Below are 115,343 nucleotides of genomic sequence, written 5' to 3'. Positions count from 1 at the left end.
CGGTGCCGCTGTTCTGGGTGGCCTGGCCCCGGGTGAACTGGCCGGAGACCTTCATGACGTCGAGGGTGAGCGCGCCGGTCGCGGACGCGACGCCCTTCTGGTCGGCGACCTCGGCGATCAGCGACGCCTTGAGGGTCTGGCCGCCGGACGTCATGACACGGTCGGTCGACTGCGTCTTCTTGCTGTCGTCGTCCTGGGCGCCGAACGTGAAGTCGGGGCGGTCTCCCCCGCTCTTCGACGGCGCGGCGGCCGCCTTGGTCACGGTCATGTCCGTGCCGAGCCCGTAGAGCGATGCGAGGACCTTGCTCTGGGCCTGCTTCATCCCGGCCGAGACCGACGTGACCGTGATGACAAGCGCGATGCCGAGCGCGAGCCCGGAGGCGACGACGAGGGCTGCCTTGCGGCGCCGTCTCAGTTCACGCCGGAGGTAGGTGAGGAACATGAGGCGGACACTAGGGACGCTGCTTGGCACTGAGCTGTGCGTTGCATGCGGTCTACATAAGCGCGGGACGGAAACGGCAGGAACCCCGGTATGCGGCGCATACCGGGGTTCATGCAACGGGCTCGGGTCGGATCAGGCCGCGGAGCCGGCCTTCCAGTCCGCCCAGCTCAGGTTCCAGCCGTTGAGGCCGTTGTCCGGGGCGACGGTCTTGTCGCCGGTGTTCTTCACGATGACGACGTCACCGACCATGGAGTTGTTGTAGAACCAGGCACCCGGGGTGCTGGAGTCGTTCGCGCCCTTGGCGTCGGCGAGACCGACACAGCCGTGGCTGGTGTTGACCGAGCCGAAGATCGACTTGGCACCCCAGTAGTTGCCGTGGATGAACGTGCCGGAGTTCGACAGACGCATCGCGTGCGGCACGTCCTTGATGTCGTACTCGCCCTTGCCGTCGTCGTCGGTGAAGCCGACCGTCGCGCCGTTCATCCGGGTCTCCTTGAACTTCTCGGAGATCACCATCTGGCCCTCGTACGTCTTGTTCTCGGGCGAACCGGCGGAGATCGGGATGGTCTTGACGACCTTGCCGTCGTGCGTGACGGTCATCTGCTTGGTCTTGGCGTCGACCGTGGAGACCTGGTTGCGTCCGACCTTGAACGTGATGGTCTTCTGCTGGACACCGGTCACGCCGTCCGCGCCCTCGACGCCGTCGAGGTCGAGCTTCAGGGTGACGGTGGAGCCGCCCGTCCAGTACTCCTCGGGGCGGAAGTCCAGGCGGTTGGCGCTGAACCAGTGCCCGACGACCTCCTGGCCGCTGCTGGAGGAGACGGTGATGTGGGACTCGACGTCGGCCTTGTTGGTGATGGCCTTGTCGAAGTTGATCGACACCGGCATGCCGACGCCGACGGTCGAGCCGTCCTCCGGCGTGAAGTTGCCGATGAAGCTGTTGCTCGGGGAGACCGTCGTGAACGACGCGTTCTCGTGCGCGACGCGGTTGTCGGCGTCCTTCGCCTCGGCGGCGATCTTGTACGTGGTCGCGCGCTCCAGCTGGTTGGTGGGCTTCCAGCTCTTCTTGTCCGCAGATATCTGACCGGCCACGGCCGTGCCGTCGGCCGTGGTCATCCGGACGTCGGTGAGCGTGCCCTTGCTCACGGTGACCTTGGCGGCGTTGTTGATGCTCGCGTTGTCGGAGCCGTCCTTCGGCGCGATCTTGATGTCGGCCTCGGACGTCTTCTTGGCGGCGGCCTCGTCGGCCTGCTGCTGCTGAGAGTCCTTCTTGCCGCTCGACGAGCCGCTCGCGTCACTGTCGCCCCCGCTGCACGCAGAGAGCACCAGTACACCGCCGAGCAGGGCGGACGCGGCCATCAGACCCTTGCGCCGCTTACTGTCCGTCATCACACGCTTCTCCATAGTCGCCGATTCCCCGACTTCCCCGTCAGGGGACACAGGGGTTCCCCTTACCCGTACACAACGCCGTGACCGGTTCGTCCCGTTCCCGAACACGCCCCGATGTGGGGGACGCCACGTTCGCGAAGGCGGTGACCACGGGTGCACCGGTGGTAACGGCACCCCGTCCGGCCCCTCGCCCCACTGACGTGACCCCCCTTTCGGGACGACGAAACCCCGGGCCGCGGTTGCCGCCCGGGGTTCCCGATCCGCGCACCGCCGGACGCGCTAGCCTCGCTCGTCCCCGTCGTCCTCCTGCTCATCATCCTCGTCGAGGTCCCAGTCAGGCGAATCGGGGTCGTAGTCGACCTGCTCGCTGGACCACGACGCCTGCACGAGCTCGGCCCCCGGCACGTCACCGACCAGGTCGAACGGGTCCACGAGGTACGCGATCGCCTCCGTCCTCCTGCACCGCGCTCTCGGCGTGCACCCGCTCCTCGGCCGGCATCGCCTCGTCCTCGGCGATCCGCTGCAACGCGGCCCCCGTCAGCGCCTCGGCGTCGGCGACCTCCAGGACCAGCTCCACCTTCAGCCGAACAAAACGTGACGTCTCATCAGTGCTCATACCGCGGAGCGTACGGCCCGTTCCGCTCGTGACTTTCCCGTGACCCGCACCTTTCACTAACATCAGCGTCCACGGCCAAATCACCAGCGCCACAAGGGGGATCGCTTCCGTGTCCGCCGCACGCCGATCACTGCTCACCGCCACCGCCGCCGGGACACTCCTGGGCGCCCTGTGGTTCGTACCCAACGCCACAGCAACCCCCGAGGACGCGCCCCGCACCGACCGGACACGGACCACGTCCGCGGTCGCCTCCCAGTCCGACCAGCAACTCCGCCTGGCGGACACGGGAACCGTGGACACGACGCCGTACGTCGTCGGCGGTTCGGTGTTTCTCGGACTCGGCGTGGGCTTCGTCGCGTACTCGGTGCGCCGCGGACGGTCGTTGGGGGCACCCGCCTAGGGCCTGTCTCCCACGCGGTACGGCTAGGGCCTGTCTCCCAGATCCCTAGGCGAGCGGACCGGTGACCGTCTCAACGGCCGCCACCAGCGCGCCACTTCGTACGAACGCGTCCGCCGCCGCCAGATCCGGCGCGAGGAACCGGTCGGGACCGGGGCCCTGGACGCCCGCCTCGCGCACCGCCGCGATCGCCGCGCGCGACGCGGGCGCCGGCACCAGGCCGTCCCGCAGTTCGATGCCCCGCGTGGCCGCGTACAGCTCGACGGCCACGATCCGGGCGAGGTTGTCGACGGCCGTGCGCAGCTTGCGCGCCGCCGACCAGCCCATCGAGACGTGGTCCTCCTGCATCGCCGACGACGGGATGGAGTCCGCCGACGCCGGGACCGCGAGCCGCTTCATCTCGCTGACCAGCGCCGCCTGCGTGTACTGGGCGATCATCAGGCCCGAGTCGACCCCCGGGTCGTCCGCGAGGAACGGCGGCAGGCCGTGCGAGCGGTTCTTGTCGAGGAGGCGGTCCGTGCGCCGCTCGGCGATCGAGCCGAGGTCGGCGGCGGCGATCGCCAGGAAGTCGAGGACGTAGGCGACCGGCGCGCCATGGAAGTTGCCGTTGGACTCGACGCGTCCGTCGGGCAGCACGACCGGGTTGTCGACGGCCGCCGCCAGCTCCCGCTCGGCCACGAGGCGCGCGTGCGCCATCGTGTCCCGCCCGGCGCCCGCGACCTGCGGAGCGCATCGCACAGAGTACGCGTCCTGGACGCGCGGCGCGTCGTCCTGGTGGTGACCGGTCAGGCCCGAACCCTTCAGCACGGCCAGCATGTTGGCGGCGGAGGCGGCCTGCCCGGGGTGCGGGCGGATGGCGTGCAGCTCGGGCGCGAGGACCTTGTCCGTGCCGAGGAGCGCCTCCATCGACAGGGCCGCGGTGATGTCGGCGGACTTGTAGAGGGTGTCGAGGTCGTCGAGGGCCATGACCAGCATGCCGAGCATGCCGTCCGTGCCGTTGAGCAGCGCGAGGCCCTCCTTCTCGCGCAGTTCGACCGGCGCGATGCCGTGCTCCGCGAGCAGCTCGCCCGCGGGGCGCACGACCCCGTCGGGGCCCTCCGCGTCACCCTCGCCCATGAGCGTCAGCGCGCAGTGCGAGAGCGGGGCCAGGTCCCCGGAGCAGCCGAGCGAGCCGTACTCGTGGACGACCGGTGTGATCCCGGCGTTGAGCACGTCCGCCATCGTCTGCGCGACCTCGGGGCGCACGCCCGTGTGCCCGGAGCAGACCGTCTTCAGGCGCAGGAACATCAGCGCACGGACGACCTCGCGCTCCACCCGGGGGCCCATGCCCGCGGCGTGCGAGCGCACGATGTTGCGCTGGAGCTGCGCGCGCAGCTCGGTACTGATGTGCCGGGTGGCGAGCGCGCCGAACCCGGTGGAGACGCCGTAGACGGGCTCCGGCTTCGCGGCGAGCGCGTCGACGACCTCGCGGGCCGCGGCCAGCGCGGCCACCGCCTCCTCGGAGAGCTCGATCCGGGCGCCATGACGCGCCACGGCAACGACATCGGCCGCGGTCGTCGCGGCCGCTCGCCCGTCGCCCACCACCACCCGTGCGATGCCGCGCTGCGCGTCTTCCCCACTCACCACAGTGTGCATATCCATATTCAGGAGCGTACGCAGTGAATCTCAAGATGTCACGACCGAGTTCCGGAAGGGACCCTTACCGTTCCCGGCCCCTGATCCGCCGCCGCTCCCCGTCCTCGGCGACCGGCGGCGGCGAGTCCGCGAGCCGTACGACCGGGTCGTCGAGTCCGCCGTCCCGCCCCGCGACGACCGGCTTCACCGCGCGCAGGGCCTTCGCCTTGTACTGGGCGGCGTCCGCGAGCCGGAACAGCCGGCGGGCGCTGGTGACCTCGCCGATCGGGTCGCCGGTCGAGGCGATCCCGCAGGCCACCCCGTCCCCCAGCTCCAACTCGGCGGCGCGCGTGCAGACTTCGTCGCCCACCCGCACCACCTCGTCGGCGGACGGGCCCACGGCCAGCAGACAGAACTCGTCGCCGCCGAGCCGCGCCGCGAGCGCGCCGGGCAGCATCGCGCCGCACAGCGAGAGCACCGACCCGAAGCGCTCAAGGAGCCGGTCGCCGACGGCGTGCCCGAGGGTGTCGTTGACCTGCTTGAGGCCGTTCACGTCGCACACCACGAGGCTCACCACAAAGCCGTCGGACCGGTGCCGCGCGACCGCCTCGTCGAGCCGGATGTCGACCGCCCGCCGGTTGGCGAGGCCGGTCAGCGCGTCGGTGAAGGCGAGCCGCCGCGCCTCCTCCAGACGTTCGGTCTGCGCGATCCCGGCGGCGACGACCGCCGCGAGCACGGTCGCGAAGTCCGCGTCGGCGCGCCCGAACACCGGCGCGCCGACCGGCCGCGCCACGTACAGCTCGCCCCACGCCCGCCCGTGCAGCACGATCGGGGCGACCACACAGCTGCCGCGCCCGCGCCGGCGCAGCGCCGCCACCCGCTGATGGCAGTAGCCGCCCTCCTGCTCGACGGGCCCGGCGGCGGTCTCCACCCACGCGTTCGGCTCGCCGCCCCCGGCCCACCGCTCGTGCAGGAACTCGGTGATCTCCGGGAAGTGGTTCACCGGGTACGCCTCGTCGTCGGGGAACCCCTCCTCGCCGGCCGCCCGCTCCCCCACGTTGACCAGGACCCGGAGCCGACCGCGCTCGCGCTCCCACACGGACAGCGCGGCGAAGCTCCCGTCCAGGGCGCTACAGGCGCCGAGGGCCGCGGCCCGCCAGGACTCGCGGGGGCTCTGCGCAGCGGCCATGCCCTGCGCGAGCGTCACCACGGCCCGCAGGCGGCCGTCCTCCTCACCCATTACTCCAGATTAGGAACAATTCCCGCATTTCGGTGAATTCAGTACGGCCGTACCGGTGGGCGCGTCACGGGGCGGCCGGCGGAACCGGCCACCCGCCCCTCGCCGACGCCGTCACTCACCCGGCCAGCGCGGCGCGCGCTTCTCGTTGAACGCGGCGACGCCCTCGGCCCGGTCCCCGGAGAACGCCACGGACCGCCACGCCGCGTCCTCCACCTCGAGACCGGCCCGCAGATCGAGCCCGTGCCCGAGTCGCAGCGCCTTCTTGGCGGCGCGCAGTCCGACCGGCGAGTTGGCGGCGATGCGGGCGGCGAGCGCGAGCGCCTCGGCCCGGTCCCGCCCGGCCTCCACCAGCTCGTCGACCAGTCCGAGCTCCTGGGCCCGGGGGCCTCCACCCGGCGCGCCGTGAAGATCAGCTCGGCGGCCCGCGCGGCCCCGACCCGGCGCGGCAGCAGCTGCGTACCGCCGCCCCCGGGGATCACCCCGACGGACACCTCGGGGAGCCCCACCACGGCCGTCGCGTCGGCCACGATCACATCGCAGGCCAGCGCCAGCTCGAAGCCGCCGCCGAGCGCGAACCCGTGCACCGCGGCGATCGTCGGCATCGCCAGATCGAGAACCCCGGTGTACGCGGCGCGCGCGACGGGCCGCTGACGCACCAACTCGGCGTCGGAGAAGGAGTTGCGCTCCTTCAGGTCGGCGCCGACGCAGAAGGCCCGCTCACTGCTGGAGGTGACGACGACGACCCGTACGTCCTTGTCCTCGTCCAGCGCGCGGCACGCGGCGCCGATCGAGCGTGCCATGTCGCTCGACACCGCGTTCATGGCCCGGGGCCGGTCGAGCACCAACTCGGCGACGGTCCCGTCCTCGTGGCGCCGGACGACCACGAACTCCCCGAACCGCAGCTCATCACCCATGACACAGACCCTCCGGTTAACTGACGTTAACCGGAGGGTCTCAGGTGCGCCGGGTCAGCGTCCAGGGCTCCACGACGCCGAGGCCGCGGACCGGCCGCTGCCACATCGGCTGGAGTGCGAAGCGGTACGTGGGCGGCTCCTCGCCTGCCTCCTGCGCCTTCTGCGCCTCGGTGGCGGCCTCGGCCTCGGACGTCGGCGCGTCGCCGGTGCGCACCAGTTCCTCGGCGAAGGCCCCGTCGACGAGGACGGTGTCCCGGGGAGCTATCGACGTGAGGCGGCTCGCGAGGTTCACGGTCGTGCCGAAGACGTCGCCCATGCGCGTGGTGACCGTGCCGAACGCGATGCCGACGCGCAGCTCCGGCATCGTCTCGTCGTTGCTCATCGTCTCGATCAGGCGCAGCGCAATCTCGCTCGCGACGCCCGCGTCGTCGGCGGCGTAGAGCACCTCGTCGCCGAGGGTCTTGATGAGACGCCCGCCGTGCGCGGCGACGAGGTCGGCGGCGGTCGTCTCGAAGGCCTCGACGAGTTCGCCGAGTTCCTCCTCCTCCATGCGCCGGGTGAGCCGGGTGAACCCCACGAGGTCGGCGAACCCGACGGCGAGCCGCCGGTCCACCATCTCCTCGTCGTCACCGGCCTGCACGACGCGCCCGGTGGCCGCGGCGAGCTGCCGCCGCCACACGTAGACGAGGAACTCCTCCAGCTCGGGCAGCAGCAGCTCTATCAGCGGATACGTGACCTCGGTGCGGGTCATGCCGGGTTCCGGCGGCTCGGTGAGCCCTTCCAGGAACGAGTCGATCTGCCACTCGGCGAGCCGCGCGGTGGTCTGTCCGGTCGAGCGGGCGACCTGGACGGCCATCGCCTCGCTGAGCAGCCCCGCCTCGACGAGACCGGCGAGGCGGCGCAGCGCGAGGACGTCGGCCTCGGTGAGCGCCTTGGCCTGGCCGATGTCGGCGAAGCCCATGGCCCGCCAGAAGCGCGAGGCCAGCTCCATGGAGACACCGGCGCTGCGGGCCGCCTGGAACGGGGTGTACCGGCGCTCGGCGCCGAGGATGAGTTGTTCGAGCCGGAGAGCGAGGGGGTCCTCAGCCTCCTCGATGGACTTCTCGTCCCCCTCCGGCTTCTCGGGGTCGGGTGGGGAGCCCGTGCCGGAGCCCGAGTCGTCGACGGTCACGCCTGCTGCCCTTCCGATCTGCCGCGGTCAGGTATCGACCGGCGTCAACTCTACGGCAGGCCCTGTGTGTCAGGTCACTCCGTTCGGACCGGGATCCGCCTATTGGCGGTGCGCCGGGTGGCCGCGGGGCGCGACCGGCCGCCGCGCGCCCGCTGACGCTCCGTGCTCACGCCGGGCGCAGGTGGACGATGTCGCCCGCGCCGACCGCCTCGCGGCCCGCGTCGGACGCGATGACCAGCCGCCCGTCGGCGTCGATGGCGACCGCCTCGCCGACCAGTTCCCGCTCGCCCGGCAGCATCGCCCGCACCGAGCGCCCCAGCGTGGCGCACCCCGCCGCGTACGTCTCCTGGAGCCCGGACAGGCCGGGGTCGCCCTCCGCCGCGCACCACTGCACGTACCACCGCTCGAACGACCTGAGCACGGCCCGCAGCACCGGCTCCCGGTCGACGACCTTCGCCCCGGCCAGCGCCAGCGACCCCGCTCCGGGGACCGGCAACTCGTCGGCGCGCAGCGAGACGTTGAGCCCGACGCCCACGACGACGCCGCCCCCGCCGGAGGCCTCCGCGAGGATGCCGCCCGCCTTGCGCTCCTCGTCGCCGACGGTCACCAGCAGGTCGTTCGGCCACTTCAGCGCGGTGTCGACGCCGGCCGTCGAGGACAGGGCCGTGGCGACCGCGACCCCGGTGAGCAGCGGCAGCCAGCCCCAGCGCGCCACCGGCACCTCGTGCTCGCCCGGCTTGAGCAGCACGGAGAAGAAGAGGCCCGAGCGCGGCGGCGCCGACCAGCGGCGGTCGAGGCGGCCGCGCCCCGCGCTCTGCTCCTCGGCGATGAGCACGGCGCCCTCGTCGGCGGTGCCGGCCGCGGCCCGCGCCACCAGGTCCGTGTTGGTGGAGCCCGTGGCGGGCACCACCTCCACGGACGACCAGAGCCCTCCGTCCCGTACGAGAGACCTGCGCAGGCCTGTCCCGTTCAGGGGTGGTCGGTCCAGGTCGGACCACGGGTTGTCATGCACGTCTGAACCATCTCGCGGCGTCATGCAACCCACCCTAGGTGTGGTAAACGCCGCACTGCGCAGCCGTATTCGCGCCACTACCCTACGAGTCAGTAGCCCCACCCCCAGCGTTCGTCGAATCAGGCAGGGAGCCGCATCCCGATGTCCGAGTTGGAAGATCCCCAGAAGACTCAGCAGTCTGCGCGTGCCGATATCCACACCACCGCGGGCAAGATCGAGGATCTGCGGCGCCGGATCGACGAGGCGACCCATGCGGGGTCGGCCCGTGCGGTCGAGAAGCAGCACGCCAAGGGCAAGTTGACGGCGCGTGAGCGGATCGAGCTGCTGCTCGACGAGGGCTCCTTCGTGGAGCTCGACGAGTTCGCCCGCCACCGCTCCACCGACTTCGGCCTCGATGCCAACAAGCCGTACGGCGACGGGGTGGTGACCGGCTACGGCACGGTCGACGACCGGCCGGTCGCCGTGTTCTCGCAGGACTTCACCGTCTTCGGCGGGGCGCTCGGCGAGGTGTTCGGGCAGAAGATCATGAAGGTGATGGACTTCGCGCTGAAGACCGGCTGCCCGGTCATCGGCATCAACGACTCCGGCGGCGCCCGCATCCAGGAGGGTGTGATGGCCCTGGGGATGTACGGCGAGATCTTCCGCCGCAACACCCACGCGTCGGGCGTCATCCCGCAGATCAGCCTGGTCGTCGGGCCGTGCGCGGGCGGCGCGGTGTACTCGCCGGCGATCACCGACTTCACGGTGATGGTCGACCAGACCTCGCACATGTTCATCACCGGTCCGGACGTCATCAAGACGGTCACCGGTGAGGACGTCGGCTTCGAGGAGCTGGGCGGGGCGCGCACCCACAACTCGGCCTCGGGCGTGGCGCACCACATGGCGGGTGACGAGAAGGACGCCATCGAGTACGTCAAGTCGCTGCTGTCGTACCTGCCGTCGAACAACCTGAGCGAGGCGCCGGCCTTCCCCGAGGAGGCGGACCTGGCGCTCACGGACGAGGACCGCGAGCTCGACACGCTGATCCCGGACAGTGCGAACCAGCCGTACGACATGCACACGGTGATCGAACACGTCCTGGACGACGCGGAGTTCTTCGAGACGCAGTCGCTGTTCGCGCCGAACATCCTCACCGGGTTCGGCCGGGTCGAGGGGCGTGCGGTGGGCATCGTCGCCAACCAGCCGATGCAGTTCGCCGGCTGTCTGGACATCGACGCCTCGGAGAAGGCCGCCCGGTTCGTGCGGACCTGCGACGCGTTCAACGTGCCGGTGCTGACCTTCGTCGACGTGCCGGGCTTCCTGCCGGGCGTGGAGCAGGAGCACACCGGCATCATCCGGCGCGGCGCCAAGCTGATCTACGCGTACGCGGAGGCGACGGTCCCGCTGATCACGATCATCACGCGCAAGGCGTTCGGCGGCGCGTACGACGTGATGGGCTCCAAGCACCTGGGCGCCGACCTCAACCTGGCCTGGCCGACCGCGCAGATCGCGGTGATGGGCGCGCAGGGCGCGGTCAACATCCTGCACCGCAAGACGATCGCGGCGGCCGAGGCCGCGGGAGACGTCGAGGCCACCCGTGCCCGGCTGATCCAGGAGTACGAGGACACCCTCCTGAACCCGTACACGGCGGCCGAGCGCGGCTACATCGACGCGGTCGTGATGCCGTCCGACACCCGCGCCCACGTCGTACGGGGCCTGCGCCAGCTGCGCACCAAGCGGGAGTCCCTGCCGCCGAAGAAGCACGGCAACATCCCCCTCTAGGAGACCCGCCGATGATGATCAAGGTCGTACGGGGCAACCCGACCCCCGAGGAGCTGGCCGCCGCACTGGCGGTGGTCCAGGCCCGCGCCGCCGCGGTGTCCGGTGCCCCGGCCGCGGTGGCGGAGCGGGACGCGTGGGCCGACCCGTCGAGGATCGCCCGCAACCGCCTCCCGGCCCCGGGCCCCACCAGCTGGACCCGGTCCTGCTGGCCGGCGTAGTCCGTCCGCACCGGGGCGTTTGAGTACGCGTACTCAGGCGCCCCGGCCGTGTGCGCCGCAGTATCGAAGTGTGCTGTGGTCAGACCCCGAGGACGAGCCCCCCGAGGAGCTTCGCGAGGCGCAGGAGATGCTGCGCCGCGCGGGCCTCGTGGTGGCTCTGGCGATGTTCGTCGCGATGGTGCTGCTGGGCTTGCTGTGAGGGGCGAGCCTCACCCGGCCCCCCCGGTGCCCGTCTTCTATAACCTTGCGCCCATGACAGCTCGCCGCCTCATCCTCGCTTCCCAGTCCCCCGCCCGGCTCGGCCTGCTGCGGCAGTCCGGGTTCGCCCCCGAGGTGATCGTCAGCGGCGTCGACGAGGACGCCGTCACCGCCCCCACCCCCGCCGAACTGGCCCTCGCCCTCGCCGAGGCCAAGGCCTCCGTGGTCGCCGCGCGCCCCGAGGCGCACGGCGCCGTCGTCATCGGCTGCGACTCCGTGCTCGACCTCGACGGCGAGGCGCTCGGCAAGCCCGCCGACGCCGAGGAGGCGACCGCCCGCTGGAAGGCGATGCGCGGCCGCGCGGGGACCCTTCAGACCGGGCACTGCGTCTACGACACGGACAGCGGCCGGTACGTCTCCGGGACGGCCTCCACCGTCGTCCGGTTCGGCGAGCCGAGCGACGCGGAGATCGCCGCGTACGTCGCGACCGGTGAGCCCCTCCACGTAGCGGGCGCGTTCACGCTCGACGGGCGCTCGGCCCCGTTCATCGACGGCATCGACGGCGACCACGGCAACGTGATCGGGCTCTCGCTGCCGCTGCTGCGCCGCCTCCTCGCCCAACTGGGCATCGGGATCACGGAGTTGTGGGCTCCGGCGAGCTAGGAGCAACCGCGGGCGGGGACGGGGGCTGCTCCCCGTTCTCGTACCGGTCGTACGCCACGAGCGTCAGCACGATCAGGGCGAGCACGAGCATCATGAAGACGAAGGCGGCCCAGCCCACCAGGCCGATGGAGAACGCGCCGAGCAGGCCGTGCACCACGGCCGCGCTGATCAGCAGGATGCGGCCGATCCCGGCGGGCGCCCGGTCCCTGGCCGCGCTGCGGGCCAGGACGAAGGCGCACAGCGCCAGGTAGAGCCCGAACAGACCGCCGGCCACCCAGGCCCCCACGGACATCGCCCGCGGGTCGAGACCGGCCAGGGACATGTCCTGACGGTCGACGACCACGCCGAGGAACCAGTTCACGAGCACGATGCCGATCGCCTCCGCGAGGAGCACGATCGCGGCCACCCATGCCACCGGTCTGCGCGCCACCGGTCCACCCACCTTCGCCAGACGGTTACCCCGAGTACGTTCGATACATCGCGAACGCTACTAACGGGTAAACCTGGGGACAAGGGCCCCGGCGCAGGCAAAGAATCGTTGGGCCATTCGTAGGGACTCCACAAAGAATGCCGACCGCGCGCGGCACGGTCTCACAGAGACCTAGGCCACATCACCGGGCTAGGGTTGCTGCCAGGAATCCCGTGCAGCCAGGCACAACAAGGGATTTCACGTTCCGAGCGGGCCTCGAGTCACACTCCGTGTGGGCAAGCTCACCATTGGGGACGGGTCGTAAGGCCGTGTCGGCAGTCCCTAAACTCGGCTTGTTTCAAGGAGGGAGCCATCGTGCGCAAGGTGCTCATCGCCAACCGTGGCGAAATCGCTGTCCGCGTGGCCCGGGCGTGCCGGGACGCCGGGATCGCGAGCGTTGCCGTCTATGCCGATCCGGACCGGGACGCTCTGCATGTCCGCGCGGCCGACGAGGCCTTCGCGCTGGGTGGTGACACCCCCGCGACCAGCTACCTGGACATCGCCAAGGTGTTGCAGGCCGCCAAGGACTCCGGCGCGGACGCCATCCACCCCGGCTACGGATTCCTGTCGGAGAACGCCGAGTTCGCCCAAGCCGTGCTGGACGCGGATCTGATCTGGATCGGCCCGCCGCCGCAGGCCATCCGTGACCTGGGCGACAAGGTCGCCGCCCGGCACATCGCGCAGCGCGCGGGTGCCCCGCTGGTCGCCGGCACCCCCGACCCGGTCTCCGGCGCCGACGAGGTCGTCGCGTTCGCCGAGGAACACGGCCTGCCGATCGCGATCAAGGCCGCCTTCGGCGGCGGCGGTCGCGGTCTGAAGGTCGCCCGCACCCTCGACGAGGTGCCGGAGCTGTACGACTCCGCGGTCCGCGAGGCCGTCGCGGCGTTCGGCCGCGGCGAGTGCTTCGTCGAGCGCTACCTCGACAAGCCGCGCCACGTCGAGACCCAGTGCCTCGCCGACAAGTTCGGCAACGTGGTGGTCGTCTCCACCCGTGACTGCTCGCTCCAGCGCCGCCACCAGAAGCTGGTGGAGGAGGCCCCGGCGCCGTTCCTGAGCCAGGCCCAGCTGGACGAGCTGTACGCGTCGTCCAAGGCGATCCTGAAGGAGGCCGGCTACGTCGGCGCCGGCACGGTCGAGTTCCTGGTCGGCGCGGACGGCACGATCTCCTTCCTGGAGGTCAACACCCGCCTCCAGGTCGAGCACCCGGTCACCGAAGAGGTCGCCGGCATCGACCTGGTCCGCGAGATGTTCCGGATCGCCGACGGCGAGGAACTCGGTTACGGCGACCCCGAACTGCGCGGCCACTCCTTCGAGTTCCGTATCAACGGCGAGGACCCGGGCCGCGGCTTCCTGCCCGCGCCCGGCACCGTCACCAAGTTCGAGGCGCCGTCCGGCCCCGGTGTCCGGCTGGACGCCGGTGTCGAGTCCGGCAGCGTCATCGGCCCGGCCTGGGACTCGCTCCTGGCCAAGCTGATCGTCACCGGCCGCACCCGCAAGGAGGCCCTTCAGCGGGCCGCCCGCGCGCTGGCGGAGTTCGACGTCGAGGGCATGGCCACCGCCATCCCCTTCCACCGCAAGGTGGTCACCGACCCGGCGTTCGCGCCCGAACTGACCGGCTCGGACGCCCCGTTCACCATCTTCACCCGGTGGATCGAGACCGAGTTCGTCAACGACATCAAGCCGTTCGCGCCGGCCGGCACCGACGCGGACGAGGAGGACGGCGACCGCGAGACGATCGTCGTCGAGGTCGGCGGCAAGCGCCTGGAGGTCTCCCTCCCGGCCGGGATGGGCATGTCGCTGGCCCGCACCGGGCTCAGCGCGGGTGCCAAGCCCAAGCGCCGCGCCGCCAAGAAGTCCGGCCCGGCCGCCTCCGGTGACACCCTCGCCTCCCCGATGCAGGGCACGATCGTCAAGGTCGCGGTCGAGGAGGGCCAGGAGGTCAAGGAGGGCGACCTGATCGTGGTCCTGGAGGCCATGAAGATGGAGCAGCCGCTCAACGCCCACAAGGCCGGCACGATCAAGGGCCTGTCCGCCGAGGTCGGCGCCTCGCTCACGTCCGGCGCCGCGATCTGCGAGATCAAGGACTGACCGGCACCCCGCACGCACGGAGGGCCCGTCGAACCGACACCGGTTCGACGGGCCCTTCGCCGTTCCCCCTCAGCGGCTCAGCCGGACGCTCCGGTCTCCGTGGTGGCTCGCACCCAGCCGGTGCCGTTGCGCGCGATGGACAGGCCCACCGCGCCGAAGCCGACGGCCAGGGCGGCGAAGCCGACCACGGCCACGGCCTCCACACCGGTGATCCACCCGGCCACGTTGAGCGGCATCGCCACGATCACCGCCCACGCGGCCCACACCGGCACGGCACGGCTGCGCAGCAGCGCGACGCCCAGGAGGATCGACCCGATGACGTGCCCCGCGATGAACCCGATGATCGCGACGTTCAGCTGGGGCAGCGACTCGATGCCCTTCTGAAGGGTGACGAGCACCGGCTGGTCGATGCCCTTGTCGAGGCCCGCGAGGGTGACGGCGTCGGTGGACGGCGTGCCGTTGATGAGGATCACGGCACCGCCGAACAACAGCGTTCCGGCGAGGCCGAGTTTGGGCGAGCGGGCCATCGTGTAGACGCCGACGATCAGGATGGCGGCGGTGAGCAGCAGCGAGGCGGCCAGCCAGATCCACAGGTCGGCCTTCATCTGCCCGGTGTGCTCGGCGATGCCCCGCACCATTGCCTTGTCGTCCGCGTCGAGTCCGTACGGCTCGAACAGGAACGCCAGGACGAACAGGACGGGTCCCAGGAGCGTCACGACGGCCATGGTGGTGCGGGCGGGGCCGACCCGCCCGACGGCGGTTCCGGACGCGGCCGCTGGGACGTGCGCGGGCGACGGTGTGGCGGTCATGGCGTTCCCCCTGTGCCTTGATGCCTTCTGTGCCTCGATGCCTCGGCTGTCACCAGTGAAGCGGCGCCCTCCGGCCCGGACCATCCGTCAATTCTGAGGGGCGCCCGCGGCACGTCGCGGCCCACCGCCGCACTCCGCCTCACTCCCCGAGCAGCCCCAACTCCCGTCCCGTACGCAGCAGTGCGGCGGTGTGACCGGCGGCCAGCTTGCGGTGCAGGGAGGCCACGTAGCCTCGTACGGTCGTCAGGGAGATGCCCATCGCGCGGGCGGCCTCGGCCGGGGTGCGGCCCGCGTCGATGTGCTCCAGCGTGCGGTGCTCGCGCTCGGTGAGGCCGAGGCGGCGGGCGACGGCGCGGCCCGGCGCGAGGTCGTGCAGCAGCACGAGCCGTGGCACCCCGGGCACCGCGCACGGCACGACCCGCACCCGCGCGTTCCCCACCCGGAACGTGCCCGGTGCGCCGAGCCGAGGGTCGTCGCGCACGAGGGGCAGCAGTGCCTCGGCGACGCTGTCCAGGGGCTGCAGCCCGCCGTCCTCGCCCGCCGCGGCCGCCCCGTGCCCCGGGCGTCCGACGGAGTCGAGCGCGGCGGCGGCCAGGGCGAGCAGCCGCTGTCGCTCCAGGAGCAGCCGCTCGGCGGCGGCGACGCGCGGGTGGATGTAGCCGAGCAGCGCGCGCTGGTGCTCGGTGAAGTCGCTGCCGCCGCGCACCAGCGCGTAGCCGACGACGCCCGTCGGTTCGCGGCTGCTGGCGACGAGGTGGCGGCGCATGCCGAAGGGGCGGAAGTCGAGGTTGAAGCAGTGGGTGCGCTGCCACTCCAGGTCGGCGGCGGCGTCGCTGACCCGCCAGGCGCCTCCGGTCCCCGCGACGAGCATGGCCTCGGTCAGCGGGTGGTCGACGGGATGCTCGTAGATGACGGAGGGGTCGCTGTGGAAGGACTCGGCGGGCAGCGCGAGCGCCCGCACGCCCTGGCCGCGCGCGTCGAAGTGGTACCACTGTCCGCCGTCGGCGGGGATCGTCCGGAGGAGTTCGCGCACGGCGATCGCCCGCAACTCCTCGACGTCTCCCGCCTGTTCGAGTTCCCGTACGAGCTGCCGCACATCCCGTACGTCCCCGTCGCTGATGTCCATCCCGCACTCCAGGACGTTTCCCTGGGACGACGCTACTGCGGTGGCCGTCCCTCCGCACCGGGCCGGTCGGACGATCAGGCATCCTTGAAGGCCCCGCGCATGCCCAGGGAGGCCCGATGACGTCCGGTACCGAGCAGGATCGTGCCCGTCCCATGCGGGCGGACGCTCGCCGCAACTACGAGCGGCTGCTCGTCCAGGCCCGCAAGGCGTTCGCCGAGCACGGCACCGGGGCGTCCCTGGAGGACGTGGCCCGGAGCGCCGGGGTCGGTATCGGGACGTTGTACCGGCACTTCCCGAATCGGTACGCGCTGATGAGCGCCGTCTTCGAGGACGCGGTGAACGATCTGCTCGCGCGGGCGCGCGCCCTGCTCGACGCCCCGCAGCCGTGCTCGGCGCTCGTGACGTGGCTGCGCGGGATCATCACCCACGCGAGCGAGTACCGGGGGCTGTCCCGGGCGCTCATGTCGACGTCGCAGGACCCCGGTTCGGCGCTCTCGCGGTGCAGTGATCCGATCCGGGAGGCGGGTCAGGCACTGCTGTCCCGGGCCCAGGAGTCGGGCGCGGTACGCCGTGACGTCTCCATCTCGGACCTCCTGCAACTCACCAACGCGATCGCGCTGGCCGCCGAGGAGACACCGTCGGACCCGGACCTGACGGACCGCCTGCTGCGTCTCACCCTGCGGGGCATCACGGCCCCCTGACGGGCCGGGGTTCAGCGCCGCCGGAGGTCGGCGACCCGGGCCGACCGCTCGGGCGCCGCGGGGTCCAGCGTCGCCGCGCTCCTCAACGGGTGTCCCCCGCCGGGAAGTTGGGTGCGGCGCTGGCCCGGGAGCGGGACATCCCGGCGCGGTGGGCGCGCCGGGACGGAATCACCGCCCCCGGAGGAGGCCGTGCCGGGTCCGGCTCCCGCGACGGCGATCTGCACGCCCTGATCGGCCAGTGCCTGCAACTCGGTCGCGGCGCGGTCGTCGTGGGCCGGCGGCTCGTCGGTGACGAGACGCGTGATCACGTCCGTGGGCACGGTCTGGAACATGGTGTCCGTACCGAGCTTGGAGTGATCGGCGAGGACCACGACCTCGGCCGCGGCCTGCACCAGCGCCCGGTCGACGGAGGCCGACAGCATGTTGGACGTGGAGAGCCCGCGCTCGGCCGTGAGACCGCTGCCGGACAGGAACGCCCGGGAGACTCTCAGACCTTGCAGGGACTGCTCCGCCCCGCTGCCCACCAGTGCGTAGTTGGAACCGCGCAGCGTGCCACCGGTCATGACGACCTCGACGCGGTTGGCGTGAGCCAGCGCCTGGGCCACCAGGAGGGAGTTGGTGACGACGGTCAGGCCCGGCACACGCGCGAGCCGGCGGGCCAGCTCCTGCGTGGTCGTCCCCGCGCCCACCACGATGGCCTCGCCCTCTTCGACGAGACCCGCGGCGAGATCGGCGATGGCCGTCTTCTCTGCGGTCGCGAGATGTGATTTCTGCGGAAAGCCGGACTCCCGCGTGAATCCGCCCGGCAATACCGCACCGCCGTGTCGGCGGTCGAGGAGTCCTTCTGCCTCCAGTGCGCGCACGTCCCGCCGCACGGTCACTTCGGAGGTCTGGACGACGCGGGCGAGCTCCCGGAGCGATACAGCTCCATTGGCTCGCACCATTTCGAGGATCAATTGACGACGTTCTGCAGCGAACACGAAACTGACAGTAACCCCAACGACCGTCTGCTTTCAGCAGTTTGCGCCGAATTACAGGTTCTGTTCGCACAACAACCCCGGGAGTGGTATAGGCGCGACGGGGGTGCCTACCCGTCGCGCCTATGCCGACCGCATGGGCCGCAACTCACCGTGACCTGCGGGAAGTTGATCCCCGCCCGCCCTTCGCGGCGGAGCGCTCAGCTCTCCTCGGCGACCTTCCGCGCGTGCAGCTGGCGCGCCACTTCGGCGATCGAGCCCGAAAGAGAGGGGTACACGGTGAACGCGTTCGCGATCTGTTCCACCGTCAGATTGTTGTCGACCGCGATCGAGATGGGATGGATCAGTTCCGAAGCGCGCGGCGCGACGACCACGCCGCCGACCACGATCCCCGTACCCGGGCGGCAGAAGATCTTGACGAAGCCGTCCCGGATGCCCTGCATCTTCGCGCGCGGGTTGCGCAGCAGCGGCAGCTTCACGACGCGGGCGTCGAACGTGCCGGAGTCGACGTCGGCCTGCGAGACGCCGACGGTGGCGATCTCGGGGTCGGTGAAGACGTTCGACGAGACCGTCTTCAGGTTGAGCGGCGCCACCGCGTCGCCCAGGAAGTGGTACATCGCGATGCGGCCCTGCATCGCCGCGACGGAGGCGAGGGCGAAGACGCCGGTCACGTCTCCGGCCGCGTACACACCGGGAGCGGTCGTCCGGGAGACCTTGTCGGTCCAGATGTGCCCGGACTCCTTCACCTTGACGCCGGCGCCCTCGAGGCCGAGGCCCTCGCTGTTGGGGATCGCGCCGACCGCCATGAGGCAGTGCGTGCCGGAGATGACCCGGCCGTCGTTCAGGGTGACCTCGACGCGGTCGCCGACGCGCTTGGCGGAGGCGGCGCGGGAGCGGGCCATGACGTTCATGCCGCGGCGCCGGAAGACGTCCTCCAGGACGGCGGCGGCGTCCGGGTCCTCGCCGGGCAGCACCCGGTCGCGGGACGAGACGAGGGTGACCTTGGAGCCGAGCGCCTGGTAGGCGCCCGCGAACTCGGCGCCCGTGACACCGGAGCCGACCACGATGAGCTCCTCGGGGAGCTCCTCCATGTCGTACACCTGCGTCCAGTTGAAGATGCGCTCGCCGTCGGGCTGCGCGTCCGGGACCTCGCGCGGGTGGCCGCCGGTCGCGATCAGGACGGCGTCGGCGACGAGGGTCTCCTCGGTGCCGTCGGCCGCGCTGACGATCACCTTGCGGGAGCCGTCGAGGTCCTGCTGGCCGTCGAGGCGGCCGCGGCCGCGCAGCACGCGGGCGCCCGCGCGGGTGACGGAGGCGGTGATGTCGTGGGACTGGGCGAGCGCGAGGCGCTTCACGCGGCGGTTGACCTTGCCGAGGTCGACGCCGACGACGCGGGCCGGGGAGTCCGGGTCGGGGGTGTCGTCCTCGACGATGATGCCGAGCTCCTCGTAGGAGGAGTCGAAGGTGGTCATCACCTCGGCCGTGGCGATCAGGGTCTTCGACGGCACGCAGTCGGTGAGCACCGACGCCCCGCCCAGACCGTCGCAGTCGACGACGGTCACCTCCGCGCCGAGCGAGGCGGCCACCAGTGCCGCCTCGTATCCGCCTGGTCCGCCACCGATGATCACGATCCGAGTCACATGCCCCATTGTCCCGCACGCTTCAAGCCCGCACCGAGCCGGGGCCCCCGTCCGGGTGCCGTGCGGACGTATCCCCTCTTAAGAGGGGTGATTCGGTTACGGAGGAGACGTGTGAGCCGTCTGACGTACCCTCGGTCTCATGTCGCTCTACGCCGCGTACGCCGGCAATCTCGACCCGCGGCTCATGACGCGCCGCGCTCCGCACTCGCCGCTGCGCGCGACGGGCTGGCTGAACGGCTGGCGGCTGACGTTCGGGGGCGAGCACATGGGCTGGGAAGGCGCGCTCGCCACCGTCGTGGAGGCGCCCCGGTCGCAGGTCTTCGTCGCGCTCTTCGACATCGCGCCCATGGACGAGGAGTCGATGGACCGCTGGGAGGGTGTCGGGCTCGACATCTACCGGCGGATGCGGGTCCGCGTCGACACCCTGGAGGGCGAGGAGCCCGCCTGGGTGTACGTACTGAACGGATACGAGGGCGGTCTCCCCTCGGCGCGGTACCTGGGCGAGATCGCCGACGCGGCGGAATCGGCGGGCGCGCCGCACGACTACGTGATGGAACTCCGCAAGCGCCCCTGCTGAGAGGTCCTCCGCGTCCCGCGTCGGCCCTGCGGCTCCGCGGGCGGCGCAGCGCTCTCGTCGGAAACGACAAGACAACGATCGCAATCCCGTGAGCCTTGTCATCTACGCGCGTAGGACGTGACCGGCTACCCTCAACCGCGTGAACGCATCTGTGACTCCGGACCACCTCAAGGGCGACCCCTACGCCGCCGCCGACGCCGCCGCCGCGCGCCTGCGCGAGCTGACGGGCGCCGAGACCCACGACGTCGCCCTCGTGATGGGCTCCGGCTGGGCGCCCGCCGCCGAGGCGCTCGGCGCGCCCGCCGCCGAGTTCCCCTTCACCGAGCTGCCCGGCTTCACCGGCGCGGCGGTGGCGGGCCACGGCGGCAAGGTGCGCTCGTACCAGGTCGGGGAGAAGCGCGCCCTGGTCTTCCTGGGCCGCACCCACTACTACGAGGGCCGCGGTGTCGCCTCGGTCGCGCACGGCGTGCGCACCGCCGCCGCCGCGGGCTGCAAGACCATCGTCCTGACGAACGGCTGCGGCGGTCTGCGCCAGGGCATGCGTCCGGGCCAGCCGGTCCTCATCTCCGACCACATCAACCTGACGGCGACGTCGCCGATCGTCGGCGCGAACTTCGTCGACCTCACCGACCTGTACTCGCCGCGTCTGCGCACGCTGTGCCAGGAGATCGACCCGACGCTGGAAGAGGGCGTCTACGCCCAGTTCCCCGGCCCGCACTACGAGACCCCGGCCGAGGTCCGCATGGCCGGCATCCTCGGCGCCGACCTGGTCGGCATGTCCACCACCCTGGAGGCCATCGCGGCCCGCGAGGCGGGCGCGGAGGTCCTCGGCATCTCCCTGGTGACGAACCTGGCCGCGGGCCTGTCCGGCGAGCCGCTCAACCACGAGGAAGTCCTCCAGGCCGGCCGCGACTCCGCCGTCCGCATGGGTGAGCTGCTGACCCAGGTCCTCGCCAAGATCTGATCCCCCACGTCCGAACGCCCGACGTCCGAAGGAATACGAACCGTGACCGCATCTGGCAGCGAACTGCTCGACCGGGCGAAGACCTGGCTGGCCGAGGACCCCGACGCCGAGACCCGCGAGGAGCTGGCGAAGCTCATCGAGGCCGGCGACCTGGAGGCCATCGGCGAGCGTTTCTCGGGGACGTTGCAGTTCGGCACGGCGGGCCTGCGCGGCGAGCTGGGCGCGGGCCCGATGCGGATGAACCGCGCGGTCGTCATCCGCGCGGCCGCGGGCCTCGCCGCGTACCTGAAGGCGAAGGGCCGGCATCAGGGGAGCGAGCGCGAAGCGCTCTCGGGCACGGGCGGTCTCGTCGTCATCGGGTACGACGCGCGGCACAAGTCCGCGGACTTCGCCCGGGACACGGCGGCGGTCATGGTGGGTGCCGGGCTGCGCGCCGTGGTGCTCCCCCGCCCGCTGCCGACGCCCGTCCTCGCTTTCGCCGTACGACACCTGGGCGCGGTGGCCGGTGTCGAGGTCACGGCCTCGCACAACCCGCCGCGGGACAACGGCTACAAGGTGTACCTGGGCGACGGCTCGCAGATCGTGCCGCCCGCCGACGCGGAGATCGCCGCCGAGATCGACGCGGTGGTCTCGCTGCACGACGTGCCCCGCCCGGACAGCGGCTGGGAGATCCTCGGCGACGAGGTCCTGGAGGCGTACCTGGCGCGTACGGACGCGGTCCTGGCCCCCGGGTCCGCCCGCACCGCCCGCGTCGTCTACACGGCGATGCACGGCGTCGGCAAGGACACCCTGCTCGCCGCGTTCGCCCGCGCGGGCTTCCCCGAGCCGGTGCTCGTGCCCGAGCAGGCCGAGCCCGACCCGGACTTCCCGACGGTCGCGTTCCCGAACCCGGAGGAGCCGGGCGCGATGGACCTGTCGTTCGCGACGGCCCGTACCGCGCGGCCGGACCTGATCATCGCCAACGACCCGGACGCGGACCGCTGCGCGGTGGCGGTCGCGGACGGCCCGGACGCGGACGACTGGCGCATGCTGCGCGGCGACGAGGTCGGCGCGCTGCTGGCCGCCCACCTCGTCGAGCGGGGCGTCAGCGGTGTGTTCGCGGAGTCGATCGTGTCGTCGTCGCTGCTCGGCCGGATCGCCGAGGCCGCGTCGCTCCCGTACGAGGAGACGCTGACCGGCTTCAAGTGGATCGCCCGCGTCGAAGGGCTGCGCTACGGCTACGAGGAGGCGCTCGGCTACTGCGTCGACCCCGAGGGCGTGCGCGACAAGGACGGCATCACGGCCGCGCTCCTCGTGACCGAGCTGGCGAGCGGGCTCAAGGAGCGGGGCCGCACGCTCCTGGACGCGCTCGACGACCTGGCGCTCGCCCACGGGCTGCACGCCACGGACCAGCTGAGCGTGCGCGTCGAGGACCTGACGGTCATCGCGGACGCCATGCGCCGTCTGCGCGAGCAGCCCCCGGCCCGTCTGGCGAATCTCGCCGTGACGAAGGCGGAGGACCTGACGGAGGGTGCGAACGGACTGCCCCCGACGGACGGGCTGCGCTACACGCTGGACGGCGCGCGGGTCATCGTCCGCCCGTCCGGCACGGAGCCCAAGCTGAAGTGCTACCTGGAGGTCGTCGTGCCGGTCGCGGACCGCGCGGGCTGCCCGCGGCGCGCGCGACGGCGGCGGAGCGGCTCGCGGAGCTCAAGCGGGACCTGGCGGCGGCCGCCGGGATCTGAGGGCTGGTGCCGCCGGTGCCCTCGCAGGCGCCCGGCGGGCACTCCAACGGGTGATTTCTGCGGGTCAGTTGACGCAAGGCGGGGCGACAAGGGCGGGGTGCGACGGGAACGTTGCCCCCGCCCTCTTCGCCTCTCAGACTCCCAGGAGCCGCCGACGTGCCCCCGACCGCCACCGAGGCCCCTCTCCTCCCCCCGGCCCGGCGCAGCCGCCCCACCACGTCACTGACCTTCGGCGGGGTCCGCTCCCGCGTCGCCCGCTCGCTGCGGCAGGCGGCTCCCGCGCTGCTCGCGTACACGGCGGTCCGCGTCTTCGCGCTGCTCGTGCTCGGCGTGTGGGCGCACAAGGAGGGCCACGGCATCTGGCCGACGCTCGCCGCCGACTGGGACTCGAAGTGGTACCTGGGCATCGCCGACCACGGCTACGAGCGCACCCTGGGCACCGAGTACGACGCCAACAACCTGGCGTTCTTCCCGCTGTACCCGTACCTCGTGAAGGGCTTCGCGGTGGTGACGCCGGGCTCGCGGGCGAGCGTCGGGCTGGTCCTCGCCGTGGTCTGCTCGTTCGCGGCGGCGTGGGGCGTCTTCGCGGTCGGCAACCGGCTGCACGGCCGCCGCGTCGGCATCCTCCTGACCTTCCTGTGGGCGTGCCTGCCGGTCGGCCTGGTCGAGTGGATGGGCTACACCGAGTCGCTGTTCACGGCGTTCGCGGCGTGGTCCCTGTACGCGGTCCTGACGGGCCGGTGGGTGTGGGCCGGGACCCTGGCGGCGCTGTCGGGGCTGACCCGGCCGACCGGCATCGCGCTCGCGGCGGCGGTGAGCCTGTGCGGGCTGATCGCGCTGCGCCGCCGCTTCTCCCCGCGGGTCCTCGCGGGCACGCTGCTCGCCCCGCTGGGCTGGCTCGCGTACGTGGGGTGGGTCGGGCTGCGGCTCGGCCGCTGGGACGGCTATTTCGCCGTGCAGAAGCTCTGGCACAACGAGCTGGACGGCGGGGTCGAGACGCTGCGCCGGATGCGGGAGTTCCTCGCGTACGACTCGACGCCCGAGCTCTTCCTGGTGATCGTGACGGCGACGCTGCTGGCCTCGGTGGTGCTGTGGGGGCTCTCGGTCTGGGACCGTCAGCCGCTGCCGCTGCTGGTCTTCACCGGTGTGCTGCTCGCGATCGTGCTCGGCAGCGGCGGCGTCTACTTCTCGCGGGCCCGCTTCCTGCTGCCCGCGTTCCCGCTGCTGCTTCCGGTGGCGCTGGTGATGGCGCGGGCGTCGCGGCGCTTCCTGGTGCTCGGGGTGACGAGCGCGGTGCTGTGCGCGGCGTACTGCGGGGCGTACATGGTGCTGGTCTGGCCGAGCGCTCCCTGAGGGAGCGCTCGGCGCGCGCGGTCGGTCCTGGCGGCCCTCAGCCGAGGGCGATGAGGATGACGAGCAGGACGGCTCCGGCGAGGGCCGGGGCGATGATCTCGTACGCCCAGCGGACGGTCGGCTCGCCCTGCGACGTGGCCGCGGCGGCGCGGGCCTCGCACAGCTCGCGCAGTTCGCCCATGGCCTGGTCGGCGGAGGGGCGGGCCGCGGGCGGGTCGACGGTGGCCGACGGGTTGCGGGCCTGCTTGGTCTCGGCCCGCATCTGACTGCGCTGCGCACGGCGGCGGGCGCGCAGGGAGACCGGGATCGACCAGAGCTGGTACGTGGTGCCCTCCTGATCGAACACCTCGTTCGAGTAGCCCGAACGGAAGCCTCCGACGGCGGCCCACGGGAGCGTGATCATGCGGAAGGGGTTGCGGACGCGCAGGCGGTCGTCATTGCCGTAGACGGCCGGGCGGATGGTGAACGCGATCACCAGCGGCACGGCGAACAGCAGCCCGGCGAGCGCGAGCCACGGAGTGCGCCCGTCGCCGTTGACCAGCGCGTCGAAGCCCAGCCAGGCGCCCAGGGCGAGCAGCACGACACCCCCGGCGATGCCTGCGGGTGACCGGTAGATGCGGTCCGGGGTCGTGGTTTCGCTCGTCATGCCCCTGATTCTGCCTGACGGCCGACGGACGGTGGCCGTGAGGTTCGTCGCGCTGCTCGCCCCTCTTCCCCTGAGGACCGCCCGCGTCTAGCTTTATGGAACTCACATCCAAAAAGTGGAACAAGGAAAGGCGGTCGGCACGACCGTGCGCGCTCTCGCTTTCGTGACCATCGGCCAGGCACCGCGACCGGATCTGTCGGAGGCGGTGGAGGCCGCCCTGCCCACGACGGTGCGGGCCCGGCACGCCGGCGTGCTCGACGGGCTCGACCGCGCCGGGGCCCTCGCCCGCTTCGGCGCCGCTCCCGGTGCGCCCGGCACCCTGATCAGCCGCCTCCAGGACGGGAGCACCGTCACGCTGGACGCCGCGGCCGTCGGCGCCGGCCTCCAGGAGCGGATCGACGAGCTGGAGCGGGACGGCGTCGACGTGATCGTCGTGCTGTGCACCGGCGAGTTCCCCGGCCTGCGCGCCCGCCGCGCACGGCTGATCGAGCCCGACGCGCTGGTGACGGCGTACGTGGAGACCCTCCTGGCCGGGAACCCCACCGGGGTGATCGTGCCGCTGCCCGAGCAGGTGGCCGACGCCCGCGAGAAGTGGCGGGGCCTGGCGCCCGCGCCCGCGTTCGCGACGGCCTCGCCCTACGCCGAGGACGACGCGGGGCTGCTGGCCGCGGCCCGCGCCCTGGTGGACGACGGGGCGCAGGCGCTCGTTCTGGACTGCATGGGATACGCCGAGCGCCACCGGGCCGCGCTGCGCCGGGGCGGTGTCACGGTGCCGGTGCTCACGTCGGGCGCGATGGTGGGCGCCTGGACGGGGCCGTTGCTGGGGTAGGTCCCGGTCAGCGCTCGGCGCCGACGTACCGCAGCCAGTACGGGTCGCCGATGCGCTTGCCCACCCGCAGGGCGGCGTCGCGCACCGACCTGCCGTGGCGCTCGGCGACGTCGTCGCGGAGCTCCGAGGCCGGCAGCGCGATCCCGATGCCGAAGAGCTGGCCGGTGTCGGGGTCCTCGACGGCGGCCGAGATCCCGGAGACGCCCGGGACGTACTCGCCGCGCGAGAACTCCCAGCCGTCGACGCGGACCCGGGCCAGCTGGGCGAGGAGCTCCCTGCGGGACTTGGGGGCGCTGCCCGCGCTGCGCTCGATCCCGGAGTCCACCAGCCGCATGACCTCGGAGTCGTCGAGGCGCGCGAGCAGGGCGCGGCCCATCGAGCTGGCGTAGGCGGGCGCCCGGGTGCCCGCGGGGGTGTAGGCCTGGAGGGCGCCGGTGGTGCCGATGCGCATGTGCAGGACGAGCGACTCGCCGCCGTCCAGGACGTCGACGTAGCCGGTGTATCCGGTGTCGGCGACGAGCCGGGCGACCTCCTCCTCCAGCAGCGAGACCGTGCCGCGCGAGGCCCTGAAGTGGTACGAGGCCTCCATGATCAGCTCGCCGGGGCGGTAGGCGCGGGTCGCCGGGTCGCGCTCCAGGAAGCCGTACTCGGCCATCATGCTCAGCGTCCGCGACACCGAGCTCTTGGGCAGTCCGAGCTCACCCGCCACGTCCGTGACGGTGACGTCGCGCTGCAGGTGCGCGATCAGACGCAGGACGTCCCGCGCGTTGGCGAGTGTGCTCACCGTCTGCCTTCCTCCCGCGCCCCTGAGGAGGGCGTCCCCCGGCCATGTCGCGACGATCGTATGCGGCTCACATTCTGAGACCACACGCCAGCCTCTTGACGGCGGAGCCCTGCCCGCCGGATGATCCATATATTAGTACCGAGTTCCAAATTATGGAACAACGTGAGGTGGCCCAGCGGGCACGACCATCAGGAGCACCCATGAGCACTGCCGCCGACGCCGCGCGACCGGCTCCGGCCGAGGAGGCCCCGGCACCGCCCGGCGGGTCCGGCGCACGCCGCCACCCGCGCGCCCTCGCGCCCGGCAACCTGATCCTCACCGTGGTGCTCAGCGTGTTCGGCGCCGTCGTCGGCGTGCAGCTGCTCGCCACGCTCGGCGTCACCCCGTCCACGTCGCTGATCGGCGCCCTCGCCGCGATGACACTGGCCCGCGTGCCCCTCGTCGCCTTCCGCGGCTTCCGCTCGGTGCACGCCCAGAACCTGGCGCAGACGAGCATCTCCTCGGCCACCTTCGGCGCGGCCAACAGCCTGTTCCTGCCGATCGGCATCCCGTTCCTGTTCGGGCTGCACCACATGGTCGTCCCGATGCTGATCGGCGTCGCCGCCGCGATGCTCGTCGATGCCTGGCTGCTCTACCGGATGTACGACACCCCGGCCTTCCCGGCGACCGCCCCCTGGCCGCCCGGACTCGCCGCCGCCGAGGCGATCAAGGCGGGCGACGAGGGCGGGCGCCGGGCGGGGTCCTCGGCCTCGGCCTGGTCACCGGCCTGGCGGGCGCCGCGTTCGCGCTGCCGATGTCGGCGTTCGGCGTCGCCCTGATCGGCGGGCTCGCCGCGATGGCCGCGTTCGGCACCGGTCTGCTCGTCATCAGCTACGCGGAACCGCTGACCGGCGTCGACCTGACCGCCCAGTACCTGCCGCACGGCATGATGATCGGCGCCGGTCTGGTCGCGCTGTTCCAGGTCGGCCGCACGATCCTCGCGACGCGCCGGGCCACGCCCGCTCCCGCGGCCACGACCACCGCTCCCGGCGCTCCCGGCGCTCCCGCGCGGAACGACGCGCGCCGCCTCGGCACGTCGATGCGTCTGGGCTTCGGCGCCTACCTCGTCATCGCCGTACTGCTCTCGCTCGGCAGCGGCGTCGCCACGCACATGAGCGTCGGCATGCTGATCGCCTTCGTCCTCTACGCCGCCGTCGCCGCGTTCCTGCACGAGATGCTCGTCGGCATCGCGTCCATGCACTCGGGCTGGTTCCCGGCCTTCGCGATCGCCCTGATCACGCTCCTGGTCGGCATCCTCATCGGCTTCCCCGCCGAGGCCCTGGTCGTCCTCGCCGGCTTCACCGCGGCCACCGGACCCGCCTTCGCCGACATGGGCTACGACCTCAAGGCCGGGTTCCTGCTGCGCGGCGAGGGCGCCGACCCGGCGTTCGAACTGGAGGGCCGCCGCCAGCAGCTGATCGCCGCGATGATCGGCTTCGGCGTGGCCATCGTCGTCGTCCTCGTCTCGTACCGGATGTTCTTCGACAACGGCCAGACCGCGCCGATCGACGCGGCGTACGTCGCCGCCATCAAGGCGGGCCCGTCCGCGGAGACCGCGAAGCACCTCGCCCTGTGGGCGATCCCCGGCGCGCTGGTCCAGCTGATCGGCGGCTCGAAGCGCCAGCTCGGCATCATGCTCGCCACCGGCCTCCTGATCACGACGCCGATGGCCGGCTGGATGGTCGTCGCGGGCCTCGCCGTCCGCGTCCTCGCGCCGCGCTTCCTCGGCCCGAAGGCCAAGGAGAACCTGGAGATCTTCGCGGGCGGAGCGATCGCGGGCGACGCCCTCTACTCGTTCGGCAACGGCGTCTGGAAGGCCACCAAGTAACCGCGAGAACCGCCGCCACGCCCCCTCCACGCGACCCGAGCTCTACACCTCTGACACCCCTGACACCCCGTATCGCACGACTGCACCCCTCACCCCCCGTACACCCCGTACACCCCTCACACCCCGTACACCCCTTGCACGCCGTACCTGGCGGGTGATGCCACCCCGCACCGCCCGTCGTACACCGAGAGCCACCTGGGAGACCCCCGTGAAGCGACAGCTGACCCATGACGACATCCGCGCGGCCGTGTACGGCGGTGCCGTACTCGGCGGGGGCGGCGGCGGCTTCGTGGAGCGGGGGCTGCGCACCGCCGAGCTGGCCCTCCAGGTCGGTACGCCGGAGCTGTGGAGCGCGGACGAGTTCGCCCCGGAGGAGCTGACCGCGACGGTCGCCCTGGTCGGCGCCCCCGCCGCGCCCGACCCGCAGGTGCTCCCCACCCACCTGCTGCGCGCCCTTGAGCTGCTGCGCCGCGACCTCCCCCGCCCGCTCGCCGCCCTGCACACCAACGAGAACGGCGCCGAGACCACGATCAACGGCTGGTTCCACTCGGCGATGACCGGCCTGCCCGTCATCGACCTGGCGTGCAACGGCCGCGCCCACCCGTCCAGCCAGATGGGCGCGATGGGCCTGCACGCCCGCGACGGCTACCGCTCGTACCAGGGCTACGCGGGCGGCAAGCCGTACGCGTACGTCGAGGGCTCGGTCTCCGGGCGCCTGGACGCCACGTCGAACGTCGTGCGCCGCGCGTCGGTCGAGGCGGGCGGCTGGGTGGGCGCGGCGCGCAACCCGGTCGAGGTCGGTTACGCCGTCCAGCACGGCGCCCCCGGCGCGATCAGCTCCGCGATCGAGCTGGGCCGCCGCTTCCTGGCGGACGGTCCCGAGGGCGCGGCCGCGCACCTCGGCGGCGAGCTGGCCGTGACCGGCACGGTCCGCTCGTACCGGTGCGAGCAGCGCGAGGGCCTGGACATCGGTGTCGCGGTGCTGGACGACGCGGCGGGCACGACGCTGCACTTCGTCAACGAGTACATGACGCTCGAGGTGGGCGGCGAGCGCAAGGCGGCGTTCCCCGACCTGATCACGACGTTCGACGAGGCGGGCATGCCGCTCTCCTCCGCTCATGTGGCGGTCGGCAAGCAGGTCTCGGTCCTGGTCGCCCCCGCCGCCAGCCTGCTCCTGTCCCCCACGATGTTCGCGCCGGAGCTGTACGCGCCGCTGGAGGAGCTGCTGGGCTTCCCCTTCGCCCCGGCCGCGAAGGTCCTCGCCGATGCCTGAGACGCTCCCCGAGCCGTTGCGCGGGCGGACCGTGGACCCCGCCCGCGTACGGGAGTTCTGTGACGCCCGCTGGGACGCGGACCTGCTGCCGCTGATCGAGGAGCACATCCGCGTCCCCGCGGTCAGCCCCGGCTACGACGCCGACTGGGAGGCGCACGGCTTCCTCGACCAGGTCGCCGCCGACGCCGCCGGATGGCTGCGCGGCATCGACGACCTCCCCGGCCTGCGCGTCGAGGTGCTGCGCGCACCCGGCCGCACCCCGCTGGTCTTCTTCGAGGTACCGGGCGAGGGCGGCCGGGCCGAGGAGACGGTCCTCTTCTACGGGCATCTCGACAAGCAGCCCGAAGGCGACGGGTGGGCCGACGGCCTGTCCGCGTGGGAGCCGGTGTTCGACGGCACCCGACTGTACGGGCGCGGTGGCGCCGACGACGGATACGCGCTGTTCGCCGCCGTCACCGCGGTGCGCGCGCTCGCCGCGCAGGGTGCGGCCCGGCCGCGCTGCGTCGGCGTGTTCGAGGCGGGCGAGGAGTCGGGCAGCCCGGACCTCGGCCACTGGTTCGACGTGCTCGCGCCGCGCATCGGCACGGTGGGCCTCGTGGTCTGCCTGGACTCCGGCGCGGGCGACTACGAGCGGCTGTGGCTGGTCACGTCGTTGCGCGGGGCCTGTGGCGGCACGCTCGACGTGCGGGTCCTGGACGACGGGGCGCACTCCGGGGACGCGGGCGGTGTCGTGCCGTCGTCGTTCCGGGTGCTGCGGCATCTGCTCGACCGCCTGGAGGACAGCGCCACCGGGCGGATCAGGGCGCAGGCGCTGCACTGCGCGGTGCCGGAGGAACGCCGGACGCAGGCGCGGGAGGCGGCGAAGCTCCTGGGCGACCAGGTGGCGCGCCGGTTCGCGTGGCACGGGTCGGCGTCCCCGGCGGCGGACGACCCCGCGGAGCTGCTCCTGAACCGGGCGTGGCGTCCGGCCCTCGAGGTCACCGGGGCGGACGGGCTGCCGCCGGTCGCCGTCGCGGGCAATGTGCTGCGTCCGCACACCCGGGTCAAGCTGGCCCTGCGGCTGCCGCCGACGGTGGACAGCGCGGCGGCGGTGGCCGAGGTGGGCCGGCTCCTGGAGGCGGACCCGCCCTACGGCGTCTCGGTCACGTTCACCCCGGACCGGGTGTGCGCCGACGGGTGGCACGCGCCCGCTGAACAGCCGTGGCTGCGGGAGGCGCTCGGCGCGGCGAGCCGGGAGTGCTTCGGTGGGGCGGATGTCGCCCGGATCGGGCAGGGCGGGACGATTCCGCTGATGGGCACGTTGTCCGGGCGCTTCCCGCAGGCCCAGTTCCTGGCGTGCGGGGTTCTCGGCCCCGGCGCGAACGCCCACGGCCCGAACGAGTCCCTCCACGTCCCGTACGCCCGCCGCCTGACCTCGGCCCTGTCCCTCACCCTGCACGCGTACGCCTGCGGCGCGTGACCGTCCCGGCCCGGGCGCCGCACCGATAGCGATCTCCTCGCGGGTGCGGCGCCCCCGTGGCCGCTCACACACCTCCCCACGCCCCCCTCAAGCCCCGCGGCCACTCGCGCAGCTCTCCGCGCCCCCATCAAGCCCCGCATCGCCGGTCGAGCCATTCAAGCCCCTGCGGCGATTGAGCAGCGGGGTCCGGGGCGGAGCCCCGTGACCTTCGCGTCGGCCCCGTCCCCGCTCACGGATGCGACACGACCGTGGCCGCTCACGCACCTCCCCACGCCCCTGGGCCACCTGACCTCAGCCCCCCTCAAGCCCCGCAGCGCCGGTCGAGCCATTCAAGCCCCTGCGGCGATTGAGCAGCGGGGTCCGGGGCGGAGCCCCGTGACCTTCGCGTCGGCCCCGGTCGCGATGCCGGCGGTCAGGACAGCGCCCCGCGCCGCACCGACCCCGAACGCGAAGCCCCTCTGTACAGCCGCTACGCGCGTAGATATGCTCCCCTCGTGACCATGCCCACTGCACCCGCAACCGCCAAAGAACACGCGCTGGCCGACGCCGTCGCCTCCGAGGCCACTCTGCGCCGATTCCTCCAGGGACTGCCTGGCGTCGACGCGGTGGGCCTGGAGGCGCGGGCCGCCGCCCTGGGGACCCGTTCCATCAAGGCCGCGGCCAAGGCGTACGCCATCGACCTGGCCATCTCGATGATCGACCTGACGACCCTCGAAGGCGCCGACACCCCGGGCAAGGTCCGGACCCTCGGCGCGAAGGCCGTCAACCCCGACCCGACCGACCGCACGACCCCGCGCACCGCCGCCGTCTGCGTCTACCCGGACATGGTGGCCACCGCGAAGGCCGCCGTCGCCGGCACCGACGTGAAGGTCGCGTCCGTGGCCACCGCCTTCCCGGCGGGCCGCGCCGCGCTCGACGTGAAGCTCGCGGACGTGCAGGACGCCGTGGAGGCCGGGGCCGACGAGATCGACATGGTCATCGACCGCGGCGCCTTCCTCGCCGGCCACTACATGAAGGTCTACGAGGAGATCCGCGCCGTGAAGGAGGCCTCGGGGCCCGCCCGGCTCAAGGTCATCTTCGAGACCGGTGAGCTGTCGACGTACGACAACATCCGGCGCGCGAGCTGGATCGGCATGCTGGCCGGAGCCGACTTCATCAAGACCTCGACGGGCAAGGTCGGGGTCAACGCCACGCCCGCCAACACCCTGCTGATGCTGGAGGCCGTGCGCGACTTCCGCGCCGCCACCGGCATCCAGATCGGCGTGAAGCCCGCCGGCGGCATCCGTACCTCCAAGGACGCCGTCAAGTTCCTCGTGCTCGTGAACGAGACGGCGGGCGAGGACTGGCTCGACAACCACTGGTTCCGGTTCGGCGCCTCCAGCCTCCTGAACGACCTGCTGATGCAGCGTCAGAAGCTGGCCACCGGCCGCTACTCCGGTCCCGACTACGTGACGGTGGACTGAGAACCCCATGGCTATGGAAAAGCAGACATCTGTGTTCGAGTACGCGCCCGCGCCCGAGTCGCGGTCCGTCGTCGACATCGCCCCGTCCTACGGGCTGTTCATCGACGGCGAGTTCACCGAGGCCGCCGACGGCAAGGTCTTCAAGACCGTCTCGCCGTCCACCGAGGAGGTCCTCTCCGAGGTCGCGCAGGCCGGCGAGGCCGACGTGGAGCGCGCCGTGAAGGCCGCCCGCAAGGCCTTCGAGAAGTGGTCCGCCCTGCCGGGCGCCGAGCGCGGCAAGTACCTGTTCCGCATCGCGCGGATCATCCAGGAGCGCTCGCGCGAGCTGGCCGTCCTGGAGACGCTCGACAACGGCAAGCCGATCAAGGAGACCCGCGACGCGGACCTCCCCCTGGTCGCGGCGCACTTCTTCTACTACGCGGGCTGGGCCGACAAGCTCGACCACGCCGGCTTCGGCCCGAACCCGGCGCCGCTCGGCGTCGCGGGCCAGGTCATCCCGTGGAACTTCCCGCTCCTGATGCTCGCGTGGAAGATCGCCCCGGCGCTCGCCACGGGCAACACCGTGGTCCTCAAGCCCGCCGAGACGACCCCGCTGTCCGCGCTCTTCTTCGCGGACATCTGCCGCCAGGCGGGCCTGCCGAAGGGCGTCGTCAACATCCTTCCCGGGTACGGCGACGCGGGCGCGGCCCTCGTCGCGCACCCGGACGTGAACAAGGTGGCCTTCACCGGCTCCACGGCCGTCGGCAAGCAGATCGCGCGCACGGTCGCGGGCACCGACAAGAAGCTCACCCTCGAACTCGGCGGCAAGGGCGCCAACATCGTCTTCGACGACGCCCCCATCGACCAGGCCGTCGAAGGCATCGTCACCGGCATCTTCTTCAACCAGGGCCAGGTCTGCTGCGCGGGCTCGCGCCTCCTCGTCCAGGAGTCCGTGCGGGACGAGGTGCTCGACGCGCTCAAGCGGCGCCTGACGACCCTGCGCCTCGGCGACCCGCTCGACAAGAACACCGACATCGGCGCGATCAACTCCGCGGAGCAGCTCGCCCGGATCACCGCGCTCGCCGAGACCGGCGAGGCCGAGGGTGCCGAGCGCTGGTCCGCGCCCTGCGAACTCCCCTCCTCCGGCTACTGGTTCGCGCCGACGCTCTTCACGAACGTCACGCAGGCCCACACCGTCGCCCGCGACGAGATCTTCGGCCCGGTGCTGTCGGTCCTGACCTTCCGTACGCCGGAAGAGGCCGTCGCCAAGGCGAACAACACGCAGTACGGGCTCTCGGCCGGCATCTGGACCGAGAAGGGCTCCCGGATCCTGGCCGTCGCCGGCAAGCTGCGCGCGGGCGTCGTCTGGGCCAACACGTTCAACAAGTTCGACCCGACCTCGCCCTTCGGCGGTTACAAGGAGTCGGGCTTCGGCCGCGAGGGCGGCCGTCACGGCCTGGAGGCGTACCTCAGTGTCTGACCGTTTGAGTGTCCTCAAGACCTACAAGCTGTACGTGGGCGGGAAGTTCCCGCGTTCCGAGAGCGGCCGGGTGTACGAAGTGACCTCCAGCAAGGGTGAGTGGCTCGCCAACGCCCCTCTCTCGTCCCGCAAGGACGGCAGGGACGCCGTCGTCGCCGCGCGCAAGGCGTTCGGCGGCTGGTCGGGCGCGACGGCGTACAACCGCGGGCAGGTCCTCTACCGCGTCGCCGAGATGCTGGAGGGGCGCCGCGAGCAGTTCGCGCGCGAGGTCGCGGAGGCCGAGGGGCTGGGCAGGTCGAAGGCGGCCGCGGTCGTCGACGCCGCCATCGACCGTTGGGTCTGGTACGCGGGCTGGACCGACAAGATCGGCCAGGTCGTGGGCGGGGCGAACCCGGTCGCGGGCCCGTTCCTCAACCTCTCGACGCCGGAGGCGACGGGTGTCGTCACCGTGATCGCGCCGCAGGAGTCGTCGTTCCTCGGGCTGGTCTCGGTGATCGCGCCGGTCATCGCCACCGGCAGCACGGTCGTCGTGATCGCGAGCGAGAAGTCGCCGCTCCCCGCGCTCTCCCTCGGCGAGGTGCTCGCCACCTCCGACCTGCCGGGCGGCGTCGTCAACATCCTGTCCGGCAAGGCGTCGGAGATCGCGCCGTCGCTCGCCGCGCACCAGGACGTCAACGGCATCGACCTGACGGGCGCCGACGCGGAGCTGGCCAAAGAGCTGGAGATCGCGGCGGCGGACAACCTGAAGCGCGTGCGCCGCCCCCAGGGGGTGGAGGACTTCACAGCGGACCCGGGCACGGACCGCCTGACGTACTTCCTGGAGACCAAGACGGTCTGGCACCCGACGGGTTCCCTGGGCGCGTCCGGGTCGTCGTACTAGGACGTTCCCCGAGTCTCCCGATCCCGAGGCCCCGGCCCCTTCTCCGTCCAGGAGGGGCCGGGGCCTCGCCCGTGTCCGGGGTCAGATCTCCAGGCGTCGCGCGATGCCGTCGAGCACGCAGTCGAGACCGAAGGTGAACTCCCAGGCGGGGTCGTCCTTGCGGGTCGCGTTGTGCGCGTAGGCCCGGTAGAACGGGTAACGCCCGGTGCCCAGCAGGTAGTTCATCTGCGGCGCGAGTCCCTGCCGGGTCTCGTCGCCGCTCTCCCACCCGCGCTCCTCCCGGAACCGGGCGAGGGCCACCTCCGACTGCGTCGCGCCCTGGACGTACGAGGCGACGGCGCGGAACGCGGCCATCATCGCGTCCGGGTCGAGCCCGAGGCCGTCCAGCGACGCGAGCTGCCGCTCCGCGACGGCCATCCGGGCGGGCGTGAGCACGAAGAGCGGCGCGGGCAGCTGGATCATCCACGGGTGGCGCAGGGTCACCTCCCGCGTCCGTACGGCGAAGGCGCGCAGCACCTCGCGCCAGCCGGTCAGCTCGTCCGGGACGGTGAGCTCGGTCGAGACCCGGTCGACCATCAGGGCGAGCAGGTCGTCCTTCCCCGAGACATGGCGGTACGCGGCCATGGGCGCGACGCCCAGTTCCGTCGCGATCCGGCGCATGGTCACGGCCGCGAACCCCTCCGCGTCCGCCACGGCGACGGCGACCTCGGCGATCCGGGCCGGGGTGAGCGCGGCGCGCGGCGCGGCGGGCCGGTCGAGGCGCTCCCAGAGGGACACCTCGGGTGCTGCCGTCTTCTTGGTGGCCACGGGTGGACTCCTCCGGTTCCGGCGGGCGTGCGGACGTGTACATCGTATCGGCAGTGGACGCCGTACACATCGATGTGTACGTTGTACGCACAAGAGAGTGTACGCCGTACACACATAGGGGGTTCCTCATGTCACGCTCCGCTCCGCTCCGCGTCGCCGTCCTCGTCGGCTCCACCCGCGAGGGCCGCTTCGCGCCCGTCGTGACGAAGTGGCTGAGCGGTCAGCTCGGGCAGCGCGGCGACCTGCGCGCCGATGTCGTCGACCTCGCCGAGACGCCACTGCCGACCGTCCTGCCCGCCTTCGGACAGGCGCCGCCGGCCGGCACCGAGGAGGCGCTCGCGGCCGTGTCACCGCGCCTCGCCGCCGCCGACGCGTTCGTCTTCGTCACGCCCGAGTACAACCACAGCTTCCCGGCGTCCCTGAAGAACGCGATCGACTGGCACAACGAGCAGTGGCACGGCAAGCCGATCGCCTTCGTCTCGTACGGGGGCCTGTCCGGCGGCCTGCGCGCGGTCGAGCAACTCCGGCTCGTGATGGCCGAGTTGAACGCCATGACCATCCGCAACACGGTCAGCTTCCATCAGGCGTACGGTGCCTTCGACGCGGCGGGCCGAGTCGACGACCCGGCGGTGGACGCCGCCGCGAAGGCGATGCTCGACCAGCTGACCTGGTGGGCGCACGCGCTGCGCGACGCCAAGTCGATCCGCCCGTACACCGCCTGATGGCCGGCCAGGTGGTGCCGGTACCGTCCCGGCCGGTGATCGCCGGGCTGCTGCTCGGCGTCGTGCTCGCCACGCTCGACGGCACGATCGTCGGCACGGCCCTGCCCGTGATCGTCGACGACCTCGGCGGCCTGGACCGGCTGTCCTGGGTGGTGACCGCGTACCTGCTGGCCGCGGCCGTCACCACCCCGCTCTGGGGCAAGGTCGGCGACCTCTACGGCCACAAGGGCGGCTATCTCGCCTCCATCAGCGTCTTCCTCGCCGGCTCCGTGCTGTGCGGACTCGCCCAGGACATGGGGCAGTTGATCGCGTTCAGGGCGGTGCAGGGCGTCGGCGCCGGCGGTCTGTTCGTGGGGGCGATCTCCCTGGTGGGCACGTTGCTCGGCCCCGCGGGGGCGGGCCGCTCGCAGTCCGTCATCGGCGTGCTGCTGCCCGCCGCGATGATCGGCGGCCCGCTGATCGGCGGCCTCCTCACGGACCAGCTGGACTGGCGGTGGGTGTTCTACGTGAACGTGCCGGTCGGGGGCGTCGCCCTCGCCGTCGTCGGAGCGGGCGTGCGCGTGCGCACGGAGCGGGTGCGGGCGCGGGTCGACCTGGCGGGCGCGGCGCTGCTCACCGCCGCGATCCTCGCCCTGACGCTGCTGTCGTCCTGGGGCGGCACGACGTACGCCTGGACGTCACCGCGGATCGGGGCGCTCGCGCTGGTCGCGGTGGCGGCCGTCGCGGGGTTCGTCGCGGTGGAGCGGCGCGCGGCCGAGCCGGTGATCCCGCCCCGGCTGTTCCGCGACCGCAACTTCGGCGTCGCGCAGGCGCTGAGCTTCACCGCGGGGGCGGCGATGCTCGGGGCCGCCACCTATCTACCGCAGTACATGCAGCAGGTGCGCGGCATGTCGTCGACGGGGAGCGGACTGCTGCTGCTCCCGCTGATGCTCGGCATGATGGGCGCCCAGCTGACCATCGGGCGGCGGGTGAGCGAGGGCGGCCGCTACCGGCCCTACCCGATCGCGGGCGGCGCCCTCGCGACCGCGGGCGCCCTGTCCCTGCTCCTGCTGGGCACGGGGACGGCGACCTGGGCGGCGTCCGTCCTGACGCTGCTCCTCGGCATCGGCCTCGGCTGCCTGCTCCAGCCCGCCCTGCTGATCACCATGAACAGCGCCGAGCCCCGGGACATCGGCGCGGCCAGTGGGACGCAGACGCTGCTGCGGACCATCGGCGGCTCGCTCGGGGTGGCGGTACTCGGCTCCGTGTTCGCCCAGCGGGCGCACGGCGGGTCCACCCCGGCGGGGATCGTCGCCGGGGTGCACGGGGTCGCGCTCGGTACGGCGGCGCTGGGCGCGGTGGCGTTCGCGGTGTCCTGGCTGGTCCGGGAGGCGCCGCTGCGCTCGGGTCCGCCCGCGGGGGTCAGCCCGGCAGCAGCCCCGTCGCAGGGCCCACCAGCGGCAGGTCGTCCAGCGAGCCCCCGGACGACAGCGGGGCGGTCGCCGGAGCCGTACTGACCGGCTTGAAGTCGGCGATCTGGGTGCCGAGGGAGTTGTCGAGCGGGTCGACGCCCGTGCCGGCCAGCGGGTCGAGCCGCAGGGCCTTGGCGGGGGCGAGGCCATGGGTCGTCGACGAGTGGAGCGCCTGGGTGAGCGCCTGCGTCGGCGACCCGGCGTCGATGTCACCGACCGGCGTGGCCAGGCCGGGCGCCTGCGTCGCGGGCAGCGGCGCCGCGCTCGCGGTGGCGGCGCCCGCGCCCACGGCGGCTCCGGCCGCGGCCACGGTGAGGCCGGCGCGCAGCAGCGTACGGCGGGAGTTCGAGAGGGACTTGAGAGCAGCGTGTCGAGCCATGGGGAGTGCGCCTGAGCCTTTCGGGTGCGGGGTAACCACGTGGCCACGTAGCGTAGTTGACGTGGTCCGCGCCACAACGTCACCACGCGGGGTCGGTGTTGCGCCCCGGATGCCGCACACTGTTCTCTCGTGAGTTCGCATCCTCCGATACCGACCCGTGTCGTCCTGCTGGCCGGCCCCTCCGGGTCCGGCAAGTCGTCGTTCGCCACCCGCTCCGGGCTGCCCGTGCTCTGCCTCGACGACTTCTACAAGGAGGCGGGCGACCCCACGCTGCCGCTGGTGCCGGGCACCTCCGACATCGACTGGGACTCGCCGCTGTCCTGGGACGCCGAGGTCGCGCTCGCCGCGATCGTCGAGCTGTGCGAGAAGGGCCGTACGCACGTTCCCGTCTACGACATCGCGACCAGCTCACGGGTGGGCGAGGAGGCGCTGGACATCGCGCGCACGCCCTTGTTCATCGCGGAGGGCATCTTCGCCGCGGACATCGTGGAGCGGTGCGCGGAGCTCGGGGTGCTCGCGGACGCGCTGTGTCTGCGCGGGCGGCCCTCGACGACGTTCCGCCGTCGGCTGCTGCGCGATCTCAAGGAGGGCCGCAAGTCGGTCCCGTTCCTGCTGCGCCGCGGATGGCGCCTGATGCGCGAGGAGCGCTCGATCGTGGCCCGCCAGGTGGGGCTCGGCGCGTACGCCTGCGGCAAGGACGAGGCGCTGGGGCGGCTCGCGGCCGCCGCGGCCGGACGCTGCGTGAAGGCACGCAGCGCCACGGCCCGGTAGGAGCCCGTCGGCCGGGCTGACGCGGCGCGGCAGCCGGACCATCACCCCGGCCGCTCAGGCGGCGTACGAGGGGAGCGTGGAGTCGGGCGACGGCGCGAAGAAGGGCGCCGCCGTGTGGCTCCCGGCGGGACTGCCCTCGGGCGGGAGCCACGCCCCCCGGACAGGTGAAACAGGTCCGGACAGCCGGAAGGTCCGGGCAGACCCCCCGTCCGCCCGGACCCCTCGGTTTCCCCGTGTTCCCCGTGTTCCCCCCCGGCTGGATCCCCCCGGATCCCCCCGGATTCCCCCTCTTCACGTCCCCGCTCCCCCGAGCGGGCCCCCGTGTCCCCCCAGCCTCAGGCGACGAGCTCGCCGAAGGACTCCTCCTGGTCCCGGCCGAAGCTCAGGACCTCGTCGTCGCGCAGCCGGCGCAGCGAGCGCCAGATGCTGGACTTGACCGTGCCGACACTGATGTCGAGGATCTCGGCGATCTCCGGGTCGGTGCGGCCCTCGTAGTAGCGGAGCACGAGCATCGTGCGCTGAAGTTCGGGAAGGCGGGCCAGCGCCTGCCAGAGCACCGCGCGCAGCTCCGTGCCGCGCATCGCGTCCGTGTCGCCCGCCGTCTCCGGCAGCTCCTCGGTCGGGTACTCGTTCAGCTTGCGGCGGCGCCACGCGCTGATGTGCAGGTTCGTCATGGTGCGGCGGAGGTAGCCCCCGACCGCGGCCTTGTCGCTGATCCGGTCCCAGGCCCGGTACGTCGAGAAGAGGGCGCTCTGGAGCAGGTCCTCGGCCTCGAAACGGTCACCGGTCAGGTGGTAGGCGGTTGCGTACAGGGAGGCGCGGCGTTCCTGGACGTAGGCCGTGAACTCGGCCTCCGACAAGGAAGGACGCTGCTCCCCCGATTCCTCCCTGTACGCGGCTCCCCCGTGAGCTCCCCCCTCGGAAACCGCCTGGTGCGCGTCAACCACCGTCATGTAACCGGTGTGCTGACGCCCGGTGCCGCGAGCGCACCCCCGCCCGCTCACGGCACCGGACTTCTCATGACGCTCGGAGACCGCCCGGCCCAGGTCGTGCAGACGCGTGACAACTGCGCTTGAGGTGGTGCTGTGCAGCGTGTTCATCTCGCGCCCCCCGTCGTGGAGTTCCGGTACTTCCCTGCGGTCGTTCCCTGCGTCATCGCCGTCGTTCGTTGCGATGTCCAAAAGCTTGCCCGGGTGACTTCATGACGGTGTCCGTCGACTGTCACAGACCTGTCACAGCGGCCTGTGCGTGTGCGGGTCGCGTGCGAGACCTCACCGGCGGTCGAACTAAAGGCCTCTGATGGGCCAGAATGGCGCTCGTGCCTTCCCTGTTGCTGATCGAGGACGACGACGCCATCCGCACGGCCCTGGAGCTGTCTCTTACGCGCCAGGGTCACCGGGTCGCCACCGCTGCCACCGGTGAGGACGGTCTGAAGCTGCTGCGCGAGTCGCGGCCGGATCTGATCGTTCTCGACGTGATGCTGCCCGGCATCGACGGGTTCGAGGTGTGCCGGCGCATCCGGCGCACGGACCAGTTGCCGATCATCCTGCTCACCGCGCGCAGCGATGACATCGATGTGGTGGTCGGCCTGGAGTCCGGGGCGGACGACTATGTCGTCAAACCGGTGCAGGGGCGGGTGCTCGACGCCCGGATCCGTGCCGTGCTGCGCCGCGGCGAGCGGGAGGCCAACGACTCGGCGTCGTTCGGCTCCCTGGTCATCGACCGCGCCGCGATGACCGTCACCAAGAACGGTGAGGACCTCCAACTGACGCCCACCGAGCTGAGACTGCTGCTCGAACTGAGCCGCAGGCCCGGTCAGGCCCTGTCCCGGCAGCAGTTGCTGCGGCTGGTGTGGGAGCACGACTACCTCGGCGACTCGCGGCTCGTCGACGCCTGTGTGCAGCGGCTGCGCGCGAAGGTCGAGGACGTGCCGTCGTCGCCGACCCTGATCCGTACGGTGCGTGGCGTCGGCTACCGGCTGGACACGCCTCAGTGACGGAGCCGCACGACAAGCCCCGCGGTCCGGTCGCGGCGAAGAAGGCGTTCCTGTCCGGACTGCGCTTCACCAGCCTGCGGCTGCGCCTCGTCGTCGTGTTCGCGCTGGTCGCCCTGACGGCCGCGGTCTCCGCGTCCGGCATCGCGTACTGGCTCAACCGCGAAGCCGTGCTGACCCGGACCCAGGACTCGACGCTCAGCGACTTCCAGCAGGAGATGCAGAACCGGGCCGCCGTCCTGCCCGAGCACCCCACGCAGGGCGAGCTCCAGCACGCGGCGAACCTGATGGCCGACAGCAGCCAGCACTTCAGCGTGCTGCTCATCGGCACGGACGAGAACGGCAAGCGGGTCCTCGGCAATTCGGATCTCGACGCCTTCACCATCGGCGACGTACCGCGGTCCTTGCAGCACGCCGTCAACGACAAGCAGAAGGTCGACGACAGCAACAAGCACGCGTACCACCTGTACTGGCAGCGGATCACGCAGGACGACACCCCGTACCTCGTGGGCGGCGCGAAGGTGGCCGGCGGGCCCACCGGTTACATGCTCAAGTCCCTGGAGCCGGAGGCGAAGGACCTCAACTCCCTCGCCTGGTCGCTCGGGATCGCCACGGCGCTCGCGCTGATCGGTTCGGCGCTGCTCGCGCAGGCCGCCGCGACGACCGTGCTCCGGCCGGTGCACCGGCTGGGGGTCGCCGCGCGGCGGCTCGGCGAGGGCAAGCTGGACACCCGCCTGCGCGTCTCCGGCACGGACGAACTCGCCGAGCTGTCACGGACGTTCAACAAGACGGCCGAGAACCTGGAGAAGAAGGTCGCCGACATGAGCGCGCGCGACGAGTCGTCGCGCCGTTTCGTCGCCGACATGTCGCACGAGCTCCGTACGCCGCTGACCGCCATCACCGCCGTGACCGAGGTCCTTGAGGAGGAGCTCGACGCGGAGACCGGGTCCGTCGACCCCATGATCGAGCCCGCCGTCCGGCTCGTGGTCAGCGAGACCCGGCGCCTGAACGACCTGGTCGAGAACCTGATGGAGGTCACCCGCTTCGACGCGGGCACCGCCCGGCTCGTCCTCGACAACGTCGACATCGCCGACCAGATCACCGCCTGCATCGACGCCCGCGCCTGGCTGGACGCCGTCGATCTCGACGCCGAGCGCGGCACGATGGCGCTGCTCGACCCGCGCCGCCTCGACGTGATCCTCGCCAACCTGATCGGCAACGCGCTCAAGCACGGCGGATCGCCGGTGCGGGTCGCCGTCCGGGTGGAGGGCGACGATCTCGTCATCGCCGTACGGGACCACGGGCCCGGCATCCCCGAGGACGTGCTGCCGCACGTCTTCGACCGGTTCTACAAGGCGAGCGCCTCGCGGCCGCGGTCGGAGGGCAGCGGCCTCGGCCTCTCCATCGCCATGGAGAACGCCCACATCCACGGTGGCGAGATCACCGCGGCCAACTCCCCCGACGGCGGCGCCGTGTTCACGCTGCGCCTGCCGCGCGACGCGTCGCCGCTGACGGAGTCGGCGCAGGACGAGGCCAAGGACCCCGACTCCGCATCCCAGGAAGACGGTGTCGCCAAGTGAGGCTTCGTGGACGACTGCTGGGCCTGCTCGGGCTGACGGCGGTACTGCTCAGCGGCTGCGGGATCCGCTCCACGGAGGTGCCGACCGACTTCGGCGCGGCGCCCACGCGCGTGGGCTGCTCGCTGTCCCACTCGGACGACGTGCAGGGGCGGGCGGGCGGCGAGTTCCCGGTGCAGGTGTACCTGGTCTGTACGTCCCAGCTGGTGACGGTCGACCGTACGGTGACGCTGGAGCTCGACTCGTCCTCCGACCGCGTCCTGGTCGCGCAGGCACTGCTCGCCCAGCTCGGGAAGGCGCTGACGGCGACCGAGAAGGAAGCCGGCTACTCGACGGACGTCGCGGCCGCCACGAAGGTGTCGGGGCCGCTGAAGGGCGACCCGGCCGACGCGCTGCGGCTGAGCACCCCGCCGGACGACCTGTCGCCCAACGCGCTGGCCCAGATCGTCTGCACGTTCGCGAACAGCAAGGTGACGACGGACGGCAGCGACCACGTCGTGCTCGGCGGCCCGGCGGGCGATCCGCTGCGCAGCTACGAGTGCACGGACGCGGTGAAGGCACGCCCCGGGCTGATCCCGGCCCCCGCCGAAACCGTCGGGTAGCGCCGCGCCCCGGGTGACGTACGTCATCGGGAGCGCCCCGGAACCGATCGTCCCGCCCCCGGCGTCTAGGGGTGCGTGCAGCGCCATCGCTCGGGCGGCCACGGGGCCGCCCTCCGCTTCCGTACGGCAGGGATCGCCCTCCTCGCCGTACATCTCCTGTTCGTCGGATGGATCACGCTGCGCCCGCTGGACGTGCCGTGGGTCAGCCCGGCGAACCTGCATCCCCTGGCCGGCATCCGGGCCGATCTCTCCCTCGGCTGGCGGGAGGGGGCGTGGCGGATCGGCGAAGGGCTCGCGCTGCTCGCCCCGCTGGGCGTGCTGCTGCCGCTGGCCGGCGGTCGGCTCCAGGTGTCCGTATGGGGTTCGCTGGTGCGTACGGTCGCGGCCGGCGCCCTGATCTCCCTCGGCATCGAGCTGTTGCAGACCGGCGTGCCGGGGCAGGTCGTGGACGTCGACTCGCTGCTTCTGAACACCGTGGGCGTGGCCGTCGCCCATCTCGCCGTGGTGCCCGCCCTCAGGGCCAGGCTCCGCCGCTGGACCGAGCGCGCGCCCCTCCCCGTGGAGGAGCCGGCTCAGGGTCGGACCCCGACGATTTCCAGGGTCGGCATCGCCCCGTGAGCTGACGCTTCGCCCGCTTCGTGACCGTACTTTCGCATACGTAAGCACGACCCCGCGTCGACGTCTCACGGTTCGCGAAGGAGCCCACCATGACCGCCCTTGCCCGCCCCACGAACGGACGGATGATCGGCGGAGTGTGCGCAGCGCTGGCACGGCGCTTCGGCACCTCCGCGACCACGATGCGCGTGATCTTCCTGGTCTCCTGCCTGCTGCCGGGGCCGCAGTTCCTGCTCTACATCGCCCTGTGGATCATGTTCCCGAGCGAGCACAAGGCCGGCCGGGCCTGGTGACGCACGTACGCCGAAGGGGCGCGCCCGCGACTGCGGGCGCGCCCTTCGGCGCTGTGTACGGTGCCGGGTCAGCCGAGGGCCGGCAGACCGCCGCCGACCGGCAGGCCCTGCGTCGGCAGCGTCTGCTGGAGCGGCAGACCGCCGAGCAGGCCGGAGACCGGGTCGCCGCTGTCGCCGGGGAGGATGGCCGGGGCGGCCTTGTCGAGCGTGGGCTTGGCGCCGTTGAGGCTGCTGCCCAGGGCGTTCTGCCCGGCGGCCAGCGACTCGGGGGCACCGGCGGGCAGCGTGCTCGCCGTCTGCTCGACGGGGAGCATCGAGGTGACGGATCCGACGGTTCCCGCGGCGTCGGGCACGGCCGGGGCGGCGTTCGCGGCACCGGCACCGGCGGCGGCGAAGGCGGCACCGAGGGCGGCGACACCGAGGGTCTTGGCGGCAGACTGCTTCATGGGTCCCTTGTTCCTGATTCCTTGGCGACGGTTCTGTTCGGCAAACACCGGACATCGCCCTGGAGTTACTGCCACACCCCCGCGCCCGCCCTCGGCACGCGCTCCGCCGCCAGGACGGAACCGCAGGTCAGCGGCGTGTGGCCGCCCGGATGCGCGGGGGACGGTAATACTTCGATCATCGTCAACCCCACGTTGACCGGGCGGCCGTGACCGCCTCGGGAACGGCCTACTGGAACAGCCACTCCGCGCGCAGTTCGGCGTAGCGCGGCTTGACCACGTCGTTGATCATCGCGAGCCGCTCGTCGAAGGGGATGAAGGCCGACTTCAGGGCGTTGACGGTGAACCACTCGAAGTCGGTGAGGGTGTAGCCGAACGCGTCGGCGAGGAGGCCGAACTCGCGGCTCATGGACGTCCCCGACATCAGCCGGTTGTCCGTGTTGACCGTGGCGCGGAACCGGAGCTTGCGCAGCAGCCCGATCGGGTGCTCGGCGATCGAACTCGCGGCGCCCGTCTGGAGGTTGGAGGACGGGCACAGCTCCAGCGGGACGCGCTTGTCGCGGACGTACGCGGCGAGGCGGCCGAGCTGGACGGTGCCGTCGGTCTCGACCTTGATGTCGTCGATGATGCGCACGCCGTGGCCGAGGCGGTCGGCGCCGCACCACTGGAGGGCCTGCCAGATCGACGGGAGTCCGAAGGCCTCGCCGGCGTGGATCGTGAAGTGGTTGTTCTCGCCCTTGAGGTACTCGAAGGCGTCGAGGTGACGGGTGGGCGGGAAGCCGGCCTCGGCGCCCGCGATGTCGAAGCCGACGACGCCCGAGTCGCGGTAGCGGTTGGCGAGTTCGGCGATCTCCAGGGCGCGGGCGGCGTGGCGCATGGCGGTGAGGAGCGCGCCGATGCGGATGCGGTGGCCGTTCTCCTTGGCGCGGCGCTCGCCCTCGCGGAAGCCCTCGTTGACCGCCTCGACGACCTCTTCGAGGGTGAGGCCCCGCTCCAGGTGCTGCTCGGGGGCGTACCTGACCTCGGCGTAGACGACGCCGTCCTCGGCGAGGTCCTCGGCGCACTCCGCGGCGACCCGGACCAGCGCCTCGCGCGTCTGCATGACGGCGCAGGTGTGGGCGAACGTCTCCAGGTACCGCTCCAGGGAACCGGAGTCGGCGGCCTCGCGGAACCAGAGGCCGAGCTTGTCGGGCTCGGTCTCCGGCAGGTTCTCGTACCCCTGCTCGCGTGCCAGGTCGACGATCGTGCCGGGGCGCAGGCCGCCGTCGAGGTGGTCGTGGAGGAGCACCTTCGGCGCGCGGCGGATCTGCTCCGGGGTCGGAACCTGAGGGCTGCTGGGGTTCGCGGTGGTCTGGCTCGTCATTTCGGCACTGTAATGCCTACGCGCGTAGATCGGGCCGGGTCGCGAAAAGAAAGTGATCCGCCGATACGCAACGGTGACCCTGCGGACGGGTGGCGTACATCACGGCTTCTGACACTGTTCTGTCATGCAGCAGGAAGCGACGCCGGTCCGCGCGGCCGGACTGGGCAAGGCGATCGGGCCGGTGCCCGGGGCGGTCAGCGGCGTGGTGCTGCTGCTCCCCGGGGGCGACGAGTCCTCCACCCGCAGACCGTCTCCGCTCACGATCCCGTCCGCCCGCCGCCTGGCGCGCCGCCTCACGCGCGCGGGCCGCGACGACGGCCTGGTCACGCATGTCGTGCACTACCGCTACCGGGGCTGGAACGGCACCCAGGCGGAACTCGCCCGGGACGCCGCCTGGGCCGCCGACGAGGTCGTGCGCCGCTACGGCGACGTGCCGGTCTGTCTCGCGGGGCAGGACATGGGCGGCCGCGCGGCGCTGCGCGCGGGCGGGCATCCGGCCGTCAACTCCGTGCTCGCGCTGGCCCCTTGGCTGCCGGAGGACGATGTCGCGGCGCCGCCCGAACCGGTGAAACAGCTCGCGGGCCGGCAGGTCCTGATCGTGCACGGCACCGACGACCGGCGTACGGACCCGGAGTTGTCGTTCCGGCTCGCCGGGCGGGCGAAGAAGGCGAACCGGGACGTGTGCCGGTTCGAGGTGCACTCGGACGGGCACCGCCTGGCGCAGCACCGGGCCGAAGTGACCGCCCTGGCCGTCGACTTCGTCCGCGGGACGCTCTTCGGCCACCCGTTCTCCCGGCCGCTCCAGGACGCTCTCGCCGCGCCGCCGCCGATCGGGCTGCGGATGCCGCTGGCCGCCGGGTTCGGTCAGTCGCTCGGCGCGTAGGCGGACGGTGGGCCACCGGCTTCGAGGAGGGCGCCGAGCACCCGCGGCGCGTCCTCGTGCCCGGCCATGACGAGCACCGTGCGGTCGCCGTCGGCGCACTCGACGACGACGTAGTACTCGCCGCGCCGGGGCGGCGAGAACGGCGGGTCGCCGACGAGCGTCTCGCGTACGCGCAGCACCGTGAGGGTCTCCGGGAGCGGGGCGAGGGCGACCCGGCCCGCGGGATCGGTCGTGGCCGTCACGGGCCCGTCGCCGATCAGCAGGTACCCGTAGCCCGCTCTGCTGTAGGGCACGTCGCCGTGCACGGCCGCGGTCACCACCCGCCGCTCGGTGGGCGCGACGGGGACGATGCGCGCCGCGGCCCGGCGCACGCGGCGCACGGTCCACCGGCAGAGCAGGACCGACAGGACCAGGGCGGGCAGGACGGCCCAGGCCGTGAACCTGAGGCCCGACCACACGTCGTCGCCCAGGAGCACCACGGGGAAGCCGGCCGAGCCGATCAGGACGCCCGCCGTGAATCCGGCGATGTGCGGCCACGGGTAGGCGGCTCCCTGGCGCACGGGCCGCAGGCGCAGCCCGCCCCAGAAGGACAGCGCGCCGAGCCCGAAGGCCAGCGCCGCCACGGCGAACGCCCCGGGCAGCCGGCCGTCGTGGACGGGCGACAGCTCCGCCTCCTGGACGGCGTCACCGAAGCGGACGGCGCGGATCTCGTCCTTCCAGTACGTGGCGGTGACCCGGTCGCCGGGACGCACCGCGTCGTAGATCGGCAGGTCGTCGGGGAGCCGCACCATGCGCTCGTCGTCCGCCGGGGCGCCGACGTCGCGCAGGTAGAGGTGGTACGTCACGGTCCTGCCGCCGTCGGTGCCCTTGCTCCCGACGATCTGCGGGACGGCCGCCCGGCACGTGCCGGACCGGGTGCCCGGCGGGCAGTCGGGCGCCGCCGCGTACCCCCGGTTGTCCGCCTCGGCCCACGGGACCAGGGCGAACAGCGCGGCGCCCAGCAGGACGAGGAGCAGCCCCGCCCAGCCGAACCCGCGGCCCCTGCGGGCCCATTCACCGGACTCCCCCGCATGTACGCTCGGCGCGTCAGCCATGTTCCGTCACCCTCTGTCTCGTCCCCCGAACCATGCGCCCCGGCGGGCCCGCGCGTCAGGGCCGTCCCACGGCATCACCGGGCACTGCGGCCTGCCGGGCTCCGGCAACGACGAGGGCCTGCGCCTACTCCGCTCCGGCCTGTTCGGGCAGCAGCCGGCCCCGCCGGGACAGCAGGAACTTCTTGAACGCCGCGACCGGGGGCGTGTCCGGGTGGCCGTCGAGCCACGCCACACCGATCTCGCGGACGGCGCGCTGACCGGTGACCGCCAGTTCCACGACTCCGGGGCGGGGCACGGCCGGTGGCGGCAGGAGGGCCACGCCGAGGCCCGCCGCGACGAGGCCGCGCAGCGTCTCCGCCTCCTCCCCCTCGAACGCGATCCGGGGCCGGAACCCGGCCTCCGCGCACAGGTCGTCGGTGATGCGGCGCAGTCCGTAGCCGGGTTCGAGGGTCACGAAGACCTCGTCGGCGGTCTCGGCGAGGCGGATGCGCTTGCGGGCGGCGAGGCGGTGGTCCTCGGGGACGACGAGGCGCAGGCGCTGTTCGTCGAGGCGGCGCGCGACCAGGTCGGGAGCGTCGGGGACCGGCGAGGTCAGGCACAGGTCGAGCTCCCCCGCGCGCAGCCGCTCCAGCATCGCCTCGCCGTAGTTCTGGACGAGGCTGAAGCGGATGCGGGGGTGGTCGGCGCGGAAGGCGCGGATCAGGCCGGGGACCGTCTCCGTCCCCATGGTGTGCAGGAAGCCGAACGCGACCTTGCCGGACTCCGGGTCGGCGTCGGCGCGGACGGACTCGGCGGCCTTGGCGACCTCGCCGAGCGCGCGCTCCACGGACGTCAGGAAGGTGCGGCCCGCGGGGGTGAGCGAGACCGTGCGGCCGTGGCGGGCGAACAGGTCGACGCCGAGGTCGTGTTCGAGCCGCACCATCGCCCGCGAGAGCGTCGACTGGGGTACCTGGAGCTCCTGCGCGGCGCGCGTGACGTGCTCGGTGCGGGCGACGGCCGCGAAGTAGGCGAGCCGCGGCGCGAGCAGCGTGACCATGTCTTCTGTGTCACTGGCGGGTGACAGGCGCGGCTGTGACCTCTGCTGATGCTGCATGGGAACGATTATGGAGTGTTCGTGCATTGGACGCATGAGTCGGGCGGTCCTACCGTCGTGGCATGTCTCCTGCCAGTAGCCGGGCGGCCGCCACCCACGCGGTCGCCGCCCCCGCCGCCCCCACCCCGACGGACACGCGGATGAGTCCGGGCGGTCCCGGCTACCGCCGGATGAGCTTCGCCCTCTTCCTCGCCGGTGTCGCCACCTTCGCCCTGCTGTACTCGACGCAGGCGCTGCTGCCGCTGGTCTCCGCCGACTTCGGGGCGAGCGCGTCCACGGCGAGCTGGACGGTGTCCGGGGCGACGTTCGCGCTCGCGCTGTGCGTGCTGCCGCTGAGCGCGCTCTCCGAGCGGTTCGGGCGGCGCACGGTGATGACGGCGTCGCTGTCGGTGGCCGTCACGGTCGGGCTCCTGGTTCCCTTCGCGCCGTCGCTCGGCGTGCTGATCGCGCTGCGCGCGCTCCAGGGCGCGGCGCTCGCCGGTCTGCCCGCCTCCGCGATGGCGTACCTGGCGGAGGAGGTGCGGCCGAAGGCACTGGTCGCGGCCATCGGCCTGTTCGTCGCGGGCAACTCCATCGGGGGCATGAGCGGCCGGGTCATCGGCGGCTGGATCGCGCAGGCGTGGGGCTGGCGGGCGGCCGTCGGGACGATCGGTGTGATCGCGGTGGTGTGCGCCGTCGCGTTCCGCGCGCTGCTGCCCGCGCCGCGTCACTTCACGCCGGGGTCGCTGCGCCCCCGCGCCCTGGCCCGGACGGTGGGCGGCCACCTGGCGAACCCGCTGCTGCGCCGCCTGTACGTGATCGGCGCCCTGTTCATGACGGTGTTCGGCGCGGTGTACACGGTGATCGGCTACCGGCTCACGGCCGCGCCGTTCTCGCTGCCCCAGGGCATCGTCGGCTCGATCTTCCTGGTGTATCTGGTGGGCACGGTCTCGTCGGCGGCGGCCGGGAAGCTCGTCGCACGGCTCGGGCGGCGCGGCACGCTGTACCTGGCCGCGGGTACCACGACCGCGGGCCTGTTCCTGGCCCTCGTGCCCCGACTGCCGGTCGTCCTGCTCGGGTTGATGCTGATCACGGCGGGCTTCTTCGCCGGGCACGCGACGGCGTCGTCGTCGGTGAGCCACACGGCCACGCACGGCAGGGCGCAGGCCTCGGCCCTCTACCAGTCCGCGTACTACATCGGCTCCAGCGCGGGCTCGGCCGTCGGCGCGATCGCCTTCCACGCGCAGGGCTGGGCGGGGACGGTGGGCCTCGGTCTGGTGGCGGTGCTCGGCGTCGTCTCGCTGACGCTGTGGGGGACGTACGCGGCCCGCGCGCAGCGGCACCGGACGACGGCCGGAGCCCTCCCGGCGCACTGACCCCAGCCGTCTCACCAGTTCGGCCTTCGGCCCTCGGACCTGCGCATTTCGCTGGTCCGGGGGCCGTTGTCAGTGGGCTGCGGTAGCTTGCGGAGTGCTGGGATTCACAGCCGCGATGGGGGCGTTGGACAATGAGCGACACCGCTACGAAAGCCGGACTGGACGACCTGGAGAAGCACCGGGTCGAGCTGACCGGGTACTGCTATCGGATGCTGGGCTCGGCGTTCGAGGCCGAGGACGCCGTGCAGGACACGATGGTGCGGGCGTGGCGGAGCTTCGACAAGTTCGAGGGCCGCTCCAGCCTCCGCTCCTGGCTCTACCGCATCGCGACGAACGTGTGCCTGGACCTGTTGAACGCGGGGAACAAGCGGGCCCGCCCGATGGACCTGACGGCGGCGGCGCCGCTCGCGCAGGCCGCGCTGAACCCCCGCCCGGACCATGTCTGGTTGGAGCCCATGCCCGACGCCCGCGTCCTGCCGTCCGTGCACGATCCCGCCGAGGCCGCGGTGGCGAAGGAGTCGGTCCGGCTCGCGTTCGTCGCGGCGCTCCAGCAGCTCCCCTCCAAGCAGCGGGCGGTGCTGATCCTGCGCGAGGTCCTCGCGTGGAAGGCGAGCGAGGTCGCCGAGCTGCTCGACACGTCGGTGGCGTCGGTCAACAGCGCGTTGCAGCGGGCGCGGGCGACGCTCGCGGAGGCCCCGCCGGCCGACTCGGCGACGGCGGACCCGCTCGACGACGAGCAGCAGAAGCTCCTCGACCGCTATGTCGCGGCCTTCGAGGGCTATGACATGAAGGCGCTCACCGAGCTGCTCGCCGAGGACGCGGTCATGACGATGCCGCCGTTCGACCTGTGGCTGCGCGGCACGGACGACATCACGGGCTTCATGCTGTCGCTCGGCCACGAGTGCGAGAACTCGCGGCTGCTGCCGGTCTCGGCGAACGGCACGCCGGCGTTCGCCCACTACAAGCCCGACCCGGACAACGGCGGGTTCAAGCCCTGGGCGATCCAGGTCCTGGAGATCTCAGAGGGCAGGATCGCCGGCTTCCACTGCTTCCTGGACCTCAGCGACCGGTGGTTCCCGCTGTTCGGCGTCCCGGACCACCTCGACGCCTAGGCCCAACAGCTCGTCGAGACCGGCGAGTCGGAGCAGCAGGGCCAGTTTCGGGGACGGGTCGCGCAGCCTGATCCGTCCCCCGGCCCGGCGGGCGGCGAGCTGCATCCGGGCGAGGGCGTCGATCGTGGCGAGGTCGGTGCTGGTGACCCCGGACACGTCACACACGATGTCGGCGTCCGGTGCGCCGGTACGGGCGGCCCGGACGCGGTCGCACAGCTGAGGAGCGTCGCCGGGACGGATCGGCCCGGCGACGACCACGACGGAAGGAGACGGGGAAGCAGCCACGTAGACATGACCGGGCGGCGCGGCGGAACTCATCGGCGTCGGCCGGATACGCGGCGTGGGCTGGGTCACGTTGACGGGGATCAACGTTGACCTGCGGTTCCGGCGCGGCCGAGGGTGGAGCCCGTGCAAGGGGTTCTCAACGGGTTCGCGGTCATCGCGATCGTCATTGCGGTCGGCTATGTCATCGGCCGGCGCGGCTCCTTGGGGGAGAACGGCCGGGAGGTCCTCACCCGGCTCGCCTTCCACGTGGCGACCCCGGCCCTGCTCTTCACCATGCTGGCGAAGGCGGACCTGTCGCTGATCCTCTCGCCGAGCCTGCTGGTCACGGCGCTGTCGACGGTGGTGGTGGCGGGCGTCTTCGTGGCGGTCGCGGCGGTGCGCCGCTGGGGCGTGGGCCGTACGACGATCGGCGCGCTCTGCTCCAGTTACGTGAACTCGGGGAATCTCGGCATCCCGATCGCGGTGTACGTCCTCGGTGACGCCTCGCTCGTGGCGCCGGTGCTGCTCTTCCAGCAGCTCGTGGTGACGCCCGTCGCGCTGACGATCCTCGATCTGGCGGAGGCGTCGGGGACGCGGCAGACGTGGTGGCAGCGGCTGCTCACCCCGTTCCGCAATCCGATCGCGATCGGCGCCCTGTCGGGGGTCGTCGTCTCGGCGACCGGCCGGCGCGTGCCCTCCCCCGTCCTCGACCCGCTGGAACTGATCGCGAACATGTCGGTCCCGGCGATCCTGATCGCGTTCGGCATATCGCTGTGCGGGAGTTCCTGGCCGGGCGGGCGGGGCGCGGACCGGGTGCCGGTGCTGCTCTCGACGGCCCTGAAGTCGGTGGGCCAGCCGGTGGCGGCGTGGGCCCTCGCGGCGGGGGCCTTCGGCCTGCACGGCGCCCGGCTGCTGGACGTCGTGGTGACGTCGGCGCTCCCGGCGGCGCAGAACCTCTACACGTACGCGAGCCGGTACCGGGTGGGCGAGCGGCTGGCGCGGGAGTCGATCCTGCTGTCGACGATGGCCTCGGTGCCGGTGCTCGTCGTGGTGGCGGCGCTGCTGGGGTGACCGACGGGGCGGGGGAGATCCCCGGGCAGAACGGCACGGCCACGGCGAGGGTCCGGAAGACCCCCGCTTCATCAGGGATCACGGAGTACGAGCGCCGCCCCAGGGGCGCTCGTGGCCGTCTCCTGTCGCCGCGTCACCGATGCCGCCATGCCGAACGGGACCGGCGGGGGGGTCCGCCGTTCCCGTTCGCCCGACAGGGCTGACCTGGAAGGATCCCCAGGTCAGCCGATACGTTCCAGCACGATCGGCCCCGCCGTGAACACCGTGCCGGCGGGTGCCACGTCGTACGCGCCGTCCAGCGCCTCCAGGGCGTACGCGAAGCGCTCCGGGGTGTCCGTGTGCAGGGTCATGAGGGCCTGGCCCGCGAAGACGGAGTCGCCCGGCTTGGCGTGGAGTTCGACACCGGCGGCGGCCTGGACCGGGTCCTCCTTGCGGGCCCGCCCGGCGCCGAGCCGCCAGGCGGCGAGGCCCACCGAGAGGGCGTCGAGGCGGGTGAGGACGCCGGACTCGCGCGCCGTCACCACCTGCGTCTCGCGGGCCACGGGGAGCGCCGCGTCCGGGTCGCCGCCCTGCGCCGCGATCATCCGGCGCCAGGCGTCCATCGCCGAGCCGTCGGCCAGGGCCTTCGCCGGGTCGGCGTCCTTCAGGCCCGCCGCGTCGAGCATTTCGCGGGCGAGGGCCAGGGTCAGCTCGACGACGTCGGCCGGGCCGCCGCCCGCCAACACCTCGACGGATTCCCGGACTTCGAGGGCGTTGCCCGCGGTCAGGCCGAGCGGGGTGTTCATGTCCGTCACCAGCGCGACGGTCGGCAGGCCGTGGTCGCGGCCCAACCCGACCATCGTGCGGGCGAGTTCGCGGGCCTGGTCGAGCTCCTGCATGAAGGCGCCGGTGCCGACCTTCACGTCCAGGACCAGCGAGCCCGTCCCCTCAGCGATCTTCTTCGACATGATCGAGGAGGCGATGAGCGGAATGCAGTCCACGGTCGCGGTGACGTCCCGCAGGGCGTAGAGCTTCTTGTCGGCGGGGGCCAGGCCGCTGCCCGGTGCGCAGATGACCGCGCCGACGTCCTCCAGGGTGCGCATCATCTCCTCGTTCGAGATGTCGGCGCGCCAGCCCGGGATCGACTCCAGCTTGTCGAGGGTGCCGCCGGTGTGGCCGAGGCCGCGCCCGGACAGCTGCGGCACGGCCGCGCCGCACGCCGCGACCAGCGGGGCGAGCGGCAGCGTGATCTTGTCGCCGACGCCGCCCGTGGAGTGTTTGTCGGCGGCGGGGCGGGCGAGGACGGAGAAGTCCATCCGCTCCCCGGAGTTGATCATCGCGGCGGTCCAGCGGGCGATCTCCGCGCGGTCCATCCCGTTGAGGAAGATCGCCATGGCGAGGGCCGACATCTGCTCGTCGGCGACCTCGCCGCGCGTGTACGCATCGACGACCCAGTCGATCTGCTCGTCGGTGAGGCGGCCCCGGTCCCGCTTGGCGCGGATGACGGAGATGACGTCCATGGCAGATCCTCCAACGGTTCGGGACAGGCGCGATGCGATCACTGACCCGCCGACTCTACGCGCATAGACGCCCGGCGTGAAGGTGATGTCACATGCGGCCCGCCCCCTCCGTCCCCTTCATGAAGGCACCACCGTGAGGCACCACGGCACAGGCACCACGGCACAGGCATCACCGCACAGGCATCACCCAGGCACCACGCAGCCACCATCGTCACGATCGAGGAGGACCCCATGTCCACCGACCAGGCCGCCGCCAACAAGGCGCTCTTCGCCCGCTTCCACGACGCCATGAACTCCGGCGACGCGGAGGTCTTCGCCAAGGCCGTGGACCAACTCGTCGCACCCGACGTGCTGTTCCACTCCCCCACCCCGACCGGGACGACCGGCGCGCAGGCCCTGAAGCAGGTGTGGGTCGTACTGCTGCACGCGTACCCGGACCTGCACGTGTCCGTCGAGGACGTGATCGCCGAGGGCGACAAGGTCGTCTTCCGGAACCGGGTGACGGGCACGCACCGGGGCGAGTTCCGGGGGATCGCCCCCACCGGGAGGGCCGTCGCGTACGACGAGATCTTCATCTTCCGCTTCGACGGCGAGCGCATCGTGGAGATCTGGGGGGTCGTCGACGTCCTCGCGCAGCTGCGCCGGCTCGGCGTGCTGCCCGACGGTCCCGCCTGACGACCCCCGCTCCCGCCCGCGCCCTACCGCGCGGCCAGCGGGATCTCGCAGGCCTCCGAGAAGCCCTGCGAGGTGATGCCGTGGGCCGTGTTGCCCCGGGTCGAGAAGTTGACGAAGGCGATGTACGTGGTGAGTTCGACCATCGCGGCCGGGCCGACCCGGTCGAGCAGGCCCGCGTACATCTCGTCGGTGACCGTGGGCGGGGTGTTCGTCATGGCCTCGGCGTACTCCATGACGTCCCGCTCCAGCGGCTCGAAGACGTCGGAGTCGCGCCACTGCGGGACCTGGCTCGCCTTGGTCAGATCGAGCTTCTCGTTCTGCGCCTGGAAGTAGCCGATGTCGAGGCACCAGCTGCACCCGACCTGCGCGGCCACCGCCATGTGCGCGTACGACTTGAGGCTCGCGTCGGCCTCGTTCCACTGGGCGACCTGGCCACCGAGCGCGAGGCCGTCCTGGGCGACGCGCGGGTTGTGCCAGAGCACTTCGGCGGGCTCCATGACCGCGCCGAGCTGCTCGATCATGCCGGCCCGCAGTTCGGCGGGGAGTTCGGCCTTGGGGATACGGAGTTCCGTCATGGTGTCGTGTCCTCCTGGACGCTGTCTGCCGGGCTGTCCGGCTGTTCGGCATGAAGACGCCGGCCGGTCCGCGCGTGTGACAGCGAAAGGGCCGTCTTTCCGATCGGATCGGAAAGACGGCCCTCACGAGGGTGTGCGGGAAGGTCAGACGAGGTGCTCGGGGCCGAAGGCGTCCGGCAGCATCTCACCCAGCGTCCGTACGCCCGACGCCGTCTCCAGGAGCAGCTCCCTGCCGCCGAACTCGTAGAGGAGCTGACGGCAGCGGCCGCACGGCATCAGGAGGTCGCCCTTGCCGTCCACGCACGTGAAGTGGGTCAGGCGGCCGCCGCCGGTGGCGGTCAGCTGCGAGACCAGACCGCACTCGGCGCACAGGCCGAGTCCGTACGACGCGTTCTCCACGTTGCAGCCGGAGACCGTGCGGCCGTCGTCGACGAGGGCCGCCGCGCCGACCGGGAAGCCCGAGTACGGGGCGTACGCGCGGGACATGGCCTCGCGGGCCGCGTCCCGCAGCGCCCCCCAGTCGGCTTCCGAGGTCACTTGCCCTGTCCCTTCCGGTACGGCTGCCCGTCCGCCTTCGGCATGCGCAGGCGTTGGGCCGAGAGTGCCAGAACGAGCAGGGTCAGGACGTACGGCATGGCCGTGGCGACCTGGCTGGGCACCGAGTCGGTGGAGGCGTACCAGAAGAAGAGCAGGACGGAGACGGCGAGCGTGACGGCGCCGCCGACGTACTTCTTCTTCCAGATCAGCCAGGCCACCGCGAGCAGCGCGAGGATCGCGATCAGCAGGAGCAGCGCGTGGGTGTTCTCGGTGCCGCCGCGGACCTTGAGGGTGTCGCTGTAGCCGAACAGGCTCGCGCCCAGGGCGAGTCCGCCGGGCATCCAGTTGCCGAAGATCATCGCGGCGAGGCCGATGTAGCCGCGGCCGCCGGTCTGGCCCTCCAGGTAGTAGTTGGAGGAGACCATCGACAGGAACGCGCCACCGAGGCCCGCGAGGGCACCGGAGATGATCACGGCCAGGTACTTGTACTTGATCACGTTGACGCCGAGGGACTCGGCCGCGACCGGGTTCTCGCCGCAGGACCGCAGCCGCAGACCGAACGCCGTGCGCCACAGGATCCACCAGGACAGCGGGATCAGGGCGACGGCGATCAGGGTCAGCCAGGAGACGCCCGTCATCACGCCACCGAGCAGGCCCGCGATGTCGGAGATCAGGAAGTAGCCCTGTTTGTTGAGGTCGGCGAGGGCGTCGGCGAGCCCGGGGACGGTGAACTCGCCGAGGCTCGGCACCGCCGGGGACTGGCGGGAGGTGGCGCCGTCCATGCCGTCGTACATCAGGACGGAGAGGTAGCGGGTGGCGCCGAGGGCCAGGATGTTGATGGCCACACCGGAGACGATGTGGTTGACGTTGAAGGTGACCGTCGCGAGGGCGTGCACGAGGCCGCCGAGCGCGCCGCCGACGAGCGCGGCGATGACGCCGACCCACGGACCCCACTGGTAGCCGGCCCAGGCGCCGAACCAGGTGCCGAGGATGAGCATGCCTTCGAGGCCGATGTTGACGACGCCCGCGCGCTCCGCCCACAGGCCGCCGAGACCGGCGAGGCCGATCGGGACGGCGAGCTGGAGCGCGGTGGACATCTGGCTGACGGAGGTCAGGCCGTCGGCGTCGGTGATCAGACGGACGGCGGAGACCAGGCAGAGCAGGCCGGAGACGATCAGGAGCAGGACGGGAAGACTGACCTTGCGCCGGGCGGCCGGGGCCGCGGCGGGCTTGTCGAGGACGGGTGCCGTACTCATCAGGCGGCCACCTCCTGCTTCTTGTCGTGGGTGTCGGGGGTGCCGAGAACATGGCCCGCGGCGAGTTCGGCACCGACGCGCTGCTGCTGGCGGCGGGTGCCCCAGACGCGGACCGCCTCGTAGGAGACGACGACGGCGATGACGATCAGGCCCTGCATGATCGTGGCGATCTCGGAGCTGTAGCCCTGGAGGTCCAGCGGGTCGGCCGCGTTGAACAGCCAGGAGAGCAGGAGGGAGGCGAGCGCCATGCCGGCCGGGCTGTTGCGGCCCAGCAGCGCCACGGTGATGGCGTTGAAGCCGAGCGAGGCCGGGAAGGAGTCGGAGAAGGTGTGCGTCGAGCCGAGCAGCGTGGGCAGACCGGCGAGACCGGCGACCGCGCCCGACAGGAGCATGGCCGTGAGGACCATCTTCTTCGCGGAGACACCGGACGCGGCGGCCGCGGACTCCGAGGCGCCCGAGGCGCGCAGGTCGAAGCCGAAGCGGGTGCGGTTCAGCATCACCCAGTAGACGACGCCGAGGATCGCGGCGACGACGACGAAGCCGTAGATCGTGCCGACCGCGTCGCCCAGGTTGATGCCCGGGAACCAGCCGGCCTTGTCCATCTCGCCGGTGGTGCGGTTGTTGCCGACGGCGACACCGAACGCGTCCTCCAGGGTGAGGTACGCGATGACCGAGGCCGCGATCGAGTTCAGCATGATCGTGGAGACGACCTCGCTGACGCCGCGGGTCACCTTGAGGACGCCCGCGATGCCGGACCAGATGGCGCCGGTCACGGCGGCCGACAGCATCAGGAGCGGGATCTGGAGGAACGCCGGGAAGGCGATGTGCGCGCCGACGATGGCGGCGACACAGGCGGCGAGCCGGTACTGGCCCTCGACACCGATGTTGAAGAGGTTCATCCGGAAGCCGATGGCCACCGCGAGCGCGCCGATGTAGAGACCGGCGGCGTCGTTGATGATGAGCACCTGGACGTCGGCGAACGTCGCCTGCTCGAACATGATCGAGAACGGGTCGAACGGGTTCTCACCTGACGCCACGAGGACGATCGCGGTCAGGGCGAACGCCACGACCAGGGCGATGACCGGCCCGGCCACCGCGAGCAGGACCCGCTCCGCGTTCCCGTCGTACCAGCGCTTGAGGGTGTTCATGGTCAGGCACCGTCTTCCGTGTGCTCCAGGTGGCCCGAGGCCGCACCGGTCATGGCGGATCCCAGCTCTTCCGGGGTGATCGAGGCCGGATCGGCGTCGGCGACCAGGCGGCCGTCGTAGATGACCCGGAGGGTGTCGGAGAGGCCGATCAGCTCGTCGAGGTCGGCCGAGATCAGCAGGACGGCGAGACCCTCGCGGCGGGCCTCGCGGATCTGGTCCCAGATCTGGGCCTGCGCGCCGACGTCCACACCGCGGGTGGGGTGGGCGGCGATCAGGAACTTGGGGGCGTGGCTCATCTCGCGGCCGACGATCAGCTTCTGCTGGTTGCCGCCGGAGAGCGAGGCCGCGGTGACGTCGATGCCGGGCGTGCGGACGTCGTACTCCTTGACGATCCGCTCGGTGTCGGCCTGCGCGGACTTCGGGTCGAGCCAGAAGCCCTTGCTGTTGGGCCGCTCGGTGACGTGACCGAGGATGCGGTTCTCCCACAGCGGGGCGTCGAGGAGCAGGCCGTGGCGGTGGCGGTCCTCGGGGATGTAGCCGACGCCGGACTCGCGGCGCTTGCGGGTGGCCCAGCCGGTGACGTCGTCGCCGAGCAGCTTGATGACGCCGCTGTCCGCCTGCTCCAGGCCGATCAGCGCCTCGATGAGCTCGGTCTGGCCGTTGCCCTCGACGCCCGCGAGGCCGAGCACCTCACCGGCGTGGATGGTGAAGGTGACGCCGTCGAGCAGGGGCTTGCCGCCGCCGGGGGCCGCGAGGCGCAGGTCCTCGACCTCGACCACGGGGCGGTCGGTGACGGTGGACTCCGCCGTCTCGGGGGTGGGCAGTTCGCTGCCGACCATGAGCTCGGCGAGCTGCTTGGGGGTCGTCTCGGCGGGGACGGCCGTGCCGACCGTGGTGCCGCGCCGGATGACGGTGATCTCGTCGGCCACGGAGAGGACTTCGCCGAGCTTGTGCGAGATGAAGATGACGCACAGGCCCTCGGCCTTGAGCTCGCGCAGGTTGTCGAAGAGCGCGTCGACCTCCTGCGGGACGAGCACGGCGGTCGGCTCGTCGAGGATCAGGGTGGTCGCGCCGCGGTAGAGGACCTTGAGGATCTCGACGCGCTGGCGGTCGGCGACGCCGAGGTCCTCGACGAGGACGTCCGGGCGCACGCCGAGGCCGTAGCGCTCGGATATCTCGAGGATCTTGCGGCGGGCCTTGGCGCCGATCCCGTACAGCTTCTCGCTGCCGAGGACGACGTTCTCCAGGACGGTGAGGTTGTCCGCGAGCATGAAGTGCTGGTGGACCATGCCGATGCCGCGGGCGATCGCGTCGGCGGGCGAGGAGTACGAGACCTGCTCGCCGTCGATGGCGATGGTGCCCTCGTCCGGCTTCTGCATGCCGTAGAGGATCTTCATCAGGGTGGACTTGCCCGCGCCGTTCTCACCGACGAGGGCGTGCACGGTGCCCTTGGTCACGGTGAGGCAGATGTCGTGGTTGGCGACGACACCGGGGAAGCGCTTGGTGATGCCCTTGAGTTCTACGGCTACGGCGGCCGGCGGGGAGCTTGACGTGGCGATGGCGCACTCTCCTGGGAAAGGGGGTCGCCTACACGCGTAGCGCCCCAACAGCGGTGTGCGAGAAGTGAGTTCGTGCGATGCCGAGCAGGATCGCACGAACGGGGCGCGGGGAAGAAGGTCCTCGTATACGACGTGCGTACGGAGGAACCGCTCCCCGCGCCCTGCTGCTCGGGTGTTACTTGACCGGCACCTGGATGGAGCCGTCGACGATGCCCGCTTCGGCCTTCTTGAGCGCCGCCTGGAGCTTGGCGTCGTTCTTGAACTCCGGGTTGGAGTCGGCGAGGGCGACCTCACCGGACTTCAGGTCGCCGGTGATGACACCGGTCTCCGCCTTGCCGTCCTCGACGGACTTGGCCAGCTTGTAGATCGACTCGGCGACGCCCTTGGTCGCGGAGGTGATGATGTACTTCTTGTACGAGGCAAGGGCCTTCTGCGCGTACTGGTCGGAGTCGACGCCGATCGCGTACTTCTTCGCGGCGGCGGCGGCCTCGATCACGCCCTGACCGGAGAGGCCCGCGGCGTGGTAGACCACGTCGGCGCCGTCCTCCAGCTGCTTCTCGGCGGCGGCCTTGCCGAGGTCCGGGGAGGCGAAGCCCTTGGCCGGGTCCTCGTCCAGGTACTGGACCTTGACCTCGACGTTCTTCTTCGTGTCCTTGACGCCCTTGACGAAGCCGGCCTCGAACTTGTTGATCAGCGCGTTGTCCACGCCGCCCACGAAGCCGACGGTGTTCGACTTGGTCTTCATGGCGGCGGTGACGCCGGCCAGGTACGAGACCTCGTTCTCCTGGAAGACCAGGTCGGCGATGTTCTTGCCGGTGACCGAGGCGTCGTCGACGATGCCGAAGGTGGTCTTCGGGTACTTCTTCGCGGCCTGCTCGACGGCCGGGGCGTAGGAGTAGCCGATGCCGACGACCGGGTTGTAGCCCATCTTCGCCAGGTTGATCAGGCGGGCCGCCTTGTCGTCGTCGGACTCGCCGTCCTTCGGCTCCTGGTCGGCGACCTCGTAGCCGAACTCGCTCTTGGCCTTCTGGAGGCCCTCGTAGGCGGCGTCGTTGAACGACTGGTCACCCTTGCCGCCGACGTCGTACGCGATGGCGAGGCCCTTGTCCTTGCCGCCGGCGGACGACGAGGCGTCCGACGACGTGCCGCCACAGGCGGACAGGGCGAGGGCGAGCGAGGCGGTGGCGGTGCCTGCGACCGCTATGCGGGAAACCCGGCGCATGAGAAGTGCTCCTTCGTACAAGCGCCGGAACAGCAGGGACCGACGCTGAGTTCGCCGCAGAGTAACGCGCGTAGACAAAACATAAAACCCTGATTGTCCAGACTGTTATCGGCCCGGTACGAGACGCCGGACACACAGCAAACAAGCGTTGCCGAAAGCAAAGAAAGGCGGGCGCGGAAAGGATTCCGCGCCCGCCCTGGACGTTGTACGTATGACGTGCTGCTGACCTACTTCTTCTTCGGCTTGGTGTCGACCTTGATCGAACCGTCGATGATCCCCTGCTTGGCCTTGGCGACCGCGTCGGCGAGACCGGCGATGGTCTTGAACTTCGGGTTGGACTCCGAGGCGCCGACGCCGTCGACCTTCAGGTCGAAGGTCTGCACACCGGTCAGCGGCTTCTTGTCCTCGACCGACTTGGCCAGGGCGTAGACGGAGCCGCCGACCTCCTTGAGCGCGGAGGTGAGGATGTAGTCCTTGTACGCGGCCAGCGTCTTCTGGTTGTACTGGTCGGAGTCGACGCCGATGACCCACTTCTTCTGCGTCGCCGCGGCCTTGATCACGCCCTGCCCGGAGAGGCCGGCCGCGTGGTAGATCACGTCGGCGCCGTCCTCCAGCTGCTTCTTCGCGGCGGCCTCGCCGAGGTCGGGGCTGGCGAAGCCCTTCGCCGGGTCCTCGTCGAGGTACTGGACCTCGATGTCGACACCCTTCTTGGTGTCGTTGACGCCCTGCTCGAAGCCGGCCTCGAACTTGTTGATCAGTTCGTTGTCCACGCCGCCGACGAAACCGACGTGGTCGGTCTTGGTGGCCTTGGCCGCGGCGACACCGGCGAGGTACGAGGACTCGTTCTCGGCGAAGACCAGGGAGGCGACGTTGTCGCCCTCGACGACCGAGTCGACGATGCCGAAGGTGGTCTTCGGGTACTTCTTCGCGACCTTCTCCAGCGCCGGGCCGTAGGCGTAGCCGATGCCGATGACCGGGTTGTAGCCCGCCTTGGCGAGGTTCGAGAGCCGCTGCGCCTTGTCGTCGTCGGACTCGCCGTCCTTGGGCTCCTGGTCGGCGGTCTTGTAGCCGAACTCCGCCTTCGCCTTCTCCAGGCCCTCGTAGGCGGAGTCGTTGAACGACTGGTCGCCCTTGCCGCCGACGTCGTACGCGATCGCGAGGCCCAGGTTCTCCTTCTTGCCGTCACCGCCCGAGTTGCTGTCACTGCTGGTTCCGCCACAAGCGGTGGCGGCGAGCGCCAGGCCGGTGACGCCGACGGCGATCTGCGTAAACCGCGGTATTCGACGCATCAGGAAGCCCCTATCATCCAACACGCCTTCTGTGGCGCTCAGTTCGGCGCACCATAACGCGCGTAGAAAGCCCGAGGAATGCCCTTCGAACCCGCCGTTACCGATTCGTGCCGCTGGCCGGTTACGCCCCGGTGACGGACTCCGGCGAAGGGGGTCGAACCGGCCGGGGCGGCTCAGTCGAGCGCGTCGAGGAGGGCGGCCGCCGTGAACAGCTCGACGCCGACCGTGATCGCCGACTCGTCGGCGTCGAAGTCGCCCTGATGGAGGTCGCGGGACGTCCGGTCGCCGGGGGTCTTCACACCGAGCCTGGCCATCGCGCCCGGCACGTGCTCCAGGTACCAGGAGAAGTCCTCGCCGCCCAGGCTCTGCTGGGTGTCCTCGACGGAGTCGGCGCCGAGGCGGGCGGTCATCGCGTCGCGCAGCAGGTCGGTCACCGCCGGGTCGTTGACGACGGGCGGGACGCCGCGGATGTAGTTCACGACGGGCTTGGCGCGGTGCAGGTCGGCGATCTCCTGGATCGCGGCGTGCACCAGGTCGGGGGCGGCGCGCCAGGCGTCGAGGTCCAGGCAGCGCACGGTGCCGGAGAGTTCGGCGTGCTGCGGGATCACGTTGCACGCGTGGCCCGTCTCCAGGCGGCCCCAGGTCACGGCGAGTCCGGAGCGGGCGTCGACGCGGCGGGCGACGACCGCCGGGACGTCCGTGGCGACCCTGGCCGCGGCGACGACCAGGTCGGTGGTGAGGTGCGGGCGGGCGGTGTGCTCGCCGGGCCCGTCCAGGGTGACCTCCAGGCGGTCGCACGCCGAGGTGATGGCGCCGTGCCGCAGGCCGATCCTGCCCGCGTCGACCTTCGGGTCGCAGTGCACGCCGACGATCTTCCGTACGCCGTCGAGCACGCCGCACTCGATCGCGTCGGGCGCGCCGCCGGGCAGCACCTCCTCGGCGGGCTGGAAGATCAGCCGGACCGGCCGCGGGAGTCGGCCCTCGCGGTGCAGCTCGGCGAGGACGAGACCGGCGCCGAGCACGACGGTGGTGTGCACGTCGTGGCCGCAGGCGTGCGCGCGGTCGGGCACGGTGGAGCGGTACGCGCAGTCGGCCTTGGTGTCCGGGATGGGCAGCGCGTCGATGTCGGCGCGCAGCGCGAGCATGCCGGGGCCGCCGCTCCACTCGCCGCCGCCCTCGACGCCGATGTCACAGACGAGACCCGTGCCGATGCCGAGGACGCGCGGCACGAGACCCGCCTTCTCCAGGCGGGTCTTGAGCGCGGCGGTGGTGCGGAACTCCTGGTTGCCGAGCTCGGGGTGCATGTGCAAGTCGCGGCGGAAGGCGACGAGTTCGGCGCGCAGGGCCTCGGGCAGCACGCCGGGGAGGGTGCTGCCGGGGAGGGCTTCCCCGGGCTGTTCGGCCTCGGACTCTCGGGACATCAGATGGTTCACCCTCTGAAGGGTAGGGCGATGTGGGGGCCAACTAACGCTCGATCAACAAAAGTTCAGCCGGATTGGGGTAAGAAATCTGGCCGGGCTACGCATGCGGATCGGAAGAGGTGGGTAGGAAATCTCTTTCGACCTGCGGTTTCATCGCTCGCCTCGCGCCGAGCGCCCGCATCGTGTGGCGTACGCCTCCCGTCGCGAACGCCAGGGCCACGAGCCCCGCGCTCACCACCGTCACGCCCCGGTAGCCGGACCCCGCGCCGAGCGCGAGTCCGCCCAGCCAAGGGCCGAGCGCGGCACCGGTGTTGAGGGCCGCCGTCGCGAGGCCGCCCGCGAGGGCGGGGCGCCGGACGCCGCGTACAGGGCCCGCGCGACGAGCGTGGAGCCTACGGCGAAGGACAGGGCGCCCTGGACGAAGGCGAGGGCGAAGGTGGCCGGGACGCTGCCCGCCGCCGGGGCGAACAGGGCCCAGCCCGCCGCGAGCGCCGCTCCCCGCCCACCAGGACCGGCACCGGGCGCGTGTCCGAGAGGCGTCCCGCGGCGGTGACCCCGGCGAACGAGCCGAGGCCGAAGAGGGCGAGGAGCGCGGGCACCCACCCGGCGGCCAGGCCGGTCACCTCGGTGGCGAGCGGGGTGAGGTAGGTGAAGGTGCAGAAGGTGGCCGCGTTCACCAGGGCGCCGAGCGCGAGGACCGTGCCGAGTCCCGGGGCGCGCAGGGCCCGGAGTTCGGCGCGTACGGGGACGGGGGCCGCGGCGTCCGGGCGGTCCGGCACCAAGCGGGCCACCGCCACGAGCGCGGGCAGGCACAGCGCCGCCACCGCCCAGAAGGCGGCCCGCCAGCCGAGGAGCTGGCCGAGCAGCGCGCCGCCCGGCACTCCGGCGACGCAGGCCAGGGTGGTGCCGCCGAGGAGGACGGAGGTGGCCCGGCCCTTCGCGTCGGCCGGGACCATGGCGGCGGCCGCGGCGAGGGCCACCGCGAGGAATCCGGCGTTGGCGAGCGCCGCGATCACCCGGGTCGCGAGCAGGACGCCGTAACTGCCGGTCAGCGCGCCCACCACGTGGACGAGCAGGAACACCGCGAGGAACCCGGACAGGGCGGCGCGCCGCGACCAGCGGGCGGCGAGCACGGCGGTCAGGGGCGCGCCCACGACCATGCCGACGGCGAAGGCCGAGGTGAGGGAACCGGCGGCCGGGATGGAGACGCCCAGGTCGTGGGCGAGGTCCGGGACGAGGCCGGACAGCATGAACTCGGAGGTGCCTTGCGCGAACACGGCAAGGGCGAGGAGGTACAGCGGGAAGGGCACAGCGGACTCCGTGACCGTACAGAGAACGGGACATGGTCGCGGTACGGCGGTCCGTGCGGTGGCGCGTGCGTCGGCGGAGGCGGGGCTCTACGGAGCCGGGCCTCGGCGCGTCACGGGAAGGAAGGCCACCGGACGGCTGCCGGTGGCCGGAGTCTGTCGGACTCGGGGCTGTTCACGGGCCCCAGGCTAGGCGGCCGTCCCGGGCGGGGCCAGTGGATTTCACACGGTCCGCACGCCCCGCGCCGACCCGGCGATCCCCGCGAGGAACCCCTGCGCGTGGTCGGAGACGCCTTGCTTCAGCCAGGCCGGGTCGATCTCGCAGACGGCGACCTTCACGCCCGTACCGGCGAGGGCGATGGGCAGGGTGTGCACGACGGTCGACGGGAAGCTGAGGATCGTACGGCCTATGGGGCCGCGCCGGGCGATGAGCTCCAGGGGCAGGTCGGGGCGGACGATCTGGAGGCCGGTCTCGACCGCGAGGCGGTGGAGTTTCTCGGCGCTCTCGCGGCGGTGGGCGAAGTAGCGGGTGGCGCCGTGCGCCGCGGCGAGGCCGCGCACCGCCTCCAGATACCGCTCCAGGTCGACGACTCCCGTCTCCACCAGGGAGGTTCCGACCAGGTCGGCGCCGCGGGTCAGACGCGGCGGGCCGAACCGGGCGCGGGTCCAGGCGTAGTCGTTGGCGGCGGTCTCGACGCCGTCGGGTGCCTCGTCCACCGGCATCGAGGTGAACAGGCGGACGCGTCGGCCGGGGCGCGGGGTGAGGCGGCGGCGGGCCGCGGACGAGACGGGGCCGAAGGCGATGTCGCGCGGTCCCGGGCGGCCGCCGCGCCGGTGCCAGCGCACGAGGCGTTCGCCGCGGGCCAGTTGGGAGACGAACTCCATCGTGGCGGTGCCGTCGTCGACGACGACCAGGTCACGGGCGCGCGTGATGGTCAGGAGCAGTTGTACGTAGCGGGAGAACGGGTCGCCGATGACGACCCGGTCGGCCCCGCGCAGGGCGCCGGCGAGGCCGCCGATGGTGTGGAAGGGGGCGGAGGCGCCACCGCGCGCCTCTTCCCAGCGGACCACGTGGCCCTCGCCGCGCGCGAGTTCGGCCATGCGGCGCAGCTGGCCGCGGGTCATGGGGTCGTTGGGCGACAGGACGACGACGGTCGCGGTGGCCCGGTCGTGGTGGGCCCACTCCAGGACGTTCAGGAGCTGCACCGGGCTCTCGACGAAGCACAACGTACTGCTCGACATGCTGCGGCCCTCCCCGGGGACGCCGTGGCGGTCCGGCGCAGCGGGTGCGCCGGACCGCCTACGAGTTGAGGATCAGACGCCGACCGGCTCACCGGCGGCGACGGCGATCTCCGACTCGGCGACGACGCCCGCGACGCGGCGCAGCTTCTTCATCGGGCCGAGCTCGGACTCGTAGACCTTCTTGACGCCGTCACCGAGGGACGCCTCGATGGTGCGGATGTCGCGGACGAGGCGCGTGAGGCCCTGCGGCTCGACGGACGCGGCCTGGTCCGAGCCCCACATGGCGCGGTCGAGGGTGATGTGGCGCTCGACGAACGTGGCGCCGAGGGCGACGGCGGCGAGGGTCGTCTGGAGGCCGGTCTCGTGGCCGGAGTAGCCGATCGGGACGTTCGGGTACTCGGCCTGGAGGGTGTTGATGACGCGGAGGTTGAGCTCCTCGGCGACCGACGGGTACGTCGACGTGGCGTGGCACATCAGGATGTTGTCGCTGCCGAGGACCTCGACCGCGTGGCGGATCTGCTTCGGCGTCGACATGCCGGTGGAGAGGATGATCGTGCGGCCGGTGGCGCGCAGGGCGCGCAGCAGCTCGTCGTCGGTGAGCGACGCGGAGGCGACCTTGTGGGCGGGGACGTCGAACTTCTCCAGGAAGGCGACGGCCTCGGTGTCCCACGGGGAGGCGAACCAGTCGATGCCGCGCTTCTTGCAGTGCTCGTCGATCTGGCGGTACTCGTCCTCGCCGAACTCGACGCGGTGGCGGTAGTCGATGTACGTCATGCGGCCCCAGGGGGTGTCCCGCTCGATGTCCCACTGGTCGCGCGGGGTGCAGATCTCGGGGGTGCGCTTCTGGAACTTGACCGCGTCGCAGCCGGCTTCGGCGGCGACGTCGATCAGCTTGAACGCGTTCTCCAGGTCGCCGTTGTGGTTGATGCCGATCTCACCGGTGATGTAGACGGGCTGACCGGGGCCGGCGATGCGCTCGGGGCCGAAGGTGCGCAGACGGGTGGCAACAGACATGACAGAACGTTCCTTACGTGGTTTCGAGGGTGTCGAGAGAGTCGGGAGCGAGTGACGGGCCGAGGATCCAGCTCGCGATCTCCCTGATCGCGCCTTCGCCACCGGGGACGGTGGTGACGGCGCGTGCGGCGCCGCGTACGACGTCATGGGCGTTCGCGACCGCCACGGGCCAGCCGGCGACGGCGAAGCACGGGAGGTCGTTGACGTCGTTCCCGACGTAGAGCACGCGCTCCGGCGCGATGCCCTGCTCCTCGCACCACTGCTTCAGTGCGAGGTCCTTGCGGTCGATGCCGTGCAGGACCGGGATCTTGAGCTTCCGGGCCCGGGCGGCGACGACCGGGTTCACCTCCGTGGACAGGATCAGCATCGACAGGCCGCTCTTGCGCAGGGCCGCGATGCCGAGGCCGTCACCGCGGTGCACGGTGACGAACTCCCGTCCGTCGGAGTCGATCAGCACCTTGTCGTCGGTCTGGGTGCCATCGAAGTCGAGGACGACCGCGTCGATGTCCTCCCGGGCGGGGAGCGTGTCGGACAGGGACGCGTCGAAGAGGGGGGCCAGCGCGCGGGCGCGGGCCAGGTCGTGCGGGTCGTCGATCTCCAGGACCCGGGCGGGGTCGGTGCGGACGAGTTCCGTACGGCCGAAGAAGCGGTGTTCGTGGCGGCGGAAGCCGGTGGCCCGCATCGCGTAGACGGCGCCGGTCTCCAGGAGGTCCTGGGGGCGGTCCTGGCGCATCTGGCGGAAGGACTTGTCGTGGTTGACGCCGTAGCCGCCGCCGGTCTCCTGTGCGGTGAGGACGGCGACGCCGCCGCCCTCGGCCGCGGTCCGCTCGGCGGCGACGGGCTTCGGCTCGTCCGCCGTGTCCCGCCACACGAACCCGTGGAAGGGCGCGACGGTCAGGGCGCTGTCCGCCCCGTTCTCCACGACGGCGCGGACCACGCCGTCGATGTCGTCCCGCACGAGGAAGGGGCTGGTGCACTGCACGAGCAGGACCACGTCGACGGCCGCCCCCTGGAGCGCCTCGTGGGCGTCCATGGCGTGCAGCACGGCCGCCTCCGAGGAGGACTTGTCGCCGGCGATGGCGGCGGGCCGGGTGACGACCTCGGCGCCCGCCTCCCGCGCCGCCGCGGCGATCGCCGCGTCGTCGGTGGAGACCACGACGTCGGTGACGTGCCGGGTGGCGAGGCACTCGCGGACGGCGCGGGCCACGAGGGGCACGCCGCCGACCGGGGCGAGGTTCTTGGCCGGCACTCCCTTGGAGCCGCCGCGGGCGGGGATCACGGCGAGGACGCGGCGGACCGGGGTCGTCTGTCCCGCTTCCTGGTCGGTCATGTGCGGTTCTCCTTCGGGGAGTCGGTGGTTCCTGGGGAGCGACCGGGTCACAGCTCCCCCATCCGCCGGATCACGGGGGCGACGCGCTGCACGCCGTGCCGGTAGGCGCCGCGCGCGGCCCGGCGGACGATCTGCCGTACGGCGCCGGGGTCCTTGTCGGCGGCGGGCGCGCCGGGCAGCGGGGAGCCGTCGGGCGCGAGGTGGTGGCGGGCGAGGACGCGCGGCAGGTAGCCGGGGGCGGTGGTGCGGCTGTAGTACGGCGCGAGGGGCGGGCGGTCGCCCGCCAGGAGCTCGGCGACCCTGGCCCTGGCCCCGTCGAAGGCGTTCTCGTACGTGCCGTCGGCGGCGACGCCCTGCCGTGCCACCCACGCGGCGTCGGGCTCGGGGATCCGGCCGGCGTCCAGTTGGTCCCACGACACGAGGCAGCCGGAGCCGGTGAAGTGGTGGTTGCCGAGTGCTTCGCGCACCCCGAGGTCGGTGAGCAGCGCGGTGGGGACGCGCCGGTGCAGCGCTTCCAGGGCGGCCGTGGAACTGACCGTGACGAGCAGGTCCGTACGGTCGAGGACCTCGCCCATGTTTCCGTACACGAGACGGAAGTTGGCGGGGGCCCGGAGCCGCTGCACGAGCTTCTGGTAGGGCGTCTCCTCGATGTGCGTGGTGTGCTCACCGGGCTTGCTGCGCAGCTTGAGGAGCACCTCGCGATCCGGGTGCGACTCGGCGTGCCGGACGAGGCGGTCGAGCAGATACATCCGGTCGGCCGGGGTGTCCGGCACGGACGGCTGCGCCGCGAACACCACCGTGTACGGGTCGTGCGCCTTCTGGTAGGGCGCGCCGCCGAGGAAGGGCAGCGCGCACTCCGTGACCGCGGTGGCGTCGGCGCCCACGCCCTCGTACACGGCGCGGAAACGGTCCGCGTCGTAGGCCGAGTTGGCGAGGACGACGTCCGCGCCGTGGCGCAGGAGCAGTCCGTCGGCGAGCTTCTCGTAGACGACGCCGACGTAGCCGGTGACGACGACGGGCCGGTCCGCCGATCCTTGCCAGGTGTGGGCGAGTCCGTGCAGTAGGGCCTGGACGGCTCCGCCCACGAGGGCGAGGACGACCACGTCGTACCCACCGGATCTCATCGCGCGCAGGAACTCGACGGCGGTGACCTCGCGGAGGCTGTCCGCGCGGACGCCGACCTCTTGGAGCTGGCGCGGGGTCGGGGTGGCACGGCCGCGCAGCAGGAAGCCGTCGAGGGCCGCACCGTCGGGAAGGAGCCGGGCCGCGGTGAGCGACCCCCATTTCCACCGGGTGTCGGAGTCCGCGAGTACGGCGACTCGTTGCTGCTTTTCGTTCCTTACTGGCACGACGACGAAGTTAGGAAGCCATTTCGAGCCGCGGCCCAACCGGAGTGCAACAAACGGTTAACAGCACACCGACGAATGGGGAATCGGCCTCGGAAAGGCCTCACGGAAGGGGCGGTTCACGGTCCCGCCACACGTCGTTCACCTGACATCAAGTTCCCGGCCAAGACGAATGCCGGGCCGCCGCCTAACGTCACGGACGTGGTCAAGCTCTCCGTCATCGTGCCGTTCTACAACGTGCAGCAATATGCGCCCGACACTCTGCGAAGTCTTCGCGCCAACGCGCGGGAGGACTTCGAATTCATTCTCGTCGACGACTGCTCCAAGGACGAGACCCCGGACATTCTCGCGCGCGCCGAGCGCGAGCTGCCCGGCGCCGTCGTCGTCAGACACGAGCAGAACGGGGGACTCGCCACGGCCCGCAACACCGGACTGGACGCGGCGCGCGGCGAGTACCTCACGTTCCTGGACGGTGACGACTGGCTCGCCCCCGGCTACTACGCCGAACTCCTGGCCGCCATAGAGGGCCTGGGCTGCGACTTCGTCCGCACGGACCATGTGCAGTGCACGGCCAGGGCCCGGACCGTCCACCGGGTGCCGATCGGCCTGCGCGGGGTGGTGATGGACCCACGGGAGGCGATTCTCCCGGCCGACCGCTCCACGTCCGTGGACTACCCGTACGCGTGGGCCGGCATGTACCACCGGCGCCTGGCCGACGCCGGACTGCTGCACTTCACCGACGGGCTGCGCACGGCGGAGGACCGGCCCTGGATCTGGCGGCTGCACCGCGAGGCGAAATCCTTTGCGGCGGTGGGTCTGCTCGGCCTCTTCTATCGGCGCGGCGTCGCGTCATCGCTTACGCAGATCGGTGACGTACGCCAGCTCGATTTCATTCGCGCATTCGACCAGGTCGTCCGGGAAACCGCTCAGGACAAGGACGCGGATCAACTGCTCCCGAAGGCTGTACGCACCTACTGCGCCATCATTTCCCATCACTTGGGATCCATCGAAAGGTTCGAACCACCCGTGGCCCGCACACTGAAATCTCTCAGCGCGGCGGCGCTGCGCCGCATGCCGCAGCGGGTCCTCGACGACGCGCTCGACTCGATGGACCTGGAGCGGGCCACGCGGCTGCGACGGCTGCGACGCCGTCCCGTGTCTGCGGGGGCCACCGCATGACCACCCGCATTCTTCTCGCCTCGACGCTGTACGGGACCGCGACGCTCGCCGCCGCCCTGGACGCCGGGCAGTTCGCTCCGGCCGATCGCACGATCCTGCTCGTCGCCAACAACGCGGCGACGCCCGAGGTCACTCCGCCCGTGGACCGGATGCCCGGCTTCGAGCAGCTGCGCGGCCGTTTCGACGACGTACTGTCGTGGAACGAGGCCATCGCGCCCTTCCACCCGGGAGGCTGGACGCCGCGTGCCGACGATCTCCCCTTGTGGGAGCGGTACTTGAGGCTCGAATGGAGCCTGGGCGACGACGATGTCGAGCTGGCCGTCGAGTCCCTCCAGGTCAACCCGGCGATGGCCGTCGCGCAGATCTTCACGGGCGCACCGGTCGACGTGTACGCGGACGGCCTGATGAGCTACGGACCGACCCGTAACAAGATCGACCCGCTGGTCGGCACGCGGGTGCGCAGACTGCTCCACCTCGACCTCGTCCCCGGTCTCAAGCCGCTGCTGCTCACGGAGTTCGGGGTCGAGCCGGAGGTCGTACCGACGCCCCTGTTCGTCAAAGTACTCGCCGAACTCGAAGCCTCAGCGGTGAGGTTGCCGCATCATGACGGCGATTCCGCGCTCCTGCTCGGCCAGTACCTCTCCGCCCTCGACATCCTCACCGCCGAGGAGGAAGAGGACCTGCATGTGCGGATGATGCTCGGCGCCGCCGAACTCGGCCACCAGCACATCGTGTTCAAGCCGCACCCCACGGCACCGGCCCGCTGGTCGCGGACCCTGGAGCGGGAGGCCGAGCGGCTCGGCATCGAGCTGACCATCCTGGACACCCCGGTCCTCGCCGAGGTCCTCTACCAGAGGATGCGCCCGGCCCTGGTCGTCGGATGCTTCTCCACGGCGCTGCTCACCGCGTCCGCGCTGTACGGAATCCCGGTCGCCCGGCTCGGCACCGGAACGCTCCTGGAACGCCTCGCCCCGTACCAGAACAGCAACCGCGTCCCCGTCACGATCGTCGACGCGCTGCTGCCCGACCTCACGGACCGTGCCGCGGTCACCTCGCAGGAACAGGGCATGTCCGTGGACGAGTTGACGGATCTCCTCAGGGCGGTCGGCTTCGCGATGCAGGCGAAGATCTACCCGGACCTGCGCCCGGACACCGAGCGCTACCTCGCCACGCATCTGGACCAGCGCACCTGGCGCTACTTCAAACGCCGCCGACTGACGTCACTGGCGCTGCCGGGGGCGCTGCCCTCACAACTGTCCTTCATCCCCCGCAACGCGGCGGTGCGGCGACTGGCCCGCAGGGCCCGGAAACTGCAGCGCGCCGTGGGCCGCTGAGCGCGGGGCGCGCGCCCCGACCGTACGCACGACCTGTTGGGGGGCCACCGCCGCGGCGTCCAGCAGTGCCACGGCGACGAGGCAGACGCCACAGGTCCTGCCGCGATACCCGGCGGATTCGATGCACCACGAACGCGCGAGCAGGCCGGCCGCCCCCACGGGCGCGGCCACTGACATGTCAGTGCATGACGAGGAGCGCCCCGCATGACCGAGACGGTCGTGAACACCACAGACGTCAAGTCCGCCCCGGCCGCCCGCGTCCCCGCGGACACGACCGCGTCCGCGCCGCGCGGGAAGCGGCCCGAGGGCCGCCTGCGCGCCCTCGACGGGCTGCGCCTGCTCGCCGCGCTGATGGTGGCGGCCTACCACTACGGCGGCCGCGACGGCGATGTCTCGCGAGCCTGGGGCGGTTCGCCGAGCACCCAGTTCCCCACGCTGCACGAGTGGTTCGCGTACGGCCCGCTCGGCGTGCAGATCTTCTTCGTCATCAGCGGCTTCGTCATCTGCATGAGCGGCTGGGGCCGCCCCCTGCGCTCGTTCTTCGCGTCCCGGGTGGCGCGGCTGTTCCCCGCGTACTGGGCGGCGATCATCCTGGTGACGGCGGTCTTCGCGCTGCCCACGGTCGCGTACCACGCGGTCTCTCCCAGCGACGCGCTGGTGAACCTCACCATGCTGCAGCAGCCCGCCGGAGCGGACCGGGTCCTCGGGGTGTGCTGGACGCTGTGGGCGGAGCTGCGCTTCTACGCCCTGTTCGCGCTCTGCGTCGTGCTGCCGGGGGCGACCCGCCGCCGTGTGGTGCTGTTCTGCGCGGTGTGGACGATGGCGGCGGTGCTGGCCGACGCGTCCGGCGAACCGTTCCTGAACCTGGTGCTGATGCCGGAGTACGCCCCGTTCTTCATCGGCGGCATCGGCCTCTACCTCGTCCACCGCGACCGGCGCGACGTGCTCGCCTGGGGCGTCACCGCGGTCGGCTGGGCGCTCGGCCAGCACTACGCGGTGGCCGGGCTGTGGCACAAGGCGAATCCGGCGTTCTTCTCCTACCGCGAGCCGCTCGTCATCATCGCGATCGTCACGGCGGGGTTCGCCGCTGTCGCGGCGATCGCCGCCGGGATGCTGCGGTGGGCGGACTGGCGGTGGCTGACCGTGGCCGGGGCCCTCACGTACCCCTTCTATCTGGTGCACGAGCACCTGGGCTGGGTCACGATCGAAGTGCTGCACCGACGGCTCGGCCTGCCGTCCTCGGTGACATTCGTGGGGACGGCGGTTCTGATGCTGACGCTCGCGTGGCTGCTGAACCGGTACGTCGAGCGCTGGGCGACACCGGTGCTGCGCAAGGCGGTGGACAGGCACCTGTGAGGAACGGCGGCGTCGGAGGCGCCCTCGCGGGCCCGCACCCGTCAGCGCACCCCGTACCGCGCCTCGATCCCCGCCACGATCAGCGCGAGCCCTTCCTCGAATCGCTCGTCGTACGCCGCGAAGAGCTGACCGCCCGCGGCGGCGGCGAGCGGGTACTCGGCCAGCCGCTCCGCCCGCTCCTCCACGTCGACGGGCGCGGGGTCCTCGCCGGACAGCGGCTGCATGCCCTGCTCCTCCGTGACGAAGCCCAGCGTGTACATGTACGCGGTGGTACTCGCCCATGCCGCCTGGTCGAAGGTGAATCCGGCCTCGACGAGGAGACGCAGGTTCGCCTCCACCGCGGAGCCGTGGTCGGTGCCGGTGAACCGTGATCCGCTGAAGACCTTCGCGCCGTCGCGGTAGCGCAGGAGCGTGGCGCGCAGGTGACGGTTGCCCTGCCGGAGCCACTCCTGCCAGGAGAGGGCGGGCGCGTGCCCTGCCCCTTCCCCGCCTTCCGCCCCTTCCGCCCCTGCAAGCCCTCCCGGCTCGTAGCCGATGTCGCGGCCGGCCTCGGTCATGCGCCGGAACATCACGGTCGCCATCTCGTCGAGCAGCGCCTGCTTGTTCTTGAAGTGCCAGTACAGGGCGGGCGCCTGGACGTTCAGCTCCTTGGCGATGGCGCGCAGCGTCAGGCCTTCGAGACCCACGTCGTTCAGCAGGTCGAGGGCGGTGTCGGCGACGTGCGTCTTGTCGAGCTTCGGCTTCTTCGCCGCTTCTTTCGGAGTCTTCTTCTCGGCCACGCTTGACAGTTTAACGCCGTTAAGGCCATGCTCGATCCAGGTTGATTTAACAGTGTTAAGGAGAGGGTGGCCTCGGTGACGACGACGGACGCGCAGGTGGACGCACGGGTGGATGCGCAGATGGATGTGCAGGGGGATGTACTGGTGGACGTACTGGTGGTGGGTGCGGGTCCGACGGGCCTGGTGGCGGCGCTGGACCTGACGCGGCGGGGAGTGGAGGTGCTGCTGGTCGAGCGGACACGGGACCTGTTCCCGGGCTCGCGGGGCAAGGGGATCCAGCCGCGCACGCAGGAGGTGCTGTACGACCTCGGGGTGCTGGACGCGATCCACGCGGCGGGCTCGCCCTACCCGAAGATGCGGGTCTGGGAGGGCGATGAGCCGGGCCCGGAGTGGGACATGATGGAGCGCTCCGAGCCGAGCGAGCAGGTCCCGTACGCGGAGGGGTGGCTGATACCGCAGGCCCGTACGCAGGAGGTGCTGTACGCGCGGCTGCGGGAGCTGGGCGGCGCCATCCGCTTCGGCGCCGCTCTGACGGGCCTCGCGCAGGACGCGGACGGGGTGACGGCGACCTTCGAGGACGGTTCGGTCGTACGGGCCCGGTACGCGGTGGCGGCGGACGGCGGGCGTTCCACCGTGCGGCGGGCCCTCGGCATCGGCATGACCGGCGAGACGGTCGACCCCAAGCCGATGATGGTGGCGGACGTCCGGGTGACGCCGGACGCGCCGATACCGGACACGCACTGGCACGTGTGGCCGAAGGCGGCGGACGGCGGGGTGGCGTTCTGCCCGCTGCCGGTCGGCGCGGCGGACTCCGACGGGAGCCGCGTCTATCAGCTGGCCGCGCAGTACGCGGACGAGACGGCCGTGCCGGACACGTCACCGGCGGCGGTGGCCAAGCTCCTGGCGACGCGCACGGTGCTGGCGGAGGAGCACATCGCCGAGGTGCTGTGGGCCTCCGACTTCCGGGCACGCGCGGCGATGGCGGACCGCTTCCGCGCGGGCCGGGTCTTCCTCGCGGGCGACGCGGCGCACGTCCACTCCCCCGCGGGCGGCCAGGGCCTGAACACGAGCGTGCAGGACGCGTACAACCTGAGCTGGAAGCTGGCGGCGGTCCTGTCCGGCGCACCGGCCTCGCTCCTGGACACGTACGAGGAGGAGCGGATGCCCGTCGCGGCGGACATCCTCGGCATCAGCACCCGCATCCACCGGGCGGGCGCCGCCGGCCAGAACACGCAGCGCGGCGCCGAGGTCCAGCAGCTCGGCATCGGCTACCGCGACGGGGCCCTGACCCGCGAGACACGGAAGGAGCTGGCCGAGGACGCCCTGCGCGCGGGCGACCGTGCTCCGGACGGGCGGCGCGGCGGTCTCCGCCTCTTCGACGTCTTCCAGGGACCGCACTGGACACTGCTCGCGGTCGGCACCGACACCGAACCGCCCCGGTTCGACGGCGGCTTGATACGCACGGCCCGCATCCCGGCGTACGAGGCGTACGGCACGGGCGTCTTCCTGGTCCGGCCCGACGGGTACGTGGCGTGGGCCGGGGAGAGCGCCGAGGGGGTGGAGGCGTACCTGAGGGAGATCGGGGTGGGATGAGACCGGCCTCCGCCCCCTGGGCTCGCGAAGTCCTGAGCCCTCGGCGCCCTGTGCGCCCTATGCGCTCTACGCGCTGGCCAGCGTCAGCTTCACGGCGAAGCCGAGGAACAGGACACCGGCCGCCGAGGTCGCACCGGCCGACAGACGCTTGCGGCGGCGGAAGGCGTCCGCCAGCTTCGTACCGCTGAAGATCAGGGCCGACAGGTACAGGACGCTCGCGAGCTGAGCGAAGAAGCCGAGGACCACGAAGGAGACGGCGGGATACGCGTACGACGGGTCCACGAACTGCACGAAGAAGGCGATGAAGAACAGGATCGCCTTGGGGTTGAGGAGGCTGATCACGAAGGCCCTGCGGAATGGCCGCTCCTGCGCGGCCTCCGGCGCCGCGTCCGGGGCGGCCTCGGCGGCGAGGCGCTCGCGGCGGGTGCGCCACATCGACCACGCGGCGCGCAGCATCCCGATCGCGAGCCAGGTCAGATAGCCGGCTCCGGCGTACTTCACGATCCCGAAGAGGACGGCGTTGGCCTGGAGGAGGGAGGCGACACCGGCGGCGGACAGGGTCATCAGGACGGTGTCCCCGCACCACACACCCGCGGCGGCTTTGTAGCCGGTGCGTACGCCGCGGCGGGCGGCGACGGATATGACGTACAGCGAGTTCGGCCCCGGGAGAAGGACGATGAGGACGAGACCCGCGAGATAGGTCGGAAGATCGATGACACCCAGCATGGGCGGAGTGTCGCACAGGCGTACAACACTCCGCCCAGGGGTTTCAGCCGGCGGAAGATCGCTGCTCGGACGCCGAGGTCAGAGCACCGAGAAGGTCAGACCACCAAGAAGGTCAGAGCACCGAGAAGGTCAGAGCACCGAGAAGGTCAGAACGCGTCGGAGGGCACGTACGTCCCCCACACATCGCGCAGCGCGTTGCAGACCTCGCCGACGGTCGCGCGGGCGCGCAGGGCGTCCTTCATCGGGTAGAGGACGTTGTCCTCGCCCTCGGCGGCCTTCTTCAGGGCGGCGAGGGCCGCGTCGACGGCCTCCTGGTCGCGCTCGGCACGGAGCCGGGCGAGGCGCTCGGCCTGCTGCGCCTCGATGGCCGGGTCGACGCGGAGCGGCTCGTAGGGCTCCTCGGCGTCGAGCTGGTAGCGGTTGACGCCGACCACGACGCGCTCGCCGGAGTCGGTCTCCTGCGCGATGCGGTAGGCGGAGCGCTCGATCTCGGACTTCTGGAAGCCGTGCTCGATCGCGTTGACGGCACCGCCCAGGTCCTCGACCTTGCCCATGAGTTCGAGGGCGGCGGCCTCCACGTCGTCGGTCATCTTCTCGACGACGTAGGACCCGGCGAACGGGTCGACGGTGGCCGTCACGTCGGTCTCGTACGCGAGGACCTGCTGGGTGCGCAGCGCGAGGCGCGCGGACTTGTCCGTCGGGAGGGCGATGGCCTCGTCGAAGGAGTTGGTGTGCAGGGACTGCGTGCCGCCGAGGACGGCGCCGAGGCCCTGGACGGCGACGCGGACCAGGTTCACCTCGGGCTGCTGGGCGGTGAGCTGGACGCCGGCGGTCTGGGTGTGGAAGCGGAGCATCAGCGACTTGGGGTTCTTCGCGCCGAACTCCTCCTTCATCACCCGGGCCCAGATGCGCCGGGCGGCACGGAACTTGGCGACCTCTTCGAGGATGGTGGTGCGGGCGACGAAGAAGAAGGACAGGCGGGGCGCGAAGTCGTCGACGTCCATACCGGCCGCGACAGCGGTGCGGACGTACTCGATGCCGTCGGCGAGGGTGAAGGCGATCTCCTGCGCGGGAGACGCTCCGGCCTCGGCCATGTGGTAGCCGGAGATCGAGATGGTGTTCCACTTCGGGATCTCGGCCTTGCAGTACTTGAAGATGTCCGCGATCAGCCGGAGGGAGGGCTTGGGCGGGAAGATGTAGGTGCCGCGGGCGATGTACTCCTTGAGCACGTCGTTCTGGATCGTGCCGGTCAGCTTGTCGGCGGCGACCCCCTGCTCCTCGCCGACCAGTTGGTACATCAGGAGGAGGAGGGCGGCGGGCGCGTTGATCGTCATCGACGTGGAGACCTTGTCCAGCGGGATGCCGCCGAACAGGACCCGCATGTCCTCGACCGAGTCGATGGCGACGCCGACCTTGCCGACCTCGCCGGAGGCGATGGGGGCGTCCGAGTCGTGGCCCATCTGGGTCGGCAGGTCGAAGGCGACGGACAGGCCCATCGTGCCGTTGGCGATGAGCTGCTTGTAGCGGGCGTTGGACTCGGTGGCCGTGCCGAAACCGGCGTACTGCCGCATCGTCCAGGGCCGGCCCGTGTACATCGACGGGTACACGCCCCGCGTGAACGGATAGCTGCCCGGCTCGCCCAGCTTCTGATCCGGGTCCCAGCCCTCCAGAGCCGACGGGCCGTAGACCGGCTCGATGGGCAGTCCGGACTCGGATTCGCGCGCCATGGTTGTGCCTCCAGCGATGACTTGCCGATAACTTGCCGATTACTTGCCAGTAATTGCCGACCCTCGCGACGGACTGTAGCGGCGGGCGTGCGACCAGTGGAGAGGCCCACGCTGGGACCTTGCTCACAGACTTCCCGCGGTTTCCGCGGCCGTCCCACCGAGTTCGCAACCATTGCGGCGCGGGCAGCATCTGTGGGGACAGGAGAGAACGACGCGGCGGGCGGGGGACCTCATGCGGACATCTGTCAGGACATCTGTCATACGAGGATCGGGCGGGCGGGAATCGGCTGGAAGGCGGCCGGGTCTACGGGACGCGGTCGCACGGGACGCGGTCGCACGGGACGCGGTCGCACGGGACGCGGTCGTACGGGGTGCGGTCGTGCGGAGTGCGGTCGTGCGGCGGTCGGTCGCTGTCGTCGGGGCGCTCGTCCTGGCCGGCGGCTGTACGGCGCAGGCGGTGGAGGGCACCGGGAGCCCCTCGTCGGGCGCGTCTGCGGGCACGACGTCGCCGTCGCCCTCCGACGGCGAGGGCACGGACGGCAAGGCGTCGGCGACACCGGCCCCCACATCGACCTCGACGCCCACGGCGACGCCCGCCGAGGTGCTGCTCGCGCCCGGCGACAAGGGCGGGCAGGTGCGCGAGTTGCAGGCGCGGCTGCGGCAGGTGGCGTGGCTGTTCGACGGGCCCACGGGGACGTACGGCGACTCGACTACCGTTGCCGTCAAGGGATTTCAGGGCAAGCGGGGGCTGCCGCGGACCGGGCGGACCGACACCGTCACCTGGCAGCGGCTGCTGGGGATGACGCACGAGCCGACCAAGTGGGAGCTGTACGCGTCCGGCGGGCAGCCTGCCGCGCAACCGGATCCGCGCTGTATGACGGGCCGGGTCCTGTGCATCAGCAAGAACAGCAGGACGCTGGTGTGGATGGTGGACGGGAAGCGCCTGATGACGGTGGACGTGCGGTTCGGGTCGCAGTACACCCCGACCCGCGAGGGCGTCTTCCAGGTCAACTTCAAGTCACGCCACCACGTCTCGACGATCTACCACACGCCCATGCCGTACGCGATGTTCTTCAGCGGGGGCCAGGCGGTGCACTACTCGTCGGACTTCGCGGCGCGCGGTTACACGGGGGCCTCGCACGGCTGCGTGAACGTACGGGACGAGGGGAAGATCGCCAGCCTGTTCGCGCAGGTGCGCAACGGCGACAAGGTCGTCGTCTACTGGTGAGATGAGCGGCGTGGGTGGGATCGGGGGAACGTATCCCACCCACGCCAGTGGCACAGAGCCGAAGGTACGGGGGGAACCCCGGCTCGTGCACGGCCGATGACCAGTCGGCTCACTCAGTACTGCGTCACGGGCTCCAAAAACGTCACACCGGTCGCTCGACAGAATTCCGGGGCGGGGTCGAGATGGGGTCGGCCGAGTCCGGCGGACTACGACGCGGAGCTGGAGGCCGCGGCGGAGGCGGGCGTCGACACCGAGGCGGACGGCCCGGCCGTCGGCAGGTCGGGGGACGCGCTGAAGGAGCGGGTCGGGGTGGGGGCGGACGGCGGCTTGAAGCCGATGTTCTGGTCCGCGCCGCCGCCTCGGCCGTGGTCGTCGTCCTCGTCGCCGCCGTCCTGCCCGCCGCTCTTGCCGTCCGCGTTGCCGGAGCCGGAGTCGCCGTCCGACGAGTCGGTGTTCGCGTCGGAGCCGGAGTCGGACCGGCCGAGGGCGCGGTCGCAGAACCGGTCGAGGTCGGCGGTGCTCCTGCCGGACCTCTTCGCGGAGTCGCGCAGGAGCCGGCGCTCGTCGGAGCCGAGGCGGCCGCCGCGGTATTTGACGCACGCCTCGATGACCTGGCGGCGCAGCACCGCCTCACCGCTGCCGCCCTCGGTCGCCCGGGGATCGGCCGACGCCGAGGGTCCGCCGCCGTGCGCGTCGTCGCCGCGACCCGCGTCCGGGGAGCCCGAGGTGTCGTCGGGGCTCGCGGAGCCTTCGGGCCGCGCCTCGTCTCCGCCGGTCACGCCCGGGGAGGGCGAGGCGAGGGGCTTGTCGGGGCTGGCGGCGGCCGACACGGAGGCGGCGGGCGCGGGTTCGTCCCGGCCACCGAACGGCGAGGGCAGGACTCCGGTCCCCGCGGCGACGGCGACACCGCCGACCATGCACGCGGCGACGGCCGCCGCGAGCCCGAACCGGACGGGCCTGCCCCACCGCGGGCCACGCCCGGGACCGGCGGAACCGGAAGGTCCGGAAGGTCCGGCGGGGGCGCCCGCGCGATGGCGCCGGTGGCGTCCCGAAGCGCCCGCGGAACCGACCGCGGAGCCGGCCGCCGAGCCGTCGGACACCGCGCCGATCGCGCCGACCACCCTGCCGTCGACCGCACCGTCGGCCGCTCCGCCGACCGCACCCTCGACCGCGGGCACCGCACGCGATTCACGGAACGCCTTCAACGCGGCTTCCTCGCCCGGGAGTTCACCGTCGGGCCCGGACGGCAGTGCCGTCAGTGATTCAAGGGCGGCGGCGAGTCGCTCGGCCTGCCGGAGGTCCTCGTCGGCGGCGGCACCGCCGTGCGCGGAGTTCTCGACGACGGCCTTCAGGGGCTCCCCGCGCAGCAGACGCTCCGCCGCCTCGCGGTCCAGCCACTTGTAGTGCTCGTCGGCCATCACATGTCCTTCTGCGTCCGCGAACGCGAATGCGTCACACCGGCGGACGTCACCGTACGGGTGTCCGGCTGTCTCGGGTGCGGCAGCGCACCGAGCGAACCGGAAGTGTTCGAGGGGCCCGCGGAGTCCGCGGGCGAGGTCCCGGAAGAGGTCGCGGACGACGTTCCGGAGGAGTCCGCGCCGAGCAGTTCGGCGAGCCGCTTGAGGCCGCGGTGCGCGGCCGTGCGGACGGCACCGGGGCGCTTGCCGAGGGTCAGCGCGGCGCTCTTCGCGTCGAGCCCGACGACGACGCGCAGCACGACGGCCTCGGCCTGGTCCTGCGGGAGTTGGGCGATGAGCGCCATGGTGTCGCCGGTGGCGAGGGACTCCATCGCCTCGTCGGCGGTGTCGGAGAGGGCGGGTTTGCCGGTGAGTTCGCTCTCGTCACCGCCTATGGCGGGCCGGCGTCCCCGCATGCGTATGTGGTCCAGGGCGCGATTGCGGGCGATCCGGGCGGCCCAGCCGCGGAACCGGTCGGCGTCCCCCTCGAACCGGTCGAGGTCGCGGGCGATCTGCAACCACGCCTCCGACGCGACGTCCTCGGCATCGGGTTCGCCGACGAGTGTGCGTACGTATCCGAGCAGCCGTGGGTGCACGGCGCGGTACACAGTACGGAACGCGGTCTCGTCCCCGTCCTGAGCCGCAAGCACCGCGGCGGTCAGCTCCGCGTCGTCCCCCAGCACTCCCAGTCCCTGCCCTACCAGCCCTGCCCTGGCCGTGAGGCCCTGATCGGCGTTGTGCGCCCCCGGCGCGAATCAGCACGCTACGGCCTGAAACGCCCCGCCGTCCATGTTTGTACAACGGGCAACTGAAGGGTGACACAGCGCGGTGTGACAGAAAACGCACCCGCGGCGCTGAAGAGAGTACGGGCCGCTCGCGACCCGTACGCGCGGCGGCCGGGGTCTCTCCTGTGGGGGGTGGCGACCTCGGCCGTCCCGCTTTTCAGGACCAGGAAGCGGGCGCCTTCACCTAGTTCTGGCCACGCCCGTTGCCGTTGCCGTTGCTCTTGTCGTTGCTCTTGCCGGAACCGGCGCTGTTACCCGTACCTGTACCTGTACCTGTATCTGTACCTGTGCTCGCATCCGCACCCGTACCGGCCCCGTTCGCGGCCCGCGACCGCCGCGCCCCCGCCGAAGGCCCGCCCGCGGCACCGGAACCGTCGTCCGCCGTGTCGCAGCCCGCGGCGGCCCGCTCCGAGCGGTTGCGCCCGCGCCCGTTCTCGTACGACTTGCACCGCGCCTCTTCGCCCTTGGCCTGTTCCGGGTGGCTGGGCGTGCCGTCGCGCCGCGCGCTCGGGGCGGACGGACCCGGTGTGGCCGACGGGCTCACGCTCCGGCTCGGCGCGGGCCGTTCGGGCTCGTCGACGGAGGAGATGCCGCTTCCGATGCCGGCGACGGCGACCCCGCCCACCGCGACACTCGCCACGAGCGCGCCGACGGCCGCGCGCAGCGACCACCGCGACCGGCGCGCGCGGGGCCGCCAGTCGTCGCGGCGCCGGGTCGGCGCGTGCAGCGCGCCGGCGTCGCGCGCGGCGCGGAACGCGGCGAGGGCCTGCGCTTCACCGCCGCCGGGCCCGTCCGGTGAACCGTCCGGTGAACCGCCGGGACGCATCGCGGCGGCGAGCAGCTCGCCGAGTGATGCCGGGTCGACGGGGGCAGGGTCGTCCGGCGGCGAGGGGTAATCAGTCATCTCGACTCCCCCAGCGTTCGCGGCTCGATATCCGTCACACCTCGTCCTTGCCGGAGCCGTCGCCCGTTGCCTCGCCCGTGGCCTCGTCCGTTGCCTCACGCGTTGTCTCGTCCGTGGCGCCGTCCGTCGCGTCGCCCGTGGCGCCGTCCGTAGCGTCGCCCGTCGCGTCGCCCGTCGCGTCATCCGTCGCGTCGTGAGCCGTTTCGACGCCGAGTTGACGTGCGAGCCGCTTCAGCCCTCGGTACGCGGCCGTGCGCACGGCTCCCGGGCGCTTGCCGAGGACGCGGGCGGCGGTCGGCCCGTCGAGCCCGACGACCACGCGGAGCAGGACCGCCTCGCCCTGGTCGCGCGGGAGTTGGGCGATGAGGGCGAGGGCGCGCTCGGTGGAGAGGGTCTCGAAGGCCTGCTCGGCGGTGTTGTGCGCAGCGGGCAGTTCGAGGACGTCCTGCTCCAGTACGGACGAGCGGGGGCGCACCTTCTGACGGCGCAGCAGATCGAGCGCGCGGTGCCGGGCGATGGTCGCCGTCCAGCCGCGGAACCCCGCGCCGTCGCCGCGAAAACGCCCCAGGTCCCGGGCGATCTCCAGCCACGCGTCGGCGGCGACGTCCTCCGCCTCGTCGCCGACGAGCCCGCGCAGATATCCGAGCAGGCCGGGCTGCACCAGGCGGTACGCCACGGCGAAGGCGGCCTCGTCGCCTTCCTGGGCCCGCGCCACGGCTGCGCCCAGCTCCCCGTCGTACGCCTGCGTGCGACGGGGTTCCCCTCCCTGGCCCAACCGCTTTCCTCTTCAGTACGTTTCAGTACGCGTGCGTACGTTTCCGTACGCGATCCGTGTGTCCCCCATGCTGATCAGCGTCCGCGCCCACAGAAACGTCACAGGGACGGATGGCGGCCGGGGGGATGGCCGCGCCCGTGCGGGTCGCCTCAGACCTCGAAGACCGACCCGCCGTCCGTCGGGAACTCCACGACCTGCGCCGGGTCGGGGGTGTGGACGTCGAACGGCTTGTCGTAGTCGCTGAAGGTGATGGTGATGCGCATGCCGCCGGTGGTGCCGTTCATGGAGTGCAGCCGCATGTCCGACTCGGCGCCGACGTACGCGGTGCCGCCCCCGCCGCGCGTGGGCAGGGCGAGCGGGGTGAGCAGTTCGCCGTCGCGGCGTACGTCGGGCAGCGCGCGGGTACCCGCCGCCCCGCCGATCATCGTGGTGGCCAGCGTCCGGCCGACGCCGCACTGCCTGCCGATGATCTGGGCGCCCTTGGGTCCCGAGGGAGCTTTCACGTACTTGCCCCGGGCCAGGCCGGTGAACGCCCGCATGCGCGCGCCCGCTTCGGCCCCCTTGGCCTCGGCCCGGGTCTCCAGCACGGCGAGGGCGGCGTCGCCGTACTTCACGTACGCCTCGTCCTCCCCGTCCCCCGCGCCGTCCCCGTCGGTGTCGGCGCCACCCTTGAGATAGACGACGCGGGCGGCCACGCCGTCGCCGTCGTCGATGGTCCCGGAGCAGTTGCCGTGGTGGTCCACGCCGATGTCGCTCCGTACGTGCTTGTCGCCCTGCCTGACGTCCGCCGCCATGCGCACGGAGTAGGCGTCGCGCAGCAGGACACCGGCCCGCCTCAACAGGTCCTCCCCGCGCGCCTGTTCAGCGGCTTCAGGAGACGACGTGTCGTCAACAGGGCGTGTGCTGGTGGCTGGTTGAGCCAGCGCCCGTATCTCCGAGGCCGGTTCGACGGGCCGGAACGCGGCGCCACCGGCGGCGAGCGCGACGACGAACACCCCGGTGATCACAGGGCGGCGCATGCGCGGCTCCGCCGTCCCGGCAGGGTCAGGTAGAAGGTCTGGAGCGACTCCTCGGCGCCGACCTCGTACCGGTTCACGACCTTCCCGAGCGGGTTCCACACCCGTCCGTCCGGCATCCGTACGCCCACGCCCTGCCCGAAGTAGGCGCGTTGCGCCTCGTCCAGGTCGACCCATTCGGCACCGGCCCGCCGGGCCAGCACCTCCCCCACGTACGCGCCGAGACCGAACAGCACGGTGTCGACGCGCCCCCGGTCCGCACCGCCCTTCCGCAGTCCGTCGATGAGGAAGTCGACGACACGGAGGCTGGCGACGGAGTAGTCGAGCGGCAGCCGGGCCGAGGCGACCCGCGCGACGAAGCCCGCCGCGTGCCGTCGCATGTCGGCGGCCCGTTTCTCACCCTCACGCATGGTGTTGCACCCCTTGGTCCGGTCACCGGGAAGCCTGGTTCCGGTTCTTCCCGCACTCCCCCAGCGGGTGTGTCACCTCAACCGTCACAGGTTGCACACATGTCGCTTCTCACACAGCGAATACGGGGTTTCCGTACAACCATTCGGTGCCGTCGGCCGTCGGCGCCGCGTCAACGGGCCCCGCCGCAGAAGAGACCACGGTGCACAGCGCGCGCACCTGTGCCGCACAAACGGTGTGGCGGCACGGAAGACCCGTACCGCCACACCCGTTCAACCCCTGCAACTACCTTCCTGGCTGCGCTACTTGATGTAGACGAGCCCGTCCGTCGTGATGGTCGGGCGGCCGCTGGTGCCGACCACGACGATCTTCACCTTGTGCGGCGCGCTGCTGGACCAGGTCTTGGTCCAGATCGCCTGTCGGTACAGGGTCGACGACGACTTCAGGTCCACGGTGCTGACCTTGACGCCGTCCACGTACACGTACGCCTGACCGGAGCTCGACGCCCGTGAGACGACCCACGAGGCCGACCGGCCGGTGAAGGTCCAGGTGAGGCTCGTGCCCTTGGAACCGCTGGAGTACGACTTGCCGCCGAGGTAGCTGCTGCTCGAACGGGACGTCCAGCTACCGGACTTGACCGCCGACGTCTCCTGCTGGATCACGGGCGTGAAGGCGGGCGACGACGTGCGGGAGTTCCCCGCGAAGTCGTAGGCGCGCATCGACCAGGTGGTGGCGGTGCCGGACGCGGCCGTGCGGTTCGAGCTGGTCGTCGTCGGGCCGAAGGTGGCCGTGGCCGGCGCGAGGAGCTTCACCTCGCGCAGCGCCTTGTCGTCGGCGGCCTTCCAGCCCAGGGCGACGGGCACGGACGTGGTGCTCACCGTGCCGGTGCGCAGGGAGATCCTCGGGGAGGTGGAGAAGGTGGGGGCCGTGGTCTCGGCGACGACGTTCAGCGCGGCCGTGGTGACCGCCTTGCCGGACTGGTGGACGGCCCGGACGGCGACGGTGTGGCTGCCGAGGGCGAGCGTCGCGGCGGCGGACGTGGCACTGCCGGAGGCGGTGGCGGCGACCTTGCCGTCGACGAGGAGTTCGTACGTGGAGATCAGCGACGCCGGGGTCGTCGCCGACCAGTGCACGGTGACGGCTCCCTTCGTGTAGTACGTGGTGCCGGACTTGCCCGCGCCGTCGACGGTGGTGGTCTTCAGCCCCTGCACCGGCCCGGCGGCCCAGGTGCGGATGGTCGGGAGCTGGGCGTAGAGGGAGTTGCCGGGGCACTGCGTGTTGAAGCCGTCGCGGTGGGCGGAGATCCGGTTGAACGTGTACTTCGTGCCGGCGGTGAAGCTCTTGCCGAAGTAGTTGGTCTGGCTCGCACCGGCGTTCAGGGCGACGGTTCCGGCCGGGTCGGCGCCGTACTGTCCGAGCTTCCAGGCCGCGACGCGGGCGATCGAGGTGAGCGCGGCGTTCGTGGCACTGGCGGAGACGTAGTTGCCGAGGACGGCGATCCCGGCGGACTCGCGGTTCCAGCCGTAGGTGTGGGCGCCGAGCACCGGCAGGTCGGTGCCGCCCTTGCGGCCCTCGAAGACGGTGCCGCACTTGTCGACGAGGAAGTTGTAGCCGATGTCGTTCCAGCCCTCGACCTGTACGTGGTACGCGTAGATGCCGCGCACGATCGAGGCCGAGTCGGCGCAGGAGTAGTCGTTCGCGCCGTCGGTGTGGTGGACGAAGACGGCCTTGACGTCCGGGTTGTACTCCGGCGGGTCCTCGACCATGGACTCGTCGGCGCCCCAACCGGCGCGGGAGGTGATGGGCGGCTTCGGGGCGGTGGACGGGGGTGCCGTCGGAACGGTGGCGCTCGCGCTGGCGGTAGCGGTAGCGGTAGCGGTGGGATCGGTACCCGTAGGACTGGGACTCTCGGTCCCTTCGACGCCTTCGACGCCTTCGACGCCTTCGGCCGCCTCGGCCCCTTCGGCCCCTTCGGCCCCTTCGGCGACGAACGCGGCGGGTTCGGCGGAGTCGGCCGTCGGGGCGGGCCGCCGCGCCTCGGCGTCGGTCACGACGCCCGGGTCCACGAGGTTGACCTCAAGCCCCTTGGGCAGTGCGGCGGTCGTCCCGTCCTCATGGGCGACCTGCACCTGGACCCCGTCGGAGGGCCCCACGTACAGCGGCTCGGACGCCCCGCGCACACCGCGCTCCGGCTTCTCCAGCGGATCGGTGTCGAGCTCCAGGTCGTGCCAGGCGCTCCACTCCCCGCTCTCCAGGCTGTGGGTGCGCACCTGCGCGGTGCCGTCGAGCTCCTTGGTGGCGCCGGTCCACGAGACGCCGAGCAGCGAGAACTCCTCGGTGTCCTTGCGCGGCAGCTCCCGACGTCCGCTCGTGGTGCCGGGCAGCGCGAGGTCGTAGACCTTCACGGGCCGCTTGTCCTGGAGGGCGGCGCTCACGTCGTGGACGGGGTTGGCGACGGCGTAGGCGGTCACCCCGCCGCCACCGAGCACGACGGCCCCCAGGGTGACCCACACCCTCCGCTTCAGGTTCATCGATCTGTACGCATGGGACACACGAGGACTCACGTTGGCGTCACTCACTCCGAATCGGGCCCAACAGGCCACAGCAGAACGCTAATTGAGACACACCCGGCACACAGGCGGCCACTTGGAACAGCGCGCCCACCCCCGAAAGCATCACTGTCGAACCGAACCCCACCGGCCGTCCCCCTCCACGCAACCCCGGATTCATGTACGGCACGCCCCGCAGAGGGTTTCGTCGCCGGTCGGCAGGAACAGGCGGGCCTGTACGTGGCCTGCGCCCTCGCACTCCCGCATGAGCGAGACCCGTGGGACCGGGGCGGACTGTCGCCGGGCGGGCTCACTGGCGAGTACGGCCACGGCGACGGGTGGGATGTCGGCGAGTACGTACCTCAGCAGGCCGCCCGGTCGCTCGATCCGGCCGAGCCGTCCGGGGAGGTTCAGGCGGATGTGCCGCCACACGCTCTCGGCGGTGTGCCCGCGCGTGAACCAGTCACGTACGCGGGCGGCGAGTTCGGTGACCATGGCGCGCGGGATGCGCAGCCGCGCGTCCCGCTCCTGGAGCCCGGCGACGAAGCGGCCGGCCTCGTCGTCGGGCCGCTCGGGCGCCGGAGGGGTGGAGGTGTTGTCCCTAAGGTCTTGCCGCCTTGGATGACGGCCGACGTCCCGGCGGGTCGGCTCACCGACGGCCGGAGTTCCCACCGCCGGAGACCCAGACGTCGGAGATCCAGACGTCGGAGATCCAGACGTCAGAGCCGCAGCCTTTCGTGGCCTGCCCGCCGGTTCCCCGTCCCGTACGGCGGCCGCCTCCTCCGCGCTCAACGGCGCCCCCGACACGAGCTGAACGGTCTCCCACCGCCCCCGCTCCCCCTGCACCCGCCACTCGTGCAGAAACCCCTCGGTCTTCAACTGCCTTTTGGCTCGCAGGAAAGCGCACTTGCCGAGGCCCGCCTTCTCGGCGGTCCTGGAGAGGGAGTCGCCCGCGTCGGCGGGGAGGGAGAGCTGCCAGATGAGGAGCCGCAGGGCGTCGGAGTTCAACCGAGGGTGCCGGATCAGGGAGTTCGGAATCTGACTGAAGGATCCAGTCGGGGCGATAACATGACGGAGCATTTCCGGTGGTGTCTCTTTCTGGTGGAGCCACTGGCGATGAAGGCCCTCGACGCTGGTTGCACCCGGCGTCTTGGGCCGCTTAAGTTTCGGCCACCGTAGCGCAACTTCTGTAATCACATGACTACTTCACGTAGTCACCACTGCTTGCCGTACCGCTGGCGGCGCTCCGCGATCCAGGCCCGCACCCACGCCTCCTCGGCCTCGTTGGCGGCCCGCAGCACTCCCGCCCCCACCGTGGCGACGAAGTACACGAACCGCACCCGCCTCAACTCCCCTTCCACGGCCAGCACTTTCCCCGGGCCGTAGACATCGGTCTCGGCATGGGCGACGTACGCCCCCTCGCCATGCACGACCTGAACCGCCTCCGCCATCGCACCGCTCCTCACTTTCCGTTCAAGAACGGTCACACAGTGAGGTCTCCGCAGGTAGGCTCGCCAGAGGTTCGCGCGTGACAACTGATCTGTCACATACGGGAGTTCGTATGGCGGTCGAGGACAACCCCGGATCACGTACCAGCTACGGCGAGGAACTGAGGCGGCGGCGCGAGGCGGCCGGACTCACCCAGGAAGAGCTCAGCGTGCGCGCGGTCATGTCCCGCACGCGCATCGCGCACATCGAGGCGGGCCGGCGCAGACCTGCGTTGGATGACGCCCGGCGCCTGGACGGGGTGCTCGACACGGGGGGCGTCTTCGAGACGTTCCTCCCGACCCAGGGCGAGGGCGCGGTGGCCGAACACTTCGAGGAGGCGCTACGCCTGGAGGAACAGGCGACGACGATCCGCGTGTACGGGCCGAAGCTGGTGCCGGGCCTCCTCCAAACCCCCGCCTACGCACGGCAAGTACTGGCTTCGGGCTTCCCGCCCAAGACCCCGGAGGCACGTGACAAGCTCCTTGTCACACGCCTCCGCCGCGCCCGCATTCTCGACGTCTTCGAGAGCCCGGTGGTGTGGACACTCCTCGACGAGGCCGTGCTGCGCCGTCCCGTCGGCGGTCCGGCGGTGATGTGCGAACAGCTCTGTCACATCGCGGAACTGGGCGAGAGCCACCGCATCCGCGTGCACGTACTCCCCTTCTCGGTGGGCTACCACGCGCTGATGGAAGGCTTCGTCTCCTTGATGTGGTTCGAGGACCTGCCGCCCGTCGCGTACGTGGAGGGCCTGAAGACGGGTCGAGTGCTCGAAGTCCCCTCCGTGGTACGGCAATGCCAAGCGGCCTACGATCACGCCATGGGCGACGCCCTGTCGCACCGGGAGTCCCTGGCCCTGATCCGCTCCATCGCAGAGGATTACGAGCATGAGCAACGTGAGTGAGCAGCCCACGACGATCCCGGATGCCTCGACCCTGACGATGTGGCGCAAGTCCAGTCACAGCGGCGGCAGCAGCGGCGACTGTCTCGAAGTCAGCGACGCCTGGCGTAAGTCGACGCACAGCGGTGGCGACAGTGGCGACTGCCTGGAGGTCAACGACGCCGCCTGTGCCGCCCACGTACCCGTCCGCGACAGCAAGAACCCGTCCGGCCCGGCGGTCGTCTTCGGCGGCGGAGCCTGGACGGCGTTCGTCGCGGCGGTCAAGGACGACGCGGCCTGAGCGACGCCGCGTGTCGCCCGGCAGATCATCGCGTGGGCCGCACGACCGGCGGGCCGTCAACCCCCGGACACCACGACGAGCCACGGATGTCCCGCGGGCTCGGCCTGGTGGTTGATGTGGAGCGCCTGGAGGATGGGCGGCGCCACGTCCGGGATGCCGCCGGGCAGCCACCCCCGGTGCTGCCCGCCACAGCGGCGCACGGCGTCAAGAAGCGCGGACTCCGGGACAGGCGGGGGCGGTTCGTCGCGGCGCCCGAGGAGGGCGGCCCGGCGCGCGAGCAGCTCCCGCGTCCGCGCCACGGCCGGCGCGGGATCGCCCGCGGGCCCGGCGCTCCCGGCTTCCTGCCGCTCGCCCGGCTGCGGCATCCGGTAGGCCGGGTCGAGCACCACCTGGAATCCTCCGCCGCGCACCCGTCCTCGTACTCCACGGAGCCGTCGAAGGCGATGGAGCGGTACGCGCCTGGACACAGCGGACACCGAGCACGCGTGTCGCCGCTCCCGCCGCCCCGGCAGAGCCGGGACGGCGGGAGGCGTGCGGACCTCAGCTGTTCAGGTACATCGTGCACTCCGTGCCGGTCGCGTGGACCAGGGCACCCAGCACGTCGTCCGGGCCTCCGATCCGCAGATACCGCTGGTCCTCGGTGTCGTCGGACCAGCCATGGGACCGGGCGAAGACCTGGACCGCGGCGATCTCGCCGTCCCGGGACGACGCCTTCACCAGCTTGCTCCCCGAGACGACCCCGGCCACCGCGGAACACGGCAACCGCAGCTCCGCCGCCATCGGGTACTCGTCGTCCTCGGACCACGCGTAGTACCCGATGACCCTCGCGGACCCGGGCACCGCGACCTGATGGTCACGGAAGGCCTGCTCCGCGCTCACATCCGTCGTCGGTGAGCCCGGGAAGGCATGCGGAAACCGCTCGGCCCGCTCGCTCTGTCCAGCCTGTCCGGACTGTCCGGCTCCGGCCTTCTCACTGCCGCACGCGGTCACGGTCAGCACCGACAGCAGAGCCAGCACCACCCCGGACACAGCACGTCGACGAACATGGCGGAGCATCTCGCTCTCCCTCCGAACAGGTGGAGGAGCCACGGACGTTGGAGTCCGGGCGTTCCTTCGTGCGTACCCCTGCATTCACGCACGGCGGCCGCCGCGCAGCACAGATGTACTGCCGGTCGCGGCGGCAGGGCGTCCAACTCCTCGCCCACAAGCCGCAGGCGCGGCCGTGCCGATCGGCGACTGACCGGTCGGCGGAGCACGAAGCTCGCCCCCAGGAATCCCGGGGGCGACCACTGCTCACGTGTGCCGGTCGAACGTCACCGATCAGCCGACCCGGTCACTCAGGCCCCGTACTGCCGGACTGCCGCCGGGAAAGCTCCCGGGCAGGCCGGGCACGTCGAGCGTGTGCCCGAACCAGCCGGTCAGGAACTCGACCACCCCCATGGGGAACCCGATCCAGTCCGCGTTGTCCGTGCGGATGACCACCGGCCAGGCGTCCGGGTCCGCAGGGCTCGTCTTCCAGTAGAAGGCGTCACCGCGGTCGGACTCCCCCCAGGAGATCAGTCCGCCCGGCTGCGGGTAGGGGACGTAGTCCTCCATGTCCTCCATCTCGTGGAGATCCTGGAGGATCTCGTCGTTCCGGGACTCGGAGGCCCAGGCGGCCTCCGCGCCGGGTGCCGGCAGCGACACCGTGAGGAAGTCACCGATGACGAGTACCGGGTACGCCGCCGCGAGCGAACGGAAGTCCACCGGCAGCGCCGTTCCGAGGTCCGCCTCGAGTACGCCCCAGTCCACGCCGCGCCCGCCGGGCGCCCGCCACTGTGTCATCGCCGCAAGCGCGGCCTCCAGCTCCTCGACCCTCACCATGTCGTCTGCCGATCCGTGCTGTTCCCCGCTTCCGCAAGGACACCGGCGCGCGGCCTGCTCACGAAACCGGACACCACCTCGATGACGCGCGCGGCCCTCTCGGGCAGGTCGTCCGGCCTGAAGCGGCACCGGCGAAGGGAAACGGACACGAGCGGGACCTGCCTGATGCACGACGGTACGACGGAAACGCGCCGTGCGGTCACCTGGTCAGTTCACCGCCGATACCGACCCCGGCGGTCGTGCCGAGGGCGGTCGGCCCGTACGAGGCGCCCGCTGCGCCGCTCAGGGTCATCACGGTCCCGTCGCCCGCGTTCTCGCCTTCGGCACCGATCGCGATGCCCGCGACTCCGCTCCCGGTGAGGTCGGCGACGGTGACGGCGGAACCGAACCGGTCACCGGCCTCGGCCGCGCCCGGCACCGCGCCCGCTCCCTGCGTGTACGTGACCGCGCCCGGCACGCCTGCCCCGTCCGCGCCACCGCGCAGCAGGAACACGCGCCCCGCACCGGAGGCGTCCCCGGGCGCACCGGCGAGCACGTCGGCGTATCCGTCGCCGTCCGTGTCGCCCACGGCCACCGAAGCACCCAACTCGCCCCCGGCGTCCGCCCCTTCCAGCTCACCTCGCGACACGACGGCCGCACCGGTCGTCGTGAGTCCGTCCGCCGAGCCGTGGTAGGTGGCGATCTCGCCGCCGCCCACCGCGTCGGGCCGCCCCACGGCCAGGTCGCTGAAGCCGTCGCCGCTCAGGTCGCCGGCGGCCAGGGACCGTCCGCCCGCTCCCGCGAGGACGGCGGGCTCGGCGGTGCGCAGTCCGCTCGACGAACCGCGCACCAGGACGAGGGGTCTGTCGCCCGCCGTCGTGGCGAACGTGATCGCCGCGTCGTCGAATCCGTCGTGGTCGAAGTCCCCGGTGGCCACGGAGGCGTCCCGCACCGGGCCTTCGGAGAGGGCGAGCGCGGAGGAGAAGGCCCGGTCGGTGCCGTCGACGGTCCAGGCGCGGCCGGCTCCGGGCGCGACGGCGAGGAGGTCGTCGCCGCCGTCGCCGTCGAAGTCGCCGGTGGCGAGCGCTGCCCCGAAGCGGGCCCCGCTCGTCCGTACCGCCGTCGGCTCGTTGATCATCCCGGCCTGGCCGGTGAGGCCGTTCGCGGTGCCGCGCAGGATGCTGACGCCGCCCTCGTCGCTCGCGCCCGCGGTGACCTCCTCGCCCGGCGAGGCCACGGCGAGATCCTCGTACCCGTCGTGGTCGAAGTCGCCGTACGCGGTGGCGGAACCGAACCCGTCGCCGTCCTCGGAGCCGCCGGGCACGCCCTCGCTCTCCTGCGTCAGCACGGCCTTGTTGCCGGCGTACGGGGTGGTGCGGGCCCCCGGCAGCATGGTCACCTGACCTGCGCCGGGGTGGCTGTTGGCGGTGGCGCGGGGCACACCGGCGGCCAGGTCGGCACGTCCGTCACCGTTCGTGTCGCCGTGCACGGACAGGGAGTTGAGGGCCGCGGCCGCCGTGCGGATGGCGGGCAGATCGCCGTACAGGTTGGTGCCGGGGCACTCGGTCGGATAGCCGTCGCGGTGACCGGAGATCCGGTTCATCGTCACCAGCTGGCCCTGCGTGAACTTGCCGTTGTCCGCGCCCGCCGCCATCACGAGCGAGCCGGACGGGTTGACGCCGTACAGCCCCAGTTTCCAGGCGGCGAGCCGGGCGATCGCGTCCCGCACGGTGGCCGTGGACGTCGCCGTGTTGTAGTCGCCGAGCACGGCGACGCCGGTGGTGTCGGTGTTGAAGCCGTAGGTGTGCGCGCCGTAGACGGGCTTGTCGACGCCGCCCGCCCGGCCCTCGAAGAGCGTGCCGCACTTGTCGACGAGGAAGTTGTAGCCGATGTCGTTCCAGCCGTTGGACTTCACGTGGTACGTGAGGATGCCCCGGATGATCGAGGCGGACTCGGCGCACGTGTAGTCGTTCGTTCCCGCCGTGTGGTGCACGAACACGGCCTTCGTGTCGGTCGTGTACGTCGGCGGGTCCGCGACCAGCGACTCGTCGGCACCCCATCCGGCGCGGGTGGTGATCGGGGGCTGCCCGGCGACGGACGCGGTCGGCTCGGGCGCTCGCGCCGCGGCCGGTGCCCCGCCGTCGGGGTCGACGAGTTCGACGCGCAGGCCGGCGGGCAGCCGGGAGCCGGCGGCCTTGACCTGGACGCCGTCGGCGGGACCGACCCACAGCGGCTGAGTGCCGCCGCGCACGCCCTCGGCGGAGTGGTCCGGCCCGGACTCCGGTGCGTGGACGTCGAGTTCGAGGGTCCGCCAGCCACTCCAGGCGCCGGTCGCGCTGGCGCGGGTACGGACCTGGACGGTGCCGTCGAGCGTGGCGTCCGGGTCGGACCAGGTGACGCCGACCATGCGGAACGGCCGCGTGGCGCGGGCGCCGAGGGCGCGCCGGTCCGGGTCGGTGCCGCCCGGTACGGGCACGGTGTGCACGACGCCGGTCGGCCGGGTCGTCGCGGTGTCCGCGAAGGAGACCGTGGGGTCGGGCCGGGACACGGCGACGCAGCTGAGGACGACGGCGGCGGCGAGCGCCGTGCGGACCGCCTGCCGGCGGATCGGGTGCTCGGTCATCGGGCCGCCTCCTGCTCGCTCGCGGCGGTGGCGTCCGTCGGTTCGGGTGCGGCGAGTTCCCCCTGGCAGGTGGCCCGGCCGTACGTGCCGAACGCCGTCGCGGTCTGCACGTGCTTGCCGCGTACGGCCAGTTGGCAGCTGGCCCGGCCGCCCTCGCCGTCCAGCGCGACGGTCACCACGGGAGACTTGCCCAGGGGCACCCGCACGGTCTTCTTCCACGGCAGCGAGGCACCGCGCACCGTCACGGCCTTTCCGGACTCGCTGCGCGCCTGGTACGTCAGGTCGACCCTGCCCTTCCCCGACACCTCGTACGTCACCGAAGCGGTGGGCACGTGCCGCTTCGGGGCCTCGTCCTCGGTGTGGAGCACTCCGTACAGGACGAGACCGGTGCAGGCGGCGAGCAGTACGGCGCCGACGGCGATCCCGCGCCGGTCGACGCTCGTGTCCTGCTGCGTGGCCCGGTCGTCCTCCGACAGGTCCACGGGCTCGGGTTCTGGCATGGAAAGGCCTGACTTTCGTGAGATGCGCGCAGCGCGGGAGATGGAAATTCAGGGGTTATACCGCATTCCTTGGAGCCCTTTCCAGCGGCCGGATATAAGGGGCAAACAGGCGAGCAGGACATGTGGCCGAAAAGCATCGGCGCATGACCTTTGCGGGGCCGAGAACGACAGATCTCGCCTGGTCAGGAGCGAACTACACCTTTTGAGCGACCTGTTGACACCGGCCTCTTCCACTGATTAGAAATCCCGCCGCATTGAGTAGGCACGCAGCCGTCCGGGATCAGCCCGGACGGTTTATTCGGCGTGCCGAAAAAAGAAGGGCATCAGGACGTGAAAGTCCGATACGGGAGACTTGTCTCCTGCCTTGTCGTCTCAGCGGTGGTGAGCACCTCGCTGCCGCAGTTGGCGTACGCCGCGTCCGCCTCCGGCGGGAGCGACGACGACAAGGGGGTCGTCGACACCGTCAAGGGATGGTTCAGCGACGACGACGATGACAGTGACGCCGAGCCGCCCACCGGCGGCGAGCTGGAGATACCCAGCCGCGAGAAGCTGCCGAAGGGCCGGACCAAGGCGCCGGCGAAGCGGGTGCGGGAGCTGACCTCGCGCCGCACCGAGCACGCCAGGTTCTGGGAGCTGTCCGACGGGCGGATCCAGGCCGAGGTGTCGGCGGTGCCGACCGCGTACGGGGTCGGCACGGGCAAGAAGAAGACCTGGAAGTCGATCGACACGGACGTCGAGCCGACCGACGCCAAGGGCTTCGACTACGCCAACACGTCGAACTCCGGCTGGAGTTGGTTCAGCGACGACGCCGACCGCCTGCTGAAGTTCCAGGCGGGTGCGGACGGCCCGGCGGTCACCCTCGGCCTGGAGGGGGCGGCCGCGCAGGACGCCGACCCCGAGGCCAAGGGCTCCTCGGTCACGTACAAGGACGTGGCCGCGGGCGGCGCCGACCTCCAGTACGAGGTCGGCCCCGGCCGGGTCAAGGAGAACATCGTCCTGGCGAAGGCCCCCGAGGGCCCGGTCTCGTACACCTTCACCCTGAACACCGGCGGCCTGACCCCGAAGGCGCGCAAGGACGGTTCGATCGCGCTGTACGGCGAGCTGCCGCACACGCCGGTCATGACCATCCCGGCCGCGTTCATGACGGACACGCGCAAGGACGCCGACTCCCCGTACGGGCTCGCGTACAGCCCGAAGGTGCGGCAGAAGCTGGTCCGTGACGGCAAGCGGTGGAAGATCGTCGTCACGCCGGACACCACGTGGCTGGCGTCCGCGAAGCGCCAGTACCCCGTGACGATCGACCCGACGATCACGATCACGCCGTCCGCGACCCAGTCGCAGGACACGATGGTCCTCTCCGACCAGCCGTCGGCGAACTTCAACAACACCTGGAAGCTGTCGGCCGGAAAGACCGACACGGGCATCTCGCGCTCGCTGATCAAGTTCCCGCTGAACGAGATCCCGTCGGGCACGAAGATCGACACGGCGCGTCTGGAGATGTACTACGACCAGACGCACACCACCAACGCCAACGACGTCACCATGGAGGCCCACCGGGCGACCGGCGCCTGGGACGAGTCGACGGCGACCTGGTCCAACACCTCCGCCCTGTCGGGGGAGTTGTCGGGTACGACGTACCAGATCGACGACGGTGACGCGGGCACGGCCGCGGTCGGCGAGTGGCCCCGGTCCACGACGACCGGCGGCGCGGCCACCAACGACGACTTCGCGTACAACAAGAACACCGCGACCGGCGAGACGTACACCTACCAGCCGACGATCCCGGAGACGGCCTCGTACCGGGTCGAGGCGCACTACCCGCCCGCGTCCGACGCGGCGACCGCGGCCCCGTACACGATCAACCACCGTGACGGCACGGCCACCGCGACGGTCAACCAGACCGGCACCGCCGCCTCGTGGAAGGCCCTGAGCAGCACCCAGTACTACTTCAGCCGCGGCAACACCGGCAAGGTGGTCCTGGGCGACACGGGCTCCTCCACGACCCGCAACATCGCCGACTCGATCCGCCTGGTGAACCCGGCGCAGATCGTCAAGAACACCGGCGAGTACAACGCCTGGCACAAGTTCCCGGTGACCGACACCGTCCAGAAGTGGGTCTCCGGCACGGCCACCAACTACGGCTTCGTGCTCCAGGCCAAGGACGACACGGTCGCCTCGACGCTGACCGGCGGTCCGCGCTACGAGGCCGGTGACGGAACCTCGTACGGCGGTGAGGAGTCCAGCTACCCGCGCCTGACCGTCACGTACGGCAAGGTCGGTTCGGCGCTCGACTCCCCCACGGTCGTGCACGACACGGGCCCCGAGCTGTCCTGGTCGGCGTACTCCAACAAGACCGGCGACACGGGTCTCGACATCGTGGAGTACCAGCTGCACCGCTCCACGCAGCAGACGTTCACGCCGAGCGCCGCGACCCTCGTGGCCCCGGTCGACAAGGCCACGACCGCCTACACCGACACCACCGCGAAGCCGACGCCGGACTCCTCGTCCGCCGAGATCGGCCGCTCGTACTACTACCAGATCGCGGTGAAGACCAAGGACGGCTCGGTCATCGGGTCCCCGACCCGCGTGGTGGGCGTACCCAAGGCCGGCCGCACGATGAAGATCGTCCAGGGCACGGCCGGTGGCGTCACCGACACCACCCTCTCCTCCCAGCAGCCCACCACCAACCAGGACGCGATCCAGTCCTTCGGGGTGGGGCAGAAGTGGCTGAGCGTCGGCAACAACTCGACGACGTACGGCAAGACGCGTACGACCCTGAAGTTCCCGACGTCGACGATCCCTGCGACAGCCACGGTCCTCGACTCCAAGCTCTACATGTGGGGCGCGGAGACCACGACCGGCACCGACGGCGCGATCTACGAACTCCACGGCCTGAACAAGGACTTCGCGGAAACCACGGCCACCTGGAACAGCTCCGCGTCCGGCACCGCGTGGACGACCGCGGGCGGTGACTACGGCGCCACCGTCTCCGACACCGTCGCCCAGGTCTCCGAGGTCGGCCGCCACTGGTGGGACGCCACGTCGATGACGCAGGGCTGGATCAAGACCCCGTCCTCCAACCACGGCGCCCTGATCAAGCTCAAGGACGAGACGACCACGGGCCCGCAGGAGCGCACCCTCTTCCTCTCCTCCGAGGGCGAGGACCAGCAGCTCGGCCCGATGCTGCGCGTCATCTACGTCGACTCCACCACGGAGAACACGTACTACGCGCCGCAGACCCCGGCCCGGATGACCCCCAACTCCACGTACACGGTGGACATGACGGTCACCAACACCACGAACGCGGCCTGGGCGGCCGGTGAGCGCGTGCTGTCGTACACGTGGAAGCTGCCCGACGGCACGGACATGACGACCGGCGGCAACCAGGTCAAGACGGCGATCCCGGCGCTGCTGCCCGGCCAGTCGACGACGATCCAGGCCAAGGTCAACACCCCGATCAACTCGGACTCCGGCAGCCACCGCACCGAGTACGTGCTCGGCTGGGACGTCCAGAAGGTCTCCGACAGCACCTGGCTGTCGGCGGGCACCGGCGGCATCCCGTCGCTGAAGCAGGACGTGGCGGTGGAGGACCCGACCTCCAACACGCTGGGTCTGGAGAAGTTCTACTCGTACACGGGCAAGAACACGGGCGCCGGTTCGACGGTGATGACGAACCTGGCCTCCGGCAACGCGGTGTGGTCCTACAACGCGTTCAACAACCCGGGCCGCGGTCTGAACACCTTCGCCCGCTTCTCCTACAACTCGCTCGACACCTCGGACACGGTCTCGGGTCCGGGCTGGTCGGCGCAGCTCGCGGGGCCGATCCGGCTCGGCGCGCCGGTCGACTTCCACCCGAACCCCAACTCCAACGCGACCGAGATCCGGCTGCCCGACGGTGACGGCACCACCCACGTCTTCCGCAAGCAGCCGGACGGCACGTGGAAGGCGCCCGCGGGCGTCCACTACAAGGTCACGATGAAGTCGGGCCTGGACTGCACCCCGGACAAGGACCCGGTCCCGGACGCCTGGACGTTCACGCGCCCCGACGGCACGCGCTTCCTCTTCGGCTGCGACGGCTACATGACGTCGGCGATCGACAAGAACGGCAACACGCAGACGTTCACGTACGAGGAGCGCAAGTCCAACAACAAGCCGACGAAGTTCCTGAAGTACGTCACCGACCCGGCGGGCCGGCAGTCGCTCACGGTCACGTACTTCGGCAAGTCCGACGCGACCAGCGTCAAGAGCGTCGACCACGTCAAGTCGATGACGGACATCTCGGGCCGCACGGTCACCTTCGGGTACTCGACCGAGGGCCTGCTGACGAAGCTGACCGACGGCGCCGGCTCCGGCAAGGAGAAGGTGTTCACCTTCACCTACGACGCCACGCAGGGGAACAAGAACGTCAAGCTCGTCGACGTCCAGGACCCGCGGCAGCACAGCACGAAGCTGGCGTACTACGCGCCGCAGACCGGTGACGACCCGAAGTACCACTGGTGGGCGAAGACCCTCACGGACCGTCTCGGCGGTGACACCGGCTTCACGTACGCGGCCAACACCGCGAACACCAAGTTCGTGGACACCTCGGTGAAGGACGCCGAGGCGCACACCACGAAGTACACGACGGACGACTACGGCCGCCCGGTCCAGACGGTCAACGCCAAGTCCCAGACGTCGAAGATGAGTTGGGACGCCGACAACAACGTCACGTACCTGGAGGAGGCGAACGGCGCCAAGACCGCGTACTGCTACGACCAGAAGACGGGCTACCCGCTGTGGTCGCGCGACGCCGAGCACAACAAGTCCGGGGTCCCGGACCAGTCGGCGTGCGCCCCGGGCTCGTACCCGGCGGACTCGCAGCAGTACGCGTACCAGACGCGGCTGGACGGATTCAGCGCCGACCTGTTCACGAAGACGTCCCCCGAGGGCCGCAAGTGGCAGTTCGGGTACGACTCGTTCGGCAACCTGAAGACGGTCACGGACCCGAAGGGTGTCGCGACGACGACGGCGGGTGACTACACGACGTCGTACGAGTACGACGGCTACGGCCAGCTGACCAAGGCCACCGACGCCAACCAGCGTGCCACCACGTACAGCGGATTCGACGCGACCGGCCTGCCCGACACCGTCACCGACGCGCTGAACAAGGCGACCACGTTCGTCTACGACGTCCGCGGTCAGGTGAAGTCGGTCACCGACGCGCTGGGCAAGAAGTCCACGCAGAACTACGACGTCTACGGGCGTCCGACGGACGCCACGGTGCCCAAGGACCAGGACAGCGGTGATCTGATCACCACGCCGGCCCCGGACTACGACGCCAACGACAACATCACCAGGTCGACGGCGCCGAACGGCGCGGTCTCCACGGCGTCGTACGACAACACCGACCAGATCCTCTCCGCCACGGCTCCCGCCAACAACAACACGGCGGCGCGCGCCACGTCGTACACGTACGACAAGGTCGGCAACCTGAAGTCGACGACCGAGCCCAAGGGCACGGCGACGGCGGCGGACACCACCGACTACGTCACCTCCAACACCTACGACGCCATCGACGAGTTGACCGATGTCGTGAACTCGCAGGGTGACAAGGTCTCTTACGTCTACGACAACGTCGGCAACGTCACCACGGTCATCGACCCGAAGAAGAACGCGACCGCCGACACGAGCGACTTCACGACGAAGACGGACTACGACCTGAACCACCGTCCGGTGAAGGTCACGGACGCGGCGGGCAAGTACACGCAGCAGTCCTACGACAAGGACGGGCTGACGGTCACGACCACAGACAAGGAGAACAACACCACCACCGTCACCTACGACGAGCGCGGCATGCAGACCGAGGTCAAGGCGCCCTACAACGGCACCACGACCCGCTCGACGAAGTACGAGTACGACCAGGTCGGCAACGTCACCAAGACGATCACGCCGCGTGGCACGGCCACCTCCAGCACGGAGGACTTCGCCTCGCGCACGACGTACGACGAGCTGAACCGTGTGAAGAGGCAGTACCAGCCCTACGATCCGGCGGACGCCCGCTACAACAAGGCGGACGTCTACACGGAGACGTCCTACGATGCGGTGGGCCGGGTGTCGAAGACCTCGCTGCCGCCGTCGGACGGAGAGACGGTCCGTAACGACACGACCTACCAGTACTACGACAACGGCTGGACGAAGAAGTCGACGGACCCGTGGTCGATCGACACCACGTACGAGTACGACAACCTGGGCGCGCAGACCAAGCGGACCATCTCGGCCGCGGACGGCTCGTCCAACCGCACCATGACGTGGTCGTACTACGCGGACGGCGCGCTCAAGTCCAAGGCGGACGACGGGGTCCCGGTCGGCCAGTCGGTCGTCCTGACCGACAACTCCGACACGCAGAACACCTCCGCCACCGGCACCTGGACCAAGGGGGACATCGCCGGGCAGCAGGGCTACAACCACCAGGTCCACGCCGCGGGTACGGGCACCGAAAGCTTCACGTGGACGCTGAACATCCCCAAGGACGGCAGCTACACCGCGTACGTGAAGTACCCGAAGGTGACCGGTGCCACCACCGGCGCGAAGTACACGCTCAGCCACGGCACCACCACCGAGCCGGCCGTCACCAAGGACCAGACGGCGGGCACGGGCACCTGGGTCAGCCTGGGCAGCTACACCCTCAAGCAGGGTGAGGACACCAAGCTCAAGCTGGACCAGTCGAGCACGGGCAGCACGGTGGCCGATGGGGTCAAGCTGGTGCGCTCGACGTCCGGCGACACGGACGCCGAGAAGAAGAACTTCTCCTACGCCTACGACCTCAACGGCAATCTGACGTCCATCGACGACACCTCGTCCGGGACCAAGGTCGACGCCTACACGGTCACGTACACCGGCCTCAACCAGGTCCAGAAGGTCGTCGAGGCGCTCGCGGGCCAGGAGAAGAAGTCCACGTCGTACACCTACGACGCCAATGGGCAGGTGGAGACGGTCACGCACCCCGACCAGTTCTCCAAGTACACGTACGACCTCCGGGAGTTGGTCAAGACCGTCTCGGTCGGTAAGACGTCCGCGGACGCCGCGCCGAAGGTCACGTCGTACACGTACACCGACCGCGGCCAGAAGCTGCGGGAGACCAAGGGCAACGGCAACACCGTCGACTACGCCTACTACGCCGACACGGCGCTCAAGACGTCGACGGAGAACAAGCCGAACGGCACGCTCGTCACCTCGCACACCTACGCCTACGACCCCAACGGGAACAAGGCGCAGGACGTCGCGAAGAAGATGAACGCCGACAACCACGCGGCGACCCTGTCGTCGACCACCGACTACACCTACGACCCCGTCGACCGCCTGGCGAAGAGCGTCAAGACAGGCAACGGCGCGGGCACCGAGACGTACGTCCACGACGACAACGCCAATGTCGTCAGCCAGACCGTCAAGGGGACCGCCACCACCTACAACTACGACCGCAACCGGCTCCTGTCCGCCACCACCAGCGGCGTGACGGCCAACTACACCTACGACCCGTTCGGCCGTCTGGAGTCCACGACCAGCGGCGGCAAGGTCATCCAGCGCAGCGTGTACGACGGCTTCGACCACGTCGTGGAGTCCCAGAAGATGGACGACACGGGCGCGCTGCAGTCGACGAAGTACGCGTTCGACCCGCTCGACCGCACCACGTCGAAGACGTCCGCCGGCAAGACGACGGACTTCGACTACCTGGGTCTGTCGGACCAGGTGCTGGACGAGAAGGTCGGCGGCGAGTTGACCAAGTCGTACCAGTACAGCCCCTGGGGCGAGCGCCTGTCGCAGGTGAAGCAGAACACGGACGGCACCAGCGAGGACGGCTACTACGGCTACAACAGCCACACCGACGTCGAGGCGCTGACCGACAAGAACGGCGACACCAAGGCCACCTACGGCTACACCGCCTACGGCAGCGACGACGACTCCGAGTTCACCGGAATCGACAAGCCCGACGCCACTGACCCCACGAAGGAGGAGTACAACCCCTACCGCTTCAACTCCAAGCGCTGGGACGCGCAGTCCGGCACCTACGACATGGGCTTCCGCGACTACGACCCCGGCCTGAACCGCTTCACCTCCCGGGACATGTACAACGGCGCCCTCGCCGACATGAACCTCGGCACCGACCCGTACACGAACAACCGCTACGCCTTCACGGGCGGCAACCCGACGAGCCGGGTCGAGTTCGACGGGCACATGATCTGCTCCGAGCCGGGAGTGTGCGGCAGCGACGCCTTCCTGAACAACTACTACGACGACAAGGAGGCCGCCGAGAACTTCACGCTGCCCGGCGACGGCGAGTTCTACGAGAACGACACACCGCTCAAGGCGCCGAAGCAGGACAAGGAGGACGATCGTCCCTCCGACAGCGCGAACTGGTTCACGCAGTGGCTGAACCAGGACTACGACCTTTCCCTGTGGTCGTACATGAAGGCCCAGAACCAGGGGCTGCGGCACGTCATGGGCTACAACCACGCGGCCGACCTCCTGGACCACTGGCTCGGTGCCTCCGGCGACGCCTACGAGGTCGACCCGAAGACGATGCTGGGCGACATGCCGTCGTTCCAGAAGCTGGTGGACGACCGTGTCGCCGAGGCCAAGGCGTCCGGCGGAGACTACGACTCCCGCTGGGTCAAGGGCACGAGCGTCTCCGACTTCATGGAGGCCGGCGACAAGGGCAAGGGGGTCATGGACTGGTACTACGCGCTGAACGGGTTCCAGTGGCGCGTGACGACCAGCAACAACAACAAGACGGTCACCGTGGAGGTCTTCAAGCGGTACAACTTCGGCAATCCGGCCGGAGGCAAACCCCGCGGGAACGTCGGGTACCTTCACGAGGTCAATCAGAACGACCTGGCCCGCCTGAACACCGACGGCTACGCCACGGACTACAACGTCTGGGGCTCCTACACCTATTCGACAGGAGGGTGAGATGTCCCGCCACGTTCGTCGACGTGCTGTGTCCGGGGTGGTGCTGGCTCTGCTGTCGGTGCTGACCGTGACCGCGTGCGGCAGTGAGAAGGCCGGAGCCGGACAGTCCGGACAGGCTGGACAGAGCGAGCGGGCCGAGCGGTTTCCGCATGCCTTCCCGGGCTCACCGACGACGGATGTGAGCGCGGAGCAGGCCTTCCGTGACCATCAGGTCGCGGTGCCCGGGTCCGCGAGGGTCATCGGGTACTACGCGTGGTCCGAGGACGACGAGTACCCGATGGCGGCGGAGCTGCGGTTGCCGTGTTCCGCGGTGGCCGGGGTCGTCTCGGGGAGCAAGCTGGTGAAGGCGTCGTCCCGGGACGGCGAGATCGCCGCGGTCCAGGTCTTCGCCCGGTCCCATGGCTGGTCCGACGACACCGAGGACCAGCGGTATCTGCGGATCGGAGGCCCGGACGACGTGCTGGGTGCCCTGGTCCACGCGACCGGCACGGAGTGCACGATGTATCTGAACAGCTGAGGTCCGCACGCCTCCCGCCGTCCCGGCTCTGCCGGGGCGGCGGGAGCGGCATGTCGTGGTCGCGCCGGACGACCCGGGCGACCACGAGGGCCCGCGGCTGTCAGTTCCGGCGAGTGGCTTCTGTTCGTCCGGCCCGCCAGGTGGGCCGCGGGGCCGAGGGATTCTCGTCGTGAGTATCTACCTGCACTTCCGTGCCGTGGCCGAGTCCGAGATCCAGGACGATCACACTGGCTCGCCGCGTTCATGGCTGATGCCCGGGAGGACCACGTCGATGAGTACGCGGCCGGCATCACCTGCTCGATCAACAAGGACCGGGACTCCACCACAAGACCTCCAAGGGTCCTCCGGGCAGGCGGCTTCGGCAGGCCACGCCGTGGTCAAAGCGGTATGGGCAGAGGCGTTCCTCCGGAAATGTGTCGAGGGTCGCGGGCGCGTCTGCGGCCGAGGTATAACTTGGCCGCCGCGCCCCGGACGCCCTGGTCGGGGGCGCCCCCACCCCGATTGCAGGAGCGATACATGGGTCTCTGGGGATCTCTGCTCGTTGTGAAGTCCGACGACCGGGTGAGTACGCAACTGCCCGATGTCACGGAGTCGCACGAGTCCGTCTTTCTGGAAGTCGACGGGGGATGGCGGGTGTGGGCCGTCGACCGGGAGGACCCGATCTCCGAGGACGAACTGTCCGTGATCGTCGAACGATCCAAGGCACCCGCCCTGTGTGCCTATGTGATGGACAGTGACTGCGCGGTGATCGAAGCCCTCGGCATCCGGACCGGATTCTGGCGGGCGTGCTTGGGAAGGGAATCGATGACCGCCTATATGGCCGAGAGCGGCGAGAGCGTCGAGGAATGGTTCCCGTCGGCCGACGAGTCCGTGCGCGCGGCGTCGGACTGGGCGAGGGACGCGGGTTCCGAGCCGTCCGGGAACCGTCTGGCAGAGGCTCTCGCCGCGGTGCCCGATCCGTTCGTGGAACCGGTCTTCATCGCGATGCTGGAGGGCATGGGGATCCGCTCCGTCTCCGCCGACGACTGAGAGGGCGTGCCGCGGTAGCGGCGCCGTGCGGGCACCGCTTCCGCGACAGGTCCGGGGACAGAGATCACTCAGTGACGTACGGCACATCTGTGCAACCAGTGACGTTATTCAACGGTCCTTCGCTGTACAGAACATCTACCCGCGGTTCACGCGGGGTTTTTGTGAACTTCTTCAAGGGGTGGGGCATTTGAGCCCGCGACACTCGCGTGGCAAGGGGCAGGACGCGCCCGTTTCACACGCGTACAAGCCGCTGAGTCTCAAGCGGAGAGCATGGATCACGGTCGGCGCGGTGGTGCTGGGCGGCGCCGGCGTGACGGCGTACGCGATGGCCGCGGACCCGGTGGACACCACGCCTGGAGCGGAGCACCGCAAGGCGGCGATCCACACGCTGAGCATGGAGACGAAGAGCGACCGCAAGGTCGTGCCGCAGAAGTCGACGGACGTGTTCGACGCGGTGATGCTCACCTGGAAGGACCCGAAGGCGGAGATCGACGGCACCGCCCAGTTCCGTTCGCGTGACGCCGAGACCGGCAAGTGGAGCGGCTGGACGAGCCTGCCGAAGGACCAGAACGAGACGGACGGCGCCGAGCGCGAGCGCACCAAGATCCTGGGCGGCACCACCTCCGTGCCCACCCCGGACGACGCCGACGGGGTCGAGGTGCGCGTCGTCGCCGAGGACGGCACCGCGTCCGGCCTGCCCAGCGGGATGAACGTCAAGCTCCTCGACCCGGGTACCGGTCCCGCCGGCGTGGCCGCCGCAGAGCCCGCCGCCTACGGCGAGGACACGACCCCCGCGCCGTCGGGCAGCACCACGAGCACCGCGCCCGCCGCTGCCGCGAGCGAGCCGGCCGGCTCCACGACCACGTCGTCCGCGCCCGCCTCCTCGGCGCCGGCCTCCACCACCCCGCCCGCCGCGGCCTCCCCGTCGCCGTCCGAGACGGTGCCGGAGGCGCGCCCCTCGACGGTCGTCAAGCCGCACATCATCACGCAGTCGCAGTGGGGTGCGAGCACGCAGTACAACGGCACGCCGGAGTACGACGACACGATCAAGGCCGCCGTGATCCACCACACCGGCGTCGACATCGACAACACGTCGCCGTGCGCCAAGTCGGCCGAGCGGGTGCGCACGATCCAGCAGGAGCACATGGCCAAGGGCTGGTACGACATCGGCTACAACTTCCTCGTCGACCGCTGCGGCCAGATATTCGAGGGCCGCAGCGGCGGCATGGACCTGCCGGTGCACGGAGCCCACGACTACGGGTTCAACACGGACACCGTCGGCATCTCCTACCTGGGCAACTTCCAGTCGGCCAAGCCCACCAAGGCCGGCCAGGACGCGATCGCACGCGTCGTCGCGTGGAAGTTCGGCCAGTACGGCGTCAGCCCGGTCGGCAACGTGACGATGACCTCGAACGGCGACAAGGGCGTGTCCGACAACAAGTACGCGATGGGCGAGTCGGTCACCCTGCCCCGCGTCTTCGGCCACCGCGACACCGGCACGACGCTCTGCCCCGGCGACAACCTCTACGCCAAGCTGAGCCGCATCGCCACCGTCGCCGCGACCCCCGGCATCTCGCACGCCCTCGCCTCCCAGAACGTCGTCGGCGACGCCACCGCCGACATCGTCTCCGGTCTCCCGAAGGGCTCCAGCGGCGGCCAGGTCGCCCTCGTCCCGGGCAGCTCGGCGGGCCCGACCACGACCGGCAAGAAGCTCATCTCGCAGTCCAGCACCGGGGTTCCCGGCGCGGGCGAGAGCGGCGACGAGTTCGGCGCGTCCACGGCCACCGGTGACATCAACGGCGACGGCTACACCGACCTCGTCGTCGGCCAGCCCGGCGAGGACGACACGACCGGCCACAAGGACCGCGGTGCCTACACGATCCTGTACGGTCCGGCGTTCACCAGCGGCGTCGGTGTCAACCTCGACGGCAGCTACGACCTGGCCGGGGCGCGCTTCGGCTCCGCCGTGGCCGTCGGCGACTTCAACGCGGACGGCAAGGCCGACGTGTTCGCCGCGTCCACCGGCCTCGGCGGCACCTGGAGCGCCCGCTACGGCGACGACTGGGACAGCGACTCGATGATCACGAACACCGAGTCCAACCTGTCCTACGCCGACGCCACGTCCGGCGACTTCAACCGCGACGGCTACGCGGACGTCGCCCTCAACTACCGTGACGGCACCGGCGTCGGCCGCGTCATCTGGTACAAGGGCGGCGAGGGCGGCCTGCGCAAGGCCGCCACGCTCTCCGTCAAGGGCGGCCGCTCCATCGCCTCCGGCGACATCAACGGCGACGGCGTCGACGACATCGTCATCGGCCAGCCGTACACCGCGGAGTCCGGCGCGGCCGCCGGCGGCCAGGTCACCTACGTGAAGGGGTCCGTCGCGACGGCGACCACCACGGGCGGCCTGACCACCTCCGGCGCGATCTCCATCAACCAGGGCACCTCCGGTGTCCCGGGCGCCGCCGAGTCCGGCGACGCGATGGGCGCCTCGGTCGCCGTGGGCGACTACAACCTCGACGGGTACGCCGACGTCCTGACCGGCGCCCCGAACGAGGACATCACCCGCACCACGAACCGTTCCAACGCGGGGACGGCCCTGCTCCTGAAGGGCACCTCCGCGGGCCTGACCGGGACCGGCTCGATCGCCGTGTCGCAGGACACGACCGGCGTCCCCGGGTCCACGGAGACGAACGACAACGTCGGTTCGTCGGTGGCCCTCGCCGACCTCTCCGGGTACGGCCGCACCGACCTGGTGATCGGCGCGGCGGGCGAGGACGCGGGCAACGGCACGCTCCTGTACGTGGCGAGCAACTCCAGCGGTCTGGGCCTGTCGTCGTCCAAGTACGTGGGCCTCACCCAGCTCGGCACTCCGACGGGCGCCCGTCTCGGTACCAACCTGGCGCCGTAGAGCGGTAGTTCGACCGGGAGACCGGCAAGGGCCGCGGGGGCCGTCCAGTCCCCGCGGCCCTTTCGCGTGCCCGGACACCCGAGGACGGGCGCCCGATTTGCGCCGTCGCTTGCGCAGCGGCCCGCGCGTGGGTTACTCACTACACCCCACGGCCCGGACCCGACCGCAGGAGGGGGCGGCCGGGCCCGGGCCCGTGGGAGTGCGCGGACGGCCGCTACGCGTCCTGCGCGGACGGCTCGTAGGAGACGGCCACGGCGCGTCCGCCCGGCAGTCCGTCGGCGGTGAGCGCGAGGCGGACGACGGGGCAGTCCTGGGTCCGGTTGGTCAGGAGCGGATCGCAGACGTTGAGGGTGCCGCGGCTCTCGCCGGGGCAGGTGGCGCCCTCCGGGAGGTCGACCGCCAGGTGCAGGTCGTCGCCGCGCGTGAAGCGGTACGTGCCGTCGGCCGCGGGGTCGACGGGCTCGGAGTCGGGTCCCGTGACCACCCGCACCGCGAGACCCGCGGCACGCGCCCTGCGGCCCTGCCCGTGCGGCCCGTACACGTCGACGGCGGCGCGCAGCGCGCTCAGTTCCAGCGGCGTGGGCCCCGGGTCGAGGTGTGCGGAGACGGTGTAGCGCTCCGGCTCGTGGGCGCGCGGGTCGGGGCCGTAGTAGCCGTACGCGCCGATGTCGAGCCGCGGTGTGTGTCCGGGGCCCGGCTCCGTGCGGCCCGGGACGCCCGTGCCGCACCCGGACGGCACGGTGAGGCCCGACTGCCGGGCCCAGTAGGCCCGGTCGGTCCGCACAGGGTGCGGGGGCCGGGCCATCACGAGGGCCACGACCGCCGCGCACACCGCGATCGCGGCCCAGGCCCGCCACGACGGGCGGTTCACCGCGTACGTCACCCTCGGCCCCGCGCCCGCCGTGACACGACGGCCCGCAGCACCCGTCGTCCTTCCGTGGACACGTCGAGAGCGCGCCGCAGGCCACCCGCGCCGCCGCTCGCGAGCAGCTCCAACACCCGTGTCTGGCGCCGGAGTTCAGCCGCGACCAGGGGTGACATGCGGTCGGTGCGGCCCTCGCGGCGCGCGGCGACGCCGGACGCGCCGTCCTCGACCGTGTCGAGCATCCGGTGCACCTGGAGCGCGGCCACCGAGCAGGCGTCGGCCCAGCCGCGCCACTCCTCGGCGGCGGCGCGGTCGGGGGCGGCGCCCAGCATGCGGCGCACCAGCTCGGCCGCCTCGCCGTCCGCCGTGGCCCCTGCGAGGGTGCGGCGCGCGTCGGCGAGCCGCTCGGCCCACGCGGCACCGTCGTCGGCGAGGCTGGCCCACAGCGGGCGCAGCACGTCGTCGTCGGCGCCGAGCAGCGGGACGCACCGGTCGAGGCAGCCGAGCCCGCTCGCCGCGAGAACCCGTTCGTCGGCCTGCGCGATCAGTTCCACCAGGCTCATTGGACGTACGCCTCCCGGACCCGGACCCGACAATTCCCCTTGGGGACTCCGGGACTTACAGCGCCACGGCTGCCGGGAACGTCACAGGCGCCGGTGCGGCGGGCGTCACCGGGACGTCACGCCGAGCCGGTCCAGGAACCGGAAGAACAGCTCCTCCGCCGACGGCTGCGCCTCCGCCCCGAGCACGTCGAGGATCGGCTGCTCCGCCACCGTCAGCCCGCCTTCCGCGGCCCACGCGACGGCGTGCCCCGCCGCGTCGTCCGGCGGCAGGAAGTAGTCCTCCAGGGAGAGCTCGCCGCCGCCGATGTACTGGCCCATCGCGGCCCGGCCCAGACACGTCGTCCACGCCCCGCTCTGCGGCGCCGCCGCCTCGACGACGGCGCACCGGCTGTCCATCACGTACGCGAACAGCGCGGGCGCGCCGGTCTCCGCCGCCAGGGCGTTCATGCTCCCGACGTCCGGCGTCGGCTCACCGCCGCCGCCGGGGCACTCCCACACCTGCCAGTCGTCGGCCCGCTCCTCCAGGAGCGTCATCTCGTCCCTGACCCCGGCCAGGGATTCGAGCTCCTTCAGCGGACGCCCGCTTCTGGCCACCACGTAATAGCCCCAGTAGCCCATACCCGTGCCCCCGTCCCCGGTACTGCCTCGTACAGCTCTGTTCGATGCGGCTCGAGCCGAATACACCACAGGCATACGGGACTTCGCCACCCGAAACGCAAACTAGGCGGCCCTGGCATCCATCGTCGGACGGCCCAGGACCCGCAGGTTCTGCAACCGGGTCAGGGCCCGTACGAAGAGGATCGCGGCGACGGCGCTCACGATGTCCACGGCGTCGCTGAAGATCAGTGCGCCCGTCGCCGACTTGATCGCGTCGATGGACTCGGCGTCGTTGTAGCTTCTGTTCGCCGTCCAGCCCAGGAGCAGGTTGAGCAGCCACAGGAACCACCACCGGTCGATCGACCCGACCCGCGCCTCCTTGCGGGAGAAGTCGAGCCCGTCGGCGCTCGCCTGCCAGGTGTCGTGCGCGATCCGGCGCGGGAACCAGAGGCACACGACCGGCACGAAGAACCCGAAGATCGCCCAGGCTCGCGCCTTGCTCTGTCCGAACGGCGCGAGGGCGTGGGCGTTGTCCCGCACCCGCAGGAACCAGGCGATGAAGCCGATCGCCGCGGCGACCAGCGTCAGCATCTGGGCGCGCCCCGCGAGCGTGTACAGATCGTCGACCCGGTCCAGGTCGGACTCGCTGAACCCGGACCAGTCACCGGACGCCAGGTCCGACGCGAACCGGTACTCGGCGACACCCGCGGCCACCGACCCCAGATCGGCCACGATCACCAGGCACAGCAGCACGACGGCGGCGGTCGCGAACCCGTTCGGCGAGCGCAGCAGCGAGAACCGGGCCGTCGGATCGTACGGCGCCGACGGCAGCGGCGGCGGCAACGGCCGCTCCCCCTCGTCCTTCCGTGAACCGGGGGCGGCCTTCAGCGCCGCGAACGCCGCGTCGGCGCACGCCGCGCACAGCCCGTCCTCGACCAGCGCATGACTCTTCCCGCATTTTCTGCACAGCACGGCTGCGCACCCTCCCCAGGGAACGCCGCGAATGTTCCGGCCCCCCGGCCGCGCGGCCTGCGGAACATATGGCTCCACAGGCCCCGCTGTCCAGCCGAATTCGCAGGTCAGCCGCTCAACTTCGCCGCCAGATCGACGAACTGCGGCCAGCTCAGCTCCGGCTTCTCCGGATCCCACAGCTTCTGCACCGTCGCCCGCAGCGGCATCCGGATGCCCTGCGCGACCTGCGCCTGCGTCTGGGACTGCGCGAGATCGCACCAGACGGCGAAGGTCCCGCCGAGAATCTGGTCGTCGTACTTCGCGGGCACCGGCGTCGTCCCGCGCACGACGAGCGGCGTCCAGCTCTCGTAGATCCGCTGCCCGGTCGGGTAGACGAAGGTGTTCGGCTGGCCGAGGACGTAGTACAGGTACTCGTCGTTGTAGTTCGTCAGCCTGCGCCCGGCGCTCAGATACGAGACCGGCTCCCTCGCCCCGATCTCCTTGCCGGTCCAGTACGCGACCTCGATGTCCTTGTCCGCCTCGACGACACCCCCGGTGAAGAACCCGTCGTTCCAGGCCTTCAGCTTCCGGTCGTACGGGGCCATGGTCCTCGCCCGGTCGTTCAGCCACCCCTCGGCGAGGTCCTGCACGCGCGCGTTCGCCCCGTACTTCTGCCGCGCCGCGGCGGCGAGCTGCGGATAGGACGCCTCCGGGTTCGTCTTCATCAGCGCCCGGTACTCGTCGGCGCCCAGGTGCCAGTACGCGCCCTTGAACAGCTGCGCGTACTCCTTCAGGAGGTCGTCGACGATCCGCGCGGCCGCCGGCTCGGAGATGTCGACGGCGCCGCGCGCGGGCACCCCGCCCGCGTCGCGCAGCTGGAGGTCCGGGTGGGCCTTGATGACGGCGCCGAGGTGCCCCGGCGAGTCGATCTCCGGCACGACGGTGATGTGCCGCTCGGCGGCGAGCGAGAGGATCTCGCGGACCTGCGCCTTGGTGAGGTGGTCGGCGGAGACGATCTCGGGGTGCGAGTCGGACGCGATCCGGAAGGCCTGGTCGTCGGAGAAGTGCAGTCCGATCTGGTTGAACTTCAGGTCACCGATCTCCCGGATCCGGTCCTTGATCCAGCCGGCCGTGAAGTGCTTGCGGGCGATGTCGAGGTTGAACCCGCGCTGCGGCTTGGCCGGCTCGTCGTCGACGACCCCCTCGGGCGCGGTGGCGCCGCCGTGCACCTCCTGCTTGAGGGTGCGCGTCCCGTAGAAGACGCCGGTGTCGCTCGGCCCGACGATCCGCACCAGCCCGTCCCGCACGGTCATCCGGTACGACTCCGGGCCCGACCCGCGCGCCCCGCCCAGCGCCAGCTCCACGTCACCGGGTCCGGCGTCCCCGCTCTCCCCTTCATAGGTGAGCCCCAGCTCGTCGGCGACGAGCCGCCCCTCCTCGGCCAGCGTCTCGTCCCGTACGACGACCTTCCCCCCGTCCGGCTTCCAGCCGGGCCCGCGCGCCGGGGTGAAGTCGCGTACGGCGGGGATCGTGCGCGGGGGCGAGGACAGCGGGTAGGACCGGGTGGGCGACGGCGAGGACGAGCGGGACGCCCCGGACTTCCCGTCGGAGGGCGCCTGCCCCAAGGAGCCGCTGTCACCGTCGGGCCACAGCGCGGCCGTCAGTACGACGGCCCCGGCGGCGACCACCGCGGCCCCGCCCAACAGAACCTTCCGCTCCTTCTCCACAGGCACCTCGCTCCAGTTGCATCACGGACGGGACAGCCGTCGCCCCTCCAGAGGGCGCGGGGAACGGCGCGCGCGACCACGCCACGCCGGCACGCGTCCACACAACAGCACGCGGCACGCCGTGAGACCGCACCGTCCATCCGACGCCGCCAAACTCTCCCGTCCGGGTGAAATTCGCGCATCCGTCGGACACTCGCAATCACCCCTCGATAGCGTTACGGACAACACTCACCATCCCGCCCGCCGCCGGAGGCACCCCTGCGCGCGCCGCACCGCCCCCCTCACGTACCCGGCCGCCTGCCCATACCGGCGCAGGTCACACCGCACGGGCCGCACGGGGGCCTCACTCATCTCAACGCGCTGCCGCAGGCCACCGCCGAAGACCTGCTCCTCGACTGCTGCGGCAGCCGCGCGTGGGCGCACCGGATCGCCGCGCACCGCCCCTACCCGGACCTCGACGCGCTGCTCGCCGCGTCCGACGAGGCGGCGTACGACCTGGCGCCCGCCGACGTCGCCGAGGCCCTGGCCTGCGAAGATCTGCCGCTGCCTCCGGACGCCGCCGGGTACACGGCCGCGTACACCGCGCTCGCCGCGGCGCACGCGGCGTACGAGGACCGCTTCGGGCACCCCTTCGTGATCTGCCTCGACCACATCGCCCCCGGCGAGGCCCTCGACCACCTGCTGGCCGGTCTGCGCGACCGCCTCGGCAACGACAGGGAAGAGGAGCGGGTGCTCGCCGCGGAGGAACTGCGGCGACTCGCCCGGGGCCGGATTGCGCGGCTTGTCCGCAATCTCCCGATCGTCCGGTCCGAGAGCCCGGACACGGCACGGCAGCAAAGCGCCACCAATAGCCCGTACGTGCCTGTTTGATTGCCTGTTTGATCACACCGGAGGCCCCCGGGCAAGCGAGCCGACAACTCGTCGATACGATGACGAGCGGCCGGTGGACCGTACCCGGCTGGCCCGACCGACACCGCTGCATCCAAATGCCTGGCGGCGTGGCGGCGCGGCCCTAGTCCCCGCTCCCGGAGGGTTCTTCCGTGCCGGCTGGAACGCTGTACCGCGGCCGGGAAGGCATGTGGTCGTGGGTGGCTCATCGAGTCACCGGTGTCCTCATTTTCTTCTTCCTGTTCGTGCACGTCCTGGACACCGCTCTCGTCCGCGTCTCTCCCGAGGCGTACGACGATGTTGTCTCCACCTACAAGACGCCGATCGTCGCGCTGCTGGAGTACGGCCTCGTCGCCGCCATCCTCTTCCACGCGCTCAACGGTCTGCGTGTCATCGCCGTCGACTTCTGGTCGAAGGGCCCGCGCTACCAGAAGCAGATGCTCTGGACCGTCGTGGGCATCTGGGTCGTCCTGATGGTCGGGGCCCTGTACCCCGTCCTCGGCCACGCCGTCCGTGAACTCTTCGGGAGCTGAGGCCAGACATGTCTGACACCACCCTCACCAAGACGGACGGCACGTCCGGCGTCGGTCCCGTCGAGGGCGCCCCGCTCTACGACGTCGACAACCCGGCCCCGTACATCGAGGCGCCGCGCAAGCGCACCTCGAAGACCGGCAAGGGCAGCCGCGGCAACTTCGAGATGGCCGCGTGGCTCTTCATGCGCCTGTCCGGTGTCGTCCTGGTCGTTCTCGTCCTCGGCCACCTGCTGATCCAGCTCGTCCTCGACGGCGGCGTCTCCAAGATCGGCTTCGCGTTCGTCGCGGGCCGCTGGGCGTCCCCGTTCTGGCAGGGCTGGGACCTGCTGATGCTGTGG

General features: G+C 71.4%; 101 protein-coding genes and 4 pseudogenes (2 of these 105 only partly in view). 46 read left to right on the top strand and 59 right to left on the bottom strand.

Features of this window, described 5'->3' with window-relative positions:
- The 3 genes and pseudogenes from V2W30_RS24945 to V2W30_RS24935 all read right to left on the bottom strand — a co-directional run.
- A protein-coding gene (locus tag V2W30_RS24945; protein ID WP_338699912.1) for an ABC transporter permease crosses the window boundary here: on the bottom strand, nt 1-442 show its 5' portion. 1,046 nt of this gene lie to the left of the window's left edge; 442 of the gene's 1,488 nt are visible here — the first part of the coding sequence; its start codon is at nt 440-442; the stop codon falls past the left edge of the window.
- Between the two features lie 132 nt (nt 443-574).
- Nucleotides 575-1,846: a L,D-transpeptidase gene (locus tag V2W30_RS24940; RefSeq protein WP_338699910.1), complete on the bottom strand. Its 1,272-nt coding sequence runs from the start codon at nt 1,844-1,846 to the stop codon at nt 575-577.
- Between the two features lie 264 nt (nt 1,847-2,110).
- A pseudogene (locus V2W30_RS24935) lies at nt 2,111-2,447 on the bottom strand (hypothetical protein).
- A gap of 109 nt (nt 2,448-2,556) precedes the next feature.
- On the opposite strand from V2W30_RS24935, the gene V2W30_RS24930 reads away from it, so the two are divergent.
- Complete coding sequence (locus tag V2W30_RS24930) at nt 2,557-2,847, top strand: hypothetical protein (protein WP_338699908.1); 291 nt, start codon at nt 2,557-2,559, stop codon at nt 2,845-2,847.
- A 45-nt stretch (nt 2,848-2,892) separates the two neighbouring features.
- Here the strand turns inward: V2W30_RS24930 and hutH are convergent, their stop codons facing one another.
- The 5 genes and pseudogenes from hutH to V2W30_RS24905 form a co-directional block, all read right to left on the bottom strand.
- Nucleotides 2,893-4,440, bottom strand: a complete 1,548-nt coding sequence (gene hutH / locus V2W30_RS24925; protein WP_425244699.1) for a histidine ammonia-lyase — start codon at nt 4,438-4,440, stop codon at nt 2,893-2,895.
- Nucleotides 4,441-4,543: 103 nt separating this feature from the next.
- Nucleotides 4,544-5,698: a GGDEF domain-containing protein gene (locus tag V2W30_RS24920; RefSeq protein WP_338699904.1), complete on the bottom strand. Its 1,155-nt coding sequence runs from the start codon at nt 5,696-5,698 to the stop codon at nt 4,544-4,546.
- 111 nt (nt 5,699-5,809) lie between these two features.
- A pseudogene (locus tag V2W30_RS24915) lies at nt 5,810-6,612 on the bottom strand (enoyl-CoA hydratase/isomerase family protein).
- 40 nt (nt 6,613-6,652) lie between these two features.
- Nucleotides 6,653-7,783, bottom strand: a complete 1,131-nt coding sequence (locus V2W30_RS24910) for an adenylate/guanylate cyclase domain-containing protein (protein WP_338699902.1) — start codon at nt 7,781-7,783, stop codon at nt 6,653-6,655.
- Between the two features lie 166 nt (nt 7,784-7,949).
- Complete coding sequence (locus V2W30_RS24905) at nt 7,950-8,819, bottom strand: biotin--[acetyl-CoA-carboxylase] ligase (RefSeq protein ID WP_338699900.1); 870 nt, start codon at nt 8,817-8,819, stop codon at nt 7,950-7,952.
- A 117-nt stretch (nt 8,820-8,936) separates the two neighbouring features.
- Here V2W30_RS24905 and V2W30_RS24900 point away from each other — a divergent pair, with 117 nt between their 5' ends.
- The 4 genes from V2W30_RS24900 (at nt 8,937) to V2W30_RS24885 (ending at nt 11,635) form a co-directional block, all read left to right on the top strand.
- A complete protein-coding gene (locus V2W30_RS24900) occupies nt 8,937-10,556 on the top strand; it encodes an acyl-CoA carboxylase subunit beta (protein WP_338699898.1) in 1,620 nt (539 codons plus the stop codon).
- Nucleotides 10,557-10,567: 11 nt separating this feature from the next.
- A complete protein-coding gene (locus V2W30_RS24895) occupies nt 10,568-10,774 on the top strand; it encodes an acyl-CoA carboxylase subunit epsilon (RefSeq protein WP_338699896.1) in 207 nt (68 codons plus the stop codon).
- A gap of 70 nt (nt 10,775-10,844) precedes the next feature.
- Entirely contained in the window at nt 10,845-10,973 is a 129-nt protein-coding gene (gene mmpB, locus V2W30_RS24890; protein ID WP_338699894.1) for a morphogenic membrane protein MmpB, read from the top strand.
- 53 nt (nt 10,974-11,026) lie between these two features.
- Nucleotides 11,027-11,635, top strand: coding sequence for a nucleoside triphosphate pyrophosphatase (locus V2W30_RS24885; RefSeq protein ID WP_338699892.1), 609 nt, complete (start codon nt 11,027-11,029; stop codon nt 11,633-11,635).
- On the opposite strand, the gene V2W30_RS24880 is transcribed toward V2W30_RS24885, so the two are convergent.
- Nucleotides 11,607-12,065, bottom strand: a complete 459-nt coding sequence (locus V2W30_RS24880; RefSeq protein WP_338699890.1) for a hypothetical protein — start codon at nt 12,063-12,065, stop codon at nt 11,607-11,609. The genes V2W30_RS24885 and V2W30_RS24880 overlap by 29 nt on opposite strands.
- 354 nt (nt 12,066-12,419) lie before the next feature.
- Between V2W30_RS24880 and V2W30_RS24875 the strand changes: the two genes are divergently transcribed.
- Nucleotides 12,420-14,192, top strand: a complete 1,773-nt coding sequence (locus V2W30_RS24875) for an acetyl/propionyl/methylcrotonyl-CoA carboxylase subunit alpha (RefSeq protein WP_338699888.1) — start codon at nt 12,420-12,422, stop codon at nt 14,190-14,192.
- 77 nt (nt 14,193-14,269) lie between these two features.
- Here the strand turns inward: V2W30_RS24875 and V2W30_RS24870 are convergent, their stop codons facing one another.
- Both V2W30_RS24870 and V2W30_RS24865 read right to left on the bottom strand, forming a co-directional pair.
- Nucleotides 14,270-15,001: a DUF4386 family protein gene (locus V2W30_RS24870; protein WP_338699886.1), complete on the bottom strand. Its 732-nt coding sequence runs from the start codon at nt 14,999-15,001 to the stop codon at nt 14,270-14,272.
- Between the two features lie 139 nt (nt 15,002-15,140).
- Nucleotides 15,141-16,127: a helix-turn-helix transcriptional regulator gene (locus tag V2W30_RS24865; protein ID WP_338699884.1), complete on the bottom strand. Its 987-nt coding sequence runs from the start codon at nt 16,125-16,127 to the stop codon at nt 15,141-15,143.
- Between the two features lie 116 nt (nt 16,128-16,243).
- Between V2W30_RS24865 and V2W30_RS24860 the strand changes: the two genes are divergently transcribed.
- Nucleotides 16,244-16,828, top strand: coding sequence for a TetR/AcrR family transcriptional regulator (locus tag V2W30_RS24860; protein WP_338699882.1), 585 nt, complete (start codon nt 16,244-16,246; stop codon nt 16,826-16,828).
- Nucleotides 16,829-16,839: 11 nt separating this feature from the next.
- Here V2W30_RS24860 and V2W30_RS24855 read toward each other — a convergent pair whose 3' ends face one another.
- On the bottom strand, nt 16,840-17,808 hold the full coding sequence (locus V2W30_RS24855) for a DeoR/GlpR family DNA-binding transcription regulator (protein WP_338699880.1): 969 nt from the start codon (nt 17,806-17,808) through the stop codon (nt 16,840-16,842).
- Between the two features lie 197 nt (nt 17,809-18,005).
- On the bottom strand, nt 18,006-19,454 hold the full coding sequence (locus V2W30_RS24850) for an NAD(P)H-quinone dehydrogenase (protein ID WP_338699878.1): 1,449 nt from the start codon (nt 19,452-19,454) through the stop codon (nt 18,006-18,008).
- Between the two features lie 130 nt (nt 19,455-19,584).
- On the opposite strand from V2W30_RS24850, the gene V2W30_RS24845 reads away from it, so the two are divergent.
- From V2W30_RS24845 to V2W30_RS24830, 4 genes and pseudogenes are all read left to right on the top strand, one after another.
- Entirely contained in the window at nt 19,585-20,022 is a 438-nt protein-coding gene (locus V2W30_RS24845) for a gamma-glutamylcyclotransferase (protein ID WP_338699876.1), read from the top strand.
- A gap of 139 nt (nt 20,023-20,161) precedes the next feature.
- On the top strand, nt 20,162-20,986 hold the full coding sequence (locus V2W30_RS24840; RefSeq protein WP_338699874.1) for a purine-nucleoside phosphorylase: 825 nt from the start codon (nt 20,162-20,164) through the stop codon (nt 20,984-20,986).
- A gap of 42 nt (nt 20,987-21,028) precedes the next feature.
- A pseudogene (locus V2W30_RS24835) lies at nt 21,029-22,710 on the top strand (phospho-sugar mutase).
- A gap of 156 nt (nt 22,711-22,866) precedes the next feature.
- A complete protein-coding gene (locus V2W30_RS24830; protein ID WP_338699872.1) occupies nt 22,867-24,063 on the top strand; it encodes a hypothetical protein in 1,197 nt (398 codons plus the stop codon).
- Nucleotides 24,064-24,100: 37 nt separating this feature from the next.
- Here the strand turns inward: V2W30_RS24830 and V2W30_RS24825 are convergent, their stop codons facing one another.
- On the bottom strand, nt 24,101-24,709 hold the full coding sequence (locus V2W30_RS24825; protein ID WP_338699870.1) for a PH domain-containing protein: 609 nt from the start codon (nt 24,707-24,709) through the stop codon (nt 24,101-24,103).
- A 115-nt stretch (nt 24,710-24,824) separates the two neighbouring features.
- On the opposite strand from V2W30_RS24825, the gene V2W30_RS24820 reads away from it, so the two are divergent.
- The gene (locus V2W30_RS24820; protein ID WP_338699868.1) at nt 24,825-25,538 is read left to right on the top strand and encodes an AroM family protein; all 714 of its coding nucleotides are present in this window, start codon (nt 24,825-24,827) and stop codon (nt 25,536-25,538) included.
- Between the two features lie 7 nt (nt 25,539-25,545).
- On the opposite strand, the gene V2W30_RS24815 is transcribed toward V2W30_RS24820, so the two are convergent.
- Nucleotides 25,546-26,322, bottom strand: a complete 777-nt coding sequence (locus tag V2W30_RS24815) for an IclR family transcriptional regulator (protein WP_338699866.1) — start codon at nt 26,320-26,322, stop codon at nt 25,546-25,548.
- A 200-nt stretch (nt 26,323-26,522) separates the two neighbouring features.
- Here V2W30_RS24815 and V2W30_RS24810 point away from each other — a divergent pair, with 200 nt between their 5' ends.
- The 7 genes from V2W30_RS24810 (at nt 26,523) to V2W30_RS24780 (ending at nt 34,723) form a co-directional block, all read left to right on the top strand.
- Nucleotides 26,523-27,140, top strand: a complete 618-nt coding sequence (locus V2W30_RS24810; protein WP_338699864.1) for an OPT/YSL family transporter — start codon at nt 26,523-26,525, stop codon at nt 27,138-27,140.
- A complete protein-coding gene (locus V2W30_RS24805) occupies nt 27,116-28,189 on the top strand; it encodes a hypothetical protein (RefSeq protein WP_338699862.1) in 1,074 nt (357 codons plus the stop codon). The genes V2W30_RS24810 and V2W30_RS24805 overlap by 25 nt, the downstream gene beginning before the upstream one ends.
- A gap of 208 nt (nt 28,190-28,397) precedes the next feature.
- Nucleotides 28,398-29,462: a DUF917 family protein gene (locus V2W30_RS24800; RefSeq protein ID WP_338699861.1), complete on the top strand. Its 1,065-nt coding sequence runs from the start codon at nt 28,398-28,400 to the stop codon at nt 29,460-29,462.
- A complete protein-coding gene (locus tag V2W30_RS24795; protein ID WP_338699859.1) occupies nt 29,455-30,921 on the top strand; it encodes a M20/M25/M40 family metallo-hydrolase in 1,467 nt (488 codons plus the stop codon). The genes V2W30_RS24800 and V2W30_RS24795 overlap by 8 nt, the downstream gene beginning before the upstream one ends.
- Before the next feature lie 500 nt (nt 30,922-31,421).
- Nucleotides 31,422-32,384 carry a deoxyribose-phosphate aldolase gene (gene deoC, locus V2W30_RS24790; protein WP_338703749.1) on the top strand — a complete coding sequence of 321 codons (963 nt, stop codon included), beginning with the start codon at nt 31,422-31,424 and terminating at the stop codon, nt 32,382-32,384.
- A gap of 13 nt (nt 32,385-32,397) precedes the next feature.
- Nucleotides 32,398-33,843 carry an aldehyde dehydrogenase family protein gene (locus tag V2W30_RS24785; RefSeq protein WP_338703748.1) on the top strand — a complete coding sequence of 482 codons (1,446 nt, stop codon included), beginning with the start codon at nt 32,398-32,400 and terminating at the stop codon, nt 33,841-33,843.
- Entirely contained in the window at nt 33,836-34,723 is an 888-nt protein-coding gene (locus tag V2W30_RS24780) for an aldehyde dehydrogenase family protein (RefSeq protein ID WP_338699857.1), read from the top strand. Before V2W30_RS24785 ends, V2W30_RS24780 begins: the two co-directional genes overlap by 8 nt.
- Before the next feature lie 81 nt (nt 34,724-34,804).
- Here the strand turns inward: V2W30_RS24780 and V2W30_RS24775 are convergent, their stop codons facing one another.
- A complete protein-coding gene (locus tag V2W30_RS24775; protein ID WP_338699855.1) occupies nt 34,805-35,530 on the bottom strand; it encodes a TetR/AcrR family transcriptional regulator in 726 nt (241 codons plus the stop codon).
- Nucleotides 35,531-35,658: 128 nt separating this feature from the next.
- Here V2W30_RS24775 and V2W30_RS24770 point away from each other — a divergent pair, with 128 nt between their 5' ends.
- Nucleotides 35,659-36,252, top strand: coding sequence for an NAD(P)H-dependent oxidoreductase (locus V2W30_RS24770; protein WP_338699853.1), 594 nt, complete (start codon nt 35,659-35,661; stop codon nt 36,250-36,252).
- A gap of 35 nt (nt 36,253-36,287) precedes the next feature.
- On the top strand, nt 36,288-37,748 hold the full coding sequence (locus tag V2W30_RS24765; RefSeq protein WP_338699851.1) for a DHA2 family efflux MFS transporter permease subunit: 1,461 nt from the start codon (nt 36,288-36,290) through the stop codon (nt 37,746-37,748).
- Here the strand turns inward: V2W30_RS24765 and V2W30_RS24760 are convergent.
- Nucleotides 37,654-38,082, bottom strand: a complete 429-nt coding sequence (locus V2W30_RS24760) for a hypothetical protein (protein WP_338699849.1) — start codon at nt 38,080-38,082, stop codon at nt 37,654-37,656. The genes V2W30_RS24765 and V2W30_RS24760 overlap by 95 nt on opposite strands.
- A gap of 129 nt (nt 38,083-38,211) precedes the next feature.
- Between V2W30_RS24760 and V2W30_RS24755 the strand changes: the two genes are divergently transcribed.
- A complete protein-coding gene (locus V2W30_RS24755; RefSeq protein ID WP_338699847.1) occupies nt 38,212-38,853 on the top strand; it encodes an ATP-binding protein in 642 nt (213 codons plus the stop codon).
- Nucleotides 38,854-39,188: 335 nt separating this feature from the next.
- On the opposite strand, the gene V2W30_RS24750 is transcribed toward V2W30_RS24755, so the two are convergent.
- Entirely contained in the window at nt 39,189-39,953 is a 765-nt protein-coding gene (locus V2W30_RS24750; protein ID WP_338699845.1) for a SigE family RNA polymerase sigma factor, read from the bottom strand.
- A 218-nt stretch (nt 39,954-40,171) separates the two neighbouring features.
- On the opposite strand from V2W30_RS24750, the gene afsQ1 reads away from it, so the two are divergent.
- From afsQ1 to V2W30_RS24725, 5 genes are all read left to right on the top strand, one after another.
- Nucleotides 40,172-40,849: a two-component system response regulator AfsQ1 gene (gene afsQ1, locus V2W30_RS24745; protein WP_338699843.1), complete on the top strand. Its 678-nt coding sequence runs from the start codon at nt 40,172-40,174 to the stop codon at nt 40,847-40,849.
- Complete coding sequence (locus V2W30_RS24740) at nt 40,846-42,426, top strand: HAMP domain-containing sensor histidine kinase (RefSeq protein WP_338699841.1); 1,581 nt, start codon at nt 40,846-40,848, stop codon at nt 42,424-42,426. Before afsQ1 ends, V2W30_RS24740 begins: the two co-directional genes overlap by 4 nt.
- Complete coding sequence (locus V2W30_RS24735; protein ID WP_338699839.1) at nt 42,423-43,025, top strand: hypothetical protein; 603 nt, start codon at nt 42,423-42,425, stop codon at nt 43,023-43,025. Before V2W30_RS24740 ends, V2W30_RS24735 begins: the two co-directional genes overlap by 4 nt.
- A 75-nt stretch (nt 43,026-43,100) precedes the next feature.
- Complete coding sequence (locus tag V2W30_RS24730) at nt 43,101-43,643, top strand: VanZ family protein (RefSeq protein ID WP_338699838.1); 543 nt, start codon at nt 43,101-43,103, stop codon at nt 43,641-43,643.
- An 89-nt stretch (nt 43,644-43,732) separates the two neighbouring features.
- On the top strand, nt 43,733-43,933 hold the full coding sequence (locus V2W30_RS24725; protein ID WP_338699837.1) for a PspC domain-containing protein: 201 nt from the start codon (nt 43,733-43,735) through the stop codon (nt 43,931-43,933).
- A 68-nt stretch (nt 43,934-44,001) separates the two neighbouring features.
- Here the strand turns inward: V2W30_RS24725 and V2W30_RS24720 are convergent, their stop codons facing one another.
- A complete protein-coding gene (locus tag V2W30_RS24720) occupies nt 44,002-44,379 on the bottom strand; it encodes an ATP-binding protein (RefSeq protein WP_338699835.1) in 378 nt (125 codons plus the stop codon).
- A gap of 226 nt (nt 44,380-44,605) precedes the next feature.
- The gene (locus V2W30_RS24715; protein ID WP_338699834.1) at nt 44,606-45,739 is read right to left on the bottom strand and encodes an adenosine deaminase; all 1,134 of its coding nucleotides are present in this window, start codon (nt 45,737-45,739) and stop codon (nt 44,606-44,608) included.
- A gap of 124 nt (nt 45,740-45,863) precedes the next feature.
- Between V2W30_RS24715 and V2W30_RS24710 the strand changes: the two genes are divergently transcribed.
- Complete coding sequence (locus tag V2W30_RS24710; protein ID WP_338699833.1) at nt 45,864-46,622, top strand: alpha/beta hydrolase; 759 nt, start codon at nt 45,864-45,866, stop codon at nt 46,620-46,622.
- Here the strand turns inward: V2W30_RS24710 and V2W30_RS24705 are convergent.
- Both V2W30_RS24705 and V2W30_RS24700 read right to left on the bottom strand, forming a co-directional pair.
- Complete coding sequence (locus V2W30_RS24705) at nt 46,604-47,716, bottom strand: hypothetical protein (RefSeq protein WP_338699831.1); 1,113 nt, start codon at nt 47,714-47,716, stop codon at nt 46,604-46,606. The two genes, V2W30_RS24710 and V2W30_RS24705, sit on opposite strands and share 19 nt — an antisense overlap.
- Nucleotides 47,717-47,840: 124 nt before the next feature.
- On the bottom strand, nt 47,841-48,809 hold the full coding sequence (locus V2W30_RS24700) for a LysR family transcriptional regulator (RefSeq protein WP_338699829.1): 969 nt from the start codon (nt 48,807-48,809) through the stop codon (nt 47,841-47,843).
- A gap of 62 nt (nt 48,810-48,871) precedes the next feature.
- Here V2W30_RS24700 and V2W30_RS24695 point away from each other — a divergent pair, with 62 nt between their 5' ends.
- Both V2W30_RS24695 and V2W30_RS24690 read left to right on the top strand, forming a co-directional pair.
- Nucleotides 48,872-50,164, top strand: a complete 1,293-nt coding sequence (locus tag V2W30_RS24695) for an MFS transporter (protein ID WP_338699827.1) — start codon at nt 48,872-48,874, stop codon at nt 50,162-50,164.
- 131 nt (nt 50,165-50,295) lie between these two features.
- On the top strand, nt 50,296-51,276 hold the full coding sequence (locus V2W30_RS24690) for a sigma-70 family RNA polymerase sigma factor (RefSeq protein WP_338699825.1): 981 nt from the start codon (nt 50,296-50,298) through the stop codon (nt 51,274-51,276).
- Here the strand turns inward: V2W30_RS24690 and V2W30_RS24685 are convergent.
- The gene (locus tag V2W30_RS24685) at nt 51,184-51,561 is read right to left on the bottom strand and encodes an STAS domain-containing protein (protein WP_338699823.1); all 378 of its coding nucleotides are present in this window, start codon (nt 51,559-51,561) and stop codon (nt 51,184-51,186) included. The genes V2W30_RS24690 and V2W30_RS24685 overlap by 93 nt on opposite strands.
- 123 nt (nt 51,562-51,684) lie before the next feature.
- On the opposite strand from V2W30_RS24685, the gene V2W30_RS24680 reads away from it, so the two are divergent.
- The gene (locus V2W30_RS24680) at nt 51,685-52,611 is read left to right on the top strand and encodes an AEC family transporter (protein WP_338699821.1); all 927 of its coding nucleotides are present in this window, start codon (nt 51,685-51,687) and stop codon (nt 52,609-52,611) included.
- 221 nt (nt 52,612-52,832) lie between these two features.
- Here the strand turns inward: V2W30_RS24680 and V2W30_RS24675 are convergent, their stop codons facing one another.
- A complete protein-coding gene (locus tag V2W30_RS24675) occupies nt 52,833-54,110 on the bottom strand; it encodes a thymidine phosphorylase (RefSeq protein WP_338699819.1) in 1,278 nt (425 codons plus the stop codon).
- 231 nt (nt 54,111-54,341) lie between these two features.
- Here V2W30_RS24675 and V2W30_RS24670 point away from each other — a divergent pair, with 231 nt between their 5' ends.
- Entirely contained in the window at nt 54,342-54,785 is a 444-nt protein-coding gene (locus tag V2W30_RS24670) for an ester cyclase (RefSeq protein ID WP_338699818.1), read from the top strand.
- Nucleotides 54,786-54,808: 23 nt separating this feature from the next.
- Here V2W30_RS24670 and V2W30_RS24665 read toward each other — a convergent pair whose 3' ends face one another.
- From V2W30_RS24665 to V2W30_RS24605, 13 genes and pseudogenes are all read right to left on the bottom strand, one after another.
- Complete coding sequence (locus tag V2W30_RS24665) at nt 54,809-55,360, bottom strand: carboxymuconolactone decarboxylase family protein (protein WP_338699816.1); 552 nt, start codon at nt 55,358-55,360, stop codon at nt 54,809-54,811.
- 144 nt (nt 55,361-55,504) lie between these two features.
- Complete coding sequence (locus V2W30_RS24660; RefSeq protein WP_338699815.1) at nt 55,505-55,897, bottom strand: cytidine deaminase; 393 nt, start codon at nt 55,895-55,897, stop codon at nt 55,505-55,507.
- Complete coding sequence (locus tag V2W30_RS24655) at nt 55,894-57,153, bottom strand: ABC transporter permease (RefSeq protein WP_338699814.1); 1,260 nt, start codon at nt 57,151-57,153, stop codon at nt 55,894-55,896. The genes V2W30_RS24660 and V2W30_RS24655 overlap by 4 nt, the downstream gene beginning before the upstream one ends.
- Nucleotides 57,153-58,301 (bottom strand): ABC transporter permease, encoded by a 1,149-nt coding sequence (locus tag V2W30_RS24650; RefSeq protein WP_338699813.1) that lies wholly within the window; start codon nt 58,299-58,301, stop codon nt 57,153-57,155. Before V2W30_RS24650 ends, V2W30_RS24655 begins: the two co-directional genes overlap by 1 nt.
- Nucleotides 58,302-58,303: 2 nt before the next feature.
- Complete coding sequence (locus tag V2W30_RS24645; RefSeq protein ID WP_338703747.1) at nt 58,304-59,860, bottom strand: ABC transporter ATP-binding protein; 1,557 nt, start codon at nt 59,858-59,860, stop codon at nt 58,304-58,306.
- A 175-nt stretch (nt 59,861-60,035) separates the two neighbouring features.
- Nucleotides 60,036-61,082 (bottom strand): BMP family ABC transporter substrate-binding protein, encoded by a 1,047-nt coding sequence (locus V2W30_RS24640; protein WP_338699812.1) that lies wholly within the window; start codon nt 61,080-61,082, stop codon nt 60,036-60,038.
- 227 nt (nt 61,083-61,309) lie between these two features.
- On the bottom strand, nt 61,310-62,371 hold the full coding sequence (locus V2W30_RS24635; RefSeq protein WP_338699811.1) for a BMP family ABC transporter substrate-binding protein: 1,062 nt from the start codon (nt 62,369-62,371) through the stop codon (nt 61,310-61,312).
- A gap of 173 nt (nt 62,372-62,544) precedes the next feature.
- Complete coding sequence (locus V2W30_RS24630; protein ID WP_338699810.1) at nt 62,545-63,792, bottom strand: amidohydrolase; 1,248 nt, start codon at nt 63,790-63,792, stop codon at nt 62,545-62,547.
- 97 nt (nt 63,793-63,889) lie between these two features.
- Nucleotides 63,890-65,102 (bottom strand): annotated as a pseudogene (locus V2W30_RS24625) (Cmx/CmrA family chloramphenicol efflux MFS transporter).
- A 219-nt stretch (nt 65,103-65,321) separates the two neighbouring features.
- Nucleotides 65,322-66,341 carry a hypothetical protein gene (locus tag V2W30_RS24620; protein ID WP_338699809.1) on the bottom strand — a complete coding sequence of 340 codons (1,020 nt, stop codon included), beginning with the start codon at nt 66,339-66,341 and terminating at the stop codon, nt 65,322-65,324.
- A 72-nt stretch (nt 66,342-66,413) separates the two neighbouring features.
- The gene (locus V2W30_RS24615; protein ID WP_338699808.1) at nt 66,414-67,355 is read right to left on the bottom strand and encodes an N-acetylneuraminate synthase family protein; all 942 of its coding nucleotides are present in this window, start codon (nt 67,353-67,355) and stop codon (nt 66,414-66,416) included.
- Nucleotides 67,356-67,368: 13 nt separating this feature from the next.
- A complete protein-coding gene (locus tag V2W30_RS24610; RefSeq protein ID WP_338699806.1) occupies nt 67,369-68,685 on the bottom strand; it encodes an N-acylneuraminate cytidylyltransferase in 1,317 nt (438 codons plus the stop codon).
- 47 nt (nt 68,686-68,732) lie between these two features.
- Nucleotides 68,733-70,034 carry a DUF6716 putative glycosyltransferase gene (locus V2W30_RS24605; protein ID WP_338699805.1) on the bottom strand — a complete coding sequence of 434 codons (1,302 nt, stop codon included), beginning with the start codon at nt 70,032-70,034 and terminating at the stop codon, nt 68,733-68,735.
- Nucleotides 70,035-70,232: 198 nt separating this feature from the next.
- Here V2W30_RS24605 and V2W30_RS24600 point away from each other — a divergent pair, with 198 nt between their 5' ends.
- From V2W30_RS24600 to V2W30_RS24590, 3 genes are all read left to right on the top strand, one after another.
- Complete coding sequence (locus tag V2W30_RS24600; protein ID WP_338699803.1) at nt 70,233-71,210, top strand: glycosyltransferase family 2 protein; 978 nt, start codon at nt 70,233-70,235, stop codon at nt 71,208-71,210.
- The gene (locus V2W30_RS24595; protein WP_338699801.1) at nt 71,207-72,544 is read left to right on the top strand and encodes a polysialyltransferase family glycosyltransferase; all 1,338 of its coding nucleotides are present in this window, start codon (nt 71,207-71,209) and stop codon (nt 72,542-72,544) included. Before V2W30_RS24600 ends, V2W30_RS24595 begins: the two co-directional genes overlap by 4 nt.
- Nucleotides 72,545-72,748: 204 nt before the next feature.
- Nucleotides 72,749-73,900, top strand: a complete 1,152-nt coding sequence (locus V2W30_RS24590) for an acyltransferase (RefSeq protein WP_338699800.1) — start codon at nt 72,749-72,751, stop codon at nt 73,898-73,900.
- Between the two features lie 41 nt (nt 73,901-73,941).
- Here the strand turns inward: V2W30_RS24590 and V2W30_RS24585 are convergent, their stop codons facing one another.
- Nucleotides 73,942-74,679 (bottom strand): TetR/AcrR family transcriptional regulator C-terminal domain-containing protein, encoded by a 738-nt coding sequence (locus tag V2W30_RS24585; protein ID WP_338699799.1) that lies wholly within the window; start codon nt 74,677-74,679, stop codon nt 73,942-73,944.
- Nucleotides 74,680-74,799: 120 nt separating this feature from the next.
- Between V2W30_RS24585 and V2W30_RS24580 the strand changes: the two genes are divergently transcribed.
- A complete protein-coding gene (locus tag V2W30_RS24580; RefSeq protein WP_338703746.1) occupies nt 74,800-76,272 on the top strand; it encodes an FAD-dependent oxidoreductase in 1,473 nt (490 codons plus the stop codon).
- Nucleotides 76,273-76,338: 66 nt separating this feature from the next.
- On the opposite strand, the gene leuE is transcribed toward V2W30_RS24580, so the two are convergent.
- Both leuE and V2W30_RS24570 read right to left on the bottom strand, forming a co-directional pair.
- Complete coding sequence (gene leuE / locus V2W30_RS24575; RefSeq protein ID WP_338699797.1) at nt 76,339-76,998, bottom strand: leucine efflux protein LeuE; 660 nt, start codon at nt 76,996-76,998, stop codon at nt 76,339-76,341.
- A 146-nt stretch (nt 76,999-77,144) separates the two neighbouring features.
- Nucleotides 77,145-78,725, bottom strand: coding sequence for an acyl-CoA mutase large subunit family protein (locus tag V2W30_RS24570; protein ID WP_338699795.1), 1,581 nt, complete (start codon nt 78,723-78,725; stop codon nt 77,145-77,147).
- A 379-nt stretch (nt 78,726-79,104) separates the two neighbouring features.
- On the opposite strand from V2W30_RS24570, the gene V2W30_RS24565 reads away from it, so the two are divergent.
- On the top strand, nt 79,105-79,953 hold the full coding sequence (locus V2W30_RS24565; RefSeq protein ID WP_338699793.1) for a L,D-transpeptidase family protein: 849 nt from the start codon (nt 79,105-79,107) through the stop codon (nt 79,951-79,953).
- 206 nt (nt 79,954-80,159) lie between these two features.
- Here V2W30_RS24565 and V2W30_RS24560 read toward each other — a convergent pair whose 3' ends face one another.
- From V2W30_RS24560 to V2W30_RS24520, 9 genes are all read right to left on the bottom strand, one after another.
- A complete protein-coding gene (locus V2W30_RS24560) occupies nt 80,160-81,371 on the bottom strand; it encodes a hypothetical protein (RefSeq protein WP_338699792.1) in 1,212 nt (403 codons plus the stop codon).
- Nucleotides 81,371-82,093, bottom strand: coding sequence for an RNA polymerase sigma factor (locus V2W30_RS24555; protein ID WP_338699790.1), 723 nt, complete (start codon nt 82,091-82,093; stop codon nt 81,371-81,373). Before V2W30_RS24555 ends, V2W30_RS24560 begins: the two co-directional genes overlap by 1 nt.
- 286 nt (nt 82,094-82,379) lie before the next feature.
- A complete protein-coding gene (locus tag V2W30_RS24550; RefSeq protein WP_338699788.1) occupies nt 82,380-83,099 on the bottom strand; it encodes a hypothetical protein in 720 nt (239 codons plus the stop codon).
- 34 nt (nt 83,100-83,133) lie between these two features.
- Entirely contained in the window at nt 83,134-83,874 is a 741-nt protein-coding gene (locus V2W30_RS24545; RefSeq protein ID WP_338699786.1) for an RNA polymerase sigma factor, read from the bottom strand.
- A gap of 149 nt (nt 83,875-84,023) precedes the next feature.
- Nucleotides 84,024-84,893: a hypothetical protein gene (locus V2W30_RS24540; RefSeq protein ID WP_338699784.1), complete on the bottom strand. Its 870-nt coding sequence runs from the start codon at nt 84,891-84,893 to the stop codon at nt 84,024-84,026.
- On the bottom strand, nt 84,878-85,300 hold the full coding sequence (locus tag V2W30_RS24535) for a hypothetical protein (RefSeq protein ID WP_338699782.1): 423 nt from the start codon (nt 85,298-85,300) through the stop codon (nt 84,878-84,880). Before V2W30_RS24535 ends, V2W30_RS24540 begins: the two co-directional genes overlap by 16 nt.
- A gap of 300 nt (nt 85,301-85,600) precedes the next feature.
- Nucleotides 85,601-87,823 (bottom strand): peptidoglycan recognition protein, encoded by a 2,223-nt coding sequence (locus V2W30_RS24530; protein ID WP_338703745.1) that lies wholly within the window; start codon nt 87,821-87,823, stop codon nt 85,601-85,603.
- Between the two features lie 201 nt (nt 87,824-88,024).
- Entirely contained in the window at nt 88,025-88,855 is an 831-nt protein-coding gene (locus V2W30_RS24525; protein WP_338699781.1) for a hypothetical protein, read from the bottom strand.
- Nucleotides 88,856-89,061: 206 nt separating this feature from the next.
- Nucleotides 89,062-89,298 (bottom strand): hypothetical protein, encoded by a 237-nt coding sequence (locus tag V2W30_RS24520; RefSeq protein ID WP_338699779.1) that lies wholly within the window; start codon nt 89,296-89,298, stop codon nt 89,062-89,064.
- Between the two features lie 110 nt (nt 89,299-89,408).
- Here V2W30_RS24520 and V2W30_RS24515 point away from each other — a divergent pair, with 110 nt between their 5' ends.
- Together V2W30_RS24515 and V2W30_RS24510 are read left to right on the top strand one after the other, a co-directional pair.
- Entirely contained in the window at nt 89,409-90,236 is an 828-nt protein-coding gene (locus tag V2W30_RS24515; RefSeq protein WP_338699777.1) for a helix-turn-helix transcriptional regulator, read from the top strand.
- Nucleotides 90,220-90,513, top strand: a complete 294-nt coding sequence (locus V2W30_RS24510; RefSeq protein ID WP_338699775.1) for a DUF397 domain-containing protein — start codon at nt 90,220-90,222, stop codon at nt 90,511-90,513. Before V2W30_RS24515 ends, V2W30_RS24510 begins: the two co-directional genes overlap by 17 nt.
- Nucleotides 90,514-90,569: 56 nt before the next feature.
- Here V2W30_RS24510 and V2W30_RS24505 read toward each other — a convergent pair whose 3' ends face one another.
- From V2W30_RS24505 to V2W30_RS24485, 5 genes are all read right to left on the bottom strand, one after another.
- Nucleotides 90,570-90,923 (bottom strand): hypothetical protein, encoded by a 354-nt coding sequence (locus V2W30_RS24505; protein WP_338699774.1) that lies wholly within the window; start codon nt 90,921-90,923, stop codon nt 90,570-90,572.
- A 130-nt stretch (nt 90,924-91,053) separates the two neighbouring features.
- Nucleotides 91,054-91,533: a hypothetical protein gene (locus V2W30_RS24500; protein WP_338699773.1), complete on the bottom strand. Its 480-nt coding sequence runs from the start codon at nt 91,531-91,533 to the stop codon at nt 91,054-91,056.
- Between the two features lie 300 nt (nt 91,534-91,833).
- Complete coding sequence (locus tag V2W30_RS24495; RefSeq protein WP_338699772.1) at nt 91,834-92,376, bottom strand: SMI1/KNR4 family protein; 543 nt, start codon at nt 92,374-92,376, stop codon at nt 91,834-91,836.
- A 199-nt stretch (nt 92,377-92,575) separates the two neighbouring features.
- Nucleotides 92,576-94,978, bottom strand: a complete 2,403-nt coding sequence (locus V2W30_RS24490) for an N-acetylmuramoyl-L-alanine amidase (protein ID WP_338699771.1) — start codon at nt 94,976-94,978, stop codon at nt 92,576-92,578.
- Nucleotides 94,975-95,478, bottom strand: a complete 504-nt coding sequence (locus tag V2W30_RS24485; protein ID WP_338699770.1) for a hypothetical protein — start codon at nt 95,476-95,478, stop codon at nt 94,975-94,977. Before V2W30_RS24485 ends, V2W30_RS24490 begins: the two co-directional genes overlap by 4 nt.
- Nucleotides 95,479-96,825: 1,347 nt before the next feature.
- Here V2W30_RS24485 and V2W30_RS24480 point away from each other — a divergent pair.
- The 4 genes from V2W30_RS24480 (at nt 96,826) to V2W30_RS24465 (ending at nt 108,881) form a co-directional block, all read left to right on the top strand.
- Nucleotides 96,826-104,424, top strand: a complete 7,599-nt coding sequence (locus V2W30_RS24480; RefSeq protein ID WP_338703744.1) for a DNRLRE domain-containing protein — start codon at nt 96,826-96,828, stop codon at nt 104,422-104,424.
- Nucleotide 104,425: 1 nt separating this feature from the next.
- Nucleotides 104,426-104,941 (top strand): hypothetical protein, encoded by a 516-nt coding sequence (locus tag V2W30_RS24475; RefSeq protein ID WP_338699768.1) that lies wholly within the window; start codon nt 104,426-104,428, stop codon nt 104,939-104,941.
- Between the two features lie 516 nt (nt 104,942-105,457).
- Nucleotides 105,458-105,970: a hypothetical protein gene (locus V2W30_RS24470; protein WP_338699766.1), complete on the top strand. Its 513-nt coding sequence runs from the start codon at nt 105,458-105,460 to the stop codon at nt 105,968-105,970.
- Between the two features lie 178 nt (nt 105,971-106,148).
- Nucleotides 106,149-108,881: an FG-GAP-like repeat-containing protein gene (locus V2W30_RS24465; protein ID WP_425244589.1), complete on the top strand. Its 2,733-nt coding sequence runs from the start codon at nt 106,149-106,151 to the stop codon at nt 108,879-108,881.
- Between the two features lie 214 nt (nt 108,882-109,095).
- Here the strand turns inward: V2W30_RS24465 and V2W30_RS24460 are convergent, their stop codons facing one another.
- The 5 genes from V2W30_RS24460 to V2W30_RS24440 all read right to left on the bottom strand — a co-directional run bounded on the left by V2W30_RS24460 (nt 109,096) and on the right by V2W30_RS24440 (nt 113,590).
- Complete coding sequence (locus V2W30_RS24460; RefSeq protein WP_338699762.1) at nt 109,096-109,752, bottom strand: hypothetical protein; 657 nt, start codon at nt 109,750-109,752, stop codon at nt 109,096-109,098.
- A gap of 8 nt (nt 109,753-109,760) precedes the next feature.
- Nucleotides 109,761-110,309, bottom strand: a complete 549-nt coding sequence (locus V2W30_RS24455; RefSeq protein ID WP_338699760.1) for a hypothetical protein — start codon at nt 110,307-110,309, stop codon at nt 109,761-109,763.
- 105 nt (nt 110,310-110,414) lie between these two features.
- Nucleotides 110,415-110,927 (bottom strand): hypothetical protein, encoded by a 513-nt coding sequence (locus V2W30_RS24450; RefSeq protein ID WP_338699758.1) that lies wholly within the window; start codon nt 110,925-110,927, stop codon nt 110,415-110,417.
- 102 nt (nt 110,928-111,029) lie between these two features.
- Nucleotides 111,030-111,878 carry a DUF4328 domain-containing protein gene (locus tag V2W30_RS24445; protein ID WP_338699756.1) on the bottom strand — a complete coding sequence of 283 codons (849 nt, stop codon included), beginning with the start codon at nt 111,876-111,878 and terminating at the stop codon, nt 111,030-111,032.
- 107 nt (nt 111,879-111,985) lie between these two features.
- Nucleotides 111,986-113,590 carry a glycoside hydrolase family 20 protein gene (locus tag V2W30_RS24440; RefSeq protein ID WP_338699755.1) on the bottom strand — a complete coding sequence of 535 codons (1,605 nt, stop codon included), beginning with the start codon at nt 113,588-113,590 and terminating at the stop codon, nt 111,986-111,988.
- A 252-nt stretch (nt 113,591-113,842) separates the two neighbouring features.
- Here V2W30_RS24440 and V2W30_RS24435 point away from each other — a divergent pair, with 252 nt between their 5' ends.
- The 3 genes from V2W30_RS24435 to V2W30_RS24425 all read left to right on the top strand — a co-directional run.
- Entirely contained in the window at nt 113,843-114,454 is a 612-nt protein-coding gene (locus tag V2W30_RS24435; RefSeq protein WP_425244698.1) for a 2-oxo-4-hydroxy-4-carboxy-5-ureidoimidazoline decarboxylase, read from the top strand.
- A 170-nt stretch (nt 114,455-114,624) separates the two neighbouring features.
- Nucleotides 114,625-115,005 (top strand): succinate dehydrogenase, cytochrome b556 subunit, encoded by a 381-nt coding sequence (gene sdhC, locus V2W30_RS24430; protein ID WP_111663982.1) that lies wholly within the window; start codon nt 114,625-114,627, stop codon nt 115,003-115,005.
- An 8-nt stretch (nt 115,006-115,013) separates the two neighbouring features.
- A protein-coding gene (locus tag V2W30_RS24425; protein WP_338699752.1) for a succinate dehydrogenase hydrophobic membrane anchor subunit crosses the window boundary here: on the top strand, nt 115,014-115,343 show its 5' portion. The gene runs 165 nt beyond the window's last position; the window shows 330 of its 495 coding nt (coding positions 1-330); the start codon lies at nt 115,014-115,016; the stop codon falls past the right edge of the window.

This window comes from Streptomyces sp. Q6 (assembly GCF_036967205.1).
Taxonomy (GTDB): Bacteria; Actinomycetota; Actinomycetes; order Streptomycetales; family Streptomycetaceae; genus Streptomyces; species Streptomyces citrinus.
The sequence above is the reverse complement of the archived record's forward strand: the minus strand, read 5'-3'. Positions and strand labels throughout refer to the sequence as shown.

Coding starts and splice junctions, on each gene's coding strand:
- V2W30_RS24850 (WP_338699878.1), bottom strand. CDS start 19,454: ATGGGGCATGTGACTCGGATCGTGATCATCGGTGGCGGACCAGGCGGA.
- V2W30_RS24475 (WP_338699768.1), top strand. CDS start 104,426: ATGTCCCGCCACGTTCGTCGACGTGCTGTGTCCGGGGTGGTGCTGGCT.
- V2W30_RS24870 (WP_338699886.1), bottom strand. CDS start 15,001: ATGACCGCCACACCGTCGCCCGCGCACGTCCCAGCGGCCGCGTCCGGA.
- V2W30_RS24615 (WP_338699808.1), bottom strand. CDS start 67,355: ATGTCTGTTGCCACCCGTCTGCGCACCTTCGGCCCCGAGCGCATCGCC.
- V2W30_RS24620 (WP_338699809.1), bottom strand. CDS start 66,341: ATGTCGAGCAGTACGTTGTGCTTCGTCGAGAGCCCGGTGCAGCTCCTG.
- V2W30_RS24865 (WP_338699884.1), bottom strand. CDS start 16,127: ATGGACATCAGCGACGGGGACGTACGGGATGTGCGGCAGCTCGTACGG.
- V2W30_RS24885 (WP_338699892.1), top strand. CDS start 11,027: ATGACAGCTCGCCGCCTCATCCTCGCTTCCCAGTCCCCCGCCCGGCTC.
- V2W30_RS24595 (WP_338699801.1), top strand. CDS start 71,207: ATGACCACCCGCATTCTTCTCGCCTCGACGCTGTACGGGACCGCGACG.
- V2W30_RS24490 (WP_338699771.1), bottom strand. CDS start 94,978: ATGACCGAGCACCCGATCCGCCGGCAGGCGGTCCGCACGGCGCTCGCC.
- V2W30_RS24785 (WP_338703748.1), top strand. CDS start 32,398: ATGGAAAAGCAGACATCTGTGTTCGAGTACGCGCCCGCGCCCGAGTCG.
- V2W30_RS24495 (WP_338699772.1), bottom strand. CDS start 92,376: ATGGTGAGGGTCGAGGAGCTGGAGGCCGCGCTTGCGGCGATGACACAG.
- deoC (WP_338703749.1), top strand. CDS start 31,422: ATGCCCACTGCACCCGCAACCGCCAAAGAACACGCGCTGGCCGACGCC.
- V2W30_RS24860 (WP_338699882.1), top strand. CDS start 16,244: ATGACGTCCGGTACCGAGCAGGATCGTGCCCGTCCCATGCGGGCGGAC.
- V2W30_RS24710 (WP_338699833.1), top strand. CDS start 45,864: ATGCAGCAGGAAGCGACGCCGGTCCGCGCGGCCGGACTGGGCAAGGCG.
- V2W30_RS24580 (WP_338703746.1), top strand. CDS start 74,800: ATGGATGTGCAGGGGGATGTACTGGTGGACGTACTGGTGGTGGGTGCG.
- V2W30_RS24750 (WP_338699845.1), bottom strand. CDS start 39,953: ATGAACACGCTGCACAGCACCACCTCAAGCGCAGTTGTCACGCGTCTG.
- V2W30_RS24760 (WP_338699849.1), bottom strand. CDS start 38,082: ATGGCTCGACACGCTGCTCTCAAGTCCCTCTCGAACTCCCGCCGTACG.
- V2W30_RS24470 (WP_338699766.1), top strand. CDS start 105,458: ATGGGTCTCTGGGGATCTCTGCTCGTTGTGAAGTCCGACGACCGGGTG.
- V2W30_RS24675 (WP_338699819.1), bottom strand. CDS start 54,110: ATGGACGTCATCTCCGTCATCCGCGCCAAGCGGGACCGGGGCCGCCTC.
- V2W30_RS24535 (WP_338699782.1), bottom strand. CDS start 85,300: ATGCGTGAGGGTGAGAAACGGGCCGCCGACATGCGACGGCACGCGGCG.
- V2W30_RS24705 (WP_338699831.1), bottom strand. CDS start 47,716: ATGGCTGACGCGCCGAGCGTACATGCGGGGGAGTCCGGTGAATGGGCC.
- V2W30_RS24670 (WP_338699818.1), top strand. CDS start 54,342: ATGTCCACCGACCAGGCCGCCGCCAACAAGGCGCTCTTCGCCCGCTTC.
- V2W30_RS24610 (WP_338699806.1), bottom strand. CDS start 68,685: ATGACCGACCAGGAAGCGGGACAGACGACCCCGGTCCGCCGCGTCCTC.
- V2W30_RS24695 (WP_338699827.1), top strand. CDS start 48,872: ATGTCTCCTGCCAGTAGCCGGGCGGCCGCCACCCACGCGGTCGCCGCC.
- V2W30_RS24590 (WP_338699800.1), top strand. CDS start 72,749: ATGACCGAGACGGTCGTGAACACCACAGACGTCAAGTCCGCCCCGGCC.
- V2W30_RS24690 (WP_338699825.1), top strand. CDS start 50,296: ATGAGCGACACCGCTACGAAAGCCGGACTGGACGACCTGGAGAAGCAC.
- V2W30_RS24720 (WP_338699835.1), bottom strand. CDS start 44,379: ATGAAGCAGTCTGCCGCCAAGACCCTCGGTGTCGCCGCCCTCGGTGCC.
- V2W30_RS24825 (WP_338699870.1), bottom strand. CDS start 24,709: ATGACGAGCGAAACCACGACCCCGGACCGCATCTACCGGTCACCCGCA.
- V2W30_RS24655 (WP_338699814.1), bottom strand. CDS start 57,153: ATGAGTACGGCACCCGTCCTCGACAAGCCCGCCGCGGCCCCGGCCGCC.
- V2W30_RS24905 (WP_338699900.1), bottom strand. CDS start 8,819: ATGACGCCGCGAGATGGTTCAGACGTGCATGACAACCCGTGGTCCGAC.
- V2W30_RS24485 (WP_338699770.1), bottom strand. CDS start 95,478: ATGCCAGAACCCGAGCCCGTGGACCTGTCGGAGGACGACCGGGCCACG.
- V2W30_RS24895 (WP_338699896.1), top strand. CDS start 10,568: ATGATGATCAAGGTCGTACGGGGCAACCCGACCCCCGAGGAGCTGGCC.
- V2W30_RS24920 (WP_338699904.1), bottom strand. CDS start 5,698: ATGGGTGAGGAGGACGGCCGCCTGCGGGCCGTGGTGACGCTCGCGCAG.
- V2W30_RS24550 (WP_338699788.1), bottom strand. CDS start 83,099: ATGACTGATTACCCCTCGCCGCCGGACGACCCTGCCCCCGTCGACCCG.
- V2W30_RS24640 (WP_338699812.1), bottom strand. CDS start 61,082: ATGCGCCGGGTTTCCCGCATAGCGGTCGCAGGCACCGCCACCGCCTCG.
- V2W30_RS24665 (WP_338699816.1), bottom strand. CDS start 55,360: ATGACGGAACTCCGTATCCCCAAGGCCGAACTCCCCGCCGAACTGCGG.
- V2W30_RS24700 (WP_338699829.1), bottom strand. CDS start 48,809: ATGCAGCATCAGCAGAGGTCACAGCCGCGCCTGTCACCCGCCAGTGAC.
- V2W30_RS24940 (WP_338699910.1), bottom strand. CDS start 1,846: ATGGAGAAGCGTGTGATGACGGACAGTAAGCGGCGCAAGGGTCTGATG.
- V2W30_RS24725 (WP_338699837.1), top strand. CDS start 43,733: ATGACCGCCCTTGCCCGCCCCACGAACGGACGGATGATCGGCGGAGTG.
- V2W30_RS24770 (WP_338699853.1), top strand. CDS start 35,659: ATGTCACGCTCCGCTCCGCTCCGCGTCGCCGTCCTCGTCGGCTCCACC.
- V2W30_RS24450 (WP_338699758.1), bottom strand. CDS start 110,927: ATGGGCTACTGGGGCTATTACGTGGTGGCCAGAAGCGGGCGTCCGCTG.
- leuE (WP_338699797.1), bottom strand. CDS start 76,998: ATGCTGGGTGTCATCGATCTTCCGACCTATCTCGCGGGTCTCGTCCTC.
- V2W30_RS24560 (WP_338699792.1), bottom strand. CDS start 81,371: ATGGCCGACGAGCACTACAAGTGGCTGGACCGCGAGGCGGCGGAGCGT.
- V2W30_RS24795 (WP_338699859.1), top strand. CDS start 29,455: ATGCCTGAGACGCTCCCCGAGCCGTTGCGCGGGCGGACCGTGGACCCC.
- V2W30_RS24810 (WP_338699864.1), top strand. CDS start 26,523: ATGAGCACTGCCGCCGACGCCGCGCGACCGGCTCCGGCCGAGGAGGCC.
- V2W30_RS24650 (WP_338699813.1), bottom strand. CDS start 58,301: ATGAACACCCTCAAGCGCTGGTACGACGGGAACGCGGAGCGGGTCCTG.
- V2W30_RS24570 (WP_338699795.1), bottom strand. CDS start 78,725: ATGGCGCGCGAATCCGAGTCCGGACTGCCCATCGAGCCGGTCTACGGC.
- V2W30_RS24715 (WP_338699834.1), bottom strand. CDS start 45,739: ATGACGAGCCAGACCACCGCGAACCCCAGCAGCCCTCAGGTTCCGACC.
- V2W30_RS24480 (WP_338703744.1), top strand. CDS start 96,826: ATGGTCCTCTCCGACCAGCCGTCGGCGAACTTCAACAACACCTGGAAG.
- V2W30_RS24805 (WP_338699862.1), top strand. CDS start 27,116: ATGTCGGCGTTCGGCGTCGCCCTGATCGGCGGGCTCGCCGCGATGGCC.
- V2W30_RS24540 (WP_338699784.1), bottom strand. CDS start 84,893: ATGCGCCGCCCTGTGATCACCGGGGTGTTCGTCGTCGCGCTCGCCGCC.
- V2W30_RS24845 (WP_338699876.1), top strand. CDS start 19,585: ATGTCGCTCTACGCCGCGTACGCCGGCAATCTCGACCCGCGGCTCATG.
- V2W30_RS24510 (WP_338699775.1), top strand. CDS start 90,220: ATGAGCAACGTGAGTGAGCAGCCCACGACGATCCCGGATGCCTCGACC.
- V2W30_RS24900 (WP_338699898.1), top strand. CDS start 8,937: ATGTCCGAGTTGGAAGATCCCCAGAAGACTCAGCAGTCTGCGCGTGCC.
- V2W30_RS24635 (WP_338699811.1), bottom strand. CDS start 62,371: ATGCGTCGAATACCGCGGTTTACGCAGATCGCCGTCGGCGTCACCGGC.
- V2W30_RS24630 (WP_338699810.1), bottom strand. CDS start 63,792: ATGTCCCGAGAGTCCGAGGCCGAACAGCCCGGGGAAGCCCTCCCCGGC.
- V2W30_RS24455 (WP_338699760.1), bottom strand. CDS start 110,309: ATGAGCCTGGTGGAACTGATCGCGCAGGCCGACGAACGGGTTCTCGCG.
- V2W30_RS24520 (WP_338699779.1), bottom strand. CDS start 89,298: ATGGCGGAGGCGGTTCAGGTCGTGCATGGCGAGGGGGCGTACGTCGCC.
- V2W30_RS24515 (WP_338699777.1), top strand. CDS start 89,409: ATGGCGGTCGAGGACAACCCCGGATCACGTACCAGCTACGGCGAGGAA.